The 115,343-nt window shown below is 30.8% G+C and carries 104 protein-coding genes and 3 tRNA genes (1 of these 107 running past the window's edge); 50 read left to right on the top strand and 57 right to left on the bottom strand.

Annotation, left to right across the window (positions count from 1 at the left end; translation table 11 throughout):
- The 3 genes from AC2D6T_RS08935 to AC2D6T_RS08925 all read left to right on the top strand — a co-directional run.
- Positions 1 to 567: the 3' portion of a lactonase family protein gene (locus tag AC2D6T_RS08935; RefSeq protein WP_347186988.1), read on the top strand. The gene continues 552 nt to the left of window position 1, outside the view; only the last 567 of its 1,119 coding nucleotides appear in the window; the start codon falls outside the window, past its left edge; it ends in the stop codon at positions 565 to 567.
- A 203-nt stretch (positions 568 to 770) separates the two neighbouring features.
- The gene (locus tag AC2D6T_RS08930; RefSeq protein WP_347186989.1) at positions 771 to 1,235 is read left to right on the top strand and encodes a (2Fe-2S)-binding protein; all 465 of its coding nucleotides are present in this window, start codon (positions 771 to 773) and stop codon (positions 1,233 to 1,235) included.
- Positions 1,232 to 3,448, top strand: coding sequence for a xanthine dehydrogenase family protein molybdopterin-binding subunit (locus tag AC2D6T_RS08925; RefSeq protein WP_484681256.1), 2,217 nt, complete (start codon positions 1,232 to 1,234; stop codon positions 3,446 to 3,448). The genes AC2D6T_RS08930 and AC2D6T_RS08925 overlap by 4 nt, the downstream gene beginning before the upstream one ends.
- A 336-nt stretch (positions 3,449 to 3,784) precedes the next feature.
- Here the strand turns inward: AC2D6T_RS08925 and AC2D6T_RS08920 are convergent, their stop codons facing one another.
- Positions 3,785 to 4,876, bottom strand: a complete 1,092-nt coding sequence (locus tag AC2D6T_RS08920; RefSeq protein WP_484681255.1) for a formylglycine-generating enzyme family protein — start codon at positions 4,874 to 4,876, stop codon at positions 3,785 to 3,787.
- 505 nt (positions 4,877 to 5,381) lie between these two features.
- Between AC2D6T_RS08920 and AC2D6T_RS08915 the strand changes: the two genes are divergently transcribed.
- The 28 genes from AC2D6T_RS08915 (at position 5,382) to AC2D6T_RS08780 (ending at position 30,370) form a co-directional block, all read left to right on the top strand.
- Positions 5,382 to 6,032, top strand: a complete 651-nt coding sequence (locus tag AC2D6T_RS08915) for a TetR family transcriptional regulator C-terminal domain-containing protein (protein WP_484681254.1) — start codon at positions 5,382 to 5,384, stop codon at positions 6,030 to 6,032.
- A 56-nt stretch (positions 6,033 to 6,088) separates the two neighbouring features.
- Positions 6,089 to 7,393 carry an ABC1 kinase family protein gene (locus tag AC2D6T_RS08910; RefSeq protein ID WP_484681253.1) on the top strand — a complete coding sequence of 435 codons (1,305 nt, stop codon included), beginning with the start codon at positions 6,089 to 6,091 and terminating at the stop codon, positions 7,391 to 7,393.
- Entirely contained in the window at positions 7,393 to 8,016 is a 624-nt protein-coding gene (locus tag AC2D6T_RS08905) for a flavin reductase family protein (RefSeq protein ID WP_484681252.1), read from the top strand. The genes AC2D6T_RS08910 and AC2D6T_RS08905 overlap by 1 nt, the downstream gene beginning before the upstream one ends.
- 5 nt (positions 8,017 to 8,021) lie before the next feature.
- Positions 8,022 to 9,443: an SDR family oxidoreductase gene (locus AC2D6T_RS08900; protein ID WP_484681251.1), complete on the top strand. Its 1,422-nt coding sequence runs from the start codon at positions 8,022 to 8,024 to the stop codon at positions 9,441 to 9,443.
- Between the two features lie 2 nt (positions 9,444 to 9,445).
- Entirely contained in the window at positions 9,446 to 9,586 is a 141-nt protein-coding gene (locus tag AC2D6T_RS08895) for a DUF2256 domain-containing protein (RefSeq protein ID WP_484681250.1), read from the top strand.
- Positions 9,556 to 10,866 carry a DASH family cryptochrome gene (locus tag AC2D6T_RS08890; RefSeq protein ID WP_484681249.1) on the top strand — a complete coding sequence of 437 codons (1,311 nt, stop codon included), beginning with the start codon at positions 9,556 to 9,558 and terminating at the stop codon, positions 10,864 to 10,866. Before AC2D6T_RS08895 ends, AC2D6T_RS08890 begins: the two co-directional genes overlap by 31 nt.
- Before the next feature lies 1 nt (position 10,867).
- Positions 10,868 to 12,400 carry a cryptochrome/photolyase family protein gene (locus AC2D6T_RS08885; protein WP_484681248.1) on the top strand — a complete coding sequence of 511 codons (1,533 nt, stop codon included), beginning with the start codon at positions 10,868 to 10,870 and terminating at the stop codon, positions 12,398 to 12,400.
- Complete coding sequence (locus tag AC2D6T_RS08880) at positions 12,390 to 13,877, top strand: cryptochrome/deoxyribodipyrimidine photo-lyase family protein (protein WP_347186493.1); 1,488 nt, start codon at positions 12,390 to 12,392, stop codon at positions 13,875 to 13,877. Before AC2D6T_RS08885 ends, AC2D6T_RS08880 begins: the two co-directional genes overlap by 11 nt.
- Before the next feature lie 99 nt (positions 13,878 to 13,976).
- Positions 13,977 to 14,399, top strand: a complete 423-nt coding sequence (locus AC2D6T_RS08875) for a hypothetical protein (RefSeq protein WP_298948360.1) — start codon at positions 13,977 to 13,979, stop codon at positions 14,397 to 14,399.
- Positions 14,386 to 14,676 carry a TIGR03643 family protein gene (locus AC2D6T_RS08870; protein ID WP_298948359.1) on the top strand — a complete coding sequence of 97 codons (291 nt, stop codon included), beginning with the start codon at positions 14,386 to 14,388 and terminating at the stop codon, positions 14,674 to 14,676. Before AC2D6T_RS08875 ends, AC2D6T_RS08870 begins: the two co-directional genes overlap by 14 nt.
- Positions 14,677 to 14,734: 58 nt before the next feature.
- Positions 14,735 to 15,433, top strand: a complete 699-nt coding sequence (gene folE / locus AC2D6T_RS08865) for a GTP cyclohydrolase I FolE (protein ID WP_298948358.1) — start codon at positions 14,735 to 14,737, stop codon at positions 15,431 to 15,433.
- A 3-nt stretch (positions 15,434 to 15,436) separates the two neighbouring features.
- Positions 15,437 to 15,661, top strand: a complete 225-nt coding sequence (locus tag AC2D6T_RS08860) for a hypothetical protein (protein ID WP_298948357.1) — start codon at positions 15,437 to 15,439, stop codon at positions 15,659 to 15,661.
- A gap of 79 nt (positions 15,662 to 15,740) precedes the next feature.
- On the top strand, positions 15,741 to 15,956 hold the full coding sequence (locus tag AC2D6T_RS08855) for a hypothetical protein (protein ID WP_298948356.1): 216 nt from the start codon (positions 15,741 to 15,743) through the stop codon (positions 15,954 to 15,956).
- 7 nt (positions 15,957 to 15,963) lie between these two features.
- On the top strand, positions 15,964 to 16,647 hold the full coding sequence (locus AC2D6T_RS08850) for an SDR family NAD(P)-dependent oxidoreductase (protein ID WP_484681247.1): 684 nt from the start codon (positions 15,964 to 15,966) through the stop codon (positions 16,645 to 16,647).
- 4 nt (positions 16,648 to 16,651) lie between these two features.
- Entirely contained in the window at positions 16,652 to 17,125 is a 474-nt protein-coding gene (locus AC2D6T_RS08845; protein WP_484681246.1) for a glutathione peroxidase, read from the top strand.
- Positions 17,126 to 17,130: 5 nt separating this feature from the next.
- Positions 17,131 to 17,304 (top strand): Lacal_2735 family protein, encoded by a 174-nt coding sequence (locus AC2D6T_RS08840; protein WP_298948353.1) that lies wholly within the window; start codon positions 17,131 to 17,133, stop codon positions 17,302 to 17,304.
- A gap of 1 nt (position 17,305) precedes the next feature.
- On the top strand, positions 17,306 to 17,767 hold the full coding sequence (locus AC2D6T_RS08835) for a TspO/MBR family protein (protein WP_484681245.1): 462 nt from the start codon (positions 17,306 to 17,308) through the stop codon (positions 17,765 to 17,767).
- Positions 17,768 to 17,774: 7 nt separating this feature from the next.
- The gene (locus AC2D6T_RS08830; RefSeq protein WP_298948351.1) at positions 17,775 to 18,233 is read left to right on the top strand and encodes an SRPBCC family protein; all 459 of its coding nucleotides are present in this window, start codon (positions 17,775 to 17,777) and stop codon (positions 18,231 to 18,233) included.
- A gap of 1 nt (position 18,234) precedes the next feature.
- Positions 18,235 to 19,539 (top strand): cryptochrome/photolyase family protein, encoded by a 1,305-nt coding sequence (locus tag AC2D6T_RS08825; RefSeq protein ID WP_347186489.1) that lies wholly within the window; start codon positions 18,235 to 18,237, stop codon positions 19,537 to 19,539.
- A 265-nt stretch (positions 19,540 to 19,804) separates the two neighbouring features.
- Positions 19,805 to 19,878: transfer RNA gene (locus AC2D6T_RS08820), tRNA-Thr, on the top strand.
- Between the two features lie 62 nt (positions 19,879 to 19,940).
- A tRNA-Pro gene (locus tag AC2D6T_RS08815) sits at positions 19,941 to 20,015 on the top strand.
- A 558-nt stretch (positions 20,016 to 20,573) separates the two neighbouring features.
- Positions 20,574 to 21,179: a uridine kinase gene (gene udk, locus AC2D6T_RS08810; RefSeq protein WP_298948349.1), complete on the top strand. Its 606-nt coding sequence runs from the start codon at positions 20,574 to 20,576 to the stop codon at positions 21,177 to 21,179.
- A gap of 2 nt (positions 21,180 to 21,181) precedes the next feature.
- A complete protein-coding gene (locus AC2D6T_RS08805) occupies positions 21,182 to 21,499 on the top strand; it encodes an FtsB family cell division protein (RefSeq protein WP_298948348.1) in 318 nt (105 codons plus the stop codon).
- Positions 21,499 to 22,845, top strand: coding sequence for a methylmalonyl-CoA mutase subunit beta (locus tag AC2D6T_RS08800; RefSeq protein ID WP_484681244.1), 1,347 nt, complete (start codon positions 21,499 to 21,501; stop codon positions 22,843 to 22,845). Before AC2D6T_RS08805 ends, AC2D6T_RS08800 begins: the two co-directional genes overlap by 1 nt.
- The gene (gene scpA, locus AC2D6T_RS08795; RefSeq protein WP_484681243.1) at positions 22,838 to 24,901 is read left to right on the top strand and encodes a methylmalonyl-CoA mutase; all 2,064 of its coding nucleotides are present in this window, start codon (positions 22,838 to 22,840) and stop codon (positions 24,899 to 24,901) included. Before AC2D6T_RS08800 ends, scpA begins: the two co-directional genes overlap by 8 nt.
- A 31-nt stretch (positions 24,902 to 24,932) precedes the next feature.
- Entirely contained in the window at positions 24,933 to 26,300 is a 1,368-nt protein-coding gene (locus tag AC2D6T_RS08790; protein ID WP_484681242.1) for an NAD-dependent succinate-semialdehyde dehydrogenase, read from the top strand.
- A 318-nt stretch (positions 26,301 to 26,618) separates the two neighbouring features.
- On the top strand, positions 26,619 to 29,747 hold the full coding sequence (locus AC2D6T_RS08785; RefSeq protein ID WP_484681241.1) for a cytochrome c biogenesis protein: 3,129 nt from the start codon (positions 26,619 to 26,621) through the stop codon (positions 29,745 to 29,747).
- Between the two features lie 107 nt (positions 29,748 to 29,854).
- Positions 29,855 to 30,370, top strand: coding sequence for a DUF2892 domain-containing protein (locus tag AC2D6T_RS08780; RefSeq protein ID WP_438989025.1), 516 nt, complete (start codon positions 29,855 to 29,857; stop codon positions 30,368 to 30,370).
- A gap of 78 nt (positions 30,371 to 30,448) precedes the next feature.
- On the opposite strand, the gene AC2D6T_RS08775 is transcribed toward AC2D6T_RS08780, so the two are convergent.
- From AC2D6T_RS08775 to porU, 6 genes are all read right to left on the bottom strand, one after another.
- Entirely contained in the window at positions 30,449 to 32,077 is a 1,629-nt protein-coding gene (locus tag AC2D6T_RS08775; RefSeq protein WP_438989026.1) for a LysM peptidoglycan-binding domain-containing protein, read from the bottom strand.
- Positions 32,078 to 32,082: 5 nt separating this feature from the next.
- The gene (guaA, locus tag AC2D6T_RS08770) at positions 32,083 to 33,618 is read right to left on the bottom strand and encodes a glutamine-hydrolyzing GMP synthase (RefSeq protein ID WP_298948341.1); all 1,536 of its coding nucleotides are present in this window, start codon (positions 33,616 to 33,618) and stop codon (positions 32,083 to 32,085) included.
- A gap of 100 nt (positions 33,619 to 33,718) precedes the next feature.
- Entirely contained in the window at positions 33,719 to 34,783 is a 1,065-nt protein-coding gene (locus tag AC2D6T_RS08765; RefSeq protein ID WP_484681240.1) for a 3-oxoacyl-ACP synthase III family protein, read from the bottom strand.
- 506 nt (positions 34,784 to 35,289) lie between these two features.
- The gene (cdd, locus tag AC2D6T_RS08760) at positions 35,290 to 35,772 is read right to left on the bottom strand and encodes a cytidine deaminase (RefSeq protein ID WP_347186248.1); all 483 of its coding nucleotides are present in this window, start codon (positions 35,770 to 35,772) and stop codon (positions 35,290 to 35,292) included.
- Positions 35,773 to 35,847: 75 nt separating this feature from the next.
- Complete coding sequence (gene porV / locus AC2D6T_RS08755) at positions 35,848 to 36,981, bottom strand: type IX secretion system outer membrane channel protein PorV (protein WP_484681239.1); 1,134 nt, start codon at positions 36,979 to 36,981, stop codon at positions 35,848 to 35,850.
- Between the two features lie 45 nt (positions 36,982 to 37,026).
- Positions 37,027 to 40,419: a type IX secretion system sortase PorU gene (gene porU, locus AC2D6T_RS08750; protein WP_484681238.1), complete on the bottom strand. Its 3,393-nt coding sequence runs from the start codon at positions 40,417 to 40,419 to the stop codon at positions 37,027 to 37,029.
- A 202-nt stretch (positions 40,420 to 40,621) separates the two neighbouring features.
- Between porU and gldJ the strand changes: the two genes are divergently transcribed.
- On the top strand, positions 40,622 to 42,271 hold the full coding sequence (gldJ, locus tag AC2D6T_RS08745) for a gliding motility lipoprotein GldJ (RefSeq protein ID WP_298948336.1): 1,650 nt from the start codon (positions 40,622 to 40,624) through the stop codon (positions 42,269 to 42,271).
- 66 nt (positions 42,272 to 42,337) lie between these two features.
- Positions 42,338 to 43,594: a UDP-N-acetylmuramoyl-tripeptide--D-alanyl-D-alanine ligase gene (locus AC2D6T_RS08740; RefSeq protein WP_484681237.1), complete on the top strand. Its 1,257-nt coding sequence runs from the start codon at positions 42,338 to 42,340 to the stop codon at positions 43,592 to 43,594.
- Here the strand turns inward: AC2D6T_RS08740 and AC2D6T_RS08735 are convergent.
- The 6 genes from AC2D6T_RS08735 to AC2D6T_RS08710 all read right to left on the bottom strand — a co-directional run bounded on the left by AC2D6T_RS08735 (position 43,584) and on the right by AC2D6T_RS08710 (position 50,925).
- Positions 43,584 to 44,438: an N-acetylglucosamine kinase gene (locus tag AC2D6T_RS08735; protein WP_484681236.1), complete on the bottom strand. Its 855-nt coding sequence runs from the start codon at positions 44,436 to 44,438 to the stop codon at positions 43,584 to 43,586. The two genes, AC2D6T_RS08740 and AC2D6T_RS08735, sit on opposite strands and share 11 nt — an antisense overlap.
- A 149-nt stretch (positions 44,439 to 44,587) precedes the next feature.
- Positions 44,588 to 45,706: a Wzz/FepE/Etk N-terminal domain-containing protein gene (locus tag AC2D6T_RS08730; protein ID WP_484681235.1), complete on the bottom strand. Its 1,119-nt coding sequence runs from the start codon at positions 45,704 to 45,706 to the stop codon at positions 44,588 to 44,590.
- Positions 45,707 to 45,741: 35 nt separating this feature from the next.
- Positions 45,742 to 48,144: an SLBB domain-containing protein gene (locus AC2D6T_RS08725; protein ID WP_484681234.1), complete on the bottom strand. Its 2,403-nt coding sequence runs from the start codon at positions 48,142 to 48,144 to the stop codon at positions 45,742 to 45,744.
- 104 nt (positions 48,145 to 48,248) lie between these two features.
- Complete coding sequence (locus AC2D6T_RS08720) at positions 48,249 to 49,355, bottom strand: glycosyltransferase family 4 protein (RefSeq protein ID WP_484681233.1); 1,107 nt, start codon at positions 49,353 to 49,355, stop codon at positions 48,249 to 48,251.
- Between the two features lie 125 nt (positions 49,356 to 49,480).
- Positions 49,481 to 50,593 (bottom strand): nucleotidyltransferase domain-containing protein, encoded by a 1,113-nt coding sequence (locus AC2D6T_RS08715; protein ID WP_484681232.1) that lies wholly within the window; start codon positions 50,591 to 50,593, stop codon positions 49,481 to 49,483.
- A 113-nt stretch (positions 50,594 to 50,706) separates the two neighbouring features.
- Positions 50,707 to 50,925 carry a DNA-binding protein gene (locus AC2D6T_RS08710; protein WP_484681231.1) on the bottom strand — a complete coding sequence of 73 codons (219 nt, stop codon included), beginning with the start codon at positions 50,923 to 50,925 and terminating at the stop codon, positions 50,707 to 50,709.
- A 75-nt stretch (positions 50,926 to 51,000) separates the two neighbouring features.
- Here AC2D6T_RS08710 and AC2D6T_RS08705 point away from each other — a divergent pair, with 75 nt between their 5' ends.
- A complete protein-coding gene (locus AC2D6T_RS08705; RefSeq protein WP_484681230.1) occupies positions 51,001 to 52,086 on the top strand; it encodes a Fic family protein in 1,086 nt (361 codons plus the stop codon).
- Between the two features lie 429 nt (positions 52,087 to 52,515).
- Here the strand turns inward: AC2D6T_RS08705 and AC2D6T_RS08700 are convergent, their stop codons facing one another.
- The 3 genes from AC2D6T_RS08700 to AC2D6T_RS08690 all read right to left on the bottom strand — a co-directional run bounded on the left by AC2D6T_RS08700 (position 52,516) and on the right by AC2D6T_RS08690 (position 53,662).
- On the bottom strand, positions 52,516 to 52,875 hold the full coding sequence (locus tag AC2D6T_RS08700; RefSeq protein ID WP_484681229.1) for a helix-turn-helix domain-containing protein: 360 nt from the start codon (positions 52,873 to 52,875) through the stop codon (positions 52,516 to 52,518).
- On the bottom strand, positions 52,872 to 53,192 hold the full coding sequence (locus AC2D6T_RS08695) for a type II toxin-antitoxin system HigB family toxin (RefSeq protein WP_484681228.1): 321 nt from the start codon (positions 53,190 to 53,192) through the stop codon (positions 52,872 to 52,874). Before AC2D6T_RS08695 ends, AC2D6T_RS08700 begins: the two co-directional genes overlap by 4 nt.
- Before the next feature lie 293 nt (positions 53,193 to 53,485).
- Positions 53,486 to 53,662, bottom strand: a complete 177-nt coding sequence (locus AC2D6T_RS08690) for a hypothetical protein (protein WP_484681227.1) — start codon at positions 53,660 to 53,662, stop codon at positions 53,486 to 53,488.
- A gap of 106 nt (positions 53,663 to 53,768) precedes the next feature.
- Here AC2D6T_RS08690 and AC2D6T_RS08685 point away from each other — a divergent pair, with 106 nt between their 5' ends.
- The 4 genes from AC2D6T_RS08685 (at position 53,769) to AC2D6T_RS08670 (ending at position 58,942) form a co-directional block, all read left to right on the top strand.
- Positions 53,769 to 54,998 (top strand): tyrosine-type recombinase/integrase, encoded by a 1,230-nt coding sequence (locus tag AC2D6T_RS08685; RefSeq protein WP_484681226.1) that lies wholly within the window; start codon positions 53,769 to 53,771, stop codon positions 54,996 to 54,998.
- A 320-nt stretch (positions 54,999 to 55,318) separates the two neighbouring features.
- Positions 55,319 to 56,386 (top strand): Fic family protein, encoded by a 1,068-nt coding sequence (locus AC2D6T_RS08680; protein WP_484681225.1) that lies wholly within the window; start codon positions 55,319 to 55,321, stop codon positions 56,384 to 56,386.
- Between the two features lie 112 nt (positions 56,387 to 56,498).
- A complete protein-coding gene (locus AC2D6T_RS08675; protein ID WP_484681224.1) occupies positions 56,499 to 57,599 on the top strand; it encodes a nucleotidyltransferase domain-containing protein in 1,101 nt (366 codons plus the stop codon).
- A gap of 749 nt (positions 57,600 to 58,348) precedes the next feature.
- Entirely contained in the window at positions 58,349 to 58,942 is a 594-nt protein-coding gene (locus AC2D6T_RS08670; RefSeq protein WP_484681223.1) for a recombinase family protein, read from the top strand.
- Between the two features lie 1,073 nt (positions 58,943 to 60,015).
- Here the strand turns inward: AC2D6T_RS08670 and AC2D6T_RS08665 are convergent.
- On the bottom strand, positions 60,016 to 61,419 hold the full coding sequence (locus AC2D6T_RS08665; protein WP_484681222.1) for a winged helix-turn-helix domain-containing protein: 1,404 nt from the start codon (positions 61,417 to 61,419) through the stop codon (positions 60,016 to 60,018).
- A gap of 307 nt (positions 61,420 to 61,726) precedes the next feature.
- Here AC2D6T_RS08665 and AC2D6T_RS08660 point away from each other — a divergent pair, with 307 nt between their 5' ends.
- The 5 genes from AC2D6T_RS08660 (at position 61,727) to AC2D6T_RS08640 (ending at position 66,303) form a co-directional block, all read left to right on the top strand.
- On the top strand, positions 61,727 to 62,497 hold the full coding sequence (locus tag AC2D6T_RS08660) for a hypothetical protein (RefSeq protein ID WP_484681221.1): 771 nt from the start codon (positions 61,727 to 61,729) through the stop codon (positions 62,495 to 62,497).
- A 56-nt stretch (positions 62,498 to 62,553) separates the two neighbouring features.
- Entirely contained in the window at positions 62,554 to 64,311 is a 1,758-nt protein-coding gene (locus AC2D6T_RS08655) for a DNA methyltransferase (RefSeq protein WP_484681220.1), read from the top strand.
- 15 nt (positions 64,312 to 64,326) lie between these two features.
- Entirely contained in the window at positions 64,327 to 64,692 is a 366-nt protein-coding gene (locus tag AC2D6T_RS08650; protein WP_484681219.1) for a hypothetical protein, read from the top strand.
- 90 nt (positions 64,693 to 64,782) lie between these two features.
- The gene (locus tag AC2D6T_RS08645) at positions 64,783 to 65,268 is read left to right on the top strand and encodes a hypothetical protein (RefSeq protein WP_484681218.1); all 486 of its coding nucleotides are present in this window, start codon (positions 64,783 to 64,785) and stop codon (positions 65,266 to 65,268) included.
- A gap of 126 nt (positions 65,269 to 65,394) precedes the next feature.
- Entirely contained in the window at positions 65,395 to 66,303 is a 909-nt protein-coding gene (locus AC2D6T_RS08640; protein ID WP_484681217.1) for a tyrosine-type recombinase/integrase, read from the top strand.
- Between the two features lie 103 nt (positions 66,304 to 66,406).
- Here AC2D6T_RS08640 and AC2D6T_RS08635 read toward each other — a convergent pair whose 3' ends face one another.
- The 39 genes from AC2D6T_RS08635 to AC2D6T_RS08445 form a co-directional block, all read right to left on the bottom strand.
- Positions 66,407 to 67,072, bottom strand: coding sequence for a sugar transferase (locus AC2D6T_RS08635; RefSeq protein ID WP_484681216.1), 666 nt, complete (start codon positions 67,070 to 67,072; stop codon positions 66,407 to 66,409).
- A 3-nt stretch (positions 67,073 to 67,075) separates the two neighbouring features.
- On the bottom strand, positions 67,076 to 68,254 hold the full coding sequence (locus AC2D6T_RS08630; RefSeq protein ID WP_484681215.1) for a polysaccharide biosynthesis protein: 1,179 nt from the start codon (positions 68,252 to 68,254) through the stop codon (positions 67,076 to 67,078).
- A gap of 72 nt (positions 68,255 to 68,326) precedes the next feature.
- Positions 68,327 to 69,376, bottom strand: a complete 1,050-nt coding sequence (gene rfbB, locus AC2D6T_RS08625) for a dTDP-glucose 4,6-dehydratase (protein WP_484681214.1) — start codon at positions 69,374 to 69,376, stop codon at positions 68,327 to 68,329.
- A 9-nt stretch (positions 69,377 to 69,385) separates the two neighbouring features.
- Positions 69,386 to 70,258: a dTDP-4-dehydrorhamnose reductase gene (rfbD, locus tag AC2D6T_RS08620; protein WP_484681213.1), complete on the bottom strand. Its 873-nt coding sequence runs from the start codon at positions 70,256 to 70,258 to the stop codon at positions 69,386 to 69,388.
- A gap of 4 nt (positions 70,259 to 70,262) precedes the next feature.
- A complete protein-coding gene (gene rfbC / locus AC2D6T_RS08615) occupies positions 70,263 to 70,817 on the bottom strand; it encodes a dTDP-4-dehydrorhamnose 3,5-epimerase (protein ID WP_484681212.1) in 555 nt (184 codons plus the stop codon).
- Positions 70,818 to 70,821: 4 nt separating this feature from the next.
- Positions 70,822 to 71,691: a glucose-1-phosphate thymidylyltransferase RfbA gene (rfbA, locus tag AC2D6T_RS08610; protein ID WP_484681211.1), complete on the bottom strand. Its 870-nt coding sequence runs from the start codon at positions 71,689 to 71,691 to the stop codon at positions 70,822 to 70,824.
- Positions 71,692 to 71,700: 9 nt separating this feature from the next.
- The gene (locus AC2D6T_RS08605; protein ID WP_484681210.1) at positions 71,701 to 72,726 is read right to left on the bottom strand and encodes a WaaS/CpsH family glycosyltransferase; all 1,026 of its coding nucleotides are present in this window, start codon (positions 72,724 to 72,726) and stop codon (positions 71,701 to 71,703) included.
- A 1-nt stretch (position 72,727) separates the two neighbouring features.
- Positions 72,728 to 73,858, bottom strand: coding sequence for an NAD-dependent epimerase/dehydratase family protein (locus tag AC2D6T_RS08600; RefSeq protein ID WP_484681209.1), 1,131 nt, complete (start codon positions 73,856 to 73,858; stop codon positions 72,728 to 72,730).
- Positions 73,859 to 73,860: 2 nt separating this feature from the next.
- Positions 73,861 to 74,469: a DapH/DapD/GlmU-related protein gene (locus AC2D6T_RS08595; protein WP_484681208.1), complete on the bottom strand. Its 609-nt coding sequence runs from the start codon at positions 74,467 to 74,469 to the stop codon at positions 73,861 to 73,863.
- Positions 74,466 to 75,710: a hypothetical protein gene (locus AC2D6T_RS08590; protein ID WP_484681207.1), complete on the bottom strand. Its 1,245-nt coding sequence runs from the start codon at positions 75,708 to 75,710 to the stop codon at positions 74,466 to 74,468. Before AC2D6T_RS08590 ends, AC2D6T_RS08595 begins: the two co-directional genes overlap by 4 nt.
- A complete protein-coding gene (locus AC2D6T_RS08585) occupies positions 75,707 to 76,420 on the bottom strand; it encodes a glycosyltransferase (protein ID WP_484681206.1) in 714 nt (237 codons plus the stop codon). The genes AC2D6T_RS08590 and AC2D6T_RS08585 overlap by 4 nt, the downstream gene beginning before the upstream one ends.
- Complete coding sequence (locus tag AC2D6T_RS08580) at positions 76,417 to 77,541, bottom strand: hypothetical protein (RefSeq protein WP_484681205.1); 1,125 nt, start codon at positions 77,539 to 77,541, stop codon at positions 76,417 to 76,419. Before AC2D6T_RS08580 ends, AC2D6T_RS08585 begins: the two co-directional genes overlap by 4 nt.
- Positions 77,528 to 78,433 carry a WaaS/CpsH family glycosyltransferase gene (locus tag AC2D6T_RS08575; protein WP_484681204.1) on the bottom strand — a complete coding sequence of 302 codons (906 nt, stop codon included), beginning with the start codon at positions 78,431 to 78,433 and terminating at the stop codon, positions 77,528 to 77,530. The genes AC2D6T_RS08580 and AC2D6T_RS08575 overlap by 14 nt, the downstream gene beginning before the upstream one ends.
- Positions 78,430 to 79,164, bottom strand: a complete 735-nt coding sequence (locus AC2D6T_RS08570) for a protein kinase family protein (RefSeq protein ID WP_484681203.1) — start codon at positions 79,162 to 79,164, stop codon at positions 78,430 to 78,432. The genes AC2D6T_RS08575 and AC2D6T_RS08570 overlap by 4 nt, the downstream gene beginning before the upstream one ends.
- Complete coding sequence (locus AC2D6T_RS08565) at positions 79,124 to 80,233, bottom strand: hypothetical protein (RefSeq protein WP_484681202.1); 1,110 nt, start codon at positions 80,231 to 80,233, stop codon at positions 79,124 to 79,126. The genes AC2D6T_RS08570 and AC2D6T_RS08565 overlap by 41 nt, the downstream gene beginning before the upstream one ends.
- Entirely contained in the window at positions 80,218 to 81,471 is a 1,254-nt protein-coding gene (locus tag AC2D6T_RS08560; RefSeq protein ID WP_484681201.1) for an oligosaccharide flippase family protein, read from the bottom strand. Before AC2D6T_RS08560 ends, AC2D6T_RS08565 begins: the two co-directional genes overlap by 16 nt.
- Positions 81,468 to 82,301, bottom strand: coding sequence for a 3-deoxy-8-phosphooctulonate synthase (kdsA, locus tag AC2D6T_RS08555; protein ID WP_484681200.1), 834 nt, complete (start codon positions 82,299 to 82,301; stop codon positions 81,468 to 81,470). The genes AC2D6T_RS08560 and kdsA overlap by 4 nt, the downstream gene beginning before the upstream one ends.
- A gap of 6 nt (positions 82,302 to 82,307) precedes the next feature.
- Complete coding sequence (locus AC2D6T_RS08550) at positions 82,308 to 82,841, bottom strand: KdsC family phosphatase (RefSeq protein ID WP_484681199.1); 534 nt, start codon at positions 82,839 to 82,841, stop codon at positions 82,308 to 82,310.
- A complete protein-coding gene (kdsB, locus tag AC2D6T_RS08545) occupies positions 82,831 to 83,586 on the bottom strand; it encodes a 3-deoxy-manno-octulosonate cytidylyltransferase (RefSeq protein ID WP_484681198.1) in 756 nt (251 codons plus the stop codon). The genes AC2D6T_RS08550 and kdsB overlap by 11 nt, the downstream gene beginning before the upstream one ends.
- Before the next feature lie 4 nt (positions 83,587 to 83,590).
- Positions 83,591 to 84,538: a KpsF/GutQ family sugar-phosphate isomerase gene (locus AC2D6T_RS08540; protein WP_484681197.1), complete on the bottom strand. Its 948-nt coding sequence runs from the start codon at positions 84,536 to 84,538 to the stop codon at positions 83,591 to 83,593.
- Between the two features lie 165 nt (positions 84,539 to 84,703).
- A complete protein-coding gene (locus tag AC2D6T_RS08535; protein WP_484681285.1) occupies positions 84,704 to 85,162 on the bottom strand; it encodes an ArsR family transcriptional regulator in 459 nt (152 codons plus the stop codon).
- 128 nt (positions 85,163 to 85,290) lie between these two features.
- Entirely contained in the window at positions 85,291 to 85,758 is a 468-nt protein-coding gene (locus AC2D6T_RS08530; RefSeq protein ID WP_484681196.1) for a transcription termination/antitermination NusG family protein, read from the bottom strand.
- Positions 85,759 to 85,824: 66 nt separating this feature from the next.
- A complete protein-coding gene (gmd, locus tag AC2D6T_RS08525) occupies positions 85,825 to 87,144 on the bottom strand; it encodes a GDP-mannose 4,6-dehydratase (protein ID WP_484681195.1) in 1,320 nt (439 codons plus the stop codon).
- A gap of 193 nt (positions 87,145 to 87,337) precedes the next feature.
- Positions 87,338 to 87,691 carry a four helix bundle protein gene (locus tag AC2D6T_RS08520; protein WP_484681194.1) on the bottom strand — a complete coding sequence of 118 codons (354 nt, stop codon included), beginning with the start codon at positions 87,689 to 87,691 and terminating at the stop codon, positions 87,338 to 87,340.
- Between the two features lie 123 nt (positions 87,692 to 87,814).
- Positions 87,815 to 88,798: a GDP-L-fucose synthase family protein gene (locus AC2D6T_RS08515; protein ID WP_484681193.1), complete on the bottom strand. Its 984-nt coding sequence runs from the start codon at positions 88,796 to 88,798 to the stop codon at positions 87,815 to 87,817.
- A gap of 110 nt (positions 88,799 to 88,908) precedes the next feature.
- Positions 88,909 to 90,231 carry a UDP-glucose dehydrogenase family protein gene (locus AC2D6T_RS08510; protein ID WP_484681192.1) on the bottom strand — a complete coding sequence of 441 codons (1,323 nt, stop codon included), beginning with the start codon at positions 90,229 to 90,231 and terminating at the stop codon, positions 88,909 to 88,911.
- Between the two features lie 168 nt (positions 90,232 to 90,399).
- Entirely contained in the window at positions 90,400 to 90,831 is a 432-nt protein-coding gene (locus AC2D6T_RS08505; protein ID WP_298948303.1) for an adenylyltransferase/cytidyltransferase family protein, read from the bottom strand.
- A 117-nt stretch (positions 90,832 to 90,948) separates the two neighbouring features.
- Positions 90,949 to 91,380, bottom strand: a complete 432-nt coding sequence (locus AC2D6T_RS08500; RefSeq protein ID WP_298948302.1) for an adenylyltransferase/cytidyltransferase family protein — start codon at positions 91,378 to 91,380, stop codon at positions 90,949 to 90,951.
- A 27-nt stretch (positions 91,381 to 91,407) separates the two neighbouring features.
- Positions 91,408 to 92,340, bottom strand: coding sequence for a Gfo/Idh/MocA family protein (locus AC2D6T_RS08495; RefSeq protein ID WP_484681191.1), 933 nt, complete (start codon positions 92,338 to 92,340; stop codon positions 91,408 to 91,410).
- A gap of 3 nt (positions 92,341 to 92,343) precedes the next feature.
- The gene (locus tag AC2D6T_RS08490) at positions 92,344 to 93,627 is read right to left on the bottom strand and encodes a nucleotide sugar dehydrogenase (protein WP_484681190.1); all 1,284 of its coding nucleotides are present in this window, start codon (positions 93,625 to 93,627) and stop codon (positions 92,344 to 92,346) included.
- A 1-nt stretch (position 93,628) separates the two neighbouring features.
- The gene (locus tag AC2D6T_RS08485; protein WP_484681189.1) at positions 93,629 to 94,609 is read right to left on the bottom strand and encodes an SDR family oxidoreductase; all 981 of its coding nucleotides are present in this window, start codon (positions 94,607 to 94,609) and stop codon (positions 93,629 to 93,631) included.
- 120 nt (positions 94,610 to 94,729) lie between these two features.
- Positions 94,730 to 94,804: transfer RNA gene (locus AC2D6T_RS08480), tRNA-Val, on the bottom strand.
- Positions 94,805 to 94,863: 59 nt separating this feature from the next.
- Positions 94,864 to 96,072, bottom strand: a complete 1,209-nt coding sequence (locus AC2D6T_RS08475; RefSeq protein ID WP_484681188.1) for a bifunctional folylpolyglutamate synthase/dihydrofolate synthase — start codon at positions 96,070 to 96,072, stop codon at positions 94,864 to 94,866.
- A 57-nt stretch (positions 96,073 to 96,129) separates the two neighbouring features.
- Positions 96,130 to 96,960, bottom strand: a complete 831-nt coding sequence (locus tag AC2D6T_RS08470; RefSeq protein WP_484681187.1) for an energy transducer TonB — start codon at positions 96,958 to 96,960, stop codon at positions 96,130 to 96,132.
- Positions 96,961 to 97,100: 140 nt separating this feature from the next.
- Positions 97,101 to 97,493 (bottom strand): ExbD/TolR family protein, encoded by a 393-nt coding sequence (locus tag AC2D6T_RS08465; protein WP_298948295.1) that lies wholly within the window; start codon positions 97,491 to 97,493, stop codon positions 97,101 to 97,103.
- Between the two features lie 74 nt (positions 97,494 to 97,567).
- Entirely contained in the window at positions 97,568 to 98,257 is a 690-nt protein-coding gene (locus AC2D6T_RS08460; RefSeq protein ID WP_298948294.1) for a MotA/TolQ/ExbB proton channel family protein, read from the bottom strand.
- Positions 98,258 to 98,347: 90 nt separating this feature from the next.
- Entirely contained in the window at positions 98,348 to 99,751 is a 1,404-nt protein-coding gene (nhaD, locus tag AC2D6T_RS08455) for a sodium:proton antiporter NhaD (protein ID WP_484681186.1), read from the bottom strand.
- 14 nt (positions 99,752 to 99,765) lie between these two features.
- Positions 99,766 to 100,998, bottom strand: a complete 1,233-nt coding sequence (locus AC2D6T_RS08450; RefSeq protein ID WP_484681185.1) for a Glu/Leu/Phe/Val dehydrogenase dimerization domain-containing protein — start codon at positions 100,996 to 100,998, stop codon at positions 99,766 to 99,768.
- Positions 100,999 to 101,176: 178 nt separating this feature from the next.
- Positions 101,177 to 102,235, bottom strand: a complete 1,059-nt coding sequence (locus tag AC2D6T_RS08445) for an anhydro-N-acetylmuramic acid kinase (RefSeq protein WP_484681184.1) — start codon at positions 102,233 to 102,235, stop codon at positions 101,177 to 101,179.
- A 90-nt stretch (positions 102,236 to 102,325) separates the two neighbouring features.
- On the opposite strand from AC2D6T_RS08445, the gene AC2D6T_RS08440 reads away from it, so the two are divergent.
- A complete protein-coding gene (locus AC2D6T_RS08440) occupies positions 102,326 to 103,468 on the top strand; it encodes an acyl-CoA dehydrogenase (protein ID WP_484681183.1) in 1,143 nt (380 codons plus the stop codon).
- 192 nt (positions 103,469 to 103,660) lie between these two features.
- Here AC2D6T_RS08440 and AC2D6T_RS08435 read toward each other — a convergent pair whose 3' ends face one another.
- Positions 103,661 to 104,443, bottom strand: coding sequence for a tRNA pseudouridine synthase A (locus tag AC2D6T_RS08435; RefSeq protein ID WP_484681182.1), 783 nt, complete (start codon positions 104,441 to 104,443; stop codon positions 103,661 to 103,663).
- A gap of 275 nt (positions 104,444 to 104,718) precedes the next feature.
- Here AC2D6T_RS08435 and AC2D6T_RS08430 point away from each other — a divergent pair, with 275 nt between their 5' ends.
- The 6 genes from AC2D6T_RS08430 (at position 104,719) to AC2D6T_RS08405 (ending at position 115,046) form a co-directional block, all read left to right on the top strand.
- Positions 104,719 to 105,705: an outer membrane beta-barrel protein gene (locus AC2D6T_RS08430; RefSeq protein WP_298948288.1), complete on the top strand. Its 987-nt coding sequence runs from the start codon at positions 104,719 to 104,721 to the stop codon at positions 105,703 to 105,705.
- Between the two features lie 32 nt (positions 105,706 to 105,737).
- Positions 105,738 to 107,045 (top strand): ammonium transporter, encoded by a 1,308-nt coding sequence (locus AC2D6T_RS08425; protein WP_298948287.1) that lies wholly within the window; start codon positions 105,738 to 105,740, stop codon positions 107,043 to 107,045.
- A 206-nt stretch (positions 107,046 to 107,251) separates the two neighbouring features.
- On the top strand, positions 107,252 to 107,602 hold the full coding sequence (locus AC2D6T_RS08420) for a P-II family nitrogen regulator (RefSeq protein ID WP_484681181.1): 351 nt from the start codon (positions 107,252 to 107,254) through the stop codon (positions 107,600 to 107,602).
- Positions 107,603 to 107,611: 9 nt separating this feature from the next.
- Positions 107,612 to 108,850 carry an ammonium transporter gene (locus AC2D6T_RS08415; protein WP_298948285.1) on the top strand — a complete coding sequence of 413 codons (1,239 nt, stop codon included), beginning with the start codon at positions 107,612 to 107,614 and terminating at the stop codon, positions 108,848 to 108,850.
- A 216-nt stretch (positions 108,851 to 109,066) separates the two neighbouring features.
- Positions 109,067 to 113,578: a glutamate synthase large subunit gene (gene gltB / locus AC2D6T_RS08410; protein ID WP_484681180.1), complete on the top strand. Its 4,512-nt coding sequence runs from the start codon at positions 109,067 to 109,069 to the stop codon at positions 113,576 to 113,578.
- A 4-nt stretch (positions 113,579 to 113,582) separates the two neighbouring features.
- Complete coding sequence (locus tag AC2D6T_RS08405) at positions 113,583 to 115,046, top strand: glutamate synthase subunit beta (protein WP_298948283.1); 1,464 nt, start codon at positions 113,583 to 113,585, stop codon at positions 115,044 to 115,046.
- Positions 115,047 to 115,343: the final 297 nt, after the last annotated feature.

The following is a 115,343-nucleotide window of genomic DNA, read 5'->3' as shown; positions in this document are numbered from 1 at the left end:
GAAGTAATTTCTGTTGATTTAGGAAGCAACGAACTTTGGTTTTCTAAAATTGATTCAGATAAAAATGAGCTCGTATTAACAAAGCAACAAAAACTAAAAATGGCAGAGGGTGCTGGCCCAAGACATTTAACATTTCACCCTAACAATCAATGGATCTATGTTTTAAACGAGTTAAACAACACTATTTCTTTGGTTAAAGAAAAAAACAATCATTATTATGTAGACTTTTCCATTACTATGTTACCAGTAGATTTTATAGCATTTAGCAAAGCTGCAGATATTCATATTTCTAACGATGGTAAATTTTTATATGCTTCCAATCGGGGGCATGAATCTATTGTTATTTATGAAGTAAATCCAGAAGACGGAAGATTAAAAACAGTAGGACATCATTCTGTTTTCGGAAAACATCCTCGTAATTTTGCACTTACTCCAGACAATCAATTTTTACTGGTTGCCAACCAAGACACAGACAATATTGTGTCTTTTAAAAGAAATGTAAAAACGGGCAAATTAACCTTCGTTGATGAAATTACTGCACCGACTCCTGTTTGTATTTTGTTTTAAAAAATTAAACCTTTATCGACTTGAAAGCCTAAGTTTTAATTTACTCTTTAAAAACATTAGACCTAATTAAAATGCTAGAGTACAAAACTTTCAATAGATTTCGATTGCGCTCAACCTGGTAATTTCTGTTCAAGCTTTAAAAAAAGTAAAAACACTTCATCAAAATTATTTTATTTGTAACTTGTGGTTTTAAAATTCTAAAGGTGAAAACAGACTTAATTATCAACAAAAAAACGTACACTGTAGAAGTACAAAAAAACACCCCTTTACTTTGGGTAATTAGAGATATTGTAGGCTTAACTGGCACCAAATTTGGTTGTGGTGTTTCACAATGTGGTGCTTGTTCTATATTATTAAATGGCAAACTTGTTAAATCTTGTAGCACTTTAGTATCAGAAGTTGCTGGAAAACAAATATTTACCATTGAAGGGACTTCTGAAAATTTAGAATTTTTAAGACAAGCATGGAATGCTGGAAATGTACCACAATGTGGTTATTGTCAATCTGGTCAGTTAATTGCAGCTACCTCTTTATTAGATAAGATAGAAAAACCAACTGACGAGGATATTGATGCAGTAATGAGTGCTAATATCTGTAGATGTGGCACTTACTCTAGAATTAGAAAAGCAATTCATAAAGCTGTGGCACTTAAAAATAAAACCTTATGAGTAAAATTCAGCAAATAAACAGACGCGATTTTGTAAAATTATTTGGTTTGGCTTCTGGCGGAATTATTTTAGGCTGCAACACAACTACTGTAGAAAAAAAGTTTAAACCCACTATCAGCAAAGATTATTTTGAACCGAATTTATTTATTCAAATAGAAAAAAACGGCAATATAACTTTAATTGCTTCACGCTCAGAAATGGGCCAAGGCATCAGAACTTCTTTAGCCTCTGCTATTGCAGATGAACTAGAAGCAGATTGGGATTATATTTCTGTAAAACAAGCTATTGGACACGAAAAATATGGCAATCAAAATACAGATGGCTCTAGAAGTGTGCGTACCAAATTAGAACCCATGCGTAAAATGGGTGCTACTGCAAAATTGATGCTCATTACAGCTGCTGCTCAAAAATGGAATGTTGCAGAAAGTGTTTGTAAAGCAGAAAATCATCATATTATTAATACCCAAACCAATGAAAAAATTTTCTATGGAGATTTGGTAGAAAATGCCTCTCAATTAGAAATTCCTGATGAGAAAACCGTTCAACTTAAAAAAGTAGGCGATTTTAAATATATTGGTAAAACCTTGAAAAGTGTCGATTTAAAAGACTTTACATATGGTACAGCAACTTACGGAATTGATGTTCGTATTCCGAATATGAAATTTGCTGCTGTGGCTAGATGCCCGGTTACTTTTGGAACTGTAAAAAGCTTCAAAAAAAATAATGCTGAAAAAGTAGCGGGTGTAGAAAATATTATTCAAATAGATCGATTAAAACCGCCTACTGGAAAATTCTTTGGTATGTTGGGTGGTGTTGCTGTAATTGCAAACAATACTTGGGCTGCTTTTCAAGGTAAATTGGCTTTAGATATAAAATGGAATAAAGGTGAAAATGAAACTTTTAATTCAGAAGAGTTTAAAAAAACACTCACAGATCGTGTTCATCAAGTAGGTAAATTGGTTCCTGGAAGTCATGGAAATGTAAATTCGGCTTTTAAAAAAGCTCAACAAACTATAGAAGCTACTTATCATGTTCCTTTTTTAGCACATGCACCAATGGAAGTACCAAATGCAACTGCTTGGTATCAAAAAGATAAAATTGAAGTTTGGGCGCCTGTGCAAGATCCACAAACTGCAAGAAGCGAATTGGCTCATTTTTTTGAAATTCCAGTTGAAAAAATTACCGTAAATGTTACTTTTTTAGGTGGTGGTTTTGGTAGAAAATCTAAATCGGATTTTGTGGTAGAAGCTGTAGCAATATCGAAAGAAATAAAAGCGCCTGTACAAGTAGTTTGGACACGTGAGGATGATATACAACATAGTTTTTATCACGCCACAAGTGCACAATATTTAAAAGGTTTTTTAGATAAAAATAGTAAAGTAACTGGTTGGTTGCAAAGAGTGGGTTTTCCTTCCATTGTTTCCTCTTTTAAACCTTTGTCAGATTACGCATCTGGTTTTGAACTTAGCCAAGGTTTTACCAATAACCCGTATGAATTAGAAAATTTTAGATTAGAAAACGTGAAAGCAGAAGCAAATTTAAGGATTGGTTGGTTGCGTTCTGTTGTGCATATTCACAGTGGTTTTGGTATCAATTCTTTTGTTGACGAATTGGCTTTTGCTGCAAAAAAAGATGCTGTTGAATTTCGTTTAGAGTTAATTGGCAAAGACAGAATTATCAAAGGAAAATCAAATTATCCTTACAATTCAAAACGACTAAAAGCTGTTTTAAATCAAACTGCAAAAATGGCTAATTGGGGTAAAAAACTGCCTCAAAACCATGGTTTAGGTGTTGCCATACATTACAGTTTTTATAGTTATGTGGCTACTATTGTAGAAGTTTCTGTAAAAAACAAGAAAGTTAAAGTAGAAAATGTTTGGACTACCATAGATTGTGGTTTGGCATTGAATAAAGACAATATAAAAAACCAATTAGAAGGCGCTACCCTATTTGGAATGTCGCTTGCGATGTATGGAAAAATTTCTACTAAAAATGGTGCTGTGGAGCAACATAACTTTTTCGATTATCAAATGACACGCATAAAAGATGCCCCAAACATAGAAATACATATTATGGATAAAATGGAAGAACCACCCACTGGAGTTGGTGAACCTGGTGTACCTGTAATAGCACCAGCTATCTGTAATGCCATTTTTAACGCAACTGGAAAACGCGTTAGAAGTTTACCTTTGGTGGACCAAGGCTTTACATAAAAAAACTCAATTTATAATAGTAAAAGATTTTGCTAGTTACAGCGGTATTGAGGAAGAAACTATTAACAAATACTTAATAGATTAATCATAATATTTGACGCTATTTATCTGTTTTTAATGAAGTTAAAATAGTAAATTTGTTTTAGACCTTCAAACAAAACATACTATTTCAATTTAAACATTAGGTCCACAATTCGGTTGACACTGTTTTAGAACTTTTCCTAAAGTATTGATTTTACTGCATACTGGCGGTCTAGTTATCATCCTGCAACCCGACTAAAAAGCCTTATCATTTTAATATTAAGATTTTTTTATTTTCTTTAAAGTTTAACAATACTAATCAGATAACATCTCTTTGGTTGCAACAGTTCTAAAACCAATATGGTCTGAACTAGAACTTGGCTCCATACCCATTCTTGCAGAAATTCTAAAACTTGCACAATAAGATTCGTGGCACAAAAAAGAACCACCTTTCATAACATGCTCTAATTGATATGGATTTGATGGAGAATACGATGTTTCTGCACCTGTTGGGTTATTTAAAACTTTGTTTGGATTTAAGCTTTTGTAATAATTTACATTAAATAAATCTGTAGTTATTTCCCAAACATTACCTGCCATATCATAAATACCTATGTTATTTGCTGGATAAGATTTTATGGGAGAAATATATTCAAAACCATCTTCAGAAATATTTTTTGTTGGAAATTGCCCTTGCCAAGTATTGGCATTGGCATTTAAATCTGCTGGATTATTACCCCATACAAAAGTTAAGTTTCTACGATTGCCCTGTGCTGCAGATTCCCACTCTGCTTCAGTTGGTAATCTTCTATTCGACCATTTACAATATGCCAAAGCATCCGCATAAGCCACATGCACAACTGGGTAATTATCTTTACCCTCAATAGAACTTCCTGGACCTTCTGGCTGTTTCCAATTGGCACCAATTTTCCATGTCCACCATTGTTGATAGTTATTCATTGAAACTATCTTACCCGCATTTTTATTAAAAATTAAACTTCCTGGTTGTAAAATAGAGTCTGCTGGTTTTGGAGTTCCTGCTGGTAAATCTTTTTTAATTTCATCCCAATTTATGGGCTTTTCTGCTACAGTAATATAATTTGTTGCTTTTACAAACGCTGCAAATTGCTTGTTGCTAACCTCATGTTCATCAATATAAAAACCATCTACATATACTTCATGTGCTGGTTTTTCGCGCATCATCGCGTATTTATCACCTTCTTTAGCACCCATTAAAAATGATTTAGCTTTTACCCAAACCATCCCTTTTGGTGCTTTTGTATCTGCCTCAACATTCGTTGTATTATTACTTTTTATTGGTTGTTTTTTCTTTTGCGTATTGCATGCAATAAAAAAAGAGATGCTTAAAATTAAAAAAAAAGTGTAAATATTTTTATGAAAAATCATGTTTTTAAATATTAAGTGTTACTATTTTAAATTAGTTTTTAATTTTTACTATTTTTACCGTAACCGTAACAAAGATACAGATTGAATTTAAAAACTTACTTTTTTTCTTTTTTTAATTACTTTTTAAACCTTAATTCTTATGGGCAAAATCCTATTGAGTTTTCACAGCTTGAGGGTGAAAATGTGTCTACACAAAGCATTACGTATGCAATAAAAAGAAGATATTACTCGTAAAGAAGCCATCAAAAAAATTGGCAATTACGGTAAATATGCAGCATTAACAGCTTTGGGTACCTATATGATTTTAAACCCACAGAAAGCACAAGCATCTTCTCTAGAAGCACCAGGAACAGGCTTCTAATAAAATTTGCCCCTAATTTCTTAAAAACCGATAACATATTATATGTTATCGGTTTTTTTATGTTTTTATTTAACAAAAGATTATTGTTTAATAAAATACTAATATTATTAAACATTTGTATCTTTACATAAAATTTAAAGTATTATGGCGCGTAAGAAAAGCATCACCAAAGAAAACTTAATTTCCTGGTACATGGAGTTTGTACTAGAAAACAATCACGAACCAAAATCTGTATTTAGTTTTGCTAAAGAAAACAATTTTGAAGAAGCAGATTTTTACAAACACTATGGTTCTTTTGAAGCTATAGAACAATCTATTTTTAGCGAATTTTTTAACAATACCATAAAAGTGTTAGCTAAAAGCGAAGAGTACCCAAATTACGATGCAAGGAATAAATTATTAAGTTTCTATTTTACATTTTTCGAAATGCTTACTGCCAACAGAAGTTATGTAGTGTATGCTCTAAAAAACACCGACTTAAAAAGTTTAAAATCTTTAAAGCATTTAAGATCAGATTATAACACGTTTGTAAGCAATATTGGCATCGAAAAAATAGATCTAAAACAAGAAAAGTTAGAAAAAATTCAAGATAAAGCCACCCAAGAATCTTCTTGGATGCATTTACTAATTACCTTAAAGTTTTGGTTAGATGATACTTCTCCTTCTTTTGAGAAAACGGATATTTTTATAGAAAAATCTATCAATGCTCGTTTTGATTTAATGGATATTAAACCATTAAAAAGTATTATCGATTTTGGAAAATTCATTTTAAAAGAGAAAGTAAATTTTAATTAATTATAAAATTTACTAAAACATTTTAATTAAAAGATACTGAAATAAATTCAGCATAAATGAAAACAATAGATTCCATACCCACTTCTAAAATTCAAAGAGCATCTAAATTAGTAACAACTGGGGCTAAAATAGGTGTAAATTATTTGAAATATTATGGTGATAAGATTACCAAAACAGAAGAAGAAGCAAAAAACAGATTAAACGAAAACAATGCTGGAGATATTTATGACAGTTTAAAGCAACTGAAAGGAAGTGCTTTAAAAGTGGCGCAAATGCTTAGTATGGAAAAGAATATTTTACCACAAGCGTATGTAGAAAAATTTTCTTTGTCTCAATTTTCTGTACCACCATTGTCACCTGCTTTGGTTACCAAAACCTTTAAAAAATACTTTGGTAAAAACCCAAACGAAATTTTTGATAAATTCAATTCTGTTTCTGTAAATGCAGCCAGCATTGGACAAGTGCATAAAGCTGAAAAAGATGGCAAAAGGTTGGCTGTAAAAATTCAATATCCAGGAGTTTCAGATAGTATTGCATCAGATTTATCTTTGGTAAAACCTATTGCTATTAAAATGTTTAATATTAGAGGAAAAGATTCTGATAAATATTTTAAAGAAGTAGAAAATAAGCTCTCAGAAGAAACAAATTACGTACTAGAAGTAGAACAAAGTCAGGCAATTGTAGAAGCTTGCAAACACATTCCTAATTTAAAATTCCCAAACTATTATCCAGAAATATCTTCAGATAGAATTATTACTATGGATTGGATGGATGGTGTTCATTTATCTGAATTTACTTCAGAAAACCAAGAAACTAGAAACAAATTAGGGCAAGCGCTCTGGGATTTTTACATGTTTCAAATTCATAAACTTAAAAAAGTACATGCAGATCCACATCCTGGAAACTTTTTAATATCACCCAAAAACGAGCTAATCGTAATCGATTTTGGATGTATGAAAACCATACCAGACGAATTTTATGTACCTTATTTTGAATTGGCTAATGAAGAAAGTTTACAAGACCCTGTATTTTTTGAGAAGAAACTATTTGAGTTAGAAATACTAAGAAAAGACGATTCTGCAGAAGAATTGGCTTTTTTTAGAAATATCTTTCACGAACTGTTAAGTCTTTTTACACAACCTTTTAATAAAGAGGTTTTCGATTTTTCTGATGAAGATTTCTTTGGAAGAATTTCTGAATTAGGAACCAAATATGCAAAAAGTACAGAACTTAAAAACATGAATGGAAATAGAGGTTCTAAACATTTTATTTACATCAACAGAACGTTTTTTGGTTTGTATAATTTAATGCACGATTTAAAAGCAAAAGATGTGAAAATCAACAATTTTAAATCTTTATAATGGCGTATTTCAATAGAAAAGACATCGATAATTTAGATAAAATCTATAGAATAAACTTAATAAATAGTTGTTCTGGTTTTAAATCTGCCAACTTATTAGGTTCTATTTCCAAAGAAGGTATAACCAATGTGGCTGTATTTAGTTCTGTTGTGCATTTAGGTTCAAATCCACCTACATTGGGTTTTATTTTAAGACCTACAACAGTGCCAAGAAACACGCATAAAAACATAAAAGAAACTGGGCATTTTACCATCAATCATATCTATGAAGATATTATAGATGATGCACATCATACTTCTGCTAAATATCCAGAAAATGTTTCTGAGTTTGATATGACCAACTTAGAAGAAGAATATAGAGGAGATTTTAAAGCGCCTTTTGTAAAAAATGCCCCTGTACAAATGAGCATGAAATTTATAGAAGAAATTTATGTACCCTCTAATGATGTGATGTTGGTAGTTTCTCAAATAGAAGAATTGTACGTTCAAGATAACTTATTGCATGATGATGGTTTGATAAACCTAGCAACAGGTAAAGTAGCTACTATTAATGGTTTAGACACCTACGCAATCCCTAAATTTAAAAAGCAGTTAACTTATCAAAGAACTAAAAAGAGTAAATAAAGTGTATGAAGATACTTGTAACGGGCGCAACTGGCTATATTGGCAAAAGGTTAATTCCATTATTGTTAAATGATGGTCATACCATTATTTGTCCTGTTAGAGATAAAAAACGTGCACAAAACTACTATAAGAATCAAGAAAACATAGAGCTTATAGAGGCCGATTTTTTACATAATCATTCTTTAGAAGCCATTCCTAAAAATATAGAAGTAGCTTATTATTTAATACATTCTATGTCTAATTCTGCAAAAGAATTTCATGTTTTAGAAGAAAAATGTGCTTTCAATTTTAAACGTTTTGCAGAAAGTTCTAGTTTAAAACAGGTCATTTATTTAAGCGGAATTACAAACGATACAAAACTATCTAAACATTTACTTTCTAGAAAAAATGTAGAAAACACATTGGCTTCAAAAAAATACGCTTTAACCACTTTTAAAGCAGGTATCATAGTGGGTTCTGGTAGTTCCTCTTTCGAAATTATTAGAGATTTGGTAGAAAAACTACCTGCAATGATCGCCCCAAAATGGCTAAACACCAAAACACAACCTTTAGCCATTAGAGATGTACTTTCTTTTTTACACAAGGCTTTGGCTAAAGAAGAATTGTACAATACTTCTCATGATATTTTTGGTCCAGAAATTTTAACCTATAAAGAAATGCTTTTGCAATTTGCAGCAGTAAGAAAACTTAAAAGATCAATTTTAACAGTACCGGTAATGACGCCAAAACTATCTTCTTACTGGTTATATTTTGTTACCTCTACTTCTTATAAGCTGGCATCTTCTTTAGTAAACTCTATGGGTGTAGAAGTAATTGGTGAAAAAAGTGACATTAACAAAATAATGGATGTTAACCCAATGAGTTATAAAGAAGCTGTAAAATTAGCTTTTAAAAAAATAGAACAAAACAGTATTATTTCTAGCTGGAAAGACTCATATATAAGCAGCGGAAAGCTAAAGAATTTTGTCCATAAATTTATAAATGTACCAGAGTTTGGGTGTTTTAAAGATTTTAAAAAAAGAAAGGTTAAAGACAAACAAAAATCTCTCGGTAAAATTTGGGCAATTGGTGGCGAAACTGGCTGGTATTATGGTACTTTTTTATGGAAAATACGTGGTTTTTTAGATCAATTTTTTGGTGGCACAGGTTTAAGACGCGGTAGAAGACACCCAACAGAATTAAATGCAGGTGATGCTTTAGATTTTTGGCGCGTTATTTATGCAGATAAAGAGAAAGGTAAATTATTATTATATGCAGAAATGGTTTTACCTGGTGAAGCTTGGTTAGAATTTAAAATAGAAGACAATTTTATTTATCAAACAGCCACCTTTAGACCTCATGGACTTGGAGGCAGGTTATATTGGTATGCTGTAATGCCTTTTCACTGGTTTGTGTTTAATGGTATGATTAATAACATTAATAAATAATTGTGAAAAAGCAACATCTCCCAGAAAAAATTTGTGTGGTTTGCAACAGACCATTTACTTGGAGAAAAAAATGGGAAAAGAATTGGGAACAAGTAAAATATTGTAGTAAAAAATGCAGAGGCAACAAAAAAATACAGGCTTAATATGGTTTCGTAATAACTTACGTGTAAACGATAATATTTCTTTAAAAAAATCTATAGAAAACAACTCAAACACTATTGCTGTTTATTTTTTTGATCCAAAATTATTTAAAGTTGATAAATTTGGTTTTCAAAAAACAGCAAAATTTAGAGCCAAGTTTTTAATAGAAACCATTATAGATTTAAAAAATAATCTAAAAGATTTAAATATTACACTTCTTACCTACTTTGACAGTCCTGAAAATAAATTAGAAGAACTTTGTAAAGAACATAGTGTAAGTGCTATTTATACTCAAAAAGAATGGACTCAAGAAGAAGTAACAACCAATGAGAAAATAAAAAAAACAATACCATCAGATATTGCTATTATAGAAGATTACGATCAATTTTTATACCACCCAAATACAGTTTCTAAAGATTTTTCTAACATCCCAAATGTTTTTACTGCCTTTAGAAAAAAGCTAGAAAAAACAGTTGCTGTTTTAGAAGAAGTGCGTATTTCTGCACTTTCTAGTGATAATTTACTGGCTATAGAAACAGAAATTCCCACTTTAAAAACTTTGGGTTTTATAGATTTTAACATCCCAACAAAAACAGCATTTCCTTTTTTGGGTGGAGAAAACGAAGCTTTAAAAAGATTAGACAATTATTTTTTTGAAACTAAAAAAGTAGCTTTTTATAAAAAAACTAGAAACGGTTTAGTAGGCACAGATTACAGTACAAAGTTTTCTGCTTGGTTGGCCAATGGAAGTATTTCTGCAAAAACTATCTATTGGAAAATTAAAGAATTCGAGGCAGAGTTTGGTGCAAACCAATCTACTTATTGGGTTATTTTCGAATTGATTTGGAGAGACTATTTTAAATATATTTCTTTAAAATACAACAATAAAATTTTTAAAATTGGTGGAATTTTAGACAAAAACTACCAATGGTATACTTATCAAAAAGACATTAATAAGTGGATAAATGGCGAAACAAAAGACGATTTTGTAAATGCCAACATGATCGAATTAAAACAAACTGGCTGGATGAGCAATAGAGGAAGACAAAATGTAGCTTCTTATTTTGCCAAAGAACTATTATTAGATTGGAGAATTGGCGCTGCTTATTTTGAGTCGGTTTTAATTGATTATGATGTACATAGCAATTACGGAAATTGGATGTATGTAGCAGGTGTTGGTAACGATCCTAGAGACCGAAAATTCAATACAAAATTACAAGCAGAACGTTATGATAGTAAATATAAATTTAGAAAACTGTGGTTAGAAAAAACTTTGTTTTAAGATGAAAAAGTTACGCTTACTTCTTGGAGATCAGTTAAACAGCAAGCATTCTTGGTTTCAAAATACCGATGACCAAACCATGTATTGCATGTTCGAAATGCGTCAAGAAACAGACTACACCAAACATCATATACAAAAAGTAGCTGGTTTTTTTGCTGCAATGAGAAATTTTGCTCAGGAATTAGAAAAGGCAGAACACCACATTGTTTATTTTAATATCAATCATAAAAATAATAAGCAGAGTTTAGTCGAAAATTTAAACTTTCTAATCAAAGAAAATAACATTGAAAAGTTTGAGTATTTAGCCCCAGATGAATATAGATTAGACCAACAATTAAAAGAGTTTTGTAAAAAAACACAAATTGAATCAGAAGTTTTTACAACTGAACATTTTTATACAGAAAGAAAAGAATTAGCTAACTTTTTTAAGGGCAAAAAGCAATTTCTAATGGAGAATTTCTATAGAAATATGCGCAAAAAGCATCAAATTTTAATGGTTGATAATCAACCAGAAGGTGGAAAATGGAATTACGATGCTAGCAATAGAAAAAAATGGAAAGGAGATACATTAATTCCACCAGAGATAAGTTTCGATAATGATGTGTCAGAAATTGTATCAGAAATAAAACAAACAGATATACAGACCATTGGTAACATCCATCCAAAATATTTTGAATACCCAATTTCAAGAAAACAATCTTTAAAACAATTAGCGTATTTCTGTGAGCACTTATTAATACATTTTGGTGATTATCAAGATGCCATGCACACAGATAAAATATATCTTTTTCATAGCAGAATATCATTTGCCATGAACACAAAAATGATTTCACCAAAAGAAATCATCAACAAAGTATTAGAAACCTACAGACAAAGAACAGACGAAATAGATATTTCTCAAGTAGAGGGTTTTATTAGGCAAATTTTAGGTTGGCGAGAGTACATGAGAGGCATGTATTGGATGCTGATGCCTGATTACAAAAAAGAGAATTTTTTAGAAAACAAAAACAAATTACCCAAATTCTTTTGGACAGGTAACACCCAAATGAATTGTTTAAAAAATGCCATTAACAACTCTCTAGATAATGGATATGCACACCACATACAACGTTTAATGGTTACTGGTAATTTTGCATTGTTAACACAAATAAATCCAGATGAAATTGATGCTTGGTATTTGGGTATTTATGTAGATGCTATAGAATGGGTGCAATTACCAAATACAAGAGGTATGAGTCAGTTTGCTGATGGTGGAAAAATTGCTACAAAGCCCTATGTTTCTAGTGGAAGCTATATTGGTAAAATGAGCAATTATTGTGATAGTTGTTCTTATAAAAAAACGAAAAAGTTTGAAGATGATGCATGCCCATTTAACACCTTGTATTGGAATTTTTTAGACGAAAAACAAGGACAATTATCTTCTAATTTTCGCATGAAAATGATGTATAGTTTATTAAACAAAATGCCTACAGAAGAACGTGTAAAAATTAAAGAAAAAGCAAACCATATTATAGCAAATTTAGATGCATACTAACAAAGAAGAAATATATGTTGTTTGGTTTAAACGCGATTTGCGTTTAGAAGATAATGAGGCTATAGAAAATGCATTAGCAGCCAACAAACGTATATTGTTTTTATATGTATTCGAAAACTCGTTAATAGAAGACCCACATTATGATGCACGTCATTGGGATTTTATTAAACAATCTATTGTTAATTTAAATGAAGATTTAAAACCATATAACACCAAAGTATTAAGTGTACAAACAGAAGTGGTATCTGCTTTTAATCAACTTATTAGCAATTATAATGTTAGTACTGTTTTTTCGCATCAAGAGACAGGATTGCTAATTACCTATAATAGAGATAAAGAATTTGCAAGATATTGCAGAAACAACTCTATCAACTGGGTAGAAAACAATAACAATGGGGTTTTAAGAGGATTGTTAAACAGAGAAGATTGGTTTGATTTATGGGAAGATTATATGTGCAAACCTCTAATCAAAAACAACTTAAAAGCATCTTCTTGTATTCAAATTGATGAAGTAAATCAACTAGAAAAATATTTTAATGTTGTTGATTTATCAACCAAAAAACACCCATATTTTCAAAGAGGTGGCACAAAAATGGCTTGGAGGTATGCAGATTCTTTTTTTTACGACAGGCATCAAAAATACATGAAACACATTTCTAAACCAGCATTGGCTAGAGAGAGCTGTAGCAGACTCTCACCCTACATTGCTTGGGGTAATGTTTCTATTCGACAAATCTTTAGAAAAGCACACCAAGAAAAAACAGCATTAAACAAAAAAGATTTGGGCGCTTTTGTCTCTAGGTTACGTTGGCAAGCGCATTTTATTCAAAAGTTTGAAATGGAACATACCATGGAAAATGCGAGTATTAACAAAGGCTATCAAAAACTAAAAAAAAGTATTTCTATAGAATATCAAACTGCATGGAGAGAAGGAAAAACGGGTTATCCTTTGGTAGATGCCTGCATGAGATGTTTAACAGAAACAGGATATTTAAATTTTAGAATGCGTGCGATGTTAGTCTCTTTTTTTACCCATATTTTATGGCAACCTTGGCAAGATGCATCTCAACACCTATCTCAACTTTTTTTAGATTTCGAACCTGGCATTCATTTTCCTCAATTGCAAATGAATGCAGGTGAAACTGGTATTAATGTTTTACGAATTTACAATCCTGTAAAAAACAGCTTACAACACGATGAAGATGCTATTTTTATAAAAAAATGGGTGCCAGAACTGGCAGAATTACCAATCGCTTTTATTCATGAACCCTATCTAATGACTCCTTTAGATCAACAGTTTAATAACTTAATTTTAGGTAAAGATTATCCAAAACCTATTGTTGATGTTAAAATTGCAAGAAAAAAAGCCAGTGACGTACTTTGGAAAATGAAAAACGATTTTGAAGTTTTAAAAGAAAGCAACAGAATTTTAAAAAAACACACACTTTCAAATAGAAATAAATTACTAAATAATTAACACCCCATATTCTCTTTTAATTTATAATTTATTGTTAATTTTTGTTTAATCTATAAAGCTAATGATTAAACACAATTTAATTTTATGTATCTTTGAGTGATGATATTTAATACCACACACAAAAACAAAGATGCTACAGCAACCATAAATGATATGGTTGGAGACGGTTACTCTTTTGTTAAATCTATAAAAATGGGTGGTACAGGTTCTAAAAGAATGATGATTGCTAGTGTAAGCCCTGGTTTTATAAAAGTAATAAACACCATTGCAGATATTAATTATGGCAACATAGAATTAAGAGAAAAAGGAATTTTAGTACACATTACAAAAGGTCTAAAAAACTTTAGTTGGGCCATTCCCTACTATCAACTGCACACTTATAAAACTGATGGTTTTAGTGTACATGCACAAGGTAACTTTGTAAGATTTCAAAACAATAAATTACTAAAAGAAAATAAAAAATTTATAGACAAATTAATCAACATAAAAATAGAATACGATAAACAATATGAATTCCATTAGCAGTAAAATACTTAGTGGTATATCAATTGATAGAATTATAGAAATGGCTTGGGAAGATAGAACAACTTTCGAGGCGATAGAATTTCAGTTTGGTCTCAAAGAGCAAGAAGTAATCAACTTAATGCGTAGAGAAATGAAACCAAAAAGCTTTAAAATGTGGCGAAAAAGAGTTCAAGGTAGAAAAACCAAGCATCAAAAATTAAGAACCTTTGCAAAAGGAAGGTTTAAATGTTCAAGACAAAAATCAATATCAAACAACTCTATAGCTAAAAGATAAAAACCGTGCTTTGATTTAAATGGGAGTTTTTAAAGACAGCACAATAAAAAGACAAAAAATGACAACAGACGTAGTATTAAAGGAAAAAGAGGTTTCAGAAAATTTAAATGGGTTCTCTATTGAAGAAGTGGGCGATGACCATCTTTTTACAGGATTAGAAACACCTATGAAACCAGATGCTTTTAAACTTTCTGACACACAAAAGAAAGAAAAAATTGCTTCACTATTTTCAGAAATAATGGATGTTATGGGCTTAGATTTAACAGACGATTCTTTAAAAGGAACTCCCCAAAGAGTTGCAAAAATGTATATAGAAGAAATTTTTTCTGGCTTAAACCCAGCTAACAAACCAAAAGTTGCCTTATTTGATAACAAATATCAATACAACCAGATGTTGGTAGAAAAAAATATTACATTTTATTCTAACTGCGAACATCATTTTGTACCAATTATAGGAAAAGCCCATGTTGCATATATCTCTTCTGGTAAAGTTATTGGTTTATCTAAATTAAATAGAATTGTACAATATTATGCTAAAAGACCTCAAGTGCAAGAAAGGTTAACCAACCAAATTGCAGAAGAACTAAAAGCAGTATTAAACACAGAAGATGTAGCCGTAATTATAGATGCAAAACACTTATGTGTTTCTTCTAGAGGTATTAAAGATGATACTTCATCTACCGTTACTTCTTTTTTTGGAGGACAATTTAATACTCCAGAAAAAATAGCAGAATTACAAAACACTTTAAATTACTAAGTTATGGATTTAATAAACAAAGCATTAGAATTTGAAACAAGAAAAATGAGGTTTCCTACAACCAGCGATAGAATTATGGCGGCTAGAGAAGCAAAATCTTTAATATTAAGCCTAAATGAGGTTTATAAGAAAAATAAAGATGATAAAATTATGGATATCATGAAAAGACTAACCGTAATTAAACAAAGAATAGAAAAACGCTTAAAAGGAAAACCGCTAACTGCGTAAATAATCAACATTTTTATTGCTTATCTAAGTTTTATAATTATATTACCAAAATTATTTAAAAATAGATTAAAGTATTAGAATGAATTTATTAGAAAGAGCAGTTGAGTTTGAGAATAGAAAATTCTCTTTTAAGACCACAAGTGATAGAATTTTAGCCTCTAGAGAAGTAAAAGCACTTATTTTAGAGTTAAATGAAGTATATAAACAAAATAAAGATCCAGAAATTATGGATCAAATGAAGCGTTTAACAGCTGTAAAGCAAAAAATTGAAAAACGCTTAAAAGGAAGACGATAAAAATAATATGGGCAATATAGTAGTAGTTGGAGGTAGTAAAGGAATAGGGCAAGCAATTGTAAATTCTTTAATAGAAAAAAACAAAATTTTTAACATTAGTAGAACTGCTCCTTTGCAATCTCACGCTAACTTAACGCACTATAATTGCGATATCCTTTCAGATGATTTACCTGATTTAGACGCCATAGATACTTTAATTTATTGCCCTGGCAGCATCAACTTAAAACCAATTTCTAGACTAAAATTAGACGATTTTAGAGACGATTTTGAAATTAATGTTGTTGGCGCAGTAAAAGCAATACAACATTACTTACCAAAAATAAAAAACGCTAAAAATCCATCTATCCTTTTATTTAGTACAGTAGCAACCAAATTAGGAATGCCTTTTCACGCAAGTGTTGCAGCAGCAAAATCGGGTGTAGAAGGTATTACCAAATCTTTAGGTGCAGAATTAGCACCAACAATTCGTGTAAATGCAATTGCACCCACAGTTACAAACACAGATTTGGCCGCTAAACTTTTAAGAAACGAACGTATGATAGAAAATATCACAGAACGTCATCCGCTTAAAAAGTTTTTAAAACCACAAGAAGTTGCAGATTTAGCAACATTTCTTATATCAGAAAAAGCAAACTCAATTTCAGGTCAAATTTTTGAATTAGACTGCGGAATTGTGAACTTCAAAATATAAAAAAATGACAAACATCTACGACATTAAAATCAATAGCTTACAAAATAAAGCTATTGACCTATCTGAGTATAGCAATAAATTTATTCTTTTTGTAAATGTGGCCTCTAAATGTGGCTTTACATCACAATACAAAAGCTTAGAAGAATTGTATAAAACCCATAAAGAAAACCTGATGATTATTGGTTCTCCTTGCAATCAATTTGGTAGTCAAGAACCTGGCACTGCAGAAGATATAGAAGCTTTTTGTAAAGTAAATTTTGGCGTTACTTTTTTAATGACAGAAAAAATAGATGTAAAAGGTGACAATCAGCATGCACTTTATACTTGGTTAACTGATAAAAATTTAAATGGCACAAAAAATTCTACTGTTAAATGGAATTTTCAAAAATACTTAGTATCTCCAGAAGGTAAATTGGTAGATTATTATTTTTCTATTACCAAACCAACCAGTGCTAAAATTACAAAACACTTAAAATAATTACAATGTTTGGTATATTTAAAAAGAAGACAGAAGAAGAAAAACTTCAAGAAAAATATAAGAAGCTAATGGAAGAAGCCTACAAGCTACAATCTATTAACAGAAGTGATAGCGATACAAAATATAAAGAAGCAGACGATATTTTAAAGAAAATAGAAGCTATACACGGCAAATCCTAAAATGAAACAACTCAAATTAACCTTGCTTTTTTTAGTAATAACCTTTGGTGGTTTGGCTATTGGTAGTTGGTTAATGGCAAATGGTCCTCTTTCAGTTTGGTACATCAATTTAAAAAAAGCACCTTGGACACCTCCAGGATTTGTTTTCGGTTTGGCTTGGTCTATCATTATGATTTGTTTCTCAATTTACTTAGGCAAACTTTTTTTAAAAGCAAACACACAAAAAAATAAGCTTATTTTTTTATTGCAATTTATTTTAAATGTTAGTTGGAATTTTATTGTTTTTAATCAGCACTTAGTTTTATTAGGATTGATAAACATAATTTTATTAACCTCTCTTCTATTTTATTACTACTTTAAAGCACCCCATAAAGTAGAAAAATATAAATATTTATTACTCCCTTACATGATTTGGTTGTGTATTGCAACCTCTTTAAATCTATACATTTTAGTCTATAATTAATACAAATATGTACAAACTTCATAAAAAACAAAACGTTCCTATTTCTTTACAAGAAGCTTGGAATTTTTTAAAAAGCCCGAAAAATCTAGAGAAAATGACACCTAAAGAAATGGGGTTTAAAATTATTGATGGGGCGAATAAACCAACCTATGCTGGCCAATTAATTAGTTATGAAGTAACACCGCTACTTGGTATTAAAACCAAATGGGTTTCTAAAATTACACAGGTAGAACCTTTAAAATATTTTACAGACGAGCAATTATATGGGCCCTATGCTTTATGGCATCACACCCATTTTATTAAAGAAATTGACGGAGGTGTAGAAATGGAAGATTTAATATATTACAAAGTCCCCTTAGGTTTTATAGGTAGATTATTTCATCCTATTTTAGTAAAACCTCAATTAGAAAAAATATTTAAATTTAGAAGTGAAAAATTAATAGAACTCTTTGGAGAATACAAGTAAGATGAGTAAAAAGGTAAATATATTTTGGTTTAGAAGAGATTTAAGGTTAGATGATAATGTAGGTTTTTACAATGCTTTAAAAGGCGATTACCCTGTACTTCCTATTTTTATTTTTGATGAAGAAATACTCTCTAAATTACCAAAAAATGATGCTAGAGTCACTTTTATTTTTGACACATTGCAAAAAATGAGAAATACTTTGCTAGAAAAAAACCAAAGTAGTTTAGCAATGTATTATGGAAAACCAAAAGAAATTTATAAAAACCTTTTAAAAAAGTATGAAATTCAAACGGTTTTTACCAATAGAGATTATGAACCTTATGCTATTAAAAGAGATTATGAAATTAAAGAACTTTTAGAAGAAAATAACGTTGCTTTTACAACTTTTAAAGACCAGGTTATTTTCGAGAAAAACGAAGTTGTAAAAAAAGATGGCAAGCCATATGTAGTGTATACACCTTACATGAAAGTTTGGAAAGAGAAATTTAAAACCTATAATTTAGATATTTATTATACAAATTCGTATTTAAAAAATTTAATTAAACACACTCATTTACCCAACTTAACATTGTCTGACATAGGTTTCAAAAAAGCTAACCAAGAAATAGAACCTTATACAGTAACACCAACCTTAATACAACAGTATGAAGATACACGTAACTTTCCTGCAAAAGATACAACTTCTAAACTAGGACCTCACTTACGCTTTGGTACAGCAAGTATTAGAAAAATGATTACCAAAGCAATTGCAGAAAAAAACGAAATATTTTGGCAAGAATTAATTTGGCGAGAATTTTTTATGCAAATCTTATGGCATTTTCCAGAAACTTCAAAAAAATCTTTCAAGTCTAAATACGACCGAATTGAATGGAGAAACAATGAAGAAGAATTTAAAAAATGGTGTAATGGGCAAACAGGCTATCCTTTGGTAGATGCGGGCATGCGTCAACTAAACCAAACAGGTTTTATGCATAACAGAATTAGAATGTTAGTAGGTAGTTTTTTATGCAAACACTTATTAATAGATTGGAGATGGGGTGAAGCTTATTTTGCAGAAAAATTACACGATTACGAAATGGCAAGTAATGTAGGTAATTGGCAATGGGTTGCTGGTTCTGGTGTAGATGCAGCTCCTTATTTCCGAATTTTTAACCCAACTACACAAATAAAAAAATTTGATAAAGATTTAGAATACATAAAAAAATGGGTTCCAGAATTTCAAGAACTCACCTACACAAAAGAAATGGTAGACCATAAAGAAGCTAGAGAACGTTGTTTAAAAACGTACAAAGAAGCCTTGAATTAATATTTTAAACAATCGTTTTTTAAGTAAAATAAGCTTTGATATGACATTTAAAAACAGCAGAAAACAACAAATAGATAAAACTATCGTTTTTATAGTGTAGGATAGAAAAATTGTGAATTCAATTTTTTTCTATGCTATGTAAATTATTATTTTTTTCTTGATAAAAGCTTCAATAAAAATTGAAGCTTTTTTTTATGAAAATAACTTAAAAATAGTTTGCCAGTTTTTATATTTTATATTTTATTTGCGCTCGTAAATTTTAAAAGCCGATGTAGCTCAGCTGGCTAGAGCAGCTGATTTGTAATCAGCAGGTCGTGGGTTCGAGTCCCTCCATCGGCTCTTCTATTTAAAAGTCTCAAACAATATTTTTTGAGACTTTTTTTGTATTTTAGCAAAGTATTCGGGATGTAGCTTAGTCCGGTTAAAGTGCTGGTCTGGGGGACCAGAGATCGGAGGTTCGAATCCTCTCATCCCGACTTTTTCTTTCAATAAAAAAACCTACTTTATTGATAACCTTATCATCTTTTGAATGATCGTCTCTTAATAATATTTAACTTCATAAATTTAAAATTTGATTGATTAGAAAGTGGTTCTTAGAGCACTAAAGTGACATTTATGATTTCTAAAAATACAAACTCCGTTTTATAGACAAGAAATCAAGCATTGTGTTAGAAACTAATCAGAAAACAACAATTAAAAGGATGCTCTAAATGCAAAAACCCCTATCTGAATTAACCTAATTAAGTACAGCAATACGAACAATAAAGAAAAAACGAGATGGATTTATAAACAACATACATAAGGTTACAGAAATTACTAAAGATTATAAAACTTAGTGAAAAATTTAATATTAACAACCCCATAACTAAAGAAGTGTATAAAGTTTTATAAGAAGACCTTACTTTTTTAATACTTTTAACAATTGAATTACACATAAAGTTGACTCTGAAAAAGAACCTGAATAAACCTTATTTTTATATTTTTGTAATATCTTTACTTTAACAAGTTAATTTTTATCAAAATTATAATTTTATATGCTAATTATTGGAATTGCAGGTGGTACAGGAAGTGGAAAAACAACTGTTGTAAATCAGATTATTAAACAATTACCAACAGATGAAGTTTGTGTAATTTCACAAGACTCATACTACAAGGCAACAGACAATTTATCTTTTGAAGAAAGAACTAAAATAAATTTTGATCATCCAAGAGCTATCGATTTCGAGTTAATTATAAAACACTTAAAAGCATTAAAATCTGGTAAAACAATCAAGCAACCGGTGTATTCTTTTGTACAACACAATAGAACCAAAGACACTGTTAAAACGCATCCACGAAAAGTGGTTATTGTAGAAGGTATTTTAATTTTTAATAACAGCGATTTAAGAGATTTGTTTGATATTAAAATATTTGTACATGCAGAAACAGATGAACGTTTGATAAGAAGATTAAAAAGAGATATTACAGAAAGAGGCAGAGATATAGACGAAGTTTTAAATCGTTACCAAACTACTTTAAAACCTATGCATCAGCAATTTATAGAGCCTACCAAAAATTTTGCAGATTTAATTATACCCAATGATAGGTTTAATAATGTGGCTATAGATATTGTAAGAACCGTAATAAACGAGCGTTTGTAAACATGACTTTTAAAGATCTAAAAAATAAAAAATCCTATAAAATTCTTACAAATGTTTTTGTAATAATTTTTATTCCGTTTTTAATATGGATGTTGTTTTTTGATGAAAACTCTTATTTAGTTCATAGAAAATTTGATGCAGAAATAGATGATTTAGAAAAAACAATTTCTTTTTATAAAAAGAAAATTGCAACAGATAAAGCAACCATAAAAAAACTAAAAGATTCTTTACAGTTAGAGCGTTTTGCAAGAGAAAAATATCTCATGAAAAAAGAAAACGAAGAGATATACATCATAGAATTTGATACCATTAAAAAGTAATGACAAAATTTCTGTTTAACGAATTTGAAGGAACATCACCAGAAGCTTGGAAACAAAAAATTCAAGTAGATTTAAAAGGTGCTGATTATAATAAAACGTTACTTTGGCAGACCAATGAAGGTTTTAACATAAGACCTTTTTATACAAAACAAGATGGTACAAATACTAAGATAAATTTACCAAAAAAAGGATTTAAAATTTGTCAAACTATTTTTATAGACGATGTAAAAATTGCAAATTCTTTGGCTGTAGACGCATTAAAAAGAGGTGCAAATGCCATTCAGTTTAAGGCTTCAAAACCTTTTGATCCAAAGAATCTACTCAAAAATTTTCCTGGAGATACACCTATTTATTTTCAACTTAGCTTTTTAGATGCCAATTTTAAAACTAAACTTGCTAAATTTTGCCATGCTACAAATACATATATTCAAACAGATATTATAGGTAATTTAGCAGCTACTGGTAATTGGTTTTTTAACTTAAAAGAAGACTACAATCAACTAGAAGAAGTAATTTCAGCTTCCAATAATTGTATTTCCGTTTCAGGAGAATTATATCAAAATGCAGGTGCAAACATTTCTCAGCAATTAGCATATACATTAGCACATGCCAATGAATATTTAAATCAGTTTGGTGCAAATGTAGCAGATAAAATAAGTTTCAATTTTGCTGTAAGCAGTAATTACTTTTTTGAAATTGCAAAAATTAGGGCATTCCGAATTTTATGGGAATCACTTTTAAAGGAATATGGCGTAGAAAACAAAGAAGCACATATTTTTACCCAACCAAGTTTACGAAACAAAACTTTATATGACTACAATGTAAATATGCTACGTACCACTTCTGAATGTATGAGTGCAATTTTGGGTGGCTCTAATACTGTTGCGAACGTTGCTTATGATGAAATTTATCATAAATCAAATGAGTTTGGCACCAGGATTTCTAGAAATCAATTATTAATTCTGCAACAAGAAAGTAATTTACAAGAAGCTCAAAATTTTGCAGATGGCACTTATTATATTGAGTCTATTACAAATCAATTAGCAGAAAAAGCCCTAGATATTTTTAAACAAATAGAAAAATCGGGCGGCTTTTTAAAGCAATTAAAAGCGGGAATTATTCAGAAAAAAATTACTGAAAATGCTCTAAAAGAAGAAGAAAAATTCAACAATAAAGAAACCATTTTATTAGGCTCTAATCTACAAATAAATAAAGCTGATAAAATGAAACAAGATTTAGAATTGTATCCTTTTGTAAAGCAAAGAAATATAAAAACATTAATTGCCCCAATCATCAGAAAACGTCTTTCTGAAAATTTAGAAAAAGAAAGATTAGACCATGAGTAGAAAAGATATTTCTAACATAAAGTTGGCAACTAGCCAAAAACGAAAAGCGACAAGAAAAAAACACGAAGATTTTGTAGCCGGAATTGCCCCAAATTTAAGAGGGCCATACAGCACCATGTATGTTAGAAGACCTTGGACAATTAGGCAATATGCAGGTTTTTCTACTGCAGAAGAAAGCAATGCTTTTTATAGAAGAAATTTAAAAGCTGGTCAAAAAGGTTTATCTGTTGCTTTCGATTTAGCTACCCACAGAGGGTACGATTCTGACCACATACGGGTACAAGGAGATGTTGGTAAAGCAGGTGTTGCTATAGATTCTGTAGAGGATATGAAAATTTTATTCGACCAAATTCCTTTGGATAAAATGTCTGTCTCTATGACCATGAATGGAGCTGTATTGCCCATTTTGGCTTTTTATATTGTAGCTGCTGAAGAACAAGGTGTGCCACCAAATTTATTATCTGGAACCATACAAAACGATATTTTAAAGGAGTTTATGGTGCGTAATACCTATATCTATCCTCCTGCTCCTTCCATGAAAATTATTGCCGATATTTTTGAATATACAAGCAAAAATATGCCAAAATTCAATTCGATTTCTATTTCTGGCTACCACATGCAAGAAGCAGGTGCCACAGCAGAAATTGAATTGGCTTATACCTTAGCAGACGGATTGGAATACATCAAAAAAGGGTTAGAAGCAGGTATGGATATCGATTCTTTTGCTCCAAGATTATCTTTCTTTTGGGCCATTGGCATGGATCATTTTACGGAAATTGCTAAATTAAGAGCGGCAAGAATGTTGTGGGCTAAAATTGTAAAACAATTCAATCCTAAAAACCCAAAATCTTTAGCTTTAAGAACCCACTGCCAAACAAGTGGCTGGTCTTTAACAGCACAAGATCCGTTTAACAACGTTGCCAGAACAACTATAGAAGCAATGGCTGCTGCTTTTGGTGGTACCCAAAGTTTGCATACAAATGCCTTAGATGAAGCCATTGCATTGCCTACCGATTTTTCTGCAAGAATTGCCAGAAACACACAAATTTATTTACAAGAAGAAACCCATATTACCAAAACAGTAGATCCATGGGCTGGTAGCTATTATCTAGAGCAACTTACAGAAGATATTGCCAACAAAGCCTGGCAATTGATGGACGAAGTAAAAGAGTTGGGGGGCATGACCAAAGCAATCGAAAAGGGAATTCCGAAAATGAGAATTGAGGAAGCAGCTGCAAAAAAACAGGCAAAAATAGATAGTGGACAAGATGTAATTGTAGGTGTCAATAAATATCAACTAGAAAAAGAAGACCCCTTACATATTTTAGAGGTTGATAATGAGTCTGTAAGAAAATCTCAAATAAAAAGATTAGAAAACTTAAAAGCGACAAGAAATGCTAAAAATGTTACAAAATCTTTAGAGGCTTTAACAAATGCTGCAAAATCTGGTAACGAAAATTTATTAGAATTGGCTGTAAATGCAGCTAGAAACAGCGCAACTTTAGGAGAAATTTCTGATGCTTTAGAAACCGAATTTGGCAGGCATAAAGCAGTTCATAAAACAATATCTGGTGTGTATAGTAAAGAAATAAAAGAAGACAAGCTCTTTCAAAAAGCAAAAGATTTAGCAGATAAATTTGCAGAATTAGAAGGTAGACGCCCAAGAATAATGATTGCAAAATTAGGGCAAGATGGACATGACAGAGGTGCAAAAGTAGTTGCCACTGGTTATGCAGATTTAGGTTTTGATGTAGATATTGGACCACTTTTTCAAACACCACAAGAAGCTACAAAACAAGCTGTAGAAAATGATGTGCATATTTTAGGAATCTCATCTTTAGCTGCTGGCCATAAAACCTTAGTACCGCAAGTTATTGCAGAACTAAAAAAATACGAACGTGAAGACATTATGGTAATTGTTGGTGGTGTAATACCTGCGCAAGATTACCAATATTTATTCGATGCTGGTGCAGTTGGTATTTTTGGCCCAGGAACAAAAATTGCAGAGGCTGCTATAGAGCTGCTTACTATTTTAATTGATAGTGTTGTGGAATAATTTAGATGGTTTCTTAACTTTAAAATAAATTATGAAAACAATACACTCTATAAATCCTGCCACTGAAGAAAAAATTGATTCTTATGATAGAATTTCTGTAGAAATAGCTATAGAAAAAATTGAAGTTGCCCAAAAAGTATACCTAAAATGGAAAAGCACAAGCTTTGAAGTACGTTCTAAATTGATGCGAAAATTAGCAGATATTTTTGATGATAAAAAAGAAGAATATGCCCAATTAGCCACTAAAGAAATGGGTAAAATCATAAAACAATCTAGAAGCGAAATAGAAAAATGTGCAAAGATATGTAGATATTATGCAGATAATATTCAAGATTTATTAGCAGATGAAACTATACAAACAGAAGCTAAAAAAAGTTATGTTACATTTCAACCATTAGGTGTTACCTTAGCAGTAATGCCTTGGAATTTCCCTTTTTATCAAGTAATTAGATTTGCTATACCCGCAATTATGACTGGTAACACAGTAGTTTTAAAACACGCATCTAATGTACAAGGTTGTGCTTTTGCTTTAGAAAATGCTTTTGAAAAAGCAGGTTGTCCAAAGGGCGTTTTCAGCAATCTAAATTTAGAATCAAAAGATATAAAAAATGTTATTGAAAATAAAAACATTATTGCAGTTTCTTTAACTGGCAGTGAACCTGCAGGACGTTCTATTGCTAAAATAGCAGGAGAGAATTTAAAGAAAACGGTTTTAGAATTAGGAGGTAGTGACGCTTATCTATTTTTAGAAGACATCGATATAGAAAATGCTACAGATATTGCTACTTTTGGTAGACTCCAAAATAATGGACAAACCTGTATCGCTGCAAAAAGGTTTATTGTGTTGGCAGAAATTTATGATGATTTCTTGACACTTTTTACTAAAAAAATGGGTGAAAAGAAAATGGGAGACCCCACTAATGAAGATATATTTTACGGGCCAATGGCGCGTTTAGATTTAAGAGACGAAATCCATCAACAAGTTAAAAAAACGATTGAACAAGGAGCTAAATTGGTTTTAGGAGGAAAAATCCCAGAAAGAAAAGGAGCTTATTATCCAGCAACTATTTTAGCAAATGTAAAACCAGGCATGACAGCTTTTGACGAAGAACTTTTTGGACCAGTAGCTGCTGTTATAAAAGCCAAAGACGAAAAACATGCCATAGAGCTAGCCAATAATTCTAATTTTGGTTTGGGTGCTGGAGTTTTTACCAAAGATTTAAAAAAGGGAGAAAAAATTGCTCTACAATTAGAAGCTGGAAATAGTTTTGTAAACAAATTAGTAGTTTCTGATCCAAGATTACCTTTTGGAGGAATCAAAAATAGTGGTTATGGGAGAGAGCTTTCATATTACGGAATTAGAGAGTTTGTAAATACAAAAACAATTTGGATCGAATAATTTTACATAAAAAAGTATCTAATTGCTCTCTATCTTTTACTAAAACCTTTATTTCTTCTAACATTAAATAATCTCTTTTATTTGGTTTTTGTAAGTTTCAAAAATATCTTGAACAATATCTATATTAAAAAACTAACTCTCTGAAATCTTAAATTTTGGACTTATGAACATCAAAAACTTTTTATTTTTTTTGGTTTTAGACAAGTATTATTTTTTAAATTTTATGAGTTTTTAACACTTAAATATACATCAATCTAGATGCTTTTTTGTGCTTTTATGCTTAAATTTGTAACTCGTTAAAAAAGCATTTCAAAAAGGATGAAAAACTTATTCAATTTCCTATACTCTACACGTTTAATGGCCGTTTTATTTATCGTTTTCGCAACAGCAATGGGAGTTGCTACTTTTATAGAAAACGATTACGGCACACAAACTTCTAAAGCATTAATTTATAATGCATGGTGGTTTGAAGCAATTATGGCGCTTTTTGTTATCAATTTTTTTGGTAACATTTTTAGATATAGATTGTATAAAAAAGAAAAATGGGCAGTATTACTTTTTCATAGTGCCTTTTTATTAATATTAGTTGGTGCAGGTATTACACGTTATGTAGGTTACGAAGGTATAATGCTGATTGAAGAAGGAGAAACCACCAACAAATTTTTATCGGAAACTACCTATGTAAATGTGGTTGTAGATAATAACGAAATTCAAAAAACCAGCAATCAGCCCATTTTATTATCTGCTTGGGGTAGCAATACTTGGTCTTATCAAGATGATTTTAAAGGAACAAATTATAAAGTAGATTTAGTTGATTACATCCCATGGGCAGAAAAAAAGTTTATTGAAGATGAAAATGGTGTAGAGCATTTATTTTTTGTAGAATCTTCTGAAGGTTCACGTCATGAACATTGGATTAAAAAAGGAACAATTCAGAATATTCATGGAGTTTTGGTTGGTTTTGAGGCAGAAAATGACAATGCGTCTTTAAACTTTTCTAATAAAAATGGTGCCTTAACTATGATTTCTAAAACTGATGGAGATTGGTTTAGAATGGCAGACCAAAAACGAGGAACAGTAGCTAAAGATTCAATACAAGAGTTTCAATACTTAACCTTACACAATATTGGTAAATTACAATTTGTAATTCCGAAACCAGCCGAAAAAGGAATTATGAAAACCATTCGTGGTCCTAAAAGTGATACTGTAAAAGATATTATTGTTTTAGATGTTACTGCTAATGAACAAACAAAAAGAGTTGAGTTAACTGGAGGAAAATTTAATACAGAAGGCTCTAAAAACTTTGCTTTGGGAGGTTTAAATTTTAGACTTTTATATGGTGCTAAAATATTAGAAACACCTTTTTCGATTAAATTGAATGATTTTCAGCTAGAGAAATATCCAGGTTCTGAAAGTGCAGCTGCTTATGCAAGTGAAATAACAGTTATAGACCCAGAAGAAACTTTTGATTATCGAATTTACATGAATCATATTTTAGATCATAGAGGTTACAAATTCTTTCAGGCAAGTTATGATTTATCTGGAGAAAGAGAAGAAACGCATTTATCTGTAAATCATGATTTTTTAGGAACTTTTGTTACCTATTTAGGATACTCGCTACTTTACACAGGTTTAATATGTATCCTTTTTGCGAAAAATACTCGTTTTGACAATCTGAAAAAAGGATTGAAAAAAATTAGAAAAAGAAAAATAACAATGTCTGTTTTAGCTACCTTATTTCTATCTAGCTTTTCTTTTTCTCAACATATAGACACGCATCAATCTAATACAATTACACCTCAGAAAATAGATTCTATTCTACAAGCAAATATAGTAGATGCTAAGCATGCAGAAAGCTTTAACAAATTGGTTATACAAGACAATGGTAGAATGAAACCTGCACATACTTTTGCCTCTGAATTGGTAAGAAAAGTAAGTAAATCAGAGAAATTTAAAGACATGGATCCTAGTCAGGTTTTATTGTCTATTATAGAAAACCCTTATTTATGGTATGAAGTTCCCATCATTTATTTAGAAAAAGGAAATACCAAAATTAGAGAAATTATTGGAGTTTCAGAAACTGCAAAATATGGTGCTTTATCAGATTTTATTACCAATACAGGTGTTTATAAAATTAAAACCAAAGTAGAAGAAGCACAGAAAAATAACATCAAAAATAAGTTTCAAAAAGACTTAATTAATATTGACAAAAGAATTGGTTTACTGTATAGTGCCATTGGTGGTGGTATTTTAAAAATTTACCCAATTCCAGGAGATGAAAATAATTCTTGGGTTTCTAGACCAGAAGCTTCAAAAGCAAATTTTAAAGGAACAGATTCTGTTTTTGTAAGACAATCTTTACCAGTGTATATTAACTTTTTACAAAAAGCTAAAAAAACAGGAGATTATACAGAAGCGAATAAAGTTTTAGACGGGATTAAAAAATTTCAACAAAAATTTGGTGGTGAAGTAAACTTATCTAAAGATAAAATAGATTTAGAAATTGCTTATAATAAAATTCAACCTTTTCAAAAATTGGCAACCTATTATGGTATTATAAGTTTGTTTTTACTGGTTTTTGTAATCTGGCAAATCTTTGTATTCAAAAAATGGATAAATACTATTATAAAAATATTAACTATCGTTGTAGCTGGTTTATTTATTTTTCATACGTTAGGTTTAATTTCTAGGTGGTATATTAGTGGTTATGCACCTTGGAGTAATGCTTACGAATCTATTATTTTTGTAGCTTGGGCAACAATGCTTTTTGGCATTTATATTGGAAGAAAATCTGCATTAACGGTTACTGCAACAGCATTTTTAGTAGCAATTACCTTAGGTTTTGCACATCAAAACTGGTTAGACCCAGAAATTGCCAACTTACAGCCTGTTTTAAATTCTTGGTGGCTTTTAGTACATACTTCTATAATTGTTGCAAGTTATGGCCCACTTTCTTTAGGAATGATTTTAGGAATTGTGTCACTCTTTTTAATACTTTTTACAACTGAAAATAACAAAAAGAGAATGGATTTAAACATGAAAGAAATTACTATAATTAACGAAATGGCAATTACGGTAGGTTTAATTATGTTAACTATTGGTAATTTTTTAGGCGGTATGTGGGCCAATGAAAGTTGGGGTCGTTATTGGGGTTGGGATCCAAAAGAAACTTGGGCACTAATTTCTATTATGGTGTATGCTTTTGTGTTACACATGCGTTTGATTCCTGGTTTACGAGGTAGATTTACTTTTAACTTATGGTCTATAATTGCTTATGCTTCTATTATGATGACCTATTTTGGTGTTAATTTCTATTTATCTGGATTGCATTCTTATGCTAGTGGAGACAAGGTAATTACACCAACCTCCGTATTTTATTCAATAGGTTTTGTTGCTATTTTAGGTAGTTTTTCTTACATAAAATACAAAAAGTATTATAAAAAGTAGTATTACAAGCTTTCTATTTCATTTTAAATTTAGAGTGATGTAGCTATGATTATTGAGAAGAAAATGTATTTTTGCACAATATAAAAATACTAAAAATAAAAACCAATATGTTTCATAAAAATATAAAATTAATATTAGCAGGTTTAATAACTTTTTGGGCTATTTACCAATTTAGCCAAGCTAATATCATGAACGGAATTTCTATTTTGTTATTAGCAGGAATTTTTGTGTTATTTTACTTTAAAAACGAATTTATTTTACTGGCTTTTTTACAATTACGTAAGCAAAACTTTGAGGGCACAAAAAAATGGTTAGGTTATATTAAAAACCCTGAGGCTGCTTTAATAACAAAGCAACAAGGTTACTTCAACTATTTACATGGTATTATGCTAAGCCAAACTAACATTACACAGTCAGAAAAGTTTTTACGTAAAGCTGTAAAATTAGGTTTGTCTATGGATCATGATTTAGCAATGGCAAAATTACAATTGGCTGGTATTGCAATGACCAAAAGACGTAAACGTGAAGCTACTAATTTAATGGCAGAGGCTAAAAAATTAGACAAACATGGTATGTTAAAAGAGCAAATGCAAATGATGAAACAACAGATGAAAAAAATCTAGGTTTCATTCATTTTTCTTTATAAAAAAAAATCCGTTGAAAATTTCAACGGATTTTTTTATATTTTAAACACTTGAAACTTACTTAATTCTTGTCAAGGTTAAATCCTCATTGTATTTTACAATATACAAACCTTTGTTTTCTGGGGTTTTAAAAAGTTTATCTGTATAATCAAACTTATTTTCTACTCTATAGGAATAACCTTCATCAAAAGTAGATTTTAAACTATTACCTGAGGCTAAACGCATTAAAACATCATAAGTTACATCAAAACCTCTGGTTGCATAATAAGACGGTAATACATGGTTTTTCTTTAAATAAGCCTTGTGAAACATACTACTTCTAAAAGAATCATCTCTAGCATACTCATTACTAACATAAGTAAAGTTTAGTTGCGCTAATTTTGAGTTATCAATTTTATTGAATGCGCTAATTTTATCAAACGTAAAAACAGAAGCGGTAACTTCTTCTGGCAAACTAATTAGACTGTTAATAGCACTTGCTACAATTACATTATCGTCTGTGGTTAGCACCACAATGTTTTTCATATTCGGCTTTAAAACTTCTGTGAATTTTTCTTTTTTGATATACCCATTTTCTGGTATAATTTTAATAATGGTATCTATAGAATCTTTTTTAGATAAGGCATTTGTAATTTGTTTTGCATTAAAATCAGATTCAGCTTTTCCATCTCCCACAATAATAATATTACCATCTGTAACAGATTCATCTAAATAATTTAAAAGTGTTTTTCTAAATAATCTTTTATTGGGCGCTGTTTTGACAATTAATTTAGAATTAAAATTATTTTGTTTTTTAGAATAAACAGGAAAAACTACTGGTGTTTCTACTTTTTCTGCTATATAAACAACTTCTTCCGAATATAAAGGGCCTATAAGAACATCATTTTCATTTAAATCTTCTGTAGCAATTATAGCTTTAATTTTTGTACTGTTTCTACCTGTATCATAAACTTTTAGATCTATCTGTACCCCCTGTTTTCTTAAGGAGTCTATGGCTAATGCTGCCCCTAAATACAAATCGGTTACTATGGTAGCTAATTTACTTTTACCAAAAATTTCTTGAGCACTTAAAGTATCTAATTCTTCTGCTCTAAAAGGCAATAGTATTGCTGCTTTTATAACAACATCTTTTGCTATATGATCTTCGTAAATTAAATCTTCTTCATCAAAAACCTCTTCTAAAGGCATTATTTTTATAATCTGCCCTAGTTTTAAGCCTTCTGATAAAATTGGATTTAAAGTAAGTAAATCTTCTTGGGTTACATTATAGAATCTAGTTAAGCTAAAAAAAGTATCTCCTTTTTTTACTTCGTAAATTTTATATTCTTTTTCTAAAGTTGCTATTAAAAGTTGTTTTTCTTTTTCTTTATTAGTAACCACTGTATTTTTAATAGTATCTTTTGGCTGCTTTATATTTTTTTTAGTGTTTAATTCTATATTTTTTGTATTGTTTTGTGCCGTCTTTATTTCTTTATTAGGAATAATAATTATAGTATTGGCACCTGGTTTTCTACTAACATCTGGGTTTAAGCGAAGTAAATCTTTCGTTTTCATATCCAATTTATTGGCTATAACACGCATGGTTTCTCCTTCTTTAACCTTATACTCTATGTATTTTTTTTGCTGTCCGCAAGAAACAGTAAATGTTAGGATACACAGAAAAACAAAAAATGTAAGATGTTTCATATATTTTATTCCCATTCTATCGTTGCAGGTGGTTTAGAACTAATGTCGTACACTACTCTATTAACGCCTTTTACTTGATTTATTATTTTATTGGATGTTTTTTGTAAAAATTCATACGGCAAATTTACCCAATCTGCAGTCATACCATCTGTACTTTCTACAGCTCTTAAAGCAACCACTTTTTCGTATGTTCTTTCATCACCCATAACACCTACTGAATTTACGGGTAATAACATCGCACCTGCTTGCCAAACTTTATCATACAAACCATCTTCTTTTAATCCGTTGATAAAAATAGCATCTACTTCTTGTAGAATACGAACTTTTTCGGCTGTTATATCACTTAAAATACGAATTGCCAAACCTGGTCCTGGAAAAGGATGACGTCCTAACAACTCAGCATCTATTCCCATAGAAGCACCAACTCTTCTAACTTCATCTTTAAAAATCATTTTTAAAGGTTCTACGATTTTTAATTTCATAAAATCTGGCAAACCACCTACATTATGATGACTTTTAATAGTTGCAGAAGGTCCACCATTTACAGAAACAGATTCTATAACATCTGGATAAATAGTACCTTGTGCTAACCAAGTTACGTCTGTAATTTGATGTGCTTCATCATCAAAAACTTCTATAAAAGCGTTACCAATGGCTTTTCTTTTCTTTTCTGGATCAGAAACACCTGCCAAAGCTTTTAAAAATCGCTCAGAGGCATCTACCCCTTTTACATTTAAGCCCATTCCTTCATACTGTGCCAATACACTTTCGAACTCATTTTTACGCAATAAACCGTTATTTACAAAAATGCAATACAGGTTTTTGCCGATAGCTTTGTTTAGTAAAACTGCAGCAACAGTAGAATCTACACCTCCAGAAAGGCCTAAGACAACTTTATCATTTCCTACTTTTTCTTTAATTGCAGCCACGGTACTTTCTACAAATGAATCTGCTGTCCAAGTTTGGGCAACACCTGCTATTTTTACTAAGAAATTTTCTAATAATTGCTTGCCATCTGAAGAGTGATATACTTCTGGATGAAATTGAATTCCGTACGTTTCTTCTCCTTCAATTTTATAAGCAGCATTCGCAACGTCTGCTGTACTTGCTAACAAAACACCCTTTGTTGGCAATTCTTTTATAGTATCTGAATGACTCATCCAAACCTGACTTCCTGGAGAAATATTTTCAAAGAAAAGTTCATTTTCTTTTATATATGACAAATTAGCTCTACCATATTCTCTCGTGTTAGATGGGGCTACTTTACCACCCGAAAAATGGGCTAAATATTGAGCACCATAACAAACTGCTAAAACTGGTTTTTTAGCTCTAATTTGAGATAAATCTGGATGTAAAACAAGGTCTCCTCTTACTGAATTTGGACTACCTGAAAGTATGACTGCTTTAAATTCTGATACATTTTCTGGTTGATGATTGTAGGGATGAATTTCACAATAAATGTTTAACTCTCTTACTCTTCTCGCAATTAACTGTGTGTATTGCGAACCGAAATCTAAAATAAGTACGTTGTGTTGTTGCATGCGCAAAAATAATATTTTGATATTAGATTTACGTTATTAGATGGTATTTTTTTAAAGATATTCTATAGACTAATAGTTTACAAAAAATGAATGCTATTTTTTAAAAACGGTACACAATAGCATTAATATTCATACCTGCTCCTACAGAAGCCAATATAGCAACATCGCCTTTTTGTACTTCTTGATTTTCTATTTTACCATTTAAAACCAAATCTAATAAAGTAGGCACCGTGGCTACAGAACTGTTTCCTAGTTTATGAATACTCATTGGCATCACACCCTCTGGGGCTTTCATTTTATAACGTCTGTAGAACCTTTTAATAATGGCTTCGTCCATTTTTTCGTTTGCCTGATGTATAAATATTTTTTTTACATCTTTAATATCTATGCCACTTTTGTCTAAAACAGATTGCATTGCAGCTGGTACATTTGTAATGGCAAATTCATAAATTTTTCTACCATACATTTTTATATAACGTATATTTTTATCTTCATTTGTATTGAACGACTTCCCAAAATGTAAAAAATAAGCTTCGTCTTTTGCAAAAGTTTGACTTGCATGACTTATAATTCCTGTTGAATCATCTGTTGTTTTTTCTACAATACAAGCACCTGCACCATCACTATAAATCATAGAATCTCTATCGTGTTTATCTACAACTCTAGACAAAGTTTCTGCGCCAATAACTAAACATTTTGTTGCAATACCAGCTTTAATAAAAGCTTGTGCTTGTATTACGCCTTCTATCCAACCTGGGCAACCAAAAAGTAAATCGTACCCCACACAATTGGGATTTGAAATACCCAGTCTATATTTTACTCTTGTTGCAATACTTGGTAACGTATCTCCCTGTATAGCTCCATGTTGCACATCTCCAAAATTATGTGCTACAATAATATAATCTATTTCTTCTGGATTTATATGTGCATTTTTAATGGCTTTTTCGGCGGCAAAAAATGCCAAATCAGAAGTTTTAAATTCAGGTTTTGCATAGCGTCTTTCTACAATACCTGTAATATCTTTAAATTTTTCGATGATCGAAGAATTTTCTGACGAAAAAGTACTACCATCTTCATTTAAAAAATGACTATCTAAAAAAGCATTATTTTCTTTTTTAATAGTGGGTATAAAACTTCCTGTTCCGGTAATTTTTGAAGAAATCATAAAAAAATAAAATTTATAAAATCAAAAATATAAAAAAGTAACTTAAAAAATTACTATGCACGCATAGTAATGGAAAGTTCAAAAAGAAAAAAAAAGAATTTAAAGGTATTAAAAAAGAAGTTTAATTTTGATACAAGCTCATTTTTAATGGCATACAGTGGCTATAGAGATGTTTCTTTTTCATTCTTTCTATATTTTCTGTCTTAAAACTGGCACTTATTATTTAAAATAAATACGATGTCCAACGAGTAAAATGTTATTTTAAAATTGCACAAAAGCATTTTTATCTAGGTGTTTTTGCACGGTATTGTTTTTATAGGTTGTGGTGTCAAAAAAAAAATATCGTTCGAAAAATTGAGTATCATTTCTAAGTGATGATCTAATGTATTATTGATAACAATCTGCTTAAAAAAAGGAATCATTTTAGCATCAAAAAGTAGTTTCTACTAAAAATTTACCTTATTTTTTTCTTGGAGAAATCGGTAATTTCATAAATAAAATTCTTTCTATAAATAAGAGCTATCAAAAGAAAAAGGCAATAAATCTAATAAAGATTTTGTTTTTACAACCTCACCAACTTCCCCCATAAATAATACTTCGAAAGGTTGTTTTTGGTTAATTTCAAATTCTGACAATGTTTGTCTACAAGCCCCACAAGGCCCCACAGGTTTATTTACTTTAGAAATGGTAGAACTTGCTGAAATAGCTAGTTTTTTAATTTTCACACCAGGAAACATTGTACCTGCATTCCATATTGCAACTCTTTCTGCACACATACCAGATGGATATGCCGCATTTTCTTGATTATTCCCTAAAACAATTTGATTGTTTTCTAACAACAAAGCTGCACCAACGTTAAATTTAGAGTAAGGTGCATACGCATTGTGTCTTGCTTCTATGGCTTTTTGCATTAACAAAGTATCTTCACCAGATAATTCTGTAATGTTTTTATACAGCGCTGCTGAAGCTGTAATTTTAATTTCCTTCATATTTTTGGTAAAAAAAGCAGTCTTAAAATGACTGCTTTAAATAATAGGATAAACTTAGTAAAAATTTACTAGTTTTTAAAAGTCTTCATAAAGTTCTCCTAAATCAAAAGATAGAGAAAAACGCAAAGAATTTTCTAGTGGATTATTTACATCTGAAGAATTTACCAAGTAGGATAAATCTATATTTAAAGCATTGGTTTTAAAACCGCCGCCTAAAGTAAAATATTGTCTGTTTCCTTTATCTTCACTTTCATGAAAATATCCTGCTCTTAAAGCAAATGCATTATTGTATAAATACTCGGCTCCTAAAGCATAGGTAATTTCTTTTAACTCTTCACTAAAACCTCCTGGGGCATCACCAAAAGAAGAAAAAATACCTTCAATAAAACCTGATTCATCGTTTGCCGTTGGATTGTTTGGATCTGGTGTTGGTACTAAAAGTTTTGTAAATTCTACTGTAGTAGAAATGGTATTGTAATCGTCTAAAATAAAATCGAAACCACCACCTAATTTTAAGTTTGTTGGAATAAAGTCTTCTTCTCCAGGAACATAAGATACTTTTGGCCCTATATTCGCAATATTAAAACCGAATCTATAACGACCATTAAAATTTCCATAATTTTCTTCTAAAGATTGATAATATCCAGAAATATCTACCGCAAAAGAATTGATAGGTTGTAATGCATTACCTGCGGTTCCGTTAAATGCTAAGTTTGATCGAATGTATTTTAAAGAAACACCCATTGCATAGGTTTCGCTTAATTTTAATGAGTAAGAACCTGTAGCAACAAATTCGTTTGGATTAATAGAACCAGTTGAATTTCCTTGATTGTCGGTTAAATCTATTTGACCTAAAGAAAAATATTTAAAATCTGCACCCCAAGCAGCATTTTCGCTAAACCTGTTTATGTAAGATCCACTTCCAATAAAAATATCGTCTGTTAAATTACGTAACCAAGGCGAATAGGTAATACCTGTTTTTATTTGTCTATTACTAAACGCTATTTTTGCAGGGTTATGAAACAATGACCATGCATCTGCAGTTGTAGCTACTCCCATATCTCCCATACCACCTGCTCTAGCATCTGGTACAATTAACAAAAAAGGCGTTGCTGTAGTTATACCACCAGTAACAGGTGTATTTGTTTGTGCTACCATTTTTGATGTTGCCAAACAAACAACCAATAAAAACATTTTTAAATTCTTCATTTTTAAAATTTATATTAATATATAGCTCTTGCAAATATCTACTTTTTATTGAAGTATTACTAATTTTTCATACTTTTCGGCAACTAAATTGCTCATTGTAGATTTTACTTTTAACTTGTAAACATAGACACCTTTTCCTATTTTATTACCAAAATCATCTAAACCATTCCAAGTAATATTTCTAGACAAATTACCAGTAGTTTGCACGTTTCTATTAATTGTTTTAATTAATTTACCTGAAACTGTAAATATTTGTACTTGTACTTCTAGGGGCTCGTTTGGTTTGTTATGGTTAAACCAAAACTCTGTATAATTTACAAATGGATTGGGATAATTTAAAACATTTTCTAAATTTAGAATGGCATCGCTTACAACCACAAAATGTAACGTGGTTTCTGATGAATTATTGTAAGTGTCCCAAGCTTTTATTTTTAAGGAGTGTGGTCCCACTTCTAAATCTCTTAATCTATAGGTTACTTTTCCTTTGGTAAAATCGTTTAATTCGGTTTCATAAAAGTCGTTTAACATGATGGGATTCAAGGTATCTCCATCTAAAACCGCAATAATATCATGATCTACAGCGGTGATAGAAGTATTAATTCCACTAGTATCAGACAGTACTGCTATTAAATTAGGTGAACTATTGGTATTGCCTCCATCTACAAAAGATTCGTCGTTCATAAAAAGCTGAATTTCTGGCCCCACAGTATCATTTGGTGCATTTTCATCGATACCCCCCATTACAACATCAAAATTAGAACCCGCTTTTTCTATATTTCCATTTTCTGCATAAAAGCTTAACTTTCCTTTACCATAAGCAATTTTGATATCTTTGGGTACAATAAAATCGAATTTAAATACACCGTTTTCTATAGTAGATTTTCCTCTAAATAGTTTGCTATCTTGCGTATCAAATTTCATTTTAACACCAAAATTATCGTTATCTAAAGTGGTTTTGTCTAAAGGTTTATCAAAAATTGTGGTCGATAAAGTGCCATTAAAATCATTTAGAATCGTATTTGTATTGTCTAAAACCACACCTTCAAAACTTACTTTAGAAAGTGCTTTTAACGTATCTAAAGATTGGGTAATAGCTACCCCATTCATTTTCGTGATTTGCACGTTGGGTTCTGGTACAGCTAGTTTCATTGCTGGGTCTCCAAAAGAATAAATAAAAAATTTCTGAGAGTTTGTAAATTGGTTTTTCGCTTGTAACAAGGCTTCAGAAATTGTGTAATCTTCGTTATTAAACTCTAAAAGCAGTCGTATTAAAATTTCGTTAAAACGTTGACCCACAGAAATATAAACTTCTCTTGTCGTGGTAATCATACTTGCCGCACCACCATTTTTATTCCACAATGTTAACTCGCCTGCAGTAATTCTGCTGGGATTATCAAATCTAGAAAAATCGCAAGTAACAGTAATTAAAAGGGGTAATGTGTTGGCATTGTTAAATTCTTGAATTTGTGGTTTTTCTAAAATTCTTTCAGAGGCAAAACCATCTTCTCCTCCATGACCAAAATAATCGAAAACCAAACTTCCTTTTTCTATGGCATTTGTAATGGCTTCATTTACCTCTGGATAGCGTTCTCCTCCAGAAGAATTTTGCTGTACAAATGCATCAACATAAATTTTATTTAAATTAAAAATTGGTTTGTTTTGGGTAATTTCATCTGCGATAGATTCTACACCTTGTTGAATTACTTCTTCCCCAGTATCATCAATATCATCTGCTAGTAAAGTAATCGTGTTTCGCCAATCTCCGATGGAATTTTTATGGTAATAACTTAAAATTTTATCTACAACATCTTTGGCTTGAGCAACATCTGAAACAGGAATTCTACTCGAGGCAACATCTAAAGTATGAGAGGTTAACATCGTACCTTCATGAGCATCTAACATCACAAAGAAATCGTCTGTTACATAAGAACTTGCTAAATTAAAACTATTTTCAGATAATTTTACGGGTACAATATTATTGTTGGATGAAATTCGGTCTTTATAATCGTAAGAAGCATCTCCAAAAAAGCATACATATTGTAGCTTTGTATCTTCGGATGTATTTGTGGTATATAAATGTTTTAAAAAATCTCTAATCCCAGTAATGTCTCTCGAGCCCGATGCAAATTCGTTATAAATTTCTTCTAAATGAACCACTTTTGTAGTTAAACCCGAATTAGTTTGATGGTAATCTGCCAATCGTTGTGCTTGAGAAGATAATTCATTATTTGTTATTATTAAATAATTGATGTCTTTTAAACTATGTAAATTCTGATTGGCAACTTTAGCATTTTTAATGGTTTCTGGGGTATAAAAATCAGTTGCATTTAACACAATATATTCCTTTAAAATACCACCAATATCTGTAAACATAAAATTGTTGCCTGTATCTTCATTGGTAATTATTTGTGGAGATAAGTGGTTGGAAACATCCCAAACTTGGTAAATTTGATTGGCGTTGGCTATTTGAAAAGCTACTGAAGTAGAAGCCTGAAACTGCTGAAAACTTCTAAATGAAAATTGATTATTGTTGGCTGCTAATTTTTTTTCGCCCACAATTTCTATAAAATCCAAATAGGCATTTGCAGACGGATTCCCATTGTTATTGTAAGACATTTCTATTTGTATGGATTCAGAGGTATTTACAAAAGAAGCACTTCTTTCGGCTGTTAACGCTTTCGTTAAAGCACCTGAAACTGCTGGGAAATTTATCGTATAAATAGCTGTATTATTCACTTTTACCGCCAATTCAGAAGACACCACAGAATTACTAACCCCTCTTGTTCTTACAAAAACCGGATTGTTGGCAACGGCATTTTTAAAAGGAATGGTAAAGGTTTGAGTATTTTCAATATTAAAATTATCATTAAAAAACCATTGGGTCCCTGCTCCTAAAAGATTCAATTCTTCTTTTTCATAAAAAGTAAAATCAGTAAAAGTAGTAAGGGTTTCTTGTCCTGGATTGGTAATTGCTGGTTTGGTTGTTATTCTTTTACCTTCACTATTGCCAACCGTTATAAAATAGTAGGCTTTATCAGAATAAATATTTTGTCTATGTCTTGCAGTTTTTAAAGAGGGGTTTACCACCCAATCATGTGGTCCTTTTGCATAAAAAAGAATAAAATCGCTATTATTAAAAACACCATCTTGTTCTCCTTCAATATAAATTGCATTTTCCTGCAGGTCTTCGTTTCTAAAATCGCTATTTAAAACGGCTAAGAGATTACCACCATTCCCAAAAATTTTTAGATATCTAGGATCTAAGTTATTGGTAGAAATACCAATATTTTCTAATAAATTTTTATCAATTTTAAAAACACCAGTAGTATCTACAGAAAACTTATACCAATCTCCAGTAGAAAGTACAGAATTAGCAGTTTGTGCAGTGGTAATTTGCACAAAAATTACAATAAAAAGTAGCTGTAAATAGGTTTTCATGAATAACTAATCAAATAACGCAAATTTATAAGAGATATTTTAATCCTTGCAAAGATAAATTATACTAAATTGATAAAGCATACGTTTGATAAAAAGTAATTGAAAACATGATGCATTAAAATTTATATTTTTCTTGTACTCAATGATATTTATTGTAAATTGCATCACATAAATAAAACACAAAATAATTTTCTATTAGAAAATGAAAAAAATAGTAAAAATATCTTTAATTGTTTTAACAACAGTACTTTTAGCAAACTGTAATAGAGCTAAAAGTGGTAAATCTAGGTTAACAGGTTTGTCTTTTAACGATCCTAAAAACGGGGGGTATATTAGAAATAGTTCTTTTGAAGGGCAAGAACCTCCTTTAGGAATGGTTGCCATAGAAGGTGGGTCTTTTACAATGGGGCAAGTTCAGGATGATGTTATGTTTGATTGGAACACGACACCTAAAAAAATTCATGTACGTTCTTTCTTTATGGATGAGGCAGAAGTTACCAACTCTGAATATTTTTTGTATGTACAGTATATAAAAGATGTTTTTCCTCCTTCTGAAGAACAATACAAACATATTTATAATGCTGTTTTACCAGATACTTTGGTTTGGAGAAAAAGTTTAGGAAATACAGACATTTTAACAGAAAATTATTTTCGCCATCCAGCATATGCAGATTATCCTGTAGTAGGCGTAACTTGGTTACAAGCAAACGAATATTGCAAATGGAGAACAAATGCAGTAAATCTTAAAAAATTAATAGACAAAGGGCACATCAAAAACATTTTTGAAATGGATTCTATTAGAAATCATTTTGATACAGATGTGTTTTTAGCAGATGATTCAAATCTTTTTGAAGGAGATACTACAATTTACCAAAGAGGTGTTAAATCTAGAATGTCTTCAAGAAAAAAAGGCTCTGGCTCTTTTCAAGGAAGAAAAATTACCCAAGCAGACGGTATTTTACAACAGAGATTTAGATTGCCTACCGAAGCCGAATGGGAATTTGCAGCAAAAGCAATTTTAGAAAACAGAGAGTATAATAATATTAGAGGTAGAAAAAAATATGCTTGGAATGGAAAATACACCAGAGCAACATCAAAAGGTTCTAGAGGAGATCAATTGGCAAACTTTAAACAAGGTAGAGGACAATATAGCGGGTTACCTGGCTGGAGTTCTGATGGTGCTGATATTCCTAATATAATTAAATCGTACCCACCAAATGCTTTTGGTTTGTATGATATGTCTGGTAATGTTTCAGAATGGGTTGCAGATATTTACAGGCCTATTATAGATGACAAAGCAAACGATTTTAACTATTTTAGAGGAAACTTGTTTACCAAAAAAATGATTAATCAAGAAGGTAAGGTTGTTATCGTGGGTAAGGGTGCACAGGTTGAATACGATACGTTACCTAATGGAAGCGTTATTCCGAAACAATTACCTGGCGCTATAAAATACATACCAATTACAAAAAGTGATGCCGCATTTAGAACAAACTTCTCTAAAGCTGAAAATGGAAATATTGGAGATGGAGATTTAAACTCTACACGTTTTTACCAAGATGATGCTGATCGATTTGCATCTAGACCCAACATGTATAATGCACCCAAAAAACCTAAATTTAAAGGAGACTCTTTAGAAATTGACGCTAAGAAACGTAGAACTTTAATTAGTGATGAAACAAGAGTTTACAAAGGAGGATCTTGGGCAGATAGAGAGTTTTGGTTAGACCCTGCACAAAGAAGATATTTGCCAGAGTATATGGCAACTAATTTTATTGGCTTTAGATGTGTTACAGATAAATTAGGCCCAATGACCAATAATAAAAGAACAGCTAGACATACCATAAGATAGTCTATTTAATAAAATTTTTAAAACCTCAATGTTTTTTTTCATTGAGGTTTTTTTTATCTTTATTTTATGAATATTAAAGAAATTTACAACTTATATACGAAAGATTTTCTGGTGGATACAGATACTAGAGCTATTAGAAAAAACACCATTTTCTTTGCCTTAAAAGGAGCAAACTTTAATGGAAATAAATTTGCAGAAGAAGCTTTAAAAAAAGGAGCGCGTTATGCCATTATAGATGAAAAAAAATACAACTCTAGTCATAGAACTATTTTAGTAGAGGATGTTTTAAAAACGTTGCAACAGTTAGCCAACTACCATAGAAGCCAATTAGCGATACCAATTATTGGTTTAACAGGTAGTAATGGTAAAACAACTACTAAAGAACTAATCAATTGTGTACTTTCAAAAAAGTATAACACAACTGCAACAAAAGGCAACTTAAACAACGCTATTGGTGTACCTTTAACCTTATTATCTATGACTCCCAAAACAGAAATTGGTATTGTAGAAATGGGGGCAAATCATCAAAAAGAAATCGCTTTTTTGGCAACAATCTGCGAACCCGATTATGGGTATATCACTAATTTTGGAAAAGCTCATTTAGAGGGTTTTGGTGGCGTTAAAGGAGTTATTAAAGGTAAAAGCGAGTTGTATGATTTTTTAATTGAACATAAAAAAACAGCTTTTGTTAATCCTGAGGATTCCATTCAAGTTGAAAAAACAAAACGTTGTAAAACCATTTATTTTTTAAATGATGTAAGCCTAGTCAAAGCAAGCCCATTGGTAACTGTAAAACTCAGTACCCAATTTATCAATTCTAATTTAATAGGAAAATACAACTACACAAATATTGCTGCAGCCATTACCATTGGAAATTACTTTAAGGTAAACAACAAACAGATACAAGAAGCTTTAGAAGCCTACATTCCAAGAAACAATAGATCTCAAGTTATTGAGAAAAAAAACAATAAAATAATTTTAGATGCATACAATGCAAATCCATCTAGCATGCAGGTAGCTATAGATCATTTTTCTAATTTAAAAGAATCGCCTAAAACGGTTATTTTAGGAGATATGTTCGAATTGGGAGTAGAAAGTAAAAAAGAACATCAAGCAATGGTAAACTTAGTAGACAGTAAACTTTTTGAAAATACTTTTTATGTGGGAGAAAACTTTGATAAGAGTACTACTAAAAATCATCAATTTAAAAGTTTTGAAGAGTTGCAAAATTATCTGCAAAAAAAACCTCTAATAAACCAAATTATATTAATTAAAGGTTCTAGAGGTATGAAATTGGAAAGAGTTTTAGAATTTATAGATTAATGTTATTTTTATGATATGCTAACAAACGATCTATAGGCCTTTGTATTACCTCGGTAATTTGTAAGCCATGTGTATTGGCAACACTTTCTAAAATATCGCTAAAATAATGGGCTATCGAGCCTATAAAATAGATAGATGTTTGGCTGTTGATATCATAGGGTAAAACTCGGTATTTAAAAAATTCTTGAAATCCCTTTTTAATGAGACTCTTGATATAGTCATCGTCTTTAAAATCGAACATAAATTTAGCAAAGGTTGCTAAATACATATTAGGGTTTGCTTCTTTATAAATGTTCTTTTTTATATGATCTGCTTCTAAATTAAATTCGTTTTCAAACTTTTTAGAAATAGCTGCGGGCATACTTTTATAGTAATAATCTATAAGTAATTTTTTTCCAAAATAATTCCCACTAGCTTCATCCATTAAAATATATCCTAAAGAAGGCACTAACATATTCATTTGTTGCCCATCAAAATAACAACTATTAGAGCCTGTACCTAAAATACAAACCATTGCAGGGTCTTTACCGGTAGCGGCATATACAGCGGCCAACATATCTTCAGAAACCACCACGCTTGCATTTACAAAAATGTTTTCTAATATATTTTTTAAAATAGCTGTGGGCTTTGGAGTACCACATCCAGCTCCATAAAAATGAATTTCTGTAACATCCTCTTTAATATGAATAAGTTGAAACATATTAATAATTCTGTTATGCAACTCATCTTCTGGCACAACAGCCGGATTTAGCCCTAGAGTTCGTACTCTAAACACTTCATTTTTCTCATTATTTATAGCAATCCAATCTGCTTTTGTAGAGCCACCATCTGCAATTAAAATCATATCTAAAAAAATTTAAATCAAAGATATAATAACTTCTTTCACAAAACAACAGGCTAAAAAACTTCAATCGTTTTCGCTATAAAATAAATGTGTAAAATTAAAATATATGGTTTGTAAAAGAAAAACAATTATAATTATGGTCTAAGAATTTATGCTTCCTTAGCCGTCCATTGTTTTTTAAAGTCTATCCACCAATCTTTTAAAAGAAGATAGCCTAAGCTAAGAACAATTCCTAAAAACATATAAATAATCAATATAAGTGCTCTTTTAGGACCCGTTTTCTCTTTAGGTATTGTTACGGGTTTTAATATGGTAAAAATGGGTGTATCTTTTTTTACCTGTAAACGCTGTGTTTCCAATTGTTTTGCCAATTCAGTATACACCGTAAAAGCTAAATCATAATCAGATTGTAATTGCAATAATTTAGTTTTTGCCACAGCCGTATTTATAGCGTTATTTTGGTCTTGAAATAAAGCTAGCTTTAATTTGATATCGTTAAACTCTTGTTGCTTTTCTAAGTAGCGTTCTTCTATATAATTTAGTTGCTCTTTCGATTTTTGTGTCTTAAACTGCAAAGCATATTGTTGTAATAACTGTTGAGACCTCAAAGCCAATTGAGCACTAGCCTCTGGTTCTGGCAGCGTTACTGCAATAGAAATAAAACCTTCTTTAGCGTTTATCTCAAGATTAATCTGACTTTCTAACAGTTTTATCAAGCTACTTTCTGCTGCAGAAATGCTAATAATTTGATTGTTAGATTTAGAAGTGCCTATTCCTGCCTCATCATCACTACCTTTGGCGAATGAAATGAGTAGACCTGGCAAACCAATTGTATATTTTTTTAAAGTCGCTAGCACTCCTGGATTATATATGGTCTCAAAATATTCTTGGTAAGTAACTAAACTATCTTGTCCTTCAATAGTCAAGGGAGTTTTTAGTAACTCTAACTGAAAAGGAATACTATTCACTATTTTAGGGTACAATGTTGGAGAAATTTCAGCAGCTGAACTTCCAGCACCAGATAAATTAATTCCTGCCAAAGAGGCCAAGCTTCCTAAATTACTACTCACAGATTTTCCTTCAGTTACAGGAACTATGGTAGAAGAAGCCGTGTAGGTATTTTTAGAAAAAATAGCAATAAAAAAACCTATAATTGTAAAAATAACAAGGGTTTTAATAACAAAACGACGTCCTTTCCAAAACTTTTTTAACAAAGCAATGATATCGATAGTGTCTTCTTCTAGAGCAGGATTCGTGTTTTGATTCATAAATAGTGCATTAAAGTTTTATAAAACATCTTTAGTTATTGTGTTAAAGATCTAATAATTAAGGCTAAAGTAGCAATCGACGAAGTAATTCCTAATACTTCTTGGGTAGACATTTTTTCCTTAGCTACTTTTGTGGGGATAAAAACATCTGCACCTGGCGCTAGTTTAGGGTAAAATGTAAAAAATAAAAATCGAGATACGGTTTTAATTTGACCGTTACTGTAGCGTACAAATATCTTTGATTTTTTTGCCGCATCTGTAAAACCTCCAGAACTATTTACATAATCTTTTAAACGATATTCTTTTCTATATTTTACTAAAGATGGTACCAGTACTTCTCCTGATACCTGTACGGTCTCTTTAATTTCTGGAATCACTAACTCATCACCCTCTAACAAGATCAAATCACTATCGGCCCCTGGATTTTGCATAATTTTTTCTAAATCAATACCAATAGAAGTAACATTACTTTTTGAAAATTCCTTTAATTTATTAACCTCCACATCTTCACTTTCTACATTATAAATTAATTTTTTTATCGCAGCATCTTCAATTTCCCTAAATAATGTGGCGCCTTTCAAATAGGCAAAGTCAGTTATTCCTCCTGCTCTTTTTACCAAATCAGAAATGCGTTCATTTTTATTTTCCAACACATAAGCACCACTATAATTTACCTGTCCAGTAACCTTTACATATTGTTGCGCTGCATAGCCTTTCAAAGAACGTACGTTTATTTGGTCAAAAGGCTCTATGTAAAACGGAGTCCCGTTGTTTAATGCTAAATTAGTTTCAGAAGATAGGGTAAACAATTTACTCAAGGTTTTAAAACTTCCATCTTTTAAGCGCCTAGAAATACTGATGTTATTGGTATCAGCCCCCTCCTTAAGCCCACCAGACAAGGCAATTACATCTTCTATTTGCATTTTAGAAACAAAAGCAAGCGCACCGGGTTTATTAACCGCTCCTTGAACAAGAATAGTTCTTGGTTCTCTCAAATTATCTTTGTTAAATATCTGAACTACATCATTATTTTGTAACTCGATGTCTGTTTTCTCAGCTAAAATGGCTGCCACAGAAAAGGGTATATTTTCTTGGTAAGTGTTATCATAATTTCGAGTTATAATCCCTCTAGTTAAAAAAGCTTCTGGCGTTATCCCATCAGCCTTTAACAAAAGACCTCGTAAGGTCATGTTGGGAAGTAGCTCATAGTTTCCAGGTCGATACACTTCTCCTGAAACGGTCACTTTATTTTTGTAACGATCTAAAACTTCTTGCACTACTATTTTATCTCCTGCTTTGATCTCAAATTGTGAGGCTTCAGACAATTTCACTTCCTTTACCACTTTTTGTGTACCGTCTAAGCGTTCTAAAATTAATAAATCAGTATAAGCTTTAGAAGTAAAGCCCCCAAAATAGGCGATCAAATCAGATAAGGTTTGCCCCTCTTTTAACTCGTAAATACCTGTTCTTTTTACAGCACCTTCTACAGTAACTAAATTTTGATAAGGGCCTACCAACAAAACATCTTGGTCTTGTAATTTAAAATTCCCCTTTTGTGTGCCATCCAATAAATAGTCGTAAATATCTAAGGTAGCAATAGTTTCATTTTTACGAACTAACTTTACCTCTCTAAAGGTCCCCATTTTATTTGGACCTCCTGCCACATACAAGGCATTTAAAACCGTAGACAATGAATTTAAGGCATAGGTTCCTGGTGCTTTTACCTCTCCAATAATATTTACCTGCACCGTTCTAATTTTAGATACGGTAATATTTGTAGAGATATGGCTGTAACTATCTTTAGGAGCACCAATACCTGCGTGCTTCTTTTTTAATTTTGTGCTTATTTTTTTTCTTGCGGCTTCTAAAGAAAAACCGTTTACATAAATAAAACCAACCCCATTAATTTTTATGTTTCCACGTCGGTCTACACGAGCAGTATAGGTGATTTCTGAGGCACCCCATAAATCTATCATCAATTCGTCACCAGGCCCTATTTGATAATTATCGGGTACAGCAATGTTAACACTAGGCGTAAACGAAATTTTTGAATTATTAAAAAAATCATACCCAAAAGGGGCATTCGAATTTTTCTTTTTACCAATCACTTTATCTGCTTGAACGCCGTATGCCTCAGAGACATCACTAGTAATTGGAGTAGAATCTGTAAGGTTTTTTGCTTGTTTATCTACCGTATTTAAGCCATACACTCTTCGTTTAAATTCGGCTACTTTACTGGCAGAAACGCCTTGTGCTTTCGCTAAAGTTTCTAGTTGACTCATAGAATAACCGTCTTTTTGAATACGCCCCCAATAGGTAGCTATTTGTTCATCAGACAAAGAACTAATGTCTAGGTTTTTAATATCACCGAGACCTTGCGTAAAAACAAAGGCAGAAATAAAAACAAAATAAATTGTTACTAGGAATTTTTTATTCAAAATAATAATATTTTTTTTTACAAATTTAATCATTTAAGTTTTTTTAAATTGAATTTGATAAGAAGTTTTTCGTTTCCATACTAAAAGATGCGCTGCTATAGATTCTAAATAGATTTTTCATCATTTTTATTTGGCAGGCTTGAAACTTTTTTATTGATGAAAGAAAAGGAATATAACATTAATAAAATCAATAAAAGTAAAAGGAACGACGAAGCTAATAACCCAAAATAGCGAATGGCGTCAAACATGATGATAACAATAAGTATATTTACAATACCCATTGTAATGGAAGCTTTTTTGTGCGTAAGCCCTACATCTACTAAAACATGATGAATATGTTTTCTATCTGCTGAAAAAATAGCTTTATTATTGATAAACCTTATAAATATTACTCTAACAATATCCAATGCGGGTATTAATAAGACACTTAATAAAAACAAAGGCAGCTCTTTCCTAGAAATTATAATCTCAGAAACAGGTTCAATATCAAGAGATAATAATCTCATGGTCAACATACCTAAAACCAATCCAACTAAAAGAGAGCCTGTATCTCCCATAAATATTTTTTTTCTAGAAGAAAAATTATAGCGTAAAAATGAAAGTATCATAGCCAATAGGCACACACAAATTCCTAAATAAAAATACAATTCTAAACTGTAAAATAACAAGCCAAAGGTAGTTGTAATAACAATTCCTATAACAGAGGCCATACCATCTATCCCGTCAATTAAATTGTAAGCATTTATAAGACCAATGAGTAAAAAAACACTTAGCAACACAGAAATAAGAGGGTGTATTTCTTCGATCCCTAAAAATCCATGTAATGTGGTTATTCTAAATTCTGTATAAAACATCAAAATGCCAACAGAAATAAGCTGACCTAACAACTTCATTCTCGGAGTAATGTTTTTAGAATCGTCTTTAAGCCCTGTAAAAAAAATAATAGAAAAAGAGGTAACAAGAGCAATAATTATAGATCCTGTTTCCCATTTTTGAGTTAAAAATAAAGTAAACAATATAGAAATATAAAAGGCGATACCTCCAAAAGTAGGCACACTTTTTTGATGAGAACTTCTGTAATTCGGGATGTCAATTAAATCAAACTTTAAGCTAATAACTCGTATTTTAGATAAGACAAGAAAGCTTATTGTAAAAACAAAAATACTTAATAAAAGTAAATGGTATTCAGGTTTAAAATTTTCAATCAGCATTATTTTTTTTTTTGCAAATATAATACATATAAATTTATTTTCTTAACTTAAATAAATAAGATCCAAAAACCACCAACCAAAAACCATCAACCACCAACCAAATACATAAATAAAACAAGCAGCTGTTAGTTGGTAATCTTATCCTTAAAACCCAACTGAATCATTTTTTCTTTGTACCAGTTTTTATCAGTCAATCTTTTAAACAACCAAATGCGATACTCTTTATAAACTATAGATTTATAAATAATGTGTAATCTAAGTTTTATAAAAAGACAAACTTGAATCCTTTTGTGTTTTCTTTTTGTAGCTTTAGGATTTACAAACTGTTTTTGAAAACTATTCAAATACGCCCTTGTTTTTGTTGTTTTTTTGTATGTTAAACTATCTACGGAATTAAAAATTTGAAAACAAGCTGCTAAAAAACAATTCAAGGGATGGCTTAGTTTGTCTAAACTATTTACCGCAGCCATTGCATTGGTTTTTTTAGACAATACAAAAACGTCATAAGCATTTCGTAAGGCCATAGTTTTATACTCAAACCCATGGTCGTTTATTTGATTGGCAATAATGGATAAGTTTAATTTATTGGCATAACTCAAGACGCAAACATCATCAACTACCTGGCAATCTTTTAACACAAAATCGTAATTAAATTCTTTTCTATATTTTTCGATTCCCAATATTTCTGAGTGTATTTCTATAGCAGCAATAGCGTACTCTTTTTGAAGTCTTCTGTAATGTTTATCGCCTGGGAAGTAATAACCACAAGGATTCACCTCTGAGTAATCAAAATTTCTTAATAATTCAATGGCCTTAGGATAGTCTTCTTTTGAAAAAATAAAATCAATATCCCCCACCATTCGTTCCCCGATATCTACATAAATACCGGCTAATAAATTCCCAGTTCCCTTTAAAAATATGGGTGTAATATTGTTAGCTAACAACAGGGTATTTAATTCTTTGGCCTGTGTGATAATTTGCTGGTTACGCGCTCGGTTTAAATTGGTAATATGCTCCATATAGCCAACCAACTCCTCAGGTAAATACGGTAAAAAATTGGCACGTTGTAAATTACAGTACAATGCCGGCAACACATAATGGGCTGTACTTACTTTTACAACGCTGTCCCAATCTATTGTGGTTGTTTGTAATTGGGTTGTTATGGCTTGCCGATTCTTTGCTTCTAAAGAAATGGTCAAACACTGGGCGATAAAAAAAAGCGTTTCTTTATAATTCAATGATTTTAGTTTTTGATAAATGTGTTTTACTTTCTTGTGATTGGTCTATTATTAAAAAATCCCACCAGGGTCTTTCAGAATCGTGGGGAAATATATAAAATTTAAATGAATTACTATTTTGATAAAATATCAAATAATTCGTGATTAATGTAGTAATTCGTAACACCTAATTTCTTTTTTGTTAATATTCCATCATCTGACAACGTATTCAAGTAATTAGCAGCAGTAATTCTTGAAACCTTTAAATCTTTCTCTACAAATTCGATTTTAGTATATGGATGTTTAAATTTATTTTTTACGATCTGTTTATTGAACGTAATAATTACATCCATTAGTATAATAAAGGTAAATTTTTAGTATATTTACCCTCGTTAAGATTACGTGAGTAATATGTACCCTTATTTAAAATGACAAAATTTAATAGAAAAATACCTTACAATAGTTTACCAATATTACCCCCTAGAATAAATTTAGAAACTACTAAAGTGTTACGCAAGACTATTGATGCTAGTAGAGCGCTAGCAAAACTTAATGGTATGCTTACCAATTTACCAAATCCAACGTTGTTTTTGGATACGATTCATTTACAAGAGGCTAAAGCAAGTTCAGAAATAGAGAATATCATCACAACAAATGATGATTTATATAGATCTTTAGTAGCAGACAAAAAGTTTGATAATCCAGCTACAAAAGAAGTCATAAGCTACAAAGAAGCACTTTGGAATGGTTTACAACAAATAGAAACGAGACCTTTTATAAGTACAAACTTATGTGTTGAAATTGTACAAAGCATTAAAAAAAATACTGCAGGTATTAGAACAACGCCAGGAACTGCTTTGAAAAATACGAATGGTAAAACCATTTACACACCACCTTCAGGGGAAGCTATTATAAGAGAAAAGTTACATAATCTCGAAACTTTTATAAATGATGACGATGCTATTGATCCATTAATTAAAATGGCTTTAATGCATTATCAATTTGAAGCGATACACCCTTTTAGTGATGGTAATGGTAGAACAGGACGCATATTGTTGTTATTATATCTAAAACTCGAAAAACTGTTGGATACACCTGCTATTTATTTAAGTGAATATATCATTAAAAATAAGATGGATTATTATATGAAACTGAGAAAGGTAACTGAAAATAATGATTGGGAAGGGTGGATACTTTACATGCTTGAAATGGTTGAATATACAGCTAACAAAGGACTAGAACGCTTAAAAAATGTTACTTTATTAATGGATCAAATGGCAACAGAGATTAAGGAAACATTACCTAAAGTATATACTAAAGAATTGGTTGAAATACTATTTAGGTTGCCTTATACGAAACGACAGTTTTTAATTGATGCTAAATTAGGGACACCAAAAACCGTAGGTAATTATTTGATGGAATTAGAAAAATCTGGTTTTTTAATTTCTGAAAAAGTGGGTAAAGAAAAATTATATCTTAACCATAAATTAATGGGGATATTGGAAATCCCTTAATTTTCTTAGATTGTAAATTTTTCAAAAAAAAGGGTTGAAATAGTATTTAATTATTTCTTGTACTGGTCTACTATTAACAAATCCTGTAAAGATCTTTTTGAACCTTTAGTAAATATGTGAAATTTATCGGGATCATCATTATGTATAAAAAAATCAATTTTCTTTACAAAAGGAAGGTGATATGATAAGAGAACTCAGAAAGTTTAAACACTATAAGAGGACCTTTTGTGTTACTCAGTAAGTTTATGAATTTGAAAAACTAATGGCCGTTTCATGGCAATTTAAGAGTTTTCAAAAATTTAATTACTGAATATCAGTTATTTGTGAATTAATTGAGACTGCAGCCAGACATTAATTTACTACTTATTATTGTTTTTAAGTAATTTCACGTGTAATTCTCATTACTTAACGGCCATGATTATAATCATTTTATGCTAACAAAACCTCCGCCGGTATTCCAAATTCTTTATGAAATCTTTTAGCTAAATCCAATGTTAATGGTTTTCTTTTGTGTAGTAATGACGATATGTGACCTTTTGATCCATATTTTTTGTTTACAAGATCCCTATTTCTAATATCAGATTCTTTCATTTTTAATTTAATTACTTCAATGGGGTCAGGAAATGGTATTTCATAATGAATATCTTCATATTGTTTGATTAACATTAATACTATCTGAAGTTTTTCACCTTCTGCTGATTTGGGATTAATGTTTTTATTAAATTGAATATCTACCCAGTCTAGATAATCATCATATTGTTTTTCGGATTTTATAATACCTAGTTTCATTTGTTTCTTTTAGTTTTAAATTGAACAGATTCTACATTAATGGTATCATACTCTTTATGAGTTCCAAACCATTTAATTTGTATTGCTTTATAAGTAAATACAAATCGAACAACTAACCTGTATGAATTTCCTTTTATATTAAAGACAACTCTATCGTCTCCTACAATACTAGCGCTTTTATAAATTTCTTTTAATTCATTGAAATTCTTAAATTCAGATATTTCTAGTTCACGATACCATTCTTGAAGAGATGTAGCTGCATCAGGATATAATCTTATATAATTGAGTAACGTCCTTCTTTGTATGATATTAAACATCTACAAATATAATAAGTTTTCTAAAAGAAAACTATTTTAACTTTGTTTTTTTCTATTTTTTTAAACACCACACCTGCATTAAGTGTTAATGAAATAAAATTTAAAATTATTGATAAACAACGAAAATATAAAAGGTGGATAGATGTTCAAAACATAAAAAAGAACCTATAAATTTAAAAAACTCATGGCCGTTTCATGCCGTTTAAGGGTTTTTAAAAATTTAATAACTGAATATCATTTAATTATAAACTAATTGAGACTACAGTCCGGCGCTAATTTACTATTAATTATTATTATTTGGATAATGCATCCATCAAAATATCAGCGTATGCATCCATATTAGCATTTTTACCAACATATTCTAAAAACGTACTTTCCCTTGAGTGACCTGTAAGTTTCATTAGAATGGGAGTGGGTATTTTCCCATAATGATTGGTTGCAAAAGATCTTCTGAGGTCGTGGGAAGACAATAATTGATGTTTTGGAAATTGTCCTAAATAACTTCTAAATAATTTTTTGATGGCAGTTTAATGGCCGTTTAATGGCAGTGCTATATATTAGCCAAAACCTTTATAATTGGCGACAGTAGGATTTAGAATTAGAACAAAAAATAAAAGTTATGTATTTATTAAAATTTACCTGTATGCCCAAAAATCTGTTAGGTTAGAGACTTCCACAGGAATAAAAATTTATAGTAAATATTGGAATAAAAATCTTCAACAAATAGATTATGAAGCGCCAAGTTATGAAAAAAATAATCAAAAATTAATTGAATTAAAAAAATATGTTTTAGATAAAGTAAAGGATGGTCCGAAAAGTAATTTAGACTTACCATGGTTAAAACTATTAGTATACGAATTTAATGGAGGGAAAAAGTTTACAGAAGAAAATACTGTTATATTTCAGTCAAAATTATGGATTAAAAATAACTCACAAAGATTAAAACCAAATACAATCAAATTTTATTATGTTTTTATTAAAGTTATAGTAGAGTTCGAAAAGGATATAAATCAGAGGTTAGTATTCGAAGAACTTAATTTAAATTTACTTGAAAAATTTAAAAATTGGTTGTTAAATGAAAAAAAATATTCTATCAATTATTCCAACGGAATGATAAAAGGACTTAAAACAATATCTAAAGAAGTTTTAAAGCGTGAAATTGAGGTGAATCAACAAGTTTTTTATTTAAGTTGTTTTAAAAACGATAGCAGTAAAAAAATCATTAATTTAATTTCAATCTCAGAGTTCGCAAAAATTAAAAACTTAAAAATTCAATCTAATTCTTTATTAAACTCAAAAAAGTGGATTCTAATAGGTTACTCCATTGGCCAAAGAGTTTCAGATTTGCTCGAATTATCTATCGATAATGTAAGACAAGCGAACAATAACGGATTATACATAGATATCAATCAAAAAAAAACAGGGAAGTTTGTTACCGTTGGTATTGTTGATAAAGTTGTTATTGATATAATTTTAAATAGCTTTCCACATAAAATTTCTAATTCCAAATTCAACCAAGACATTAAAAAAATTGCTGAATTAGCTGAAATTAATCAAATTGTTGAAGGATATAAATATGATGGTTCTAAAAAGCGAAGTTATTTAGGACAATTTCCAAAACATCAATTATTGTCTTCCCACGACCTCAGAAGATCTTTTGCAACCAATCATTATGGGAAAATACCCACTCCCATTCTAATGAAACTTACAGGTCACTCAAGGGAAAGTACGTTTTTAGAATATGTTGGTAAAAATGCTAATATGGATGCATACGCTGATATTTTGATGGATGCATTATCCAAATAATAATAATTAATAGTAAATTAGCGCCGGACTGTAGTCTCAATTAATTTATAACTAACTGATATTCAGTAATTAAATTTTTGAAAACTCTTAAATTGCCATGAAACGGCCATGAGATTTTGAAATTTATAAACTTACTGAGTAACTTAAAAGGTTCTCTTGTAGTGTTTGTTTTATGAATCATATCACATTCTTCAATGGTTTTAATTTCTATATTAAAATTCCTGAGTTATCTTATCACATCACCTTCCTTTTGTAAAGAAAATTGATTTTTTTATACATAATAGTTTATCTTTGTATAGATTTTTTGATTTTCTTTACATATGCAATTATATACTTTAAGTTATCTTCCATTAAACATTGAGCTTGAGTCCACGATGGTTCTCAAGAAACTAACGTCCTCACATAAGGCATTGGCTGAGTTAAAAGGGATGTCTAAAAGTATACCTAATCAAACCATATTAATCAATACTTTAGGTCTTCAAGAAGCAAAGGATAGTTCTGCAGTTGAGAACATTATAACTACTCACGATGACTTATATAAGGCAGAACTTAATACAAATAACATAGAATCTCTTGAATCTAAAGAAGTTCAAAATTATATAGAAGCCCTTAAAAAAGGCTTTGAGCTTATAAACAACCAAAAACTCCTTACCAATAGGATGATTATTGAAATTCAAGCCACACTTGAAAAAAATAACGCAGGTTTAAGAAAGGTTCCGGGTACTACCCTTAAAAATAATAGTACAGGAGAAATAATTTATACACCACCTCAGGACCACCAGACTATTATGGATCTAATGAGTAATTTAGAGAAATATATTAATGACAATGAAATCAGTGATTTAGATCCTCTCATAAAAATGGCTATCATACATTTCCAATTTGAAAGTATACATCCTTTTTATGATGGAAACGGAAGAACAGGAAGGATTATAAATGTACTTTATCTTGTCCTTCAAAATCTATTAGACTTACCCATATTATACTTGAGCAAGTTTATCATATCAAATAAAAGTGATTATTATAAAAAAATTCAAGCCGTAAGAGATCATAAAAATTTCGAAGATTGGATATTATTTGTTTTAGAGGGTGTTGAACAGACTGCAATGGATACAATCCAAAAAATCACACAAATACAATCCCTACTATTAAAACAAAAACATCAAATTAGGAAAAATTACAAGTTCTACAGTCAGGACTTGCTAAATAACTTGTTTAAACATCCGTATACTAAAATCGAATTTGTAGAGAAAGATTTAAAGGTATCAAGAATTACTGCTGCTAATTACTTGAACACGTTGTCAGATGATGGAATATTAACAAAAAAGAAATTAGGCGTTACGAATTACTATATTAATCACGAATTATTTGATATTTTATCAAAATAGTAATTCAGTTAAATTTTATGTATTTCCCAAGGATTCTAAAAGAGCTTGGTAAGGTTTTTAATAGCAGATCAATCACAAGAAAGTAAAACACATTTAGCAAAAACTAATATCATTGAATTATAAAGAAACGCTATACTTTGTTGCAAAATGTTTAACTATTTCTGTGGAGGACAGGAATAAGGAAGCAATTGAAAAACAGTTGCAATCAAATAATATAGATTGGGATACTGTTGTAAAAGTAAGTACTGCTCATTATGTCTTTCCTGCATTGTATTGCAATTTGCAAAGGGCTAATTTTTTACACTATTTACCTGAGGAGTTAGTTACTTACATGAAACATATTACCAATTTAAACAGAAAGCGGAACGAAGAAATCATCACTCAAGCCAGGGAATTAAATACGCTGTTATTGACAAATAACATTACACCAATTTTTTTAAAAGGAACAGGGAATCTGTTGGCAGGAATCTATGATGATGTTGCTGAGCGTATGGTTGGGGATATTGATTTTATTTTTTCAAAAGAAGACTATCCAAAAGCAATCCAATTATTAAGGAGTTTTGATTATTCTGAGGTGAGTAAGCAAGATTACTATTTTCCAGGAGGCAAACATTATAGAAGACTTCAAAAAGAGAGTAACATTGCTGCTGTAGAAATTCATTCAGAAATATTGGCAATAGAAAAATATAGAAAAGAATTCAATTATAGTATTGTTGAAAAAGATTCTCAAGTGATTGATGAGATCAAAGTTTTGAGTTATGCAAACAAATTAAATTTATCCATCATAGCGAATCAAATAAACGACCATGGTTTTGACTATAAGACCATGGCCTTACGTAATGCCTATGATGTTTTTTTGTTATCTAAAAAAACAAATGCAAAAGATGCGGTGAATACATTAAATAAACTAACCAATCCTTTACATTGTTTTTTAGCAGCTTGCTATGAGATTTTTAACAAGGTAGATAGTTTAGAATACAATAACACAAAAATGTCAGCTTCCTATTTAAGTGTTTTTAATAATCAGTTTACCAACAGTAAAACAACAAAAAGACGACACAAACGCATTAAGAGGTATTTATTCTTAAAAAGTAGATTAGGCGTTATTTATAAGTCCCTCATATATAAAGACTATCGAGTTTGGTTATTCAAAAGGGTAACAGATAAAAACTGGTACAAAGAAAAACTAGTTCAGTTGAATTTTAAAAAGTAATATTATCATACTTGAGGCATAAAAATTTGAATTTCTGGTGAAAAAATGCCAAAATTTTCATTTTAGTTATTACCCCCACGAAAAAAAGATACTTTTTTACCAAAATTTTCCAAAAATTTGATCGAGAGAATTGACCTCCCTCTAAAGACATCGAAAAATGGGGTATATAAGGGGGGATACCTAAGCACTCCAGTGAGGGGGGCACCAAACTAACTTTAAATTTAATCAATGAGATTTTTAAAGCCGAACCAAAAAGCTCAAATTTAATTGGCATAAGATGTATTAAACTTTTAATTTCTTTTGTACAATGTCTTTTTTTAAAAAATATACTATTTTAGATTGTATTCACTAATAGTTATACTTTTTAGTGAATATAAGTACTGAGATAATATTTATATATTTAACGAAACGTCTTAAAAATTATAACAATAGTCCTTATTGAAATTTTTTAGAAAATTTAGAAGATGTTTCTCATTGCGGTTTTTAGTTCATATCAATTGTAAGAGATAACCGAAAGACAGTATCTCATCGACGTGGGACCTGATTAACATAGAATACTAATCGGCACCTCTATTATCAATGATACCTGAAGATAAACTATGTTGATCCATCTGAGATTTTAATCGGCAAGAAGGAAATTAAATCAAGATAAAAAAGGAAGCGCTAAAGTTGCGCTAAAGTTTGTCTGACTCTTAGGCAATACGGCACTTTCTCGGTAATTTTAATGTGTGATTTAAAATCCTACGATTATGAAAGTAAAGTATAATAGAGTGAGTACCATTCTTCAAACAGGTAATCGATTTGAAGCGGATACCGATAGATATGATATCACACTTCTCGACAAAGTATCAGGCTCGGTGAGTTTTAGAGATCGAGTTGAAGCTAAAAAATTGGTTCAACTAGTTGAGAACGGAAAAGTAACTGAATTAGTAACAGAAGAGTTTTCACGTCTTGGTAGAAATATGGGGGATGTAATTTCCACCCTTGATTGGTTAGATAGACACAAGGTTAATGTCAAAATTAGAAATTTAGGAGTTGAATCTAGACCTAATGGTAAAAGAAATCCTGTTTGGAAGATTTTATCAGCAACAATGAGTTCTCTTTATGAAATGGAATTGGAAAACATAAAAGAAAGAACTCAAACAGGGAGACTTATTTATCTTCAAAAGGGAGGTATCCTAGGCAGACCGAAAAACACTACTGAATCTAACAACACCTTTCTATCCAAACCAAAATCAAAGAAAATAATTCACTATTTAGAAATGGGATTATCTATCCGAGAAGTAGCAAAGCAAATAAATGCGTCACCAAAGACAATAATGAAAGTTAAAAAGTTACTATAATGGATACCTTTTTCACAATTTATTTTATTGTTGTTGGAGGGTTGTTCATTTTAAACTTGATATCTGTGCTAATCAAATTCTTGACAGGTGACGGTGAAGACTGGCAATTTCATTTGGCAGAGGATGTTTTGAACTGGTGCCTCTATTTATATCCAATTCGAAAACAAAAACCACTACTGACTTTAGCTGAAGGTAAATCTCATCTCGCGGGAGAGTATTGTTTCTACAATAACACAATTACCATCTACAGGAACAACAATGTAATACGCAGAGAACTAATCAATACTGTTATCCATGAGTATTTCCATTACTATTTAATTACATCAGAATCTAAGTCTAAACTCTACCATGATCAATTGGAACAATTCTCATTGGAGCAACACCCACAGGAAATTCTATGCAATACCATGGGAGAAACTCTAACAAAGGTCTACTTGAAAAACAATTAAAAACTGTGGTTATTTCACAAATAGTTCAATCCCCCAACCAATCATGCCAATTAGATTTAATTTACTACGTTATTCAAAATCAAGTACTCAGCATATACAATCGAGAATTAGTAATTATTCCTGTTGGTGCTTTGTGCCTTTTAACTGTCAAATTTATTACGACAAAAAACTATCAATTCATTTAGTAAAACCACATTGGATGGTTCTAATTCGTGTTCAGGTAGAATATTTAATTTTTCATTAAAAAAATCATTTAGTAACTCCATATTAGGTGGATTATTAGACCCACAATTGATAAGGTATTTGTTATAATATTCATAGTTTAAATTATTTTTTCCTTTTATCATCTTTCCTTAGTTTTTGAAGTTTATCTGTTATAGATTCTCTTAGAATATCTGAAATTTTTATTTGTTCATCTATAACGCACTCCATCAAATTATTGAATTGACTTTCGGTTATTCGAACTATTACTCTTTTTGACTTTTTCTCTTTCATAACTGTGTTTCTCTATAAATATCATAGAAAATAAAATATGTCAGACAGTTGATGATTTTTTTAGTGAGTCAGCCACAGCAAAATCATATTACAATGTAATTATCTATCTTTAAATCAGTTGAGTTTCTTCTATAAGTCATTTAAATAATCTCTTTTTTCATAATAATTATAAACCCACTTGGGACACTCAGGGTGGAAAATATTGTCAGTTGACACATTATGTCCATTTGAGAGAAAAACATCATCACCATCTACTATAGGATCTTCATCTGTATAAAGTTCATTAACATCAATAACCAATTTTTCTAGATCCACAGGTTCAGAATTTATATGTCTTTTAATTGTGCTAATAGATAACCCTGTTTTTTCTGCAAGTGCTTTCTGAGTGATTTTTAACTTTTGAGATTTTAACTCTTCTTTTGCAGTAATTATCTTTTCGATTGATGTATTACTTCTTCTTTTTCCATTTATTTTACTTGCTAAATTTCTTTTTTCTCCGCCTGTTAATTTTGAGTTACTATTGAAATGCACGTACTTATACTTTTTATTCTTAAATTCATAGTTTTCATCATTTTTAATGCTGGAATAAACGAAAGTAAATAGATCTATGAGTTTCTTATATTCCATTGGTGGTTTTCCATAATAATTATTGATGAAATTCAGATAAGAAAACAAGTAACTTGCCGGTAACTGTGGATTTAAATAAACAAGTTTATGGATCATAATTGTATAGATACTATGTTTTTTGGTATCTCTTATCTCGCGAGGAAAAGTAACATCCATTTTTTCTGATGCAAATAATTCAACAATTGGATTATTAACCACTACAGGTGTTTTTGTTACAATTTTATCCATAAATTCTTCGAATTCAATATTGGAAAGTGGCTCAATCAATGTATTATTATATTGTTTATTCAATATAGATTGATTGAGCTGTTTTTTAGAAGTGTTTTTTTCTTTACTTAAAGGAATATCAACTGTAATTTCATTCTCATAATTAACGAATGGTTCAGTGTCGTATGGCAGATACATTGCCCTGCCAATATTCTTACATTTTATATCAACCTGCTCTTCTTTAAGATATGTAGTTTTTATAATCTCCCATATATCATAGAAGTTATTGTTATCAATAATATTTGTTATTTTGAACAAAACAGATATGCCACCAGCACCACTTGACAGACATACTAAAGAGACAAGATGACCATATTTTTCAATGAAGTATTTTTTAAATTCTTGCACGTTAATCACATCATCGAAATCGAAATATATGTAAGAAGATGGTGCAATGAAATTTTTTGTGTAATCCTCCTCTTCTTTTAAACTACGCTTTTTAACACTGCAGTTTGGAGTAATGTAGTTTAGAAATATTTTCTTTTCCTTATAGGTCTGGTCCCCCTTTAATCTTAGTTCCCTGATCTCATTTATCAGAGATTTTTTAGGGTTGTTTTTAATTAATTTAACCAATTGTGATAAATCAATAGTTTTGCTGGGGATTAGATTAGTAATTCCTTTTTCAAAGTAGCTGAACATTAAAATAATAATCCCCCAAATTTCGATGTGGTGGCATCTACTTTAAGGAGGATAAACATGCTTTATGTGTATTATAATTATCATCCACCAACGATAATCACACTATCTTATAAGATATAAATCGAATTAAGTTTTAATAAAACATATCAAAAATTTTCGGGATTGTCAAGCCTAAATATAAAGGTGTGAACTGACACCTTTATATTATATTAAAAAAATCGTTTCAAAAATAAAAATAAAAAAGTCAGTATTTTATTTGGTGGAATAAATAATTTATTTATATCTTTGTGATCAAATTATATTAATAATGGAATTGAATTACATACCGATCAAGGAAATATTATCTAATCCTGCGAAGTTTAGCAGAAGATTAGATAATGATATTTATTTAGAGCGATTGAAACAAGTTAAATTAGGTCCACTAATGGACATAAAGTCTCTTGAGATGGATACTATCTTGGACTCAGGTGATGCTACTACTATTCGTTCTAAGTTTGAATCTACAACAAATTGGGGGGTGTTGAACTCTATCAAATTAGAGATTGAAATGGAGATTTCTAATCTAATATCGAGCTACGAAAATTTCATGACTACTCCTTCAAAACTAAATCCCCGTGAGATTGGTATAATGATAAATTATTTTAAACTGAGACTTCGTAGACTAAATTTAGTATGTAAACCTGATTACGGAACTACTACAGGTAAAAAGAAGCAGTTTCTGAAAAAGGAAAATCGAGAAGTGGAATATGAATATGATATGACTAAAATTTACTGGTTTGATGATTCCGGGAAACGAATAAGAAAAATTAATAAGAATTTCGGTAGACGTGATGTAATTGAATTTGAAAAGCAGTTTGGTGACTATCTTTTAAATAATATCAAAGGACTTGAAATTTTAGATTTCTACACCATGAAGAAATTAATAAACGAACTTAAATCAAATTACATTCCTGATTTATGTGTTAAACATGATGAAGTGATATGGTTTGTAGAATTTAAACACAAGAAAGGTGAATTAATTGGAACCTCCATTATTTTTGAATTATGGAACCTCTATAAAGAGACCTATCAATTATAGTTGTTTTTTTATTAAAAAAAGGTCAACCAAATTTATGAAAGTAAAATCTATAATATATGAAAACTGAACAAAAAAGAATTAGTCTTGAGTCGATAGTTAGAAATGATTATCATGAAAAAATGTATACACCAGCAGCTGACGGATACTTAAATAAATCACTTGAAAGATCTGGAGGAAAACCAATTAATAATTTGGTAGTGATCAGGGCTAAAATTCACAAAGGAAAATACGAGCTTGTCTCGGGCGGTACACGATATGATTTCATGGTGAAAAATGGTGTTAAAGATTGTGAAGTGACGCTAATTTATTTGGAAGCTAATGATTCTGTGGAGGATTTGGTGGTCGATTTAAATAAACAAAGAATAAAAACAGGTTATGAACTCTATAATGAATTTAAACACTTTTCAAAAAAGTACCCCCCTATAAAAGGAGGAAGTTTAAATAGAAATGTGGAGATTGGTTTGGAAATGAATTTTTCTCCAGAAAAGGTGAAAAAATTAGTGATGTTGTACAATCAATTCGACAATACTGAATTTGAATTTCTAATCCCATGGGTGTTACAAAATAAAATTTCTCTTGAGACTGCACACCAATATCGAAAGCTGCTAAAAACTTCAACAAACAACTACGATGTTGATACAATTAAAAAATTAATTGAGAACCATTGTGACTATGGCAGGTTATCAAAATTAGATAAGGTCATTGATCTTAGTAATGATTCCGAGTTCGGGGTTTTTAATTCATTTCTTCAAAAAAATATGAGTGAAGATGAGTACAAAAATATTGTTAGTTCCCACAAAAAAACTAAAGGAAATGTTGATAAATTTATGAATGATAGAATTATGGTTCCTGATGTAGATGATCAATTTGTCTCAGAGAATTCTATTCTCTTGAAAGGGAATTCAGGTAATATTAACCTATCTCCAATAGATCATTTGAAAGGTAAAATAAAGTGTATAATTGGTTCTTGTGAGTATGGTTATGATACAAAACGACCTGGTAGAGAATGGGAGGCAGAACATGAAGAATTGAAGAATATGTCATCCCAAGAGTTTGCTGCTCATGTAGCTAGCATCTATTACAGATACAAAGAATATTTGTCAGAGGATGGGTCGATTTATGTTATCATTAATGACTACAAAAAGGATAAAGTATACTCGCTCTTCGTTGAATATTTTGTTATTGAAATGGAAAAATTAGGGTTTAAAATTATCAGTAAAAAAATGTGGATAAAAACCAACCCATTACCTCATGGTGAAAATGTTAAGGATACTACTGAAGCGTTTGAATATATTTATAGATTCTCCTGTAATCCAAAAATAACATTTACCAATAGTCTTAAAATGTATGACGGGGAAAAGATCAGTTATAAGTTAGTGAGTGGTTGCACAAATCACTCAAACAAAGAAACAGGTGTTATAGGTGAGAAATATATACAGTCGTCACTTTCAAATATCAGAAACACACTTTCTAACACGTATTGCGAAGATATTATAAGAGGTAACGTTGGAAATCCAGGAGACTACTTTAGACAACTCGAAAATAAAGAAGATAGACACTCATCTACCTCCCCTGTTTACCTGACAGGTGTTTTAACCTTGGAGGGATCTCAAAAAGGTGATTACATAATGGATATTTGGAATGGCGTCGGAAATACCATGATGAGCTCACTTTTATTGGGCAGAAAACATATAGGAATCGAAATTGAGGAAAAGTTTTTCCACCAATCAATTAAAAAGGCCATTATGGTTGAAAAATTCAATAAAAATAAAGAGACAGAAGAACTTAAAATCAATCAAGCTACAGCAGCTTAAAATAATAATAATAATATGAAAGATCCAACTAATACATTGTTAATTAATTCAGGGATTAAAATTAAATATCATTTTGAATTTCTAGCAGAAAGCTCAAATGACTTTATTGAATTCTACAATACTATTCTGAAACATAGTGCTCCACCACTTTTTATCTGGAAATTTGCATTTTTTAGAAACTGTTTTTTTCCGGAAGTCGAATGTGAATTAACAGTCAGTCTAAGTTTTGAGCAAGTGATAAATATCATGAAAAAACAAGAAGACTCACATTTAATGATCAGGACTCTAAAATTAATCAATCAGGAGAGATTAACAGAAGATTCTAAAGTCAAATTTACAACTCAAAATTTGATCGACCGAGGAGACGATTTAGGAAATTAGAAATGAAAAAAATAATGATCTGACAGCTCCAGGTAAAGTATTGATAAATGATATTATAAATAGACATTAATAATCCAAATATTATATTTTATGAAAATAGCAAATTTGAAACATATTAAAAGTGAAATAATTAGTGGTTTTAACAGAGGTGTTGAAGATGAAATTTTAGGAATTAATTCCTTGACCTGTTTTTATTTCAACCTAATCAATCCAATTAACCTCAATGAAATAGAAATCAATACCTGCAAGGTTGACCGAAGAAAAATAAAATTTGGGAACTGCTACGGCAACTCATCTAATCGATTAAATGAAAATCACCTTTATGTTGAAGGAGTAGCTACAAACAAAAAAACACTACATCAAGTATATCACGCTTGGAACATAAATAACAACCATACTCATATTGACTATACTTTTGCTGAAATTTCAGATGAATTCACTTACCAAGGGTTAATTATACCCAGTAAAATTGTACGAGAAGTTGGATACAGAAAACATGGAGTTTGGGGACCTGTTATTCCATTTTTAAACAATGAGGAATTAAAGGTGGTGCTTTCCAACAACAATAATCAATAAAACCAACATTTAGTATTGATGTTTACTACCGGTGGTAGCAAAATTTATACAAATAGAATTGTAATGAATTCAAATAGTGTCTTATTTCAAATCGATTATTTCATACGAAATTCACCCTATAAAAAAGTGAAAGGATCAGGCAATATTGGTCTCTCCGATAATTCGGTTAGAAGTTATAAATCACTGAGGAGAATTTGGGATGAGTTCGAAAATCATATTGGGGGAACGGTTCATTTAACTGAGTTAAATAAAGACATTCTGCAACAGTTTATCCATTGGATGATACACCTCCAAAAATACTCAATCAATTATCAAGGTCAATTATTGAAACTACTAAAATCAATTTGTAAAGAGGCAGAAAGGGGTGGCGAACAAATACATAATTATTGTAACCATATAGAAAGTTATCGTCAAAGAAAAATTGACAGGATTATTGTAACGCTCAATCAAAATGAAATAAACAAACTAAAAGAATTAGTTGACCTTCCATTTGAATTGGAAAATATTAGAAAATGGTTTTTATTGGGCTTGAATATTGGACAGAGAATCTCAGATGTACTAAAAATAACCCCTCAAAATTTAAGACAAGCACCTAGTGGAGGAATGTATTTAGATCTTATTCAAATCAAAACAAAAAAGTCAATCACTGTTGGTATTATTGATCCTACAGTTCTGGAATTTCTAAGAAGAGATTTTCCTCAAAAAACCAATGCATCTGTTTTTAATAAAAAAATTAAGGAATTGTGTCGATTGGCTGGTATTGATCAAGTCATCAAAGGAAATAAGATGAGTTCAGTAACAAAAAGGGTAGCATTTGGGATGTATCCAAAATATGAATTGATCACATCACACACGATGAGAAGGTCTTTTGCAACAAATTATTTTGGAAAGATAGAAACCCCTATTTTAATGGAAATCACAGGGCACTCAAGAGAAAGTACTTTTTTAAGTTATATTGGGGAGAACCCAAATAAAGACGCTGTTGCAGATGTGTTTATGGAACGGTTGAGGAGATTGGGAAATGAGAGTGGGTAGGTGTTCTAAACCCGTAAAAAAACTGTAATTTTTAAAATTCATGCTTTTGGATTTTTCACCTGCTTTCTTTGCGGATTTTGGATCGAATGGCATAATTTATTAATTAAAAATTTCTTTTTGGTAAATCTTTAAACCACTTCTCATAAAGCTTTGAAGTGGGAACTAAAATCACCCAAGCAGTCATAAAAATTAATTGTAAATCTAAGAAAAAAGAATTATTTGATTGATACCACATTTCTAATTCACCCTTGTAAGGCGCTATTACTCGTTTATAAAACTCATGTGGATCTTCATCTGTAACAGCGGAAATAATAGACTCCTCATCTCTAAAAATAATTGAACCTATTCCTGTAAGTCCAGGTTTTACATTATATATTTTAGATTGCACCTCTTCTGTATATGCAGAAAATGTTTTGGTTACCAGAGGTCTTGGGCCTACCAAACTAATATCTCCTTTTAAAATATTAATAATTTGTGGTAATTCATTGATCTTTGTTTTTCTTAAAAAGGATCCAATTTTTGTAACCCTTGGATCATTTTGAAGCGTAATACTACCAGTACCAATATTCATAGAATTTTTTAGCATAGTAGCAAACTTCCATATTTGGAATCTTGAATTATGAATTCCATAACGTTCTTGAAAATAAAAAACCTCTCCTTCAGCTGAAAATCTTAGAATTATAATAATAGGTATAAAAACTGGTAATAAAATAATTAATGAAATTAAGCTAACTATAATATCTAGTCCGCGTTTTAAAAAGTTGTACATAAGTTACATTTTTTGATCTAAATGTTTGCCGGTTTCAATATGCTGGAAATCTGAAACATACTTTTTTATTATTCTTACAATATCTGACTTTTGAGAATTTGCATCACTAAATACAGTCTCAAAATCACTTTCTACGTCTTCAAAAGATATTTTAACATCTGAAGTATTTATAAAACCTAAAGAATCATATTTTTTAATTTCATAATCTTCTTCTTCTGTATAGAATTCTTCGTATTTTTTTTCTCCTGATGTATCTGTCTTAAAGAAATATATAGGATATTTATTAGGATTCTTTTCAAAATCAAATTCTTTCGCTTCTTTTTCTGATTTGATCAATTCAGGTTCAAATCCATTTTCTTTTAGAAAATCTAAGGCAATTTCTTTAAAATAGATCTGATCCTTATGAAAATCTAATTTTGGGAAGAAAATATTTCCTGAGTCACCTAAAAATGTAGCCAACAAACATATTTGACCCGATTGTTCTGGTGACACAAAAAAACGTTTGATATCCTCCGGACAAGACAGCGGCTGTTTTTTATTTAATCTATAAATAAAACCATCCAATAAACTTCCATTTGAAAAAGCGACATTCGCAAATCGAGCAGTTGACACTCTAAATTTATTTTTCTTAGATAAGATCAATTTTTCCATTAAACTTTTAGAAGCTCCCATAATATTTACTGGATTTGCTGCTTTATCAGTAGAAACACTGAAGAAATATTTTGGTGGATTTACTTCACAGAGGTTTAGAAGTTTGATAGCCCCAAAAACATTATTTTTTATCAAGGCCTCTACAGAAATTTTGTCTTTTTCGGATCGCACGTGCTTATGAGCAGAAAAGTTTGCAACTACTTGCCAAGATTCTGAATTAAAAACTTTATCAAATGTGTTACTCAATAAATTAACTGGATACGTTATATATTCAGGTTTATAATCCAATAAATTAGAGCTTCTCAAGTCTCGAGTTAATTCTGTTAACCCATTTTCATTAATATCTACGACAGTAATTTTTGAAGGTTTAAATTTTAAAACCTGTTTAATGTAACTAGAGCCTATTGTTCCTGCACCCCCGATAACTAAAATATTTTGATCACAAATTTTGTTTGATAAAATATTTTTGTTTTTTAAAATATCCTCATTAAAACTTATCTTTTTATAAAACGCTTTTTTAAATTGATTCATTTTGTATTTTTAAAGTCTATCTTTTATTAAAAGAAATTTAGTCTATTTTTATTTAATTATTTTAATAAAGCTTTATTTGTACATTGCTTCATAATATTTTTGATACTCTCCTGAAGTTACATTTAGTAACCAATCTCCATTATCTAAGTACCATTTTACAGTTTTAACTATGCCTTCTTCAAATTGTAAAGACGGCTCCCAACCTAACTCTTCTTTCAATTTTGTAGAATCTATTGCATACCTTAAATCATGTCCTGCTCTATCCGTAACATAGGTCATTAGTTTTTCTGAAGTACCTTCTTCTCTTCCGAGCAATCGATCAACTGTTTTAATCATCACTTTTATCAAATCAATATTTTTCCATTCATTAAATCCGCCAATATTATAGGTATCTCCTAATTTTCCGTTGTGAAAAATAACATCAATAGCTCTGGCGTGATCATCAACAAATAGCCAATCCCTCACATTTTCTCCTTTACCATATATAGGTAATGGTTTATTATTTACGATATTATTAATAAATAATGGAATTAATTTCTCAGGAAACTGGTATGAACCGTAATTATTAGAACAATTAGATATCACTGTAGGCAATCCATAGGTGTCATGAAAAGCTCTTACAAAATGATCTGATGATGCTTTGGATGCCGAATAGGGAGAATGTGGGTCATAGGCGGTTTCTTCTGTAAAAAAGCCTTTTTCACCGAGTGAACCATAGACTTCATCCGTAGAAACATGGTAAAATAACTTATTCTCAAAATTGGCATTCCAAAATTCTTTTGCCGCTTGCAGCAGACTCAAGGTTCCCATAACATTGGTTTGTGCAAATGAAAATGGATCTTCAATAGAACGATCTACATGCGATTCTGCTGCTAAGTGAATTACTGAGTCTATATTATAATCTTGAAAAACCTCTGTTACTTTCTTTAGATCACATATATCACATTTCACAAAAATATAATTGTCTTTATCTTCTATATCTTTTAGATTTGCTAGATTACCCGCATAGGTTAAACAATCCATATTAATAATTTCATAATTTGGATATTTATTCACCAATAATCTCACTAGATGAGAACCTATAAATCCAGCGCCACCCGTAATTAATATATTTTTTTTCATAATTTTTGTTTAATTTTTGTTTAATTTCAAAATACATTTCGCTAAGGAATCTCTCCAATATGGAATATCAATTTCAAAATCATTTTTAATTTTTGATTTATTTAACACCGAAAAATGAGGCCTTTTTGCAGGTGTTGGATAATCTTTTGTCTCAATTGGTTTAACATTACAATTTACTTTACCCAAAGTCATAATGGCTATTGAAAAATCATACCAAGAAGCAACTCCTTCATTCGAAAAATGATACAGATTTCCTTTAGAATTTATATTAGCTTCTTTACTATAAGAAAGAATATCTAAACATGTCTTTGCCAAATCAGATGCATTGGTTGGTGAACCCACTTGGTCAAAAATCACTCCTAATTCGTCCCTTTCATTCCCTAATCTTAACATTGTTTTTACAAAATTATTCCCATATGCTGAATACAACCAAGAAGTTCGAATCACAATCGCATCAATGTCGGAATTGATCACTTCCAATTCTCCACTTCTTTTTGTATTACCATATACACCGATTGGGTTTACTTCATCTAACTCTTGGTATGGAATAAAATTATTTCCATCAAACACGTAATCTGTAGAAATATGAATTAATTTACCATCTACTTTTTCTAATGCATTTACAAGGTTTAAAACACCTGTCGCATTTACTTTTTTAGCAATATCTGAATCCTGCTCTGCTTTATCTACAGCAGTATATGCCGCACAGTTTATAACCGTATTTATATTATTTTCTTTAATGAAAATATTTAATTGACTGCTGTTGCAAATATCTAACTCAGGCAAATCCATGAAAAAGAAACTAAATTTCGTGTAGTTTACAGCTAAATCCTTTATTTCAGTACCCAACTGACCATTTGAGCCTGTTACTAATATATTCATGTTTTTAAAATTTAAAAGGTGAATCAAAATCTTTGAAAAATGATAAATTTTCATCTTTTACTGATAACTGAACATCTTCTTCAGGTAACCCCCAGTCTATATTCAACTCTTTATCATCATATCTGATTCCAGCATCAAATGCTGGGGCATAAGTATTATCTACTTTATAAGCAAAAACAGCACTTTCACTCAATACAGAAAAGCCATGTGCAAAACCTCTAGGAACAAATAATTGTCTTTTATTTTCTCCAGATAATTCTATTGACACATGCTTTCCATACGTTGGAGATCCTCTTCTAATATCCACTGCAACATCTATTACCGTACCCTCAATACATCTTACCAGTTTAGCTTGTTCAAAAGGGGGCTTTTGAAAATGTAACCCCCTTAAGACTCCTTTAGAAGATTTTGATTCATTGTCTTGTACAAAATTTATTGCATATATATTTTCTTTAAATTTCTCTAAATTAAAAGACTCTAAAAAATACCCTCTTTCATCTCCAAAAACTGAGGGCTCTATGATATATACATCTGGTATTGCAGTTTTAATAAATTTCATTATTTTATTTAGTTAATTTTAATAAATATTGGCCATAGCCATTTTTCTTTAAGGGTTGTGCTAATTTATTTAACTGTGCTTTGTCTATATATTTCATATTATAGGCAATTTCTTCCAGACAAGCCACCTTTAATCCTTGTCTCTTTTCAATGGTTTCGATAAACTGACCTGCCTCCATTAAAGAATCGTGTGTGCCAGTATCTAACCAAGCGAAACCTCTACCCAATAATTGTACTTTTAGGTCATTTCTCTTTAAATACTCTTGATTTACTGTTGTTATTTCTAATTCACCTCTATGAGAGGGTTTAATTGTTTTGGCAATTTGAACAACATCATTAGTGTAGAAATATAAGCCAACTACTGCATAATTAGATTTTGGATTTTGTGGCTTCTCTTCTATTGAAGTAACTATCCCATTATTATCAAACGATGCTACTCCATATCTTTCTGGATCATTTACATAATAACCAAATACAGTAGATTTACCTTCTTCTACATTTTTTCTTGCATTTTGTAAAGTTTCAGAAAATCCATACCCATAAAAAATATTATCTCCCAAAACCAAGCATACATCTTCATTTGCAATAAAGTCTTCTCCAATAATAAATGCCTGGGCCAAACCATCAGGACTTGGTTGTTCTTTATAACTTAATTGTATCCCTAAATCCTCGCCTGAACCTAACAACTTCTCAAAATTTGGTAAATCTTCTGGAGTAGAAATAATCAAGATCTCTTTAATACCCGCTAACATGAGTACCGATAATGGGTAATAAATCATTGGTTTATCATAAACCGGTAATAATTGCTTTGAAACACCTTTAGTAATTGGGTAAAGCCTTGTTCCTGATCCTCCTGCTAATATAATTCCTTTCATAATTTATTTTTATTTATTTAACCAGTAATTTGAGTCATTCTGAATGAATACTGATTTAATCCAACCTGTAATTGACATCTCAAATAAAATATCATCGTTAATTGGATTAAAATTAAATTCAAAAAATGCTTTTTCTAATTCAATGTTTTCTCTATCAATGACAAAAATATTATTTGAATTATAAAATGAATATTTCTTTATTTCTTTATTTGTTGTTATTATTTTTTTTCCTGCTCCGAGAGCTTCGAAAGTCCTCATCGTCAACCCTCTTTGATTAGGGTGATTTATGTCCAATATTATCGATGAATCTTCATAATATTTTATAATTTCGTCAATACTTAAAGATTTAAAATTTAGTTTCTTATAATCAAAATCTTTAAATGAGGAATCAAATTTTGATTTAAAAAAATAAACTAATTTACTTTGCATGTAATAATATGTAAAAGTAGAAAAATTATGTTTTTTACACCAATTTACAACATCATTACTGATTCTATATCTATCGGAATGTGCCGTTCCTAAAAACAACATTTTATATTTAGATTTTTTAATGTTTTTCATTATTTTATATTTATCAATATAAAATAATGGCCTAAATTCTAATTTAAACCTCTCCGCATCCAAAGGATCAAATGTTAGTTTTTTATCAAAAAAATGCAATATAGATAATGCATTAGTATTGTTTTCAAATGAATCCCAGGTATAATATATAAAAGAACAATTTTTTTGTAATAGTTTTAGTTTTGCTAAAAAAAAGAAAGGAATTGCTTCTCCTTTGACTAAAAAAAAGAAATCATATTTTTTACCTTCAATCTTTTTTAAAATACTATTGTAATAGGTATCTATCTTTTTTTTAATAAAAGAACGTTTTAATCTTATAATACCTTTTGTTAATACAGAGTTAGACGGGCGTTCATCAAAATAGTCAACTTGAGCCCCAAGTTCTCTTAATTTATTTGCTATTTCTAATTCGTAATTAAAAGTTTTTATAGAAATATAAAGTATTTTTTTATTTTTAAAGCTATCTAAATTCATTTTATTTCAGGAGCCCTTTTTTCTTCATTTGAACCAATGAAGCTTCTAAATTATCTTCTTCTATTACCTGACTTAAGACCCATTTTGTAAATTTCTGAATACCTTCTTTAAAAAATATTTTTGGTTTAAAACCTAAAAGATCTTCTATCTTAGACATCTCTGCATAATTATGTCTTATATCCCCGAGCCTAAACTTACCAGTTACTTTTACTGGAACATCTATGTTATATGCGTCAATTAATGTCTTAGCTACAGTTAACACATCTGTAGCCACTCCTGTACCGACGTTAAAGATCTCATTATTTGCTTCTTCTTTTTCAATTCCTAAAATAGTAGCATTAACTACATCGTCAATAAAAACAAAGTCTCTGGTTTCTTTACCATCTTCAAATATTTGAATACCGTTTCCATTTCTAATCTGGGTAGAGAAAATTGACAGAATACCAGTATATGGATTCGACAAAGATTGCCCAGGACCATATACATTTTGATATCTAAAAGCTACAGGTGCTATGCCGAGTGTTGGACAAACGGTCATAATCATTTGCTCTTGGTTTTGTTTTGTAATTCCGTAAACAGATGATGGATGAATTTTTGATTCTTCATCTGTACCAACCAACTTTAAGTTAGAAAAACCTTTGTAGGTTACATCAAAATTACCTGTCAACATATCTTCTTCATTTCTGTGATTTGGATAAACTACTCCATATTCTGGATGTAAATACTTGCCTTCGCCGTAAATTGATCTAGAGGAAGCAATTACTATTTTCTTTATTTTATGTTCTTCATTCGCTAAAATATCTAGCATAATAGCAGTTCCTTGAATATTAACTTCTGTATACTTCTCTATACAATACATAGACTGTCCAGTACCTGTTTCTGCTGCAAAGTGAACAACAATATCTTGCCCTGCTAAAGCTTTACTCCAATCTTCCCTGGAAGTCACTGTACCTTTTATGAATACAACTTTATCTATTATGCTTTTGTATAAAGGAGATGTTTTATCAGGTGTATCACCGTGAATCTGTCTTGACAAATTGTCTAAAACGGTGATCTTATGCCCTTTTGCTAATAATGCTAAAGATAAATTACTACCTATAAAACCTGCACCTCCTGTGATTAATATGTTCATATTTATTTTTTTATTCTTTCCCATTTTTTTGTTTCAAAATTGTACTTCTTAATTACTTTTGCAGGAGAACCTACAGCAATAGTATTAGCTGGAATATCTTTTGTTACTACCGAATTTGATCCAATAATTGCTCCTTTACCAATTGTAACACCTGGCAATACTGAAACAAACTCTCCTAACCAAACATTATCTTCTATGATAACTTCTGATATATTATAACTCCTGTCAATAGGATGTTGTTCTGGTGAGCTATCCATTTCTTCTCCTGTATAAAACCCATGCGAACAGTCTGATATATATAGCTTACTAGCCATTAAAACATTGTCACCAATAAAAACCTTATTCATAGCTGTTATATGAACGTGATCATTCAATTGAACATTCTTACCAAATATTAAAGTCTTTTTTGATTTCAAATTATAGTAAGCCTCAAATCTACATCCAACACCTGTTGTTAATCCATAACCAAAATCTATATATCTTTTACCTCTAAGAATAAATGGAAGTCTAATTAACCTAGAATTGGGAAAAAATAAAATTGTATTTATTTTAAAATAAATAAGTTTAAATAATCCGTTAAATCCATAAAATTTAAATTTATTTATCTTCATTTTTGATTTAGTATATTATTTATTGCATTTTCATAAGCTAGTTTAGCTTTTAAAAGATTAGTAGCTCCATTAAATAACTTATAATCTTTTGTGATTTTATCAATAAAATCAGTTTTATTTGAGATTAAATTCTGGTATAAAGAACTAAGTTCTGACAAATTTGAGAAATTATTATAATCATTTTTAAAGATGGAATCCAAATATTCATCGTTAAGATGAAAATAAGGAAATTTCTTTACCATTAAATCTAAAAATACTGCTGATGAGTGCACTAACGCAAAATAGTTATTAAATACATCAAGCTCATCATAAACAAATCCCCTAAATTCTTTGTTAGTTAACTTAATATAGAAATCTAATGGACTCATTGGATGTGGTTTAATCGTGTAACTAAAACTAAACTTTTCAGCAAACTTATTAGCCAATTTAAGAATTTTTTTATTTGATTGAATATGGGATTCACCATTTAAAAAAACAATAAAAGAATTCACTTTTTTGCTATTTAATATTTTAATATTATCAGTAAAAGGCTTCAAAGCTCCAGTGACAATAATTCTATTAGAGTTAATTCCAGCCTTTAAAAATTCTTGCCTAGTTTTAATTCCCCAAACGAATATATATGTACTTACAAAATTTAGATATGCCTCTGAATCAGTTCCCTCAAAACCTTTATTATTTAATCTATATTGACCATGCTGCAATGTAGCAGTAGTCTGACCTTGTTGATTAAAATATTGAGCAGTAAGGTTTTCCTCCAAGTAGCTATCACAAAATGAAACATATAAAGTTGAAGATGATTCCAATTTAACGAGTTTATGTTTCAATTTTAAAAAATAATTTTCTAATAATGCTACTTTTATTTTATCGATAGTGCTTATTTCTAGTGTTTTATTTTTAATATACTTTTGAAAAAAGCTAAATAAATTGAGTGGAAAAAGTAAAGGTTTAAATAATCTACTGAATACTATCAAATTTGGTTCTTTTAAACACTCCAAAAATGTCTTATGCATAAAATCGTAGTCTTTCCTTTTCTTAGAATTAAAATTCTTACTAACTAAAATATCAGAATTTTTATTTACATAGCTAAAGCTAGGGTCATATAATAGCCCTAAAATTAGCAATTTTATAAATTCAAAAAAACTATTTTGATAAAGTCTAGCGGCAATTACTTTACCATAATTTATACCATCATAATTCAAATTTTTGAATTTTTTCAACTTTTGGATATCGATAAAATTCATCGTTTTCTGTAGATTAAATTTAGTATTAAAATAAATCTTAATTTAAACTTGTTTATGAGAGAAAGTTTAGAAACTTCAAAACCACCGTCAGAGACATTTGATGAATGTCTTCTGTATTTAATCAAGGGAATGTTAGTCCATTTAACTTTATAAAAAAGCATACTATACATTCCAATCCATAAATCATGAGGTATTAACTTCTTGTTTTCAGGAAAAGGATACAATCCTTTTAAAATAGATTTGTTAAAAGCTAAGGTGCAACCCAAATACCCAACCCTTATTAAATTATTGAAAAAACCAAACTTTGTATTTCTGGTACTGAAATAAGAATCACTTAAAATATTTAAATCTTGATCTACTACTTCTGCATTAGAAATAACCATGTCGTATCCTTCAGAAATATACTTTCTACATATATCAACTTTATTGTCTATCCAAACGTCATCTTGATCACACAAAAAAATTAATTCATTAGAAGATTTTTCAATAGCATTAATAAAATTGTTGGTATAACCTTTGGATTTATTATTATTAAATATTTTTATTCTTCTATCATTAAATGATTTGATCAATTTTAAAGTTGAATCATTTGAATCATCATCTGAAATAATGATTTCATCCTTAGCCGATAGTTGTTTTAAAACCGAACTTATTTGATCTTTTATAAATTGCTGTCCATTATATGTTGCAATACAAACACTTACATTCATTTATTTTTTAAATTAATTACCATCAATACTAAAGGTATAAAAGCTGCATCTAGTAGAAATAAATTAGAAAACCAGGATAAGACAAATATTGTTGAAAATAAAGAACTTATCAATAATCTATTGTACCTCTTGGTAAAACTAAAAAACAACCAAAAAATACAATATTTAAAAAATATATATATGCACAAACCAATTAATCCCTTTTGCATGTATGGAAGATTAAATTCAGAAGAGACATTAAAATAATCACTAATCAAATTAGATTTATCTTTTTTCTCTATTCTCTTGTTTATAATATTTTGAAAAGATTGTGGAATAAAATTGTATACAATAAAATCACCCCAACTAGCTTCGATGCTTGAATTCATCAAAAAACTATTAGATAAATTATATATAGGACTTATTGAATAAATATAAACCCAAAGGAACTCATCAGGCAATCCACTTTTTTCAAAATTCTCATTGGCACCCGCTATCTCAGCAAACCATTTTTTAGAATCTTCATAATCTGAGTTAGCATTTGTTCCTCTAAAATTACCCAAATAGCCAAAAACAAAAATTAGTGATAGTAATATTGGTATATATTTTATCACACTCTTCATCCTCAATCTATACTTTGATATTAATAGAAATATAACAGTTAGTAAAATAATAACAATTAAACCTCGTCCTAAAAAAAATATAAGTAACGTGAATAATACCAAAGCATATTTAAACTGTTTTCTACTATCAAAAAAAATTTTGTTGTAAACAATGCATATTATCAAATAAACTGCAAGAGATAAAGATAAGGGATGCACAAAACTTAAATAATTGTATTCTTTATAATCTGTATCACCTCCCACAATTAACTCATACAGAGGGAGCTTTTGCATACTTAATATATTTAAGAAAAAAAGGAATAGCACTAAGTAAATTAACTCTGCTGGAATCCTAATTTTTCGTACGTTAAATTTGTATATTTTTTTAAAAATTAAGGAATTAAGTGTATTTAAAATAAATATTACTACGATAAAGAAATAACCATAACTATTTAAACCTCTATAGTTATCAGAGAAACTAAATAAATCTAAGACTATAAATAATAATAAGAAATAATTAGATGACTTAAAAGGATTCATTTTCAATAATTTGAATCAACCAATTTTTGATATGATATTTATTTATAATTTTTTTTGAAATCTTTTTTGATTTTAGATTTAAAAAAGACTTGAAATCTTGCTTCATATCGTTGATTATACAAATGTTATTTTCATCAAAAAAATCATAATCGGTTATTTGAGTATTATTTGTTATTAATTTAATTTGAAAAAACAAAGACTCAAGTGGTCTCAAAGATAGCCCAGATTGACCTTCCTTTGAGATATCCAAAATGCATTTCGATTTAGATATTAATTTCACAACCTCATTATATGTGATTTCCTTTTCTTTTAAATCTATAATAGTAGATTTATCATTAGAATTTGTTTTAGTTGCATAAAAATATACATTTAGGCCAAGATCTATTAATTCCCTATATAAATTCTCTATATCTGTTAATCTATTTTTAACATTACCCACAAATATAACATCAAATTCCTTAGTTTCACCTAAATTATCATAATACCAATAAAATTGAGGAATGAATTTTAACTTATATTTTTCACAATCCAATTTGTCAAATGAGTATATATTTGTGCAAGTTGAACGTATTAAATCCAAATATTTATCTCCTTCAACGGTGTTCCAATACCAAAAAACTATTTTTGAATTTGGTAATCTTTCTCTCAATAATTTCAAGTTACGTCTTGCAAATGAAGAGTCAAAAACAATTATGAGTGAATTAGGCTCGATATGTTTAAAATAAGACATACCCCAGAAATAATAAAAAGGAAGTTTTAATTTATGATGAACTGCTCTTAAATACCTTGGCAAGCCTTTTAATCTGACATTAATTAGGTTAACTTCACTAGGCAAGTGACTTAAACCTTCAATTATTAAATCTGTTCCTGTATGAATTATATATATTTTCAATATCTGTAATAGTTTATACCAATTTGCTTCTTAATATCATTCATAATCATTTTAAATTCTTTTACCTCTTGATCGCTAAAAGAAACATGTTTAGAAATTCTCAACACCTCTAGAAAAAGGGATCTCATATCATCCCAATAAAGTTTATTATTTTTGGTTAAATCCTCTAAAAGCCTCACCCCTTGAAAGTTAAACTCTACATCTTTAAATCCTTTGATTTTATTTGATATCGAATAGACATAATCGTTTAGAACTATTTTATTATCAACAATAACAAAATTGTCTAATTTTATATCTCTGTGTAATATTCCTTTATTATTAATCTTCTTTATTTTATCAAGTACGTCAGATAAAACAAAAGAAACTCCCTTTTCTTTAATTAATTCAATACTCAGTGTTTCGTATTTTATAAACTCAAAAAACAAATACTCGTATCTGCCCTTTTTATAGAGAAGTAACTTAGTGAAATCTAAATTTTTACTGAAGATCTCTCTGATTCTGATCTCATTGGCTAATAAAAAATATTTAGTATCGACTTTGATGAAAACCTTTGTATTATTCAAGTAACCTTTGAAATACATAAATCCATGGTGCCAACTAATAATTTTAAATGGTTTTAATTGAGATAGATTAAGATCAACAAGATCTCTTTTTATTTGTATTATTGCAGATATATATAAAAGCGAATTTCTAACTATTTTTGATAATTTTCTTTTTAAGTTTTGAAGCAAATGATAAAATTTTAAGGTACTGAATTTTTGTTTTTCTATCAAACGGAATTTTTTCATATTCAAAAAATTTAATAGTATAATTAAAATAAACACTCAAATCTTTTGGTGATAAAATTTTGTAATTATTTTCAATTATAAAGTTATTTAATGTTTTTATGTGTAAATCCTCTAAAATAATGTTATTTAAATTTCCATCTAACTGGTTGGCTAAATCATTTATTTTCAAGCAATAATCTTTGGATATAAATCTTTTATGAATTAGAGCATGATATAGTAAAGAATAAAAATGATTTTCTAAATTCAAAACGTAAATTCCTTTTTTAAAAACTCTTGTTTTTATCATGTTATGTTGCCACTTAAGATCATAATAATTATCACCATAACTCCTTAAATCAAAATCAATTCTCTTACCTTTAACATGAATATAATACTTGACTCTATGTTTATCTCTATTATCTTTTATAACTCCAGTTAGCCTAACAAAAGTTTCTATATCTTCTACAAGCAAATCAACATCTGGGTGTATGGAATTAACTACATTCTCGAGGTCATCATAATTTCTTAGATAAACATATTTTAAATTTAAACCATTAATAAAATTGAAAAAATCTTTTAGACAATCCCAGCAATTATAACTTGGAAATTCATGCACCTTATTATTTTTTATATTATTAAAAAACAACATTAACTGATGATTACTTTCAATTAAATTGTCAGTAGCATGGATTAAATGACCACCACCTGTGATAGTTCGTAATTTACTTTTTAAGTCAAAAATATTTGTATTAACAAAGAAATGACCAGAAGAGGTCTTTCTTAAATAATAACGAGGGGCTTCGTCCAATAACTCGATAACCAAAAAAGAGCCGAAACCACAATAGTCTTCTTTACTTGAGTTTTTAGGCAGTTTATTTCCGTACAAACGATATAAGTTTTTTCTAAAATTTTCTTTAGCCCATTTTATCTTTTTTTTTCTTTTGATTTTTAGAGAACTATTGTTAATTGTTGAAAGTAATTTGTCCTCAAATCGTAGGCCGTTATGCCAAATTATCATTAAGTGATTTTCCATTGTGAAATAATTTTTTTTGCAAAATATAGTCTATACAAAAACTGTATAAATTTGATTACACCGAACACCCCCATTAGAAAATAAAATTTAAATTCAATTGAATATAGGTCAATACTATAAATAACAATAGATGCCAAAACAGTTATAAATAAACCTAAATAGCTCGAATAGGTAAATATTTTATATTCGCCCAAAGCCACAAGAAATGGACTGCCAAGCATCATGTACATTGTAGAAAACGGGATTGAAAATAGCATTATAGCTAATCCAGTAGTGAAAACAGTCTCATTTTGGTCAAAAAATATTTCAGAAATAACCCCTTTAAATAAAAAGATTGTCAAAAATATTAATACGCTGAATATTACACTTAATAAAAACAGCTTCCTAAAAGTCCTGAAATTAAATTTTTTACTCATTGCCGGAAAAAGAGCCTCCTGCAATGGCAGCATTAATTTACTACCTACTGAAACTATTTTTTCTATAACATAAAAAAAAGTAACATATTTTAATGGAAATATAAAACTAGATAAAACTGTAAAAAAATTACCAACCCCCATAGAACTTAGTCTAGATAAAAAAAAAGGAATGTTTTTCTTAAAGTAAATAAAATCGATATGAAAATCATTTAATTTTAATTTTAACTCATTTCTTATTTTATAAAATAAATAAAAACTTAAACCTAGCGAAGTAAAAGATAAGCTGTACTGAAAAATTAAAATTTTTTCGTTATTCAATAAAAATAAACCAATTATTAAGAAATGTAGTAATTTAGAAAAAATTAATGCTATTGTATAAGACTTTAACTTTTGCTTTCCATGTAGAAGAAAAAAAGGATTAAAAACGCTGGCAAAAAGAGTAATAATATTTATAAGTAAGAAACTTGTTATATTTTCATAAGTACTATTATTAAAAATTAGTATTACATAGAAAGTAATGACGAATAAAAAAATAACGCTCTTTAGAGATACTGTTTTTATAAAAATCTCCCTTTCATCACCCCTGTTAGTTTTGGAAATATCTTTCGTCGATTTCAAATTAAAACCAAACTCAGTTATAATAATTAAGTAAGCTAGTAAAGATTGACTAATGGCTATTGTACTAAAAGAATTAGCACCCAATCGACGATTTAATATTATAGTTATTAAAAAAGGTAAAAGGTAATTTACAAATTGTTGTAAATAAAAAAAGAGTGCATTTTTAACAACTAAATTATCTAATTTTAAAATTAAATTTCTCAAAATTGATTTTTATTCATTTCATTAATAGTCCTTCTAATTTTCACTAAATTATTAAGCAAATTTTCTAAGTCATCTAGATGAAGCATGTTAGCCCCATCACTTTTTGCATTTTCTGGATCAAAATGGGTCTCTATAAATAACCCATCTACATTATTAACTATTCCTGCTCTAGCAATTGTCTCGATCATTTCAGGTCTTCCTCCAGTTACTCCAATAGTCTGGTTTGGTTGCTGAAGTGAATGAGTAACATCTAATATTGTTGGAGCAAACTCACGCATTTCAGGAATCCCTCTAAAATCGACAACCATGTCTTGGTAGCCAAACATTGTACCCCTATCCGTAATCCATGCTTTATTACTACCTGCATCTTTGACTTTTTGAACAGCATGCTTCATAGCTGCAGGACTCATAAACTGTCCTTTCTTCAGATTTACAACTTTTCCTGTTTTTGCTGCTGCTACAACTAAATCCGTCTGACGAACTAAAAAGGCAGGAATTTGCAAAACATCAACATACTCAGCAGCTTTTTCGGCGTCAGAAATTTCATGAATATCAGTTACTGTTGGTATTCCAAAAGTATCAGATACTTTTTTCAAAATTTTTAAGGCTTTTTCATCACCAATTCCTGTAAAACTGTCAATCCTACTTCTATTAGCCTTCTTAAAACTACCCTTAAATATATATGGTATTTTTAAAGCATCCGTGATTTTTACTACTTTCTCTGCTATCCTTAGAGCCATTTCTTCACTCTCAATGGCACAAGGGCCAGATAGCAAAAAGAAATTATTACTATCTGTATTTTTAATATTGGGTATGCTTTGTAAAATCATTTTTCTTTATCTTTTTAAATTTTCAATTATATTATTTAGTAAATTCTGCTTTTCTAATACGTAATCTGCAACATCTCTAAAAACTCCTTCGCCTCCTTTGGAATTAGTAATAATATCTACGTTTTCTTTCATATAACTTCTAGCATCATTAGGAGTAACACTTATACCACACTTTGTTAAAATTGTTAGATCGATAATATCGTCTCCTATGTAAAGGATATTTTCATCCTTTAAATTATAGGTTTTTTTAAAATTCTGGTATTCTATGTTTTTATCCTTAACACCATGTTTGTGGAAGTCTATTTTAAGTTCGTCACACCTGTTTTTTACTACTTTTGAGTTTCTCCCAGTAATAACTCCAATATTAAAATTTAACTTTTTCAAATGAGAGATTATTTGCCCATCTTTAACATTAAATTTTTTATACTCAAGACCATTGTCATCATAAATAATACTACCATCTGTCAAAACTCCATCTACATCTAATAGAAAAGCTTTAATTTTCAGAGCTTTATTATTAGTGTCATTATTAAATACCATGTTCTATCATTTTTAATGCTTTTTGATAATCATCCTCAGTATCTATGCCAATAGATTTAAATTTTGTTTCTAATATTTTAATTTTAAATCCACTTTCCAAAATTCTAAGCTGTTCTAACATTTCTAGTTTCTCTAAATTACTATTCTCTAGGCTTGAGTATTTTGTTAGAAAATCTTTTTTATACCCGTAAATACCAACATGTTTATAAAAAACTGCACTTTCAAAAAATTTCTTTTCATCAATCAATAATTGACTATTGTCTCTAATATGTGGAATACATGATCTTGAGAAATATAATGCATTATTTTCATTGTCTTTAACCACTTTAACAACATTAGGATCAAATAGTTCCTCAGAAGTTAACAACCTTTCACAGGCAGTCACCACTTTTACTTTTTTAGCCTCTAACTCTCTAAACAACTCCTCAATCAATAAAGGACTTATAAATGGTTCGTCACCTTGTACATTGATTACAGCCTCAAAATTTAAACCATTAATAGCTTCTGTAATTCTATCAGTTCCAGATTTATGTTCCACACTAGTCATGATAACATTTTGTGTATATTCTAAGCAGCTCTTTTTTACTTTTAGACTGTCGGTGGCAATAAATACAACTACCCCATTAACTTTAAGACACTGCTCATAAACTCTTTGTAATATTGTCTTACCTTTTAAATCTAGGAGTACTTTATTTGGTAATCTAGTTGAGGATATCCTTGCTGGAATTACGATTATCTTTTTCATTTAATTAAAGACCTAAATCATAAGACTGTACAATTCCTACCAATAAACCTTTATCATTTTTAACTATTAAAGAATTTATTTTTTTTGAAAACATTAAATCACCTGCAATTTTCAATTTTGTGGTTTCCAAAACCGTAAGGGGTTCCTTAGTCATAATATCCAATGCTATTAATTTAAAGAAATTTGTTTCATCAGATTCCATTGCTCTTCTAATATCTCCATCAGAAATTACACCAACAATAGTATTATCATTGACTACAACCACTAATCCACAATTACCAGAACTTAGAACATTAATCACCTTTTTAATAGATTCATTTGGGGCTATTATTGGTAATGAATCCTTTTTCATAACATTACTAACATTTTGAAGAAGTCTTTTCCCAAGACTTCCTCCTGGATGAAATCTAGCAAAATTAACATCTTTAAAATCTCTCAGCTTCATCAACGCTACAGCTAATGCATCGCCCATTACCATAGTTGATGTTGTAGAAGAAGTTGGTGCTAATTGTAAAGGACAAGCTTCAACATTAACAGAAATATTTAAATGGAAATTAGTGTTTTTTGCCAATGAGGAATCTGGATTACCGCTCATTGAAATTATTGTATTTTTCTGGTGTTTTAAAAATGGAATTATTTTTAAAACTTCATCTGTTTCTCCAGAATTTGAAATTAGAAGGACTATGTCCTCTTTTTCAACCATTCCAAGATCTCCATGGTATGCTTCACCCGGATGTAAAAAAAAACTTGGTGTACCTGTGCTAGCCAAGGTTGCTGCAATCTTTTTACCAACAATTCCTGACTTCCCCATTCCAGATATTATAAGCTTACCTTTACTACTGATAATTGATTTTACTGCATTTTCAAAATCAATAGTTAATAAGGTTGAAAGGTTTGCAATTTCTCTTGATTCTATTTCAAATACTTCTTCTGCAATTCTTCTAATATTCATCTGAATTAATATTTTTCTCGACTACCACCGGTAGTCAGCTTATTTATTTTTATTGCAAAAATACCATTTTTTCTATGGTCATCTTTATTTTTTCAACGGCTTCGCCGCACGAGTCACACACCTGTGAAACGCAGTAAGCATATAAAAACACCCCAAAAAGGGCTATCAATGTTCAAACACCAACAAGCCTTGCTCTTCAAACAAAACAGTTGTGGTAATAAGAACGGTTTTATTCAATTCCTTGGTCAACTTTTTTGACAAGAAATTTAGGTACTCTTCATTCAAATTAGGACCTTCTACCACAATCGAAATCGTATCAGATTCAATACCTTTTGCATAGCTTCCCATTAGAAAAATACGCGTTACGGCTCCCATTTTTTCCAAAACCTGTAATATAATTTGATCAACGCCTACATACTTGTTTACCAATTGTTGTAGCGTATTAAAAAAAGAATGCGAAATATTGGTTCTATATTCCACCTTATTCCCTGCATGCTCTTTGATAAGGTAACCTGCTTCCGTTAAGTTATTTAGCTCCTTACGAATGGCATTGGTGTTTTCGTCTAACTCTGTTGCCAAACCTCTTAAATGTCCTCGCCTACTTGCATCAATAAAAAACCGCACCAATAGGCGAATACGAGTTTTAGAAGAAATAAGATGATTTAGCATATTTTTTTTAACGAGTAACAAAAGTACTCATTTTTTTTTTATTAACTATTTTTTTTTAAAGTAATCTCTTTTTAAGTAAGGGTTTAAGAGATTTTAAAACGCACAATTGCCCCTAACTTTTGTAAGCGGGCAATACAAGTTTTACCTTGTATCTGTAATACCTCGCCAGTTTGTAAAAGGGTAGGCACTTCAAGGGTATCTCCTGGCGCTATTTGTTTTGCTTTATCAATATAAACATCGGCTTGATAAGCTTTCATTGCCTCAACTTCTTGCGCACTTACAATAGCACGCTGGCCGTTTTCAAATAGATAACGTACCACCCCAGATATTTCAAATACCTTAGCAGTTTCTTTTTCTTCTAAATAGACTAAAACCATAGAGGGCAATAAGGGCACTTTCACTTTTTTCTTTCTATCAGACCACTTTCTCAACTCGGTTTTAAAAGGGGTATACGCAACAATCCCGATCCCTAAAAGTCTTTCGAGTACTTTTAACTCATTTCTGGGTTTGGTATACACAACAAACCAATGTTTAGCAGCTACTGTACTCATATAAGGTTGCTTATTTTTAAGTGTTGCTTCATTTCAATTTTTTATAAATTATTTGTATTTATGATGCTACTCGACTTGCTTCAAAATCTCATGCCCCGCTTTTAGCAAGTCAACATCTTTTTGCATCAACTTCACATCGCTCTCCATCATGTCTTTTACCAAAGAGGCTAAATCATGTTCTGGTACCCAACCTAACTTTTCTTTTGCTTTTGTAGGATCTCCTAATAATAAATCTACTTCTGTTGGACGAAAGTAAGCAGGATCAACAGAAAGGACTTCTTGCCCTATAGTGGGTTGTTTTTTGTTGACCGCTTTTCGTTTGTCGTTGGCCGTTTTTCGTGAATCGTTAGAGGCTGTTCGATTTTCGTTGTTCGTTGTTCGTTGTTCGATTTTCGTTGTTCGATGGTCGGTAAACGGTTGACGATAAACGATAGACGATAAACGATCATCGATGTAAGATAAACGATAGTCGATGGATGTTGCTTGTTGATATCTCTCTTGGTTGATGCTTTTTACAACAGCGGTCTCGTGAACACCTTCTCCTTCAAATTCGAGTGCTATCCCAACTTCACCAAAAGCCATACGCACAAAATCACGAACGGTAGTGGTAACTCCGGTAGCGATTACCCAATCTTCTGGTTCTTCTGCCTGTAAAATCATCCACATCATACGCACATAATCCTTAGCATGTCCCCAGTCTCTTTTAGCGTCTAAATTCCCTAAATAGAATTTGTCTTGTAACCCAAGTGCAATTTTTGCTACGGCTCTAGTAATTTTTCTTGTTACAAACGTTTCACCTCTTCTTGGAGATTCGTGATTAAATAAAATTCCGTTACATGCAAACATGTTATAGGCTTCACGATAATTCTTCGTAATCCAAAACCCATAAATTTTAGCAACACCGTAAGGAGAACGTGGATATAATGGTGAATTTTCATCATAAAACCCTTTGTCATTTTTATTCTCTGGCATTCCTCCAAATAGTTCAGAAGTAGAAGCTTGATAAATTCTTGTTTTCTTTTCTAATCCTAAAATACGAACGGCTTCTAATATTCGTAAAGTCCCTAAACCATCTACTTGTCCAACGTATTCTGGCATATCAAAAGACACTTTTACATGAGACATGGCCCCTAAATTATAAATTTCATCGGGTTGGCACTCTTGAATGATTCTTGTCAAATTCATAGAATCTGTCAAATCACCATAATGCAATTTTAGCCGTTGATTAGGGTCATGAGGATCTTGATATAAATGATCAATTCGATCTGTATTAAAAAGGGATGATCTTCTTTTAATACCATGCACCATATAGCCTTTTTCTAATAATAGTTCTGCTAAATAAGAACCATCTTGCCCTGTTATTCCTGTAATTAATGCTACTTTCATGTTTTTTTTATAATGTTGTCCTAAACTTTGTTTAACCTTGACGTTAAACTTAAGCTTGACTTAGACCTTGACTTTGACTTAGATTTTAACTGTGACTTTGACTTAGACCTTTACTAGTCTTAATCTAAGTCCAAGTCATAGTCATAGTCCTAGTTATAGTCTACGTCTAAGTAATAGTCATAGTCATAGTCTTTTAATTTATAATTTTTCTTCTTAATGCATACAGCCTTTTCTGTAAACTATTTAGCTTTAAAACACTTTCCTCTAAATGAGATTTTGACATGTAATTTCTTCTTTCAGCTATGATTAATTGTGTTTCTAATTCAAAAGCTGACCCTAATGCTATTTCTAAAAACCTTGCAAAATCCTTTTCTGAATTTCTAGATGCTCCTTCTGCAATATTAGAAGGAATTGAAACTGCAGATCGTGTTATTTGAGAACGCAGTCCATATTTTTCAGTAGTAGGAAAAACTTCTACAAACGTATAAACGGAATCAACAAGCTCCATACTATCTTTCCAAATATCATATTTTCTAAAATCTCTCAAATTCTTTATTTAGGTAATTGTTTTCGTCAAAGTCATCGTCTACGTCAAAGTCATCGTTTTCGTCAAAGTCTTCTTCTTCATCCAAGTCATCGTCTACGTCAAAGTCATCGTCTTAGTCATGGTCTACGTCAAAGTCCAAGTCTTCAACAAAGTCTTCGATAACTTCACTTCTTTAATATTTTCTATATTTTCTAAAAACCATTCATAAGTTTTCTGTATACCATCTTCTAACGCTGTTGAATACTCCCATCCAATTGCTGCCATTTTAGAAACATCCATTAGTTTTCTTGGCGTACCATCCGGTTTACCGGCATCCCAAAGAATTTTCCCTTGGTGCCCAATGACTCTTTGAATGGTTGCTGCCAGTTCTTTAATGGTAATATCCTCTCCTGTACCTATATTATACAAATATTCTGGTAAATTATTTTCTAAAGCATACACTACCGCTTCTGCCATGTCATCTACATACAAAAACTCTCGCATGGGGGTTCCACTACCCCATAACGTTACATCTGAATGATTATTGAGTTTTGCTTCATGAAATTTACGCAGCATTGCTGGCAATACGTGCGAGGACTGCAAATCAAAATTATCAAAAGAACCATATAAGTTGGTTGGCATTAAACTAACGAAGTCTTTGTTGTATTGTTTACGAATTGCTTGACAAGCTTTTACTCCCGTAATTTTTGCAATAGCATACCATTCATTCGTAGGTTCTAAAGAATCCGTTAGTAGGTATTCTTCTTTTAAAGGTTGTGGTGCAAACTTCGGATAAATACAGGAACTTCCTAGAAAAATAAATTTCTCAATGCCTGCTTTGTAAGCACCATCTATCAAATTATTTTGAATTTGCATATTCTCCATCAAAAATTGATAGGGATAATCATTATTTGCTAAAATACCTCCAACTTTTGCTGCAGCGTCGATGACTACTTCAGGTTGTTCTTTTTTATAAAATTCAGTAACTGCTTGTTGATTTCTGAGATCCAATTCGGCACTAGTTTTTCCAATTAAATTAGAATACCCTTTTGATACTAATGCTCTCCATACTGCAGAACCCACCATACCTTTATGACCTGCAATGTATATTTTTGTATTTTTATTCACGTTGTATGTGTTTCGTGTTTTGTTATTCGATGGCCGTTGTTCGTTATTCGTTGGTCGATTTTCGTTGGTCGATAAACGGTTGACGATAAACGGTAATCGATGATTGTTTTTTATTTCCCTATTTGAAAATATTCAAAGCCTTTTGCCTCTAAGTTAAATGCATTGTATTGATTTCTACCATCAAAAATAACAGGCATTTTCAATTGGGTTTTTATTTCTTCAAAATCTGGAGATCTAAATTCTTTCCATTCTGTTAATAAAATCAATGCTTCCGAATCTTTTAATACCTCATATTTAGAACTATAGTAACTAACCTCTTTAATTCCTTTTAAATAAAATTCTTTTGCTTCTTCGATAGCTTTTGGATCGTAGGCTTTTATTTTCGCGCCTCTTTTTACCAATTCTTTCACTACGTAAATAGAGGGTGCTTCACGCATATCATCGGTACCTGGCTTAAAGGCTAATCCCCACAAACCAAATGTTTTCCCCTTTAAATTCTCTCCAAACCTTGCAATCACTTTATTTGCAATTACTAATTTTTGTGCATCATTTACATTTTCTACAGAAGTAATTAAATTTGCATTATACCCATGCTCTTCTGCTATTTTTTTCAGTGCCTTTACATCCTTTGGAAAACAAGATCCTCCATAACCAGTTCCAGGATAAATAAAACTATACCCAATTCTTTTATCAGAACCAATACCGATTCGTACTTTATTCACATCTGCTCCAACTTTTTCACAAATATTTGCGATTTCATTCATAAATGAAATTTTTGTTGCTAACATAGTGTTGGCAGCATATTTTGTCATTTCTGCTGAGCGAATATCCATGGTTATAAAACGATCATGTGTTCTAAAAAAAGGGGAATACAATTGTTTCATCGACTCAAAAGCATGGTCTGAATCTGCCCCAATTACTACGCGATCTGGTTTCATAAAATCATCGATAGCGGCTCCTTCTTTTAAAAATTCTGGATTGGATACCACATCAAATTCTAAACTAACATTTCTTTTATCTAATTCATCCTGAATAGTAGCTTTTACCTTATCTGCAGTACCAATAGGTACGGTAGACTTATCTACAATAATGAGTCTTTTTTGCATGGTTTCTCCAATAGATTTAGCAACCGCTAACACATATTGCAAATCTGCAGAACCATCATCACCCATAGGGGTACCTACAGCAATAAAAACGATTTGTGAATCAGCAATGGCAACACCTAAATTTGTTGTAAAAAAAAGGTTCTTATTTTTTATATTTTTCGAAACCATTTGCTCTAAACCAGGTTCGAAAATAGGTACAATACCTTGTTTTAATTTTTCAATTTTATATTGATCAACATCAACACAAGTAACCTTGTTACCCATTTCTGCAAAACAGGTACCAGATACTAAACCTACATAGCCAGCACCAATAACCGCTATATTCATAATTATTTATCTATTTTTAAGCCAAGGCTTACATTGTTGTTTATATTTCCCTGTTGGTGTTTCGTATTTCAAGAAACGAGAAACGAACATCGAAAAACGAACATCGAAAAACAATGAACGAGAAATGAACATCGAAAAACGAATATCGAAAAACGAAAAACGATTCCCCTACTTATCTTTTCTTTTTAAATTTTCTTTTTCCTGTACTTCTTTTCTTAAAACAGTACTCGAAAATCGGTGTTCTCTTTTATTAAAGTATAATTCTATACCTTTTTCTTCACAATAATGTCTCCCTGTAAATTGCTTACTTGCGTATTCATCGCCAATAACTCTTACATCTATTTTAAAAGAGCGCAATACATCTTCCAAATCTTGTTCTGTTGCATAAGGCACAATCTCATCTACATATTTGCAGCCTTTTAACTGTATATATCTTTCCACTACAGATTGTACAGGTCTGTTTTTATCGGGCCTGTCTAAAGTTGGATCTGTTTGCAGACCACAAATTAAATAGTCACATTGTCTTTTTGCCTCTTCTAACATTTTGATATGTCCTGCATGCAATAAATCAAAAGCGCTAAATGTTATTCCAATTTTCATGTTTGTTTTTTTTTATTCGTTTTCTTTATTCGTTGTTCGATTTTCGTTGGTCGATGGTCGTTGTTCGATTTTGGTTGGTCGATGATCGATAAACGATGGACGGTAAACGGTAATCGATCATCGTTTGTTCAGCAACCAAGAAGAAGATTGAACTTTGTCTCCTAATCCATCTATTAATTCTATTCCTAATTCTTTACAAATAGGTGCTTCTGGTATAGAGTCGTTATTTTGATCTCCTCCATTTGCAAAACCTAACGCATACTGATCTCCATAGTTTTTTGCAATTAACGCTATGGATTTACAAACGGTTCTATCTTTATCTATTGATAAAATAGCTTTATCTACTGCTTTTATATTTTTTACAATAAACAAGCGCTCTTCTTCTTTTTGAAACTCTTTAGAGCCTTTTAAACCTCTTTGCAAATCGTTATTAACAATTACAAATAGTTCGTCTGCTAAGGCTTTCGCATTGTTAAAATATTCTATATGGCCTTTGTGAATTGGGTTAAAATATCCAGAAACAATGATGGCTTTTTTCTTTACACTCATAATATGCAAATTTAGTTTTTTTTTAATTTAGATTAAAAAGGGGTGTTTTTCCCCTGTTTTTAAAATTTTATTATTTCTAATATTGTAAACTATTTCTATAGATTTTTTAACCTCCTCTAATCCGTAACCTTCCCCTGCTAATATTTTTTTATAACTTTCTGTATGCAGTTCTGTAAAACCTTTGCTAAACTCTAGCTCTTCTCCATCAACGGTAATCGACCTAAACGTTCTTTGCTGCTTTTCTTTTACATTGTTTGGCAAATCATTTTCATCAATAGACAAAAACCATCGAACTCTTGCGTTTTCAAACTCTAGATAGCCCGAGGCTTTATGTTTTTCTCTTAAATGCACAATATTTTCTTGAACATCTCCAAAAATCCAAGAAAGCATATCATAAAAATGAACGCCTATATTTGTTGCAATACCACCCGACTTACTTTCATCCCCTTTCCATGAAATATCATACCATTTACCTCTTGAGGTAATATAGGTTAAATCTATATCGTACTTTTCTTTTTTGTTTTGCGAAACTACTTTTTCCTTTAATTGGAGGATAGATTCATGCAATCTGAGTTGTAAAATGGTGTTTATTTTACCTTGAGACTCTTTTTCGATATCTGCTAAAGCATCTATATTCCAAGGGTTTAAAACAATTGGTTTTTCACAAATTGCAACTGCACCTCTTCTTAAAGCCATTCTTATGTGAGAATCGTGCAAATAGTTTGGCGTGCAAATACTCACATAATCTAAAGAAATATGATTTCTCTTAATTTTTTCTATGTATCTATCAAATCTTTCAAATTCAACAAAAAAGTCTGCGTTCGGAAAATAGCTATCTATCATCCCCACAGAATCGAATTTATCTAACGCAGCAATTAAATTGTTGTTGGTGTCTTTAATCGCTTTTAAATGTCTTGGAGCTATATAACCTGCCGCTCCTATTAGTGCAAAATTTTTCATTTCTTATAAATATTTTTCAACTTTCTCTGATGAGAAAAAGTTTTTTACATCATACACCACAGCCTTTTCTTTCTTTAAGAGATTTAAATTCAAATCTTTAAATTCACTATGTGAAACGGTTAATACAATGGCATCAAATTTTTTATTCGGGAGGGTTTGTTGAGCCTCTAAATTATATTCTTTAGCAACTTCTTTTGGGTCTGCTGAAGGATCATAAATGGTAACATTTGTACCAAAATCTATTAATTCATTTACTACATCTACCGCTTTTGTATTTCTAACATCTGGACAGTTTTCTTTAAAAGTGATTCCTAAGATTAGAACCTCAGCATTTTTAACCTCAACACCTTCTTTTATCATTAGTTTTGCTACTTCTGAAGCAACATACCTACCCATACTATCATTCACTCTTCTTCCTGCTAAAATTATTTCTGGATGATAACCATATTCCTGCGCTTTTTGTGCTAAGTAATAAGGATCTACACCAATACAGTGCCCACCAACCAAGCCTGGTTTAAAGGGTAAGAAATTCCATTTTGTCCCAGCAGCTTCTAATACATCTTGGGTATTAATATCCATTAGATTAAAAATCTTGGCCAACTCATTAACAAAAGCAATATTAATATCTCTTTGAGAATTCTCGATCACTTTAGCGGCTTCTGCCACTTTTATTGTGGGTGCTAAATGTGTACCAGCAGTAATAACAGATTTATACAAATCATCCACTCTTACACCTGTTTCTTTGGTAGAACCTGAGGTTACTTTTAAGATTTTATCTACGGTATGTTTTTTATCACCTGGATTCATTCTTTCTGGTGAATACCCCACATAAAAATCTTTATTGAATTTCAATCCAGATTTTAACTCTAAAATCGGCACACAATCTTCTTCTGTTGCTCCTGGATACACTGTAGATTCATAAATAACGATGTCATTCTTTTTTAGAACAGCCCCAACAGTTTCGCTAGCCTTTATTAATGGTGTTAAAACAGGTCTATTGTTTTTATCTACGGGTGTAGGTACTGTAATAATATAATAGTTACAAGTGGCTATTTCTGTTAAATCTGAGGTGCAATAAAGACCGTTTTGATCATCATTATTACTTTTTAAAACCGCCTCTAAGTTTTCTTTAGAAACCTCTAAGGTTTTATCTACACCCTTATTTAAATCTAAAACTCTTGTCGTATTTACATCAAAGCCAACCACACAATACTTGGTAGCAAACAATCTTGCTAATGGCAAACCTACATAACCTAGGCCAATAACCGCTATTTTTACATCACTCATATTATAAATTTTCCCAATACCATTTAATGGATTTTTCTAAGCCTTTTTGTAATGAAAATTCTGGTTTATAGTTTAAATATTTTTTTGCTTTCGAAATATCTGCATGAGAATGTGGTATATCTCCAACCCTAGTATCTCCATAAATAATAGATACTTTACCTATTTCAGGATTTAAAACCGATAAATTATCTTTTAAATAAATTACCAAATCATTTAAGGTATTTCTATTGCCAAAAGCAGCGTTATACACTTTATTTACGGCGTTTTTACCTGCAACCAAACTCAATAAGTTAATTTGAACGATGTTTTTTATGAACGTAAAATCTCTAGAATAAGAACCATCACCATTAATAACGGGCGATTCTAAATTTATAAATTGCGATATAAACTTAGGGATTACTGCTGCATAAGCCCCATTGGGGTCTTGTCTTTTTCCAAAAACATTAAAATATCGCAAACCGATAGTTTCTAATCCGTATGTTTTTGAAAAAACAGATGCATACAACTCATTTACATATTTTGTTATGGCATAGGGAGACAAAGGGTTTCCTATTTTACCTTCTACTTTTGGCAGTGTTTCTGAGTCTCCATAAGTTGATGAACTTGCAGCATACACAAACCTCTTAACACCATTATCTCTAGAAGCTACCAACATATTTAAAAAACCACTAACATTTACATCATTGGATGTAATTGGGTCTTTTATAGATCTTGGCACAGAGCCTAAAGCTGCTTGATGAAGTACAAAATCGACATTTTTAGTCGCGTTGATACAATCATTCAAATTTCTAATATCGCCTTCCAGTAAAGTAAAATTAGGATTCTTAAGAAACGGTGCTATATTTTCTCTTTTACCTGTAGAAAAATTATCTAAACAGACTACTTGATTATTTTTTTCTAACAATGCTTCACATAAATTAGAACCAATAAATCCAGCACCTCCTGTTACAAGTATTTTTTTTTCTGATAAAACGATATTCATTATTAGAATTTTAGCCCCTTTTGATCGATGGCGAAGTTACAAAATTTAGGGAAATAAAGTCTAACAGAATGGGTAGTAAAACAAAAAAATCCTTCACAAAAGTGAAGGATTTTTAGAAAGTGGGCGCGAAGGGATTCGAACCCCTGACCCCTTGGGTGTAAACCAAGTGCTCTGAACCAACTGAGCTACGCGCCCTAAGCGGATGCAAATATAACACGGATTTTTAATCTACCAAATAAAAAACGAAAAATTATTTAAATTATTTCTGCTACAACAAAGGTGCTTCCACCAACGTAAATGATATCTTCTTGATTTGCATTATGTAAGGCTTTCTTATACGCATTTTCTACCGAAGAAAATTTTTTACCCTGCAAACCAAAATGTGTGGCTTTTTCTTGCAATACCTCCTCTGAAAGTCCTCTTGAAATATTGGGTTTGCAAAAATAATAAACCGCATCTTTGGGGAATAAAGGAAAAATAGCTTCCATTTTTTTATCTGAAACCACACCTAACACGATATGAAGTTTTTTAAATTTTTCTTTTTTAAGTTGCTTAAAAACAATTTGTACCCCCTCTTTATTATGAGCTGTATCACAAATAACCTTTGGTTTTTCTTGTAAAACTTGCCATCTACCTTTTAAATTTGTGTTTTTTACTACATACAACAAACCTCTTTTAATTTGATCTTGAGAGACTTTAAAACCATGTAAATGTGAAATTGCAACAGCCGCAGTTTTGCTGTTTTTTTGCTGATAATCTCCTAACAAATCAGTTTTATATGTTTCAAATACATCTGATGCATAAAAAATTTCTGAAAATGTTTCTTGGGCTTTTGTTGCAAATACTTTTTGAACTTCTTGCTGCCTCTCTCCAATTACAACAGTGGTGTTCTTTTTTATAATTCCTGCTTTTTCAAAAGCAATTTTAGGCAATGTATCTCCCAACATTTCTGTATGATCTAAACCAATATTGGTAATTACAGAAAGTTCTGGATTGATAATATTTGTAGAGTCTAACCTACCTCCTAAACCGACTTCTATAACCGCAACATCTACATGTTCATTTGCAAAATAATCAAACGCTAAACCCACTGTCATTTCAAAAAAAGACAGCTTTTGTTTTTCTAAAAAATCTTTGTGCCTATTTATAAAAGTAGTTACTTTCTTTTCAGATATTTCTTCACCATTTATTCGAATACGCTCTGTGAAGTTTTTTAAATGTGGTGATGTATACAAACCTACTTTGTAACCAGCTTCTTGTAAAATTGAAGCCAACATATGACTTGTAGAGCCTTTTCCGTTTGTACCACCAACATGGATAGACTTAAACTTTTTTTCTGGAAAATCTAATTCTTTTGAAAAAGCGATTGTATTTGATACATCTTTTTTAAATGCTGTTTTGCCTTCTCTTTGATACATTGGTAATTGAGAAAACATCCAATTTAGTGTTTCTTTGTATGTCATAATAGTGGAATTAAATTTCTGGCTTAGCAGAAATAACAGAAGCAACAAAAATAAGCATTATTTTGTGAGAGAAAACTTATAAATAATAGTGCCTACTTGAAAAGCTGGTGCATTACTATCTGAATTCCATTTTGTTTTTAAAGCAGCTTCTTTTGCTGGTTTTAATAAACAAGCAGCCGTATTTGTAGAACCTTTTACTCCAGGTTCTGCTTTTATGACTTCTCCATTTTTATTCACTGTAATTCTAACAACAACTGTACCTTCTTCTTGACAGTCGGGTTGCTCTTTGGGTTTAGACAATGCTTTTCTGCCTGCTAAATTATAATCGCCATTTGAACCACTACCTGTATTTCCATAGTACTTAGAAGAAGTTGCGTCTCCATCTTTTTTACCTTTTACCCCTTCAATTGCATCCTCTCCTTCTCCTGCTGGATTGCCTGTGTTAGAATTGCCTTTTAATAATTTGTTTAAAGCATCTTGTGTTTCTTTCGAAGGTTTTGGTTTGAGCTTTTTAACGGGTTTTACTTCTTTTTCTTCAATATCTTTTACAGGATCTTTCTTTTTTTCTGCTACTTTTTCGACAACAGGTACTTCTTTTGATGTTTCGTCTGTAATGAGATCTTCTTTTATAGCTTCTTTAGGAATTTCTTTTACCTCCTCTACAACCTCTTCTTTTTTCTGAACTTCTTTAGCTGCCGTTTTTTTTGAGCTTACAACAGGTTCTCCACTACCCATATTAGAATCTCCAAAATTTATAGCTACACCGTATTCTTCTGGCGGATCTAAATAGGTCAATCCGTAATTTAAAATACCAAAAATTAACAACAACAGCATAATTGCAGTTATTACAGCAGATTTTCTTTTGTATGGGGTGTTTAATATTTTCAATTATATTTTTTAATTTTCTATAGACGAATCTTAAGCAAAATAGTTTTTAAAAGTGCGTGAGCGTTAGGGATTGAAACGGCATCCTTTTTGCTTTTTCTGCAAAAAGATACAGTGAAAAGCCCGTTAAAACGCCCAAAAAACTATTTTCCTTTTACTGCCAAAATCATTTTTAATTTATTTTTATTGGCAATGTCTATTACCTTCATTACATTTTGGTAGGGTACATCTTTATCGCCTCTAATTACAATGGTTTTTTGCTTATCTGTACCTACACTTTTTAAGATTTCGCTTTCTAGTTTTGATGCACTTACTTTGGTTTTATCAATATAAAATAGCGATTTATTGGTAATGGTTACTGCTACAGATTTGCTGTTTTCTGTTTTTCCGCCAGCTTTTGGTAGTAAAACATCTATGGCACTTACTGTAACTAAGGTAGATGTTAGCATGAAAAATATGAGCAACAAAAAAACGATGTCTGTCATAGAAGACATGTTGAATGAAGGGTCTACTTTATTTCTTCCGCGTAGATTCATAGTAATAGTTTGAAAGTTAAATGTACGAAAGCTAAAAAGTCATTTTATAAACTTTACAACTTTAAGAACTTATTTTACACTGGTTCGTTTAATAGATCTAAAAACTCTACAGATTTTGCCTCCATTTGATATACAACCTTATCTGTTCTAACCACTAAATGATTGTAAGTTATGTAAGCAATAATACCTACTATTAAACCTGCAACTGTAGTTGTCATGGCTGTGTACAAACCATCTGAAAGCATTTTTATATCTATTTGCCCACCTGCATTTGCTATTTCGTGTATGGCAACAATCATTCCAATTACGGTTCCTAAGAAACCAATCATTGGGGCTGCACCTGCAATAGTTGCTAAAACACTTACATTTTTTTCTAATTGATAAACCTCTAACTTTCCTGCAGTTTCTATAGCTGTATTAATATCTTCTAAAGGTTTTCCAATTCTTGATATTCCTTTACCTATTAGACGTGCAGTTGGAGTGTTTTTACTTTTACAAAGTGCATCTGCAGATTGTAATTTTCCATTAGAAACGAAATCTCTAATTTGCTCCATAAAATTTTTATCTACTTTAGAGGCTGCTTTTATAGCTAAAAAGCGTTCGAAATAAATATACATAGCAACCGCTAAAAGCACAAAAAGGATGGCTATAATTATTTGCCCACCAAGACCACCATCCATAATTAATTTATAAATAGAAAGTGTTTTTTCTTCGGAAACTACATCTTCTACCAATTCTTTATTTTCTTGATAAAGTGATAACATTTATATGATTTTAAGTTCTAAACTACTAACGAGGTTTCTATTTTTAAATTGTTTACATCTAAAAAATACTATTTTAGTATGTTTTCTTTATTAATGAAGAAACATTCTTAGTACAACAAATGAAATTGATCCAATTAAAAAACCAATTAATGCTAACCAAGATATTTTTTTCAAGTACCAGAAAAAGTCTATTTTCTCCATTCCCATTGCCACAACTCCTGCAGCAGAACCAATAATTAACATAGAGCCTCCTGTACCAGCAGAAAATGCGATAAAGTGCCATAATGGATTGTCTAATCCTTCAGAAAACATACCTAAACTTGCTGCCACAAGAGGTACATTATCTATTACTGCAGAACCAATACCTAATAAAATTACCACTAAATCTGAAACACCAGTACCCGACAACTCTGAGCCAATTAAAGGTATTCCTTCTTTTAGACTATCTGCAAAATTAAATAATATACCTAAAGACTCTAAAGCTGCAACAGCCATTAAAATCCCTAAGAAAAATAAAATACTTGGCATTTCAATTTTCGATAAAGAATGATGAACTGGACTATGATGAGCACTAGATGCATGTTCTTCTGCTTCCTCTCCTTCAACATTAGAAATAGAGAATTTTGAGCTACTATAAATTTCTGCAAAGGTAGCTACAACTGCCAAAGATAACATCATACCTACATAAGGTGGTAAATGCGTAGTTGTTTTAAAAATTGGTACAAAAACAATTGCCCCTAAACCTAAATACAACATTCTTCCACTATGTGGACTTTTGGGTTTATCTACCTCTTCTTCGAAGTCTATTTCACCCTTAAAAGCAGGTAAAAATGTTGCTATAAAACTTGGTACTACCATACAAAGTAATGAAGGTATAAATAGATAAACAAACAACATACCTGAACTTACTTTATTTCCAATCCACAACATAGTTGTAGTAACATCTCCAATTGGAGACCAGGCTCCACCTGCATTTGCTGCAATAATAATTAAACCCGCAAACCAAATTCTCTCCTCTCTATTTTTAACAATTTTCTGTAAAATAGAAATTAACACTATGGTTGCAGTTAAATTGTCTATAATTGCTGATAAAATAAAAGCCAAAATAGAGAAAATCCATAAAATTTTTGTTTTCTTTTTGGTTTTTATAAAACCTTTTATAGTAGAAAAACCATCAAAATAATCGATAATTTCTACAATGGTCATTGCTCCTAAAAGAAATACTAAAATTTCAGCTGTTTTACCTAAATGATGTAATAAGGTTTCTTCTACCAGATGTAATTTATCATCATGAACCATAGACGCAAAACCATCTACTAAACCATGATTTGCAGAATCGAACCAAGTTGTAAAGTTATCGATACCTAATGCAACTAAAGCCCAACAAACTGCCATCATTATTAAAGCCGGAATTAATTTGTCTAACTTTAAATTGTGCTCTAATGTAATGGCTAAATACCCCAATACAAATACGATAATAATAATTGATTCCATACTTTTAATTTAATTTATATTAATTGTTTTAATGCGAGTTCAAATGCTGTTGAACAAATTTTTGTTTTTGATGCGCTTTTGTTAAATGTTTTTTGCAATGCTCTTTTTATGGTATTAGAAGTATCATCAAAAATTGCCTTGTCTTGCATTGGCAATTCTTTTTTAGACTCCATTAAATACGCAAAAACTCTTGCTATACCACAGTTAGAAATAAAATCTGGCAATAAACTTATTTGATTGTCAGTATATTCCATTATAGGGCCAAAAAATATCTCCTTATCTGCAAATGGCACATTTGCTCCTGGAGAGATGACTTCTAAACCTGTATCTATCATTTGTTGTACTTGTTCTTTAGAAACCAATCTTGAGGCTGCTGCAGGAATAAATATTTCTGCAGGTAAACTCCAAATTTGCTGATTGATTTCATCAAAAGGAATCATGTTTTTAGAGATTAACTTATTACCATCCTTAGATAAAAACAAGTGAGTCATTTCCTCTAGCGTAAAACCATTATCATTTATCAAACCACCATCTCTATCTATAATTCCGACTACTTTTGCTCCTAATTGTGTTAAATAATAGGCTGCAGCAGAACCTACATTTCCAAAACCTTGCACAATTGCTCTTTTACCTACAATATTACCACCATAAATGTTGTAATAATGTTTTACAGCTTCTGCAACTCCATAACCGGTTAACATATCTGCAATTGTGTACTTTCTAGACAAGTCTGGCGAAAAACATTTATTTTCTATCACCTTAATAACGCCTAAACGCAATTGCCCAATTCTATTTATTTTATCGGCTTCAGTAGGTTTAAAATGCCCGTTAAAAATACCTTCTTGCGGATGCCAAACACCGCAACTCTCTGTAATCGGAATTACATCTTTATCAGCATCTACATTTAAATCTCCTCCTGTACCGTAATAATGTTTTAAAAGTGGAGTAACTGCCTTATACCAACGCTCTAAAACACCTCTTTTTCTAGGGTCGTTTGGATCGAAATTAATACCCGATTTTGCACCACCTATTGCGGGGCCAGAAACCGTAAATTTTACCTCCATTGTTTTGGCTAAAGACAAAACTTCGTTCATATCTAAGCCTTTTCTCATTCTTGTACCACCTCCAGCAGCACCACCTCTTAAAGAGTTTATTACTGTCCAACCTTCTGCTTCTGTTTCTTTATCTTTCCAATGAAAAACAATTTCTGGTTGCGTGTTTTCGTATTTTTTTAATAATTCTTTCATTTTTAATTTTAAATAAATTTCAACTTTTTTTGAATTAAATTTTCAGCAATTTTAATTTTTGAAAATTGAATAGTTAAAGTTGATTCATATTTATTAAAAATTTTAATTATTATTAACTAACTGTGTTAGCACAAACTTACTGCAAAAAAATGACTGTTCAAATAATTTAATTTAAAAACTAAGGTGTAAAAACGACTCCAGAAGAATGGTTTTTTTGAGCTCCTGTAACCGACTGCAAACAATTTACCTGATTATCAATCTTTAACAAGCCCAACAACGCAAAAATTAATGCTTCTTTATAATTGATTAACAAGTTACTTTTTAACGTTATTTTAATGTTGGCGTATTTTTCAATTTCACTCATTAAAAAGGTATTAAAAACACCTCCACCTGTAAACAAAACTGCCTCATTGTTTTTTATAATTTTCCCAATTTGCAAAGCAACATGTTCTGCAAAAGTTCGCAGTATGTTTGCCACATCCTTTTCATACATATCTATTAAAGGAAAAATCTCTTTTTGAACCCATTCTAAACCCAAAGATTTTGGCGGGATTTTTTCATAAAATGACAAAGCGTTTAATCTTTCTAAAAGTTGTTTGTTAATTTTTCCTGAAGCCGCAATTTTACCTGCATCATCATATTCTAAACCTAATTTATGTACGTAAAAGTTTAAAACAATATTTACAGGACAAATATCATAAGCAATTCTTTGCGCTCCTTTTTTAAAAGAAACATTTGCAAACCCACCTAAATTGATGCAGTAATCATACTGAGAAAATAACAACTCATCTCCTATCGGTACCAAAGGTGCTCCTTGCCCACCTAATTTTACATCTTGAGTTCTAAAATCGCACACCACTTTTTGATTAGTAATTATTGCTATTTGTTTTCCATTCCCAATCTGTAAAGTGATTCCTTTTTCTGGTTCGTGTAATATAGTATGTCCATGAGAGGCTATAAAATCTACAGGGCCGACTTTGTAATTTGTAATAAAATTATTTACAATTTTACCTAAATACTTACCATAAGCAATATCTAAATCTTCTAATTCCTTTTTAGAGAATCGAATAGCATTTTGCAACAACTGTTTCCATTCTTTAGAATACGATATGGTATCTGCAAATAGGATTTCAAAATCTGAGTAATTATTTTCATGAAATTTAACATAGGCTACATCTACACCATCTAAAGAGGTACCAGACATTAAACCTAAAGCAAAAACGTGTTTTTTATTCATATGTGTAAAAATAATAAAAGTCTATTGAAAATATGTTACGAAATCGATATCTTTACGTTCTTAAATTACGAATATAACAATATATACAAAATGGATTTTAGTTTAACAGAAGAACATAAAATGATTCGAGATGCTGCAAGAGACTTTGCACAAACAGAATTGTTACCAGGCGTTATAGAAAGAGACCACAAACAAGAATTTCCACAAGAATTAGTAAAAAAAATGGGAGATCTTGGTTTTATGGGGATTATGGTTGATCCAAAGTACGGTGGAAGTGGCATGGACAGCATTTCCTATGTATTGGTCATGGAAGAACTTTCTAAAATAGACGCTTCTGCTTCTGTGATGGTTTCTGTAAACAATTCTTTAGTTTGTTATGGCCTACAAACTTATGGCACAGAAGACCAAAAACAAAAATACCTTACCAAACTTGCTACTGGAGAACAAATTGGCGCTTTTTGTTTAAGCGAGCCAGAAGCTGGATCAGATGCTACATCACAAGCAACAACCGCTATAGACAAAGGAGATTATTACCTAATTAACGGAACAAAAAACTGGATTACAAATGGCGGACGCTCTGACGTGTATCTTGTAATTGCACAAACAGATCGAGAAAAAGGCCATAAAGGTATTAATGCTTTTATTGTAGAAAAAGGTATGGAAGGTTTTCATATTGGTCCTAAAGAAGATAAATTAGGCATACGTGGCTCAGAAACACATACTCTACTATTTAATGACGTAAAAGTACCTAAAGAAAATAGAATTGGTGATGATGGTTTTGGTTTTAAATTCGCTATGAAAACACTTTCTGGAGGTAGAATTGGTATTGCTGCACAAGCTTTAGGTATTGCTGCAGGGGCTTACGAATTAGCTTTAAAATACTCTAAAGAACGCAAAGCTTTTGGCACAGAAATATGCAATCACCAAGCCATTGCTTTTAAACTGGCAGATATGTACACAGAAATAGAAGCGGCAAGAATGCTAGTAATGAAAGCTGCCTGGGAAAAAGACCAAGGCAAAAATTACGATATGTCTTCTGCCATGGCAAAATTATACGCAAGTAAAGTAGCAATGGAACAAACTGTAGAAGCTGTACAAATTCATGGAGGAAATGGTTTTGTAAAAGAATACCATGTAGAGCGCTTAATGCGCGATGCAAAAATTACTCAGATTTACGAAGGAACATCAGAAATACAAAAAATTGTAATTTCAAGAGGCGTTATTAAAGGATAAAAAAACATCAGTTCGAGTATAATTAAGAACTATTTTAAAAACACTCATTATATAATATGCAATAATCCATCTTTTTAGGTGGATTTTTTTTAGAGAGCAACCTTTCAGGTTAGGCTTTTAGAACTGCATTCACAATAAAAAGCATGAGGGCTCAGACAAATTCTTAAACCCCATACACAATCTGTTTAGCTATTACAACTCTAACTCCACATCAAATAATTGTAGACCTGAGGCTGGTGCTATATTTCTCAAAAATCCACCATCATTATCTTCTTTTAAAGAAGCTTTAATAAAGTCTAAATCTAAATTCCCTTTTCCAAGCTCTATCAAAGTAGCCATCATCAACCTGATTTGATAACGCAAAAAACCTTTTCCCTTCACCTTTAATATATAAGATTGCTCTGGAAAGAAGCTGGCTTTTAAAACATCATTCACTACCAACTCACAACTATCAATAGTTCTTTTAAAAATTGTGTTTTCTGAAGGTTTTGTACAGTATAAATTAAAATAATGTTCGCCTTCAAAGAGTTTGGCGCCTTTTTGCATTCTTTCAATATCTAATTCAGCATCAATATTAACAATAAATGGCGCAGCAAAAGGGTGATTTTTTTCTCCGAAAGAAAAGTAATAATGATATTCTTTAACCTTAGACGCTTTAATAATATTAAAGTTTGTAGCTACTTTTTTAATGGATAAAGCTTTAAAATCTGGAGAAAAATTAGAATTTAAAGAATCTATAAAACGATGTTCATCAACCTTCTCTTTTACAAAAAGCTGTAAAAAATAAGTGTTTGCAGACACTTTAGCATCTGTTCTTCCAATACCAATGGTTTTATAATCAGCATTAACCAATACAAAAGACAGGGTTTTATCTACCATATCATGCAAAGTTTTGGCATTTGTTTGTTTTTGCCATCCAGAAAAACGAAAACCAAGAAATTGTAAAGAAATTATATAAGAAAACGAATATTTCATGGGTGTAAAAATACAATAATTGCGTTTTTTTTTAGAAAAGGTGCATTTTTATGAATATCTCAAAATTATATACTTTATTTTTACGAACCTAATATTTTTTAGCTCTCATTAGTTTAAAAATACACTTATTTCAATTTAACCCCTATTTTTTTTAGGGGTAGTGTTAAAAATATACTGATTTTTAAAAACACACCCCTTGTCAGTTAAAATTTTATATATACTTTTGACCCGAGTTCATTAACAAATAATTAACAAACACAAAAAGAACATCAATTATGAAAAAATTAATTTTTACTTTATTATTAGCAAGTAGTTTAATAGTAAACGCACAAGAAGAAGAAAAAAAATTTACGTTAAGTGGTAGTATTGACACTTACTTTAGAGGTAACATCAGTGGAGGTAATTATGACACAGCTCCTGGAAGCTCTTTTGCAAACCAACCTGGTTTTGCTTTAGGTATGATTAATGTAATTGCTGGCTATGAAGGTGAAAAAGTTGGTTTTGTAGCAGATATGGTATATGGCCCAAGAGGTGTAGATGCCGTTTTCGGATCTCCAGTTGGAAGCTCACAAATTGTAAACCAATTATATGCATACTGGAATGTAAGCGAAAAAGTAACATTAACAATGGGTAACTTTAATACATTTTTAGGGTATGAGGTTATTTCTCCAACTGCAAACTTTAACTATAGTACATCGTACTTATTCTCTTATGGTCCATTTAGCCATACTGGTATTAAAGCAGATATTGCTTTAGGAGAAGATACTTCGTTAATGTTAGCGGTTATGAATCCTACTGACGCTACAGAGTTTAATCCTAATGGAAGTTACGCATTTGGAGCACAGTTAGGTTTTTATGGACAATATTTAAACGTATTAGTAGATCCAGCTTTCTTTGAAATAGATTATACAGGTGGTTTTGATGTATCTAATAGCTTTTTCTTAGGAATCAACGCTGCTTATTTAAGTGGTAGTGATGATGGCCCAGGTTTTTATGGAGCAGCATTATATCCACAAATCGCAACATCAGACTCTTTTAAAATCGGTTTAAGAACAGAATATTTTATAGAAGATGGTGATTTTGGAGCAATAGGAACTGGTGTAGCTGATTCTAGCGTATTTGCAACTACTCTAACAGGAAACTATAGCATAGGATCTTTAACAATTATTCCAGAATTAAGATTAGACTCTACTTCAGAAGCAGCTTTTGTTGGAGATAAAGCATTAAGCTCCTTTGCTCTAGCAGCAGTATACTCTTTCTAAGAAAAACCGATTATTAACTAAAATTATATACTATGAGTTTATTATTAACATTATTTCAAGATGCCCCAGCAACTGAAGCTGCTAAAGTTTTAGAGCAAGTAAATGGGGATATGGGAATGCTTTGGATGCTTATTGCAGGTATCTTAGTATTCTTAATGCAAGCAGGATTTACATTAGTAGAATCTGGTATGACAAGATCTAAAAACGCAGTTAACATAGCAATGAAAAACTTGCTAGACATTTGTGTGGGTTCAATTACTTTTTGGTTGGTTGGATACTCTTTAATGTACGGAGACACATCTAATGGATGGTTCTTTTGGAGTGGATTATTTCAAGGAGAAGGAGCCGATTTATTCTTCCAAACAATGTTTGCTGCAACAACAGCAACAATTGTATCTGGAGCAATAGCAGGTAGAACAAAATATACAACTTATATTATATTTTCTTTAATTATGACTGCTATTATCTACCCAATCTCTGGAGGATGGGAATGGAATGGTGGCTGGTTAAATGACACTGAAGGAATTATGCCCGCAGAGTTTATTGATTTTGCAGGTTCTTCAATTGTACACTCTGTAGGTGGATGGGCTGCTTTAGTAGCTGCATTTATGGTAGGTCCTAGAATTGGAAAATATGTAGATGGCAAAGTATTTCCTATACCTGGTCACAACCAAATATTAGCAACATTAGGGGTATTTATCCTATGGTTTGGATGGTTTGGTTTTAATGGTGGATCTCAACTAGCTTGGGGTGGCGATGATGCAACTGGTGCCTCTACTGTAGTTTTAATTACAAACTTAGCTGCTGCTGCAGGTGGTTTAGGTGCTTTAATTACAACTTGGATCTGGTATGGTAAACCTAATTTAGGACAAACTTTAAACGGTTGTTTAGCTGGTTTGGTTAGTATAACTGCGGGCTGTGGTAACATGACTGCTGGTGGTGCTGTATTAGCTGGTTTAATTGGTGGTATCTTAGTAGTTTTCTCAATTGAGTTTATCGAAAAGAAATTAAAAATTGATGATGCTATTGGTGCAGCTTCAGTTCACGGTGTAGCAGGTGCTTGGGGTACTTTAGTAATTGGACTTTGGGGTGTAGATGGTGATACTGGTATTGGATTATTCAATGGTGGTGGTGCTGCTCAATTAGGCGCTCAAGCAATTGGCGTTTTAGCTTACGCAATTTGGGCTGTTGCTTTATCTTTCATCATATTAGCTATATTAAAAGCTACTATGGGACTACGTGTAACTAAAGAAGTAGAAATAGAAGGTTTAGATATTTCAGAACATGGGTCAATTGCTTACCCAGGAAAAAGAGTAAGAGAATTTGAAGATGACAAATAATTAAACATTTTAAATTTTTATTGAATATTTAAAAAACACACAGTTTAAACTGTGTGTTTTTTTTATTCCATAAAATTAATCTTCAATTTTTATAGAAAAAAAAATATATACCTTAAAAAAAATAAATAATGGAATTCACTCAAACTAAGGCACATATATTTTTTTTTATTTTGCAGTCAATTTAACAAAAATAATAATTTTTTATCATGAAAAAAATTGAAGCAATTATTCGAAAATCCAAATTTAAAACGGTAAAAGAAGCACTACACGATGTAGATGTAAACTTTTTTTCTTATTGGGATGTTACTGGTCTTGGTAACGAAAAAGAAGCTCATGTATATAGAGGTGTAAGTTATAGTACTAGCGATATTCAAAGAAGATACCTATCTATAGTAGTAAATGACGATTTTGAGCAAATTACTATTGATGCCCTTTTAAAATCTGCAGCAACTGGAAATGTTGGCGATGGTAAAATATTTGTTTCAGATATCACTGAAGCTTATAGAATTAGAACAGGAGAAAAAGGTGGTGAAACTTTAAAGAAAAAATCAATATAACAAAGCAACATGGAAATACTTACAACAAACAACGTATGGATGATGATCTGTACAGCACTCGTTTTTTTTATGCATTTAGGATTTGCATTTTTAGAAATTGGTTTAACAAGACAAAAAAATACAATCAATATTTTATTTAAAAATATTTTTATTATTACTGTAGGGCTTTTATTATATGCCTTAGTTGGTTTTAACTTAATGTACCCAACATGGGGAGCAAATGCATCTGGTTATTTAGGAGACTTTATTTTCGGAATTTCAGCTCCACTAAAAGATGGTGCCTTAGATTTATCTTATAATGAAGGATACACATATTGGACAGATTTCTTGTTTCAAGGAATGTTTGCAGCCACTGCAGCAACAATAGTTTCTGGTGCTGTAGCAGAAAGAATGAAAATTGTTCCCTTTATGATTTTTACACTAATCTATGTTGGCCTAGTATATCCAATAGCTGGTTCATGGAAATGGGGTGGCGGTTTTTTAGATCAATTAGATACTCCTTTTTATGATTTTGCAGGTTCTACTCTAGTACACTCTGTTGGTGGTTGGGCAGCAATAGTAGCGGTATGTCTTTTAGGATCAAGAATTGGTAAATTTAAAAACGGAAAACCTCAAGCAATTCCTGGTCACAACATCCCATTAGCAACTGCAGGCGTTTTAATACTTTGGTTAGGATGGTTTGGTTTTAATGGTGGCTCTGTATTGTCTGCAGACCCAACTTTAACATCTTTAACTTTAGTAACCACTTGTTTAGCAGCAGCAGCAGGTGGTGTTGTAGCAGCTTTAGTATCTACAATTATGTATAAAAATTTAGATTTAACAATGTTTTTAAATGGAATTTTAGGTGGATTAGTTGGTATCACTGCTGGTGCAGATCAAATGTCTCCAATGGATGCCATTTTAATTGGTACTATTGCAGGTGCTTTAATTGTATTTGCTGTAAATATTATTGATAAATTAAAATTAGATGACCCTGTTGGTGCAATAGCAGTCCATTTAATTTGTGGAATTTGGGGTACTTTAGCTGTTGGTATTTTTGGAAACCTAGCTGGTGTAGAACAATTTTTAAGTCAATTAATAGGCGTTGCTTCCTATGCTGTATTTTGTCTAATAACATCATTTCTTATTATTTTTACTTTAAAAAAGACAATAGGAATAAGAGTTAGTGAAAAAGAAGAGTTAGAAGGTTTAGATGTTCATGAACACGGTATGGATGCTTATCCAGATTTTCGCCTAAACGAGCATTAATAAATAAAAATTCATTTTATTTTAAACCTGCAAATAACAATATTTGCAGGTTTTTTATGTTTATTATCATTTTCTTAAAAAAACACGCTATAATTATTATAATTAAACTATTTATACGATTATTTTATTTTCATCGTAAAAATTACATCAAATAAGTTCAAAAACTAAATTATATTCAACAAAATACATAGCTTTGTAGATATAATTGAATACGATATGGAGAAACAAGGCTTATATTTACCAGAATTTGAACACGAAAATTGCGGTGCAGGATTTATCTGTAATTTAAATGGAGACAAAACAAATCAAATTATACATGATGCTCTAGAAATTCTAGTAAAACTAGAACATAGAGGAGGTGTAAGTTCTGATGGAAAAACTGGTGATGGTGCTGGTTTACTAATAGATATACCTCACGAATATTTTAAAAGAGTCTGTGATTTTTCTATCCCAGAACAAAGAGAATACGCCGTTGCAATGGTGTTTTTACCTAAAGTAACAAATCAATATGATTTTTGTAAAAAAACACTTGAAAACGAAATAAAAAACCAAGGTCTTTCTATTTTAGGATGGAGAGAAGTTCCTGTAGATTCCTCTCAATTAGGTGCAATTGCATTGGCATCAGAACCAAATATAGAGCAACTTTTTATTGGTAAAAACGAAGAGATAGACGAAGCTACTTTTAAAGCAAAATTATATGCTGCTCGTAAAATAGCAGAACACGAGATTAGAAATTCTAAAATTTCTGAAAGTAACTACTTTTACGTTTCTAGTTTATCAATAACAACCATTATCTATAAAGGTATTATTATGCCAGAAGATATTGGTCCATACTATAAAGACCTTCAAGAAATAGATTTAGTTACACGTTTGGCATTAGTGCACCAACGTTTTTCTACCAATACAATGCCAACCTGGGAACTTGCACAACCATTTAGATTTATGTGTCAAAATGGAGAAATAAACACGTTACGTGGAAATGTAAGTAGAATGCGTGTTCGAGAAGAAATCATGAAAAGTGATGTTTTTGGTCCGCAAATAGAAAAATTATTCCCAATTATTTTACCAGGTAAATCTGATTCTGCATCCATGGATATGGTTGTAGAACTATTAACACACACAGGTCGTTCATTACCAGAAATTATGATGATGATGATTCCTGAAGCTTGGGAAAAACACAAAAACATGTCTGAAGAGCGTAAAGCTTTTTATGAATATAATGGGTGCATTATGGAGCCTTGGGATGGCCCAGCGTCTGTACCTTTTACAGATGGTGATTATATAGGTGCTTTATTAGACAGAAACGGATTAAGACCTTCTAGATATACCGTTACCAAAAGTGGTAAATTAATCATGTCATCAGAAATTGGGGTTGTAGATATTGACCCAGAAGACGTAAAAAGACATGGTAGATTAGAACCAGGAAAAATGTTCTTGGTAGATATGAATGAAGGTAGAATCATAGAAGACGAAGAAATAAAAGCAAAAATTGTTTTAGAAAGACCTTACCAAAAATGGTTAGACAAAACACGTTTGCATTTAAAAGATGTGCCTTACACAGGCGATACTTGCCCAATAGAAACTATTGATATTAAAACACGCCAGCGTTTATTTAATTATACTTTTGAAGATATTCAAGAAGTTATTACGCCAATGGCACAAGTAGGTAAAGAAGCTTTAGGTTCTATGGGTATTGATACTCCATTAGCTGTTTTATCAGACAGACCTCAATTAATCTCTAACTACTTTAAACAATTATTTGCACAAGTTACAAACCCACCTTTAGATGGTATTCGCGAAGAAATTGTAACAGACATTAGCTTAAATTTAGGAAAAGACAGAAACATATTTAGCATTACAGAAAGACAATGTAGAAAGCTAAGAATTCAAAATCCTGTAATATCTAATCCAGATTTAGAAAAAATTAGAAGTATCGATATTGATGGTTTTAAAGCAGAAACTATCCAAATTTTATATCCAAAAAATCAAGGTTTAAACGGATTAGAAGATGCTTTAGACAATATAATTCTACAAGTAGAAAAAGCTATTGAAAATAAAAGTAATATTATTATTCTTTCAGACAGAGGTGTTAATCAAGAATTTGCACCAATTCCTGCTCTTTTAGCATGTTCTTTTGTAAATCATCAATTAAATAGATTAAGAAAACGTTCTTATTTCGACATTATTATTGAATCTGCAGAACCACGTGAACCACATCATTTTGCAACTTTATTTGGTTATGGCGCAAGTGCCATCAATCCTTATATGGTTAATGAAATCATAAGAATGCAGGTAAAAGAAGGCTTTATTACTGATATGGACGAGCAAAAAGCGGTTGACAATTTCAACAAAGCTATTGGTAAAGGTCTTTTAAAAGTGATGAACAAAATAGGAATCTCAACATTACATTCTTACAGAGGTTCTCAAATTTTCGAAATTGTTGGTTTCAACTCTCAATTCGTAGAAAAATATTTCCCTTATACAGCGTCAAGAATAGAAGGTATAGGTTTATATGAGATAGAAAAAGAAATAGCTAACAGATACAAACAAGCATATCCAGACAATCAAATTGATAAAAACTTAGGTTTAAATATTGGTGGAGACTACAGATGGAGAAGAAATGGCGAGCGCCATTTATTTAACCCTACAACCGTTTCTAAATTACAACAAGCGGTACGTTTAAGTGATCAAGCAAGCTATGATATTTATGCAAAAGCAATAAACGAGCAGGCAGAAGAGTTAATGACAATTCGTGGTTTGTTTCAATTTGATAACCTAGATCCTATTCCTTTAGAAGAAGTAGAACCTTGGACAGAAATTGTCAAACGTTTTAAAACGGGTGCTATGTCCTATGGATCAATTTCTAGAGAAGCACACGAAAATTTAGCCATTGCCATGAACAGAATTGGAGGAAAATCTAATTCAGGTGAAGGTGGTGAAGACAGAAAACGTTTTCAAAAAGATATTAATGGAGATAGTAGAAACTCTGCCATAAAGCAAGTTGCTTCTGGTAGATTTGGTGTTACCTCTCATTATTTAACAAATGCCAAAGAAATTCAAATTAAAATGGCACAAGGTGCAAAACCTGGTGAAGGTGGTCAATTACCTGGCTACAAAGTTTTACCTTGGATTGCAAATGCACGTAACTCAACACCTTTTGTAGGTCTAATATCCCCTCCTCCACACCACGATATTTATTCAATTGAAGATTTAGCTCAATTAATTTTCGATTTAAAAAATGCAAATCGCGAAGCAAGAATTAATGTAAAATTAGTTTCAGAAGTTGGTGTAGGTACAATTGCTGCTGGTGTATCCAAAGCAAAAGCAGATGTCGTGTTAATTTCTGGTTACGATGGTGGTACAGGAGCATCACCTCTTACATCGTTAAAACACGCTGGTTTACCTTGGGAGCTTGGTTTAGCAGAAGCACAACAAACACTCGTTTTAAATAATTTAAGAAGTAGAATTGTTGTAGAATGTGATGGACAATTAAAAACAGGTAGAGATGTTGCAATTGCAGCACTATTAGGGGCAGAAGAATTTGGTTTTGCAACCGCACCTTTAGTAGCTTCTGGTTGTATTATGATGCGTAAATGTCATTTAAATACCTGTCCTGTTGGTATTGCTACGCAAGATAAAGAGTTGCGCAAAAACTTTAAAGGTACTCCAGAACATGTTATTAATTTCTTCTACTATATTGCTGAAGAATTAAGAAAAATAATGGCACAGTTAGGTTTTAGAACACTTGCTGAAATGGTTGGTCAAACTCATAAAATAAACGCCAATAAAGCTATTAAACACTATAAAGCAAAAGGATTAGATTTATCAAGTATTTTACACAGACCTTCATCTTATAGAAAAATGACTGTAAACAATACAGAACAACAAGATCATAATCTAGAAGATGTATTAGACTTTACTATTTTAAAAGATTCACATAGAGCCTTGTATCGTAAAGAAAAAATGAATTTAAATTACCCAATTAAAAACACAAACAGAACTGTTGGTGCAATTGTGAGTAATGAAATTTCTAAAATTTATGGTCATTTAGGCTTACCAGAAGATACTTTAAATATTAATTTTACAGGTTCAGCTGGTCAAAGTTTTGGTGCTTTTGGGGCACATGGACTAACATTTACCTTAGATGGTAACACAAATGATTATTTAGGAAAAGGATTATCAGGCGCAAAACTAATTATTAAAAAACCTGCAAAAGCAGACTTTTTAGCAGAAAACAATATTATTGTAGGTAATGTCTGTTTATTTGGTGCTGTAGATGGTCAAGCATATATAAACGGTATTGCAGGAGAACGTTTTGCAGTTCGTAATTCTGGTGCAACTTCAGTTGTAGAAGGTGTTGGAGATCATTGTTGTGAATATATGACGGGTGGTAAAGTAATCGTATTAGGAAAAACAGGACGTAATTTTGCTGCTGGTATGAGTGGTGGAATTGCTTATGTATATGACCCTGAAAATAAATTTGTAAACGGTCTTTGTAATACAGAAACTATAGAATTCGAAGAAATTTTAGAAGAAGAAGCTGCTGAACTAAAAGCAATCATAGAAAAACACGTTTTATATACAGACAGTAAAAAAGGAACAGAATTAATCTCAAATTGGAAAAAAAGCATAAAAAACTTTGTAAAAGTTATGCCTACTGAATATAAACGAGCTTTAGAGCGTTTAAGAACAGAAGAACCAATGGTAGAAGAATTAACAACAACATAATGTCATGGGAAAAGTAACAGGATTTAAAGAATTTGATAGACAAGATGAAAAATATACATCTGTAAAAGATCGTGTAAAAAACTATAAAGAATTTACAGTTCCTCTTTCAGAAAAAGAGATAAAAACACAAGGTTCACGTTGTATGGATTGTGGTATACCTTTCTGTCACAGTGGATGTCCGTTAGGAAATCTAATTCCAGATTTCAATCACATGGTACATCAAGGTGAATGGAAAAAAGCTTCATGGATACTACATTCTACAAATAATTTCCCTGAGTTTACAGGTCGTTTGTGCCCTGCTCCATGTGAAAAATCATGTGTTTTAGGTATTATTGAAAATCCAGTTTCAATAGAAAATATAGAAAAAAATATTGTAGAGAGAGCTTTTAAAGAAGGATGGATAAAACCACAACCTCCGAAAAGTAGAACAGGAAAAACTATTGCAATTGTAGGTTCTGGCCCTGCTGGTTTAGCTGCAGCACAGCAATTAAACAGAGCTGGTCACACAGTTACTGTTTTTGAAAGAGATGATGAAGTAGGTGGTTTATTACGATATGGAATTCCAAATTTCAAAATGGAAAAGGAAATAATAGATCGTAGAATTGCAATTTTAAAAGCAGAAGGCATCATTTTTAAAACCAATGTAAATGTTGGAGTAAATTATGAAGTAAAAGATTTAAAAGCCTTTGACAGTATTGTTTTATGTGGTGGAGCTACAGAAAGACGTAGTTTACCAACTCCAGGTATAGATGCAGATGGTGTGGTACAAGCAATGGATTTTTTAACACAACAAACAAAAGTATTATTTGGTAAAGAAGTAAAAGACCAGATAATGGCTACTGATAAAAATGTTATTGTAATCGGTGGTGGAGATACTGGTTCGGATTGTATTGGAACTTCAAACAGACATGGAGCAAAATCTGTGGTTAATTTCGAAATTATGCCAAAACCTCCAGGAGAGCGATCTGCTTCAACTCCATGGCCTTTTTGGCCACTACAATTAAAAACTTCATCTTCTCATCAAGAAGGTGTAGAACGAAATTGGTTAATCAATACAAAAGAATTTGTTAAAGATAAAAACGGAAAATTAACAGCATTAAAAACTGTGAATGTAGAATGGAAAATGGTACCAGGTCAAAGACCTCAATTAATTGAAATAGAAGGTACAGAAAAAACCTGGCCTTGTGATTTAGCTCTTTTAGCTTTAGGTTTTACAGGTCCAGAAAATACATTAGCAGATAAACTAGGCATTCAAACAGATGCTCGTTCTAATTACAAAGCAGAATATGGAAAATACCAAACCAATATTCCAAATATTTTTACTGCAGGTGATATGCGTAGAGGACAATCATTAATTGTTTGGGCAATTTCAGAAGGAAGAGAAGCTGCACGCCAAGTAGATTTATACTTAATGGGAAAATCTGAATTACCTTCTAAAGATATTACAGGAGATTTAGTTGCAATGTAGTACAAAACAAAATATATCTTGGAGGTTATTCCAAACTTAAAAAACTCATCAATAGAATTGATGAGTTTTTTTTTAAAATTATGTATGGATAATCATTGTAATGTGTCGAATTTATTTATAATTATACTAATGTATATAATAAAGCTACGATAACAAAAACTAAAGAGAAGATAAAAAAAAACCTCATATCGTATGATATGAGGTTTTGTAATTTCTGATAAGTCAGAAACTTAAAGAAAGGCAGCGACCTACTCTCCCACAAAAATGCAGTACCATCGGCGCTATTGGGCTTAACTT

This window comes from Polaribacter sp. YIW18 (assembly GCF_057219325.1).
The sequence above is the reverse complement of the archived record's forward strand: the minus strand, read 5'-3'. Positions and strand labels throughout refer to the sequence as shown.

Coding starts and splice junctions, on each gene's coding strand:
- AC2D6T_RS08550 (WP_484681199.1), bottom strand. CDS start 82,841: ATGGTATTTAATAATGACACTAATAATAAAGCTCTGAAAATTAAAGCT.
- AC2D6T_RS08590 (WP_484681207.1), bottom strand. CDS start 75,710: ATGAATTTTATCGATATCCAAAAGTTGAAAAAATTCAAAAATTTGAAT.
- AC2D6T_RS08740 (WP_484681237.1), top strand. CDS start 42,338: ATGAATATTAAAGAAATTTACAACTTATATACGAAAGATTTTCTGGTG.
- AC2D6T_RS08660 (WP_484681221.1), top strand. CDS start 61,727: ATGGAATTGAATTACATACCGATCAAGGAAATATTATCTAATCCTGCG.
- AC2D6T_RS08705 (WP_484681230.1), top strand. CDS start 51,001: ATGACAAAATTTAATAGAAAAATACCTTACAATAGTTTACCAATATTA.
- AC2D6T_RS08585 (WP_484681206.1), bottom strand. CDS start 76,420: ATGAATGTAAGTGTTTGTATTGCAACATATAATGGACAGCAATTTATA.
- AC2D6T_RS08920 (WP_484681255.1), bottom strand. CDS start 4,876: ATGATTTTTCATAAAAATATTTACACTTTTTTTTTAATTTTAAGCATC.
- AC2D6T_RS08420 (WP_484681181.1), top strand. CDS start 107,252: ATGAAAAAAATTGAAGCAATTATTCGAAAATCCAAATTTAAAACGGTA.
- nhaD (WP_484681186.1), bottom strand. CDS start 99,751: ATGGAATCAATTATTATTATCGTATTTGTATTGGGGTATTTAGCCATT.
- AC2D6T_RS08925 (WP_484681256.1), top strand. CDS start 1,232: ATGAGTAAAATTCAGCAAATAAACAGACGCGATTTTGTAAAATTATTT.
- AC2D6T_RS08870 (WP_298948359.1), top strand. CDS start 14,386: ATGAATTCCATTAGCAGTAAAATACTTAGTGGTATATCAATTGATAGA.
- AC2D6T_RS08790 (WP_484681242.1), top strand. CDS start 24,933: ATGAAAACAATACACTCTATAAATCCTGCCACTGAAGAAAAAATTGAT.
- rfbC (WP_484681212.1), bottom strand. CDS start 70,817: ATGAAATTTATTAAAACTGCAATACCAGATGTATATATCATAGAGCCC.
- folE (WP_298948358.1), top strand. CDS start 14,735: ATGACAACAGACGTAGTATTAAAGGAAAAAGAGGTTTCAGAAAATTTA.
- AC2D6T_RS08830 (WP_298948351.1), top strand. CDS start 17,775: ATGTACAAACTTCATAAAAAACAAAACGTTCCTATTTCTTTACAAGAA.
- AC2D6T_RS08835 (WP_484681245.1), top strand. CDS start 17,306: ATGAAACAACTCAAATTAACCTTGCTTTTTTTAGTAATAACCTTTGGT.
- AC2D6T_RS08665 (WP_484681222.1), bottom strand. CDS start 61,419: ATGTTCAGCTACTTTGAAAAAGGAATTACTAATCTAATCCCCAGCAAA.
- AC2D6T_RS08880 (WP_347186493.1), top strand. CDS start 12,390: ATGCATACTAACAAAGAAGAAATATATGTTGTTTGGTTTAAACGCGAT.
- AC2D6T_RS08855 (WP_298948356.1), top strand. CDS start 15,741: ATGAATTTATTAGAAAGAGCAGTTGAGTTTGAGAATAGAAAATTCTCT.
- AC2D6T_RS08680 (WP_484681225.1), top strand. CDS start 55,319: ATGCAATTATATACTTTAAGTTATCTTCCATTAAACATTGAGCTTGAG.
- AC2D6T_RS08850 (WP_484681247.1), top strand. CDS start 15,964: ATGGGCAATATAGTAGTAGTTGGAGGTAGTAAAGGAATAGGGCAAGCA.
- porV (WP_484681239.1), bottom strand. CDS start 36,981: ATGAAGAATTTAAAAATGTTTTTATTGGTTGTTTGTTTGGCAACATCA.
- AC2D6T_RS08825 (WP_347186489.1), top strand. CDS start 18,235: ATGAGTAAAAAGGTAAATATATTTTGGTTTAGAAGAGATTTAAGGTTA.
- AC2D6T_RS08650 (WP_484681219.1), top strand. CDS start 64,327: ATGAAAGATCCAACTAATACATTGTTAATTAATTCAGGGATTAAAATT.
- AC2D6T_RS08905 (WP_484681252.1), top strand. CDS start 7,393: ATGGCGTATTTCAATAGAAAAGACATCGATAATTTAGATAAAATCTAT.
- gldJ (WP_298948336.1), top strand. CDS start 40,622: ATGAAAAAAATAGTAAAAATATCTTTAATTGTTTTAACAACAGTACTT.
- AC2D6T_RS08710 (WP_484681231.1), bottom strand. CDS start 50,925: ATGGATGTAATTATTACGTTCAATAAACAGATCGTAAAAAATAAATTT.
- AC2D6T_RS08885 (WP_484681248.1), top strand. CDS start 10,868: ATGAAAAAGTTACGCTTACTTCTTGGAGATCAGTTAAACAGCAAGCAT.
- AC2D6T_RS08415 (WP_298948285.1), top strand. CDS start 107,612: ATGGAAATACTTACAACAAACAACGTATGGATGATGATCTGTACAGCA.
- AC2D6T_RS08890 (WP_484681249.1), top strand. CDS start 9,556: ATGCAGAGGCAACAAAAAAATACAGGCTTAATATGGTTTCGTAATAAC.
- AC2D6T_RS08460 (WP_298948294.1), bottom strand. CDS start 98,257: ATGTTATCACTTTATCAAGAAAATAAAGAATTGGTAGAAGATGTAGTT.
- gmd (WP_484681195.1), bottom strand. CDS start 87,144: ATGAAAGTAGCATTAATTACAGGAATAACAGGGCAAGATGGTTCTTAT.
- AC2D6T_RS08730 (WP_484681235.1), bottom strand. CDS start 45,706: ATGAATCAAAACACGAATCCTGCTCTAGAAGAAGACACTATCGATATC.
- rfbB (WP_484681214.1), bottom strand. CDS start 69,376: ATGAAAAAAAATATATTAATTACGGGTGGCGCTGGATTTATAGGTTCT.
- AC2D6T_RS08600 (WP_484681209.1), bottom strand. CDS start 73,858: ATGAACATATTAATCACAGGAGGTGCAGGTTTTATAGGTAGTAATTTA.
- AC2D6T_RS08775 (WP_438989026.1), bottom strand. CDS start 32,077: ATGAAACATCTTACATTTTTTGTTTTTCTGTGTATCCTAACATTTACT.
- AC2D6T_RS08805 (WP_298948348.1), top strand. CDS start 21,182: ATGACTTTTAAAGATCTAAAAAATAAAAAATCCTATAAAATTCTTACA.
- AC2D6T_RS08910 (WP_484681253.1), top strand. CDS start 6,089: ATGAAAACAATAGATTCCATACCCACTTCTAAAATTCAAAGAGCATCT.
- AC2D6T_RS08860 (WP_298948357.1), top strand. CDS start 15,437: ATGGATTTAATAAACAAAGCATTAGAATTTGAAACAAGAAAAATGAGG.
- AC2D6T_RS08500 (WP_298948302.1), bottom strand. CDS start 91,380: ATGAGTGTAAAGAAAAAAGCCATCATTGTTTCTGGATATTTTAACCCA.
- AC2D6T_RS08485 (WP_484681189.1), bottom strand. CDS start 94,609: ATGAATATCGTTTTATCAGAAAAAAAAATACTTGTAACAGGAGGTGCT.
- AC2D6T_RS08655 (WP_484681220.1), top strand. CDS start 62,554: ATGAAAACTGAACAAAAAAGAATTAGTCTTGAGTCGATAGTTAGAAAT.
- AC2D6T_RS08900 (WP_484681251.1), top strand. CDS start 8,022: ATGAAGATACTTGTAACGGGCGCAACTGGCTATATTGGCAAAAGGTTA.
- AC2D6T_RS08630 (WP_484681215.1), bottom strand. CDS start 68,254: ATGAATCAATTTAAAAAAGCGTTTTATAAAAAGATAAGTTTTAATGAG.
- AC2D6T_RS08780 (WP_438989025.1), top strand. CDS start 29,855: ATGTTTCATAAAAATATAAAATTAATATTAGCAGGTTTAATAACTTTT.
- AC2D6T_RS08875 (WP_298948360.1), top strand. CDS start 13,977: ATGATATTTAATACCACACACAAAAACAAAGATGCTACAGCAACCATA.
- AC2D6T_RS08440 (WP_484681183.1), top strand. CDS start 102,326: ATGGATTTTAGTTTAACAGAAGAACATAAAATGATTCGAGATGCTGCA.
- AC2D6T_RS08595 (WP_484681208.1), bottom strand. CDS start 74,469: ATGAAGATAAATAAATTTAAATTTTATGGATTTAACGGATTATTTAAA.
- AC2D6T_RS08450 (WP_484681185.1), bottom strand. CDS start 100,998: ATGAAAGAATTATTAAAAAAATACGAAAACACGCAACCAGAAATTGTT.
- AC2D6T_RS08735 (WP_484681236.1), bottom strand. CDS start 44,438: ATGATTTTAATTGCAGATGGTGGCTCTACAAAAGCAGATTGGATTGCT.
- AC2D6T_RS08720 (WP_484681233.1), bottom strand. CDS start 49,355: ATGCTGATTGAAAATTTTAAACCTGAATACCATTTACTTTTATTAAGT.
- AC2D6T_RS08565 (WP_484681202.1), bottom strand. CDS start 80,233: ATGGAAAATCACTTAATGATAATTTGGCATAACGGCCTACGATTTGAG.
- AC2D6T_RS08540 (WP_484681197.1), bottom strand. CDS start 84,538: ATGAATATTAGAAGAATTGCAGAAGAAGTATTTGAAATAGAATCAAGA.
- porU (WP_484681238.1), bottom strand. CDS start 40,419: ATGAAAACCTATTTACAGCTACTTTTTATTGTAATTTTTGTGCAAATT.
- gltB (WP_484681180.1), top strand. CDS start 109,067: ATGGAGAAACAAGGCTTATATTTACCAGAATTTGAACACGAAAATTGC.
- AC2D6T_RS08505 (WP_298948303.1), bottom strand. CDS start 90,831: ATGAAAATTGGAATAACATTTAGCGCTTTTGATTTATTGCATGCAGGA.
- AC2D6T_RS08445 (WP_484681184.1), bottom strand. CDS start 102,235: ATGAATAAAAAACACGTTTTTGCTTTAGGTTTAATGTCTGGTACCTCT.
- AC2D6T_RS08405 (WP_298948283.1), top strand. CDS start 113,583: ATGGGAAAAGTAACAGGATTTAAAGAATTTGATAGACAAGATGAAAAA.
- AC2D6T_RS08765 (WP_484681240.1), bottom strand. CDS start 34,783: ATGATTTCTTCAAAAATTACCGGAACAGGAAGTTTTATACCCACTATT.
- AC2D6T_RS08700 (WP_484681229.1), bottom strand. CDS start 52,875: ATGAAACTAGGTATTATAAAATCCGAAAAACAATATGATGATTATCTA.
- cdd (WP_347186248.1), bottom strand. CDS start 35,772: ATGAAGGAAATTAAAATTACAGCTTCAGCAGCGCTGTATAAAAACATT.
- AC2D6T_RS08840 (WP_298948353.1), top strand. CDS start 17,131: ATGTTTGGTATATTTAAAAAGAAGACAGAAGAAGAAAAACTTCAAGAA.
- AC2D6T_RS08800 (WP_484681244.1), top strand. CDS start 21,499: ATGACAAAATTTCTGTTTAACGAATTTGAAGGAACATCACCAGAAGCT.
- AC2D6T_RS08510 (WP_484681192.1), bottom strand. CDS start 90,231: ATGAATATAGCGGTTATTGGTGCTGGCTATGTAGGTTTAGTATCTGGT.
- AC2D6T_RS08580 (WP_484681205.1), bottom strand. CDS start 77,541: ATGAATCCTTTTAAGTCATCTAATTATTTCTTATTATTATTTATAGTC.
- AC2D6T_RS08435 (WP_484681182.1), bottom strand. CDS start 104,443: ATGAAATATTCGTTTTCTTATATAATTTCTTTACAATTTCTTGGTTTT.
- AC2D6T_RS08605 (WP_484681210.1), bottom strand. CDS start 72,726: ATGAATTTAGATAGCTTTAAAAATAAAAAAATACTTTATATTTCTATA.
- AC2D6T_RS08495 (WP_484681191.1), bottom strand. CDS start 92,340: ATGAAAAATTTTGCACTAATAGGAGCGGCAGGTTATATAGCTCCAAGA.
- AC2D6T_RS08475 (WP_484681188.1), bottom strand. CDS start 96,072: ATGACATACAAAGAAACACTAAATTGGATGTTTTCTCAATTACCAATG.
- kdsB (WP_484681198.1), bottom strand. CDS start 83,586: ATGAAAAAGATAATCGTAATTCCAGCAAGGATATCCTCAACTAGATTA.
- kdsA (WP_484681200.1), bottom strand. CDS start 82,301: ATGATTTTACAAAGCATACCCAATATTAAAAATACAGATAGTAATAAT.
- AC2D6T_RS08915 (WP_484681254.1), top strand. CDS start 5,382: ATGGCGCGTAAGAAAAGCATCACCAAAGAAAACTTAATTTCCTGGTAC.
- udk (WP_298948349.1), top strand. CDS start 20,574: ATGCTAATTATTGGAATTGCAGGTGGTACAGGAAGTGGAAAAACAACT.
- AC2D6T_RS08670 (WP_484681223.1), top strand. CDS start 58,349: ATGAAAGTAAAGTATAATAGAGTGAGTACCATTCTTCAAACAGGTAAT.
- AC2D6T_RS08425 (WP_298948287.1), top strand. CDS start 105,738: ATGAGTTTATTATTAACATTATTTCAAGATGCCCCAGCAACTGAAGCT.
- rfbA (WP_484681211.1), bottom strand. CDS start 71,691: ATGAAAGGAATTATATTAGCAGGAGGATCAGGAACAAGGCTTTACCCA.
- AC2D6T_RS08635 (WP_484681216.1), bottom strand. CDS start 67,072: ATGTACAACTTTTTAAAACGCGGACTAGATATTATAGTTAGCTTAATT.
- AC2D6T_RS08490 (WP_484681190.1), bottom strand. CDS start 93,627: ATGAGTGATGTAAAAATAGCGGTTATTGGCCTAGGTTATGTAGGTTTG.
- scpA (WP_484681243.1), top strand. CDS start 22,838: ATGAGTAGAAAAGATATTTCTAACATAAAGTTGGCAACTAGCCAAAAA.
- AC2D6T_RS08695 (WP_484681228.1), bottom strand. CDS start 53,192: ATGTTTAATATCATACAAAGAAGGACGTTACTCAATTATATAAGATTA.
- AC2D6T_RS08645 (WP_484681218.1), top strand. CDS start 64,783: ATGAAAATAGCAAATTTGAAACATATTAAAAGTGAAATAATTAGTGGT.
- AC2D6T_RS08845 (WP_484681246.1), top strand. CDS start 16,652: ATGACAAACATCTACGACATTAAAATCAATAGCTTACAAAATAAAGCT.
- guaA (WP_298948341.1), bottom strand. CDS start 33,618: ATGCAACAACACAACGTACTTATTTTAGATTTCGGTTCGCAATACACA.
- AC2D6T_RS08465 (WP_298948295.1), bottom strand. CDS start 97,493: ATGAATCTACGCGGAAGAAATAAAGTAGACCCTTCATTCAACATGTCT.
- rfbD (WP_484681213.1), bottom strand. CDS start 70,258: ATGAATATATTAGTAACAGGCTCAAATGGTCAGTTGGGTACTGAAATA.
- AC2D6T_RS08430 (WP_298948288.1), top strand. CDS start 104,719: ATGAAAAAATTAATTTTTACTTTATTATTAGCAAGTAGTTTAATAGTA.
- AC2D6T_RS08785 (WP_484681241.1), top strand. CDS start 26,619: ATGAAAAACTTATTCAATTTCCTATACTCTACACGTTTAATGGCCGTT.
- AC2D6T_RS08530 (WP_484681196.1), bottom strand. CDS start 85,758: ATGAGTACAGTAGCTGCTAAACATTGGTTTGTTGTGTATACCAAACCC.